Genomic DNA, 114924 nt, shown 5'->3' on the forward strand with positions numbered 1-114924 from the left:
TGCCGCATAGGCCAGCGTGTCGCCGCTGTCGACATCGCTGAAGGTGGTCGTCGGCAGCGTGAAGGAGAAGGCGGAGCCGACGGTGGCGTTCTGGCCGGCCGTCTGGACGGCAAGCACCGGCGCGTCATTGGCGCCATGGATGGTGACGGTGAGGTTTGCGGTGGCGGTGGCACCGGCAGCGTCGCGCATCGTATAGCTGAAGACGTCGGTCAGCGTGTTGGTCGACTGGCGAAGCGCCTGCACGGCGGCATTGGACTCGTTGACGGCATAACTATAGGCGCCGGATGCATTGAGCACGAGACTGCCATAGGTGCCGTTCAGCGTTGCGCCGAGCGTGCCGGATGTCGTGCCGAAGCGAACCGCCGTCACCGTCTTAGTGTCGCCGGCATCCGGATCGGTGTCGTTGGTCAAGACGTTGCCGCTGGCGACTACGCCGCCCGAGCCGTTGGCCACACCGCCCTTCTCCGTCGCGTCGCCGGCATCGGCAACCGCCGTCGGCGTCGTGTTCGAGGACGATGGATTGAACATCACGTCGACCCAGTAATTCGTCGCGCTGAAGCTGGCAGTAGGGTACAGGCTGTTGTTACCGTATCTATATACGCCATTACCACTCGCCGGCGCCGTCAGCGGCCCGCTCGTTACGTTCGAGGTGAAATAGTTCGTGGTTGTCGAGTAACGACCGACGTTGGTGTGGTACGACGCCGTATAGGTCTGTCCCGGCGTCAACGCCACAGGACTGGAAAAAAACGCGCTCTGCCAGCCGCTGGCGGTCTCGTTGGTAAAGGTGAGAGTCGCGATCCGGGTACCGGTGCTCGACCACAGTGAACCTGTATGCGTACCGGTGTCCTGACTGCCCTTGTAAAAGCGAATGCCGCTGACAGTCCCTGCCACAGAGGTTTGGAAGCGGACCCCGAGTTCGACGGCTGACGTATCGTTTGTATTGACGACGGCCGGAGTCGCCGCGCCGAAGAGAGACGTGTAGTTTGGCCCACTGACGGTAACCGTGCGTCCAGCCGAGGGTGTTTCGAGATTGATGCTGTCGTCTACGGCGCGGGACAGGATCGTGTAGCTACCGACGGCCTGCGGCGACCAGCGATAGGTCCAGTTCTCATCGCCTGTCGCCGGATGCCAACTTGCGCCATTGTCGGTGGAAACCTCGACGCCGGCGACCACCCCGCCGCCCGTGTCGGCAGCGGTGCCTGTAATCGTAACGGCGGATCCGACGGTCGCCGTCGCAGGCACCGTGATGACGGAGGTTGGAGCAGCCTGGTCCGAGGAAGCGGTCGCGGCGACCAGCCCGGATTGCAGCGTCCCGGGCTGAATGCCCATATCGGCAAGCAAGTTGACCATTGCCTGCTGCACGCGCGGGTCCGTCGGCGTCGCCGTGAGGTCGTGATTGTCGCTCAGGCCCCATGTCCAGTAGACGGTACCGGCACCGAACACCAGTGCTCCGCTCGGAGCGCGATAGAGCGTCAGATTATGGGTCGAGACGCCATTGCCGGTGGTGTTGCCATAGTCGAGCAGGTAGGTGCTTACAGGAACCGTCGTCGAAGACAGCTTGACTAGGCCGGCCGGATCGAAGCCGTTGTCGGGGGCTTCGTCCCACTCGTAACCAAGATAGTTCTTGGTGAGCGTCGCCGTCTGGCCGGGCTGAAGATTGGCGACGCTCGTGTTGCGCCAGACACGCAAATTGGCGTCGTCATAGGGAATAGTGATCGCCTGGAGATTGCTGCCGACGTCGTCGACCTGGAACAGCTGCCCAGTCAGTGAGTTTTCCGGATTACCGCCGCCGACAGCCGGTGGACTGAGGCGCGGATCACGGAAAGTACCTGTCCATTCGTTGGAAGGGTCGATGCTGGCGCTCGGCGACCAGGTCTCCTTATAGGAGATCAGCGTGCGGTAAGGCGTGGCATCGGCGCTATAGGCATTGCCCCAGCGGGTGCGCCAATAAACCTCGTTGCCGCTCCAGAACTGCAGGTTGACCCCGGCGTCACGGGCCGCTTCGACATTGGTGCGTTGCTGGCCGGACCAGTATTCGTCATGCCCGGCGTCGATATAGGCTTTGTGATTGAGCAACAGGCTGCCGTAGCGGTCGACGTCGACACCCGATAGATACGAGACATCGTAGCCGTTCTGCTCCAGCCAGTAAATGCCTGCGTACTCGGCGCCGAAGAGATAGTCCTGCGGGCCGGCAACGGTTCCCACGCCACCGCGGGTCGCAATCGGTCTGTTGTAGCTGACCGCATAGGCGCGACCAGCTCCCTGCCCGGTCGCCGGTCCGTTGCCGCCATAGAAGTTTGCGCCGCCCCAGCCGTTGTAGGCTTGCCAGGTCTGGTCTGCTGTCTGGAAGACGATGTCGCTGCGGCTGTCGTCGTCGCGCACGATGAACGGGATATGGTTTTGGCCGGAGGTGCCATCCTGACGCACCAGCTTGGCGATATAGACGCCTGAGACCGCGTCCTCTGGTACGGTCCATGACGCCGAGACCGCCCAGTTGCCGGCATCCACCGTGCCGGTCGAGGCATTGCGCAACGGATTGGGCTGCGTCTGCAATCCGGTGTGTTGAATGGTGTGGACCTTGCGGGCGCCCATGCCGCCATAATAGCCGAGTCTATAGATATCGATCCGATAATTGGTGGAATTCGTATTGATCTTGAAGCTGATCGTCTTGCCGTTGTCGACGCTGATGTCGGTCGCAAAACCCTCGATGTTGGAGCTGCCGGCACCGTCGATGCCCCACTCGCTCTCCGGGTTACCCTGCTTCTGGTTTTCCAGCACGATTATGTTGTTGGCCGCCGCCGCGGCCGCCAGATTTTGCGTTGTCAGCGACCGCTGCTGTGGGGAAGGCGGCGTCGTCACGGAGCCGGAAAGGATGCCGATGCCCTTGGATTTGGCGGAGGCCGTTCCGGTCTCTCCGCCGCCTGGCAATGATCCGTTGAAGACCATTGATTCCGTCCAACTTGCGGTTCCGCGCCAGCCCGAGAGAGGAGACAAGTCACGATCGAGAAGCGGGTCGCTGATCGAGGCACCGATGGCACGCTTGATCGTCGATACAAAGTCTGGCCCCTCGGTCAGCCTGGTTCCCGGCAACTGACCGTCCCGTTGAAGCATGGCGCCGCCGTGGGCCCAATCGAGCATCCGCGCGGGGGAGGTAAAATAGCCGCATCCGCAGACACCAAAGGGCATGCCAAACGCCAGTGAATTGGCGCCGGCTTCATGCGCAGTCGCCTGCGTTGACGGAGTCGATTCGAGAATGACGACCTTGCCCGAGTGCGCAAGCTCCCCGATCGCCGCTGCAGAATCTTGCCCGGAGACTGTCGGGGCAGGGCTTTGCGGCAGATAGGGAGCCAGCGGATCATCACCGATGGAGCTCATTCCAGGGTAGGTGCGCTGAAGGGATGACTCAGCCCCGAAAGCAACTCCATCCGCGCGCCCCTGGAAACGCGCAAAATCCGGCATATGGGCGGACAGCACAGACGCGGCGACATCACCGCCTCGAACTCCCTTTTCGCCAATCCTTTTGAAAGCATAGGGCAAGGACGGTGCTGCGCGGTCAATGTCGGCCGGAGCGTCCGCGCCGCCGATCACCCCCGCTCTCTGTCCAGCATCATTCTCGCCGAGCGCCGCATCATGATCGGGATTGCCGACGAGATTACCGTGCTTGTTTGCTTCCGCGCTCTGCGCAGATGCCGCAAGTTGAGCACTATCCTTACGCCTTTCGGCAGGCTTGCGCGGTTTTCCCTTTCCGCCGACACTCAACCACCGGGGCATCAACGAATCCAGCAGGAGTGAGCGCGAGGTCCACCGGCGAGCGTTGCGATACATGGCAGGTACCTCTCGCAAAATTTATCGGGGTCAAATCTATAAGGGTCGTTTCACACGAGTTCCGAAGTATAGTCGAAAAATAAGCGAGTATATCCTACACCTTTCGCTCTACAGACTGCATCCTTTGGGCAAACGGCCATGTCCCATGAACCTGGTGTGGCGGCGCCAACGCTGGAAACGCCCGGGCAGGAAGCAATCCGCCGGATCGTTCGAGCGATGGCAAAGGCTGCAGGGATGGTAGCGCCTTAGATCTGGCACGAGCAAGCGGTCACTGTCCTTAGCGGCTGGCGCGCCTATTCCTGTGGGCGCGACTCCTTATTTTTTGGAGCGCTACCTCGGTGAGATATAGGCTCCCGCTCGAATTTGACTGAAGTACCGCCACCACCTCATCAATAGTGATGAGGCAAAGCAAACGACCTTCACCTTCCTCAAGGCTTCGCCAGACTGCACACTGACGATGCGGCTTCGGACCTCGTCCGTCGGTCGAACAGCGTCAAGGCATTGAACCGGCATCCGTTCAAGGATGTTTTGCAGGCGAGATATGTATATGATTTCATCGCACCGCACCCCCCACCTGTTCAAGCGCACGGCATTTGTCATCGGTGCACTTGCCTTTCTTGCCGGAGCCGTGTCGCCGGCTCTCGCCGATAGCGCGCTTCTGGCTCCGCAAACTAAAATCCGTCTGACGATCGTCCAATGGATGCAGTCGAAAGGCCAATATGAACGATGGGACGCGCTTGGCGGCGAATACAGGGTCTCGGATGAGGGCACAGTCTTCCTGCCCTTTCTTGGGTCCCTTTCCGTCGGCAATCGCGGAAACGCCGATCTCACAAACGAGATTGCCAAGCGTCTGCAGGAAAAAATCGGCTTGGTTCAGCCACCCGCGGTTACCATCGAAATCCTCGAATATCCGCCAATCTATGTTGTTGGAGACGTAACCACGCCCGGAGAGTATAAATTCCGCCCCGGCCTTACCGTCCTGCAATCCCTGGCGATGAGCGGCGGCCCGCTTCGCGCTAAAAATCTGCTGCAAACGCAGTCGATCAAGCTCGCCGGCGAATTGCGGGAGATCGATCACTCGATCCTGCGCAGCACCGCGAAACTGTCGCGGCTGCAGGCCGAGATGGCCGGCGCGAAGGAAATTACGTTCAGTCAGACGAGCGGCGCCGATCAGCAATTTTCCGCCGGGATATACAGCGAGGAGAGGGTTATTTTTCAAGCTCGTGCAAGTGCGCTGGAGAGACAGTCAAAGGCGCTCACGGAATTGCGCGAACTTTTGACCACCGAAATTTCGACGTTGGAAGAGAAACTGGTGGGGGCAGACGATAATATCAAATCGGTCGAGGACCAGCTGACCAGCGTTAAGTCCCTGGTGCAGAAAGGCCTGACGATCTCGTCGAGGCAGCTGGACCTTGAAAGGTTGCTGACGACGTACCGCTCGGACAAGCTCGACCTCGTCACCGCAATCATGCGAGGCCGCCAGGCAATCAGCGAGACAACGCGGAATCTCGAGGGACTGTCCGACACACGCCGGAGCGAAGTCGCTGTCGAAGCGCAGTCGGAACGGGCAAAACTCGATCAGCTCAAAATGAAGCGCGAGATGACGCAGAAGCTGCTCCTCGATGAACTCGCGGCCGACAATGGCTTGAAAGGCCGCAGCGAGGAACTCCCCATCACTTTTACGGTGAGCCGGCGGAATGAAGGACGAATCGATCAGTTCCAGGCCTCCGAAACGACGACACTGGCGCCCGGTGACGTGGTGAGAGTTGTTCGACCCGTCATTCCGGACGAGCCGTCGGAGTCTGCCTCCGACCCATCTGCAGAGACCGAGACGCTCGCAAATCGGACAAGCCAGTGACCCGCCAAAAACCTGTGTTGCCATCAAGCTTTCTGCTCGGCGGCCCCTTATTCGGCGAAAGCAGGACCAAGGTCGAAGCGGTCATGAGTAAACCCACGATCGCGTATGTCCGAAGCTGCGTTAAGCAACATGCCCGCGTTAACGCGCCGGAGATCCTGCTCCACGGGACAAATGGCTAGGGACATTTGATGACTTTGCGCATGATCCCACCCAGCGGTCAGTCCTATACCCAAATCCTCAAGTCGACGATGCTGATGGGCGGTTCCTCGCTGGTGAATGTCGCTCTCAGCATCATTCGCAACAAGGCTTTCGCCGTTCTCCTCGGACCGGAAGGCGTGGGGCTCATCGGCCTTTACGGGTCGATCGTCGATATCGCGCAAGCGATAGCTGGTCTCGGGGTGAGCAGCAGCGGGGTGCGCCGGGTCGCCGAGGCAGCAGGCACCGGCGACACAGAGAGGATCGCGCGGTCGGCGATAGCGCTCAGGCGCATCTCGCTGGTGTTGGGAGTGCTTGGCGCGCTGTTGCTCGCGGCGCTGGCGCTTCCGGTCTCTAACTTCACCTTCGGCGGCTACCAGCATGCCGGCGCCATTGCGCTCTTGTCGCTGGCCGTATTCTTTCGGCTGGTGTCCGGCGGCCAGACCGCGTTGATCCAGGGCTTGCGCGGCATTGCAAATCTCGCCCGCATCAACGTGCTTACAGGGCTCTTCGGGACGATGGTCAGCATCCCGCTGATCTATCTGTTCGGCGCGCCGGCGATCGCGCCGTCTGTGGTGGCGATTGCAGCCGTCTCGATCCTTCCCAGCTGGTGGTACAGCAGGCAGATATGCACGCATCAGCCGCCAGTGTCGGCGCACCAGTTTGGCCTGGAAGCGACAGCTCTGCTGAGGCTGGGCGTCGCCTTCATGGCAAGCGGGCTTCTGACCTTCGGCGCGGCCTATGCCATCCGCATCATCGTGCTGAATGAAGGGGGCGTCGTGGCGGCGGGATTGTACCAGGCAGCCTGGGCGCTTGGCGGCCTTTACGCTGGTTTCATTCTGCAGGCGATGGGAACAGACTTCTATCCGCGCTTGACCGCAATCGCGGACGACAATGCCGAGTGCAATCGGCTGGTCAATGAGCAGGCGGAAATCAGCATGCTTTTGGCCGGCCCCGGTCTGATCGCCACCTTGACGCTGGCGCCGCTCGTGATGAGCTTGTTCTATTCCGCGGAATTTCATGGCGCCGTGGAGCTGCTGCGCTGGATCTGTCTTGGGATGATGCTCAGGATTGTCGCCTGGCCCATGGGTTTCATCGTCCTGGCGAAAGGTGCGCAGACGATTTTCTTCTGGACGGAGGTCGCTGCGACGCTGGTGCATGTCGGGCTGGCCTGGCTCTTCGTCTCGAAGCTCGGTACGCCAGGGGCCGGCATGGCGTTTTTTGGCCTCTATGTCTGGCATAGCATTCTGATTTACGTGATCGTGCGGCGGCTTACCGGCTTCGGCTGGTCGCCCGCCAATCGTCGGCACGCGCTGCTTTTCCTGCCGGCATCGGGATTGGTATTCTCAGCCGTTTTTGTCTTGCCTATGTGGCCGGCGATGGTGATCGGCTCTGTCGCGGTGGTTGTGAGCGGGCTCTACTCACTGCGCATGCTGGTCAAGCTGCTTCCGCCTGAGTCAATGCCCGCAACCATCAAACGATGGATCACGAAGTCTGCATGATGATGGACGGAGCATGTCGCGCAAAGTCGTGCAGCGGTTTGCGACGATGATATACGCAATCAACGACCTAACGCGTGACAGCGAATCCCAAAGATCGCGTCACGCGTTAGCTTGACTCGCCCGCGAGCAAACCCTGCATCACGCAGGAACGATATCTCGATCACGCTGCAAGTTCGCGTGTGGAATGGCGGCTTCGGCCATCGATCCGCGAAGTGCCTCGACAACCCTGGCGACGTCGAGGTCCGTCATCTGGGCAAAAAGCGGCAGGATTATCGTTTGCTGCTGCGCTGACACGCTTCGCGCGAGATTAGTGGCGACGCGATGGAAGCTCTCGCCGGAATAGGCTCCCTCCAGATGAATGTTCATCACGCCGCGCCTGGTCGAGATGCCCTGATCGAGCAGTGCTTGCATGACTGCCCGCTGGTCGACGGCATCAGGTAAGCCCACGCAGAAACTCTGCCAGTTGCTGCGAGCCCAATCGGGCTCGATCGGCGGCGTCAGCCCGGGGATCGTGGAGAGGCGCTCGCAATATTGTTCTGCAAGCCGCCTGCGCTCCGCAACCAGCTCCGGCAGCCGGCGCAGTTGCACCCGTCCAACCGCGGCCTGGAGGTCGGTCATGCGATAGTTGTAGCCCAGTTCGTCATAGTCCTCGAAGATCACCTGCTTCGACCCGTGGCGGACAGCGTCGGTGACGCTCATGCCATGCTGGCGCCACAGCCGGAATTTGCGGTCATATTCCGCATTCGCCGTGGTCAGCATGCCGCCATCACCCGTGGTGACGACCTTGCGAGGGTGGAAAGAGAAGCAGGCGATGTCGCCATGCGGCTTGCCGATCTTTTCCCAACGCCCGTCCCACAGGATTTCGCTTCCCGTCGCACAGGCCGCATCTTCGATGACCGGTATCGAGTGACGCTTGCCGATCTCCACAATCGAACGCAGCTCGCATGGCATGCCGAGCTGGTGCACGCACAGGATTGCCTTGGTGCGGGGGGTGATTGCGGTTTCGATCAGGCTGGGGTCGATGTTGTACCCGCTCGCTTCGATGTCGACAAAGACCGGCACTGCCTCGCAGTATCGAATGGCGTTCGCCGTCGCGATGAACGAATGGCTGACCGTGATGACTTCATCACCGGCGCCGACGCCGACCGCCTTCAAGGCCAGATGAAGCGCGGTCGTGCAGTTGGAAACGGCGCAGGCCTGCGGAGCGCCGACAAAGGCTGCAAATTCGCTCTCGAAAGCCGCGACTTCGGGTCCCTGCGTCACCCATCCTGACAGAATGACGCGACGCACAGCCTCGGCCTCTTCCTCCCCGAGAACGGGCTTGGCGACCGGAATTGAAGATTGAGGGGAGCTCATGCTGCAGCTCCCCCCGCGGCGGTCTGCTGCTGCCACCAGGCAACGAGATCACGAAGCCCCTGTTCCATGGAGATTTCCGCTTTGAAACCGAGGAGCCGTTCGGCCTTGCTGATATCGGCGAGACGACGGGTTACGCCGTTGACTGTCCGGGCCTCTTTGTGCTGCGGCTCGAGTGAAACGCCCATGATGCTGCTCAGCATCTGCGCGAGTTCCAGGAGGCTTATCTCCTGGCCGCTCGCGACATTGAAGACTTCGTCCGTAACGTCGCTTTTCGCGGCCAGGATGTTGGCCCGCGCGATATCGCGTGCATCCACGAAGTCCATCGTCTGGCTGCCGTCTCCATAGACGAGCGGCGGCATTCCAGCCGCAAGGCGCTCCATCCAGCGGATCAGAACTTCGGTATAGGCGCCGTAAACGTCCATTCGCGGTCCGTAGACATTGAAATAGCGCAGCGCCACATAGCGCAGGCCATACATTTCCGCGAAGCTGCGCAGCAGCCCTTCGTTGAACGTCTTCGCCGCACCATAGATCGTCCGGTTATTGTAGGGATGATGCGCTTCGGTGGTCGGGAAGCTTTCGGCGAGCCCCAGCACTGATGCCGAGGAAGCAGCGACGACCTTCGACACGCCTGCCTTCACGGCAGCTTCGAGGACGTTGAACGTGCCCTCGGCCAGCACATCAAAGGCGAGCCGCGGGTCTTCCGCGCATTGCGTGATGCGGATCGCCGCCTGGTGGAAGACGATGTCGACGCCTTCGAAGGTTTTCGCCAGAAGCGCTCTGTCGCGGATATCGCCCTCGATGATGTTGACGAACCCGCTTGATATTGCCGTGCTGAGATTGTCCCGGCGCCCACGCACGAAATTGTCGAGGATGATGATCTCGCGAGGTTTTTCCAATGCGACAAGATCGGCAATATGCGAACCGATCAGACCGGCACCGCCGGTAATGAGCACTCGTTTGTTTCTCATGATCTTCCCTCACGCGACATGTTCGTCATCGGATCATTCTCCGAACGCCAACGTATGAATTTCGCAGGTACACCCGCGGCAACCGAGAACGGCTCGACGTCGGAAACGACGACTGCCCCCGCTCCGACGATCGCCCCCTTCCCGATGGTCACGCCGGGAAGAATGGTCGCATTCGTTCCGATATCGGCCTCTGCACAGATGCGCACCGGCTTGATTTCAAGATCCGTACGAATGATCGGAACATCTATTGGCAGTGCCGTGTGGGTCGAGCCAAGCACCTTGGCGCCAGGCCCCCACCCGACGGAATCCTCGATCACCAGGTGGCGAGCGTCGAAATAGGCCATCGGGCCGATCCAGACATTGTCGCCGATCACGCAGGTGCCGTCGTAGCGCCCCTGAATATAGGCTTGAGCGCCGATGAACACGCCATCGCCGATTTCGAAGGTTTCCGGGTGTTTGAAACCGGCGCCGCCTGCAACCTGCAGCCCCGCGCCACAACGCCGAGTAATCGCTTGCCAGATGGCTTTCCGCATCATCATGTCAACGACGCCATCCCCTGTAGCGAAGCGACCGTAGAGTTCGATGAGGCCGGCGCGTCCGTATGATTGCCTGAGTTCTTCGGCGAGCCCCGCCTGGTAGGCAGGATCTGCCGGTTTCTCGCTGCGGCCGTGAACGGCCCGCACAACGCGAGCCTCGCCTGAATTAGCTGACATAGGCATACTCCAGCGCAGCCGCGACCTGATCGACATGCTGTACGGGCATTTCAGGATAGATCGGCAGGGAGAGGACCTCGCGTGCGGCGGCTTCCGAGACCGGGAAGTCGCCGACCTGGTACCCGAGGTCGGCATGGGCTTTCTGCAGATGAACAGGGATCGGATAATGTAAACCGGAAGGAATGCCCTCCGCTGCGAGCACGCGCTGCAGACCGTCGCGATCGCTGCTTCTAATGGCATAAACATGGTAGACATGCCGCCGCTCGGGAGCTTCGACGGGCGTTTGCAAATGCTGCGCTTTTGCAAGCAACGAGGAGTAGCGGCGACCATGCGAACGACGGGCTTCGGTCCAGGCCTCGAGATGCCGGAGCTTGACGCGCAGGATGGCTCCCTGAATGGCATCCATGCGGTAGTTGAAGCCCTTCAGCAGATGGTGATAGCGCTGTTCCTGACCCCAGTCGCGCAGCATGCGCATGGTCTTGGCATGCTCGTCGCTATTCGTAACGGCGATACCGCCCTCACCGCAGGCGCCGAGATTCTTGCCCGGATAGAAGCTGAAGCAGCCGGATGCACCGATGCTGCCGGCGCGCGCGGCCTTATACCGAGCCCCGTGTGCCTGGCAGGCGTCCTCGATCACCGGGATCCGGTAGTGATCAGCGACTGCCGTGATGCCATCCATATCGGCCATCTGGCCGTAGAGATGAACGGGAATGATCGCCTTCGTCCGGGAGGTGATCTTCGCCTCGAGCTGAGCCGGATCCATTGTGAGCGTCACCGGCTCCACGTCGACGAATACCGGTGTTGCGCCGGTGTAGCAGATCGCCGAAACAGTCGCGACGAAGGTGAATGGCACGGTGATGACTTCATCGCCGGGGCCAACGCCGGCCGCGAGAAGCGACAGGTGCAGGGCACTCGTCCCGGTGTTGACGGCTATTGCATGTTTGACGTTGCAATAGTCGGCGAATTCCTGCTCGAGGCGGATGACTTCCTCGCCCAGTATGTATTGCCCCGAGGCCAAGACGCCGAGCACGGCGGCGTCGATTTCGCCCTTGATCGATTGATATTGTGCTTTGAGGTCCAAAAAGGGGATCATGCGATGCGCCTCGCCTCTTCGAGCTCGATGATACGACCGCGCTGGGCGAGCGACCGGCTCGCCGCTTCAAGGATGCGAACGACACGCAGCCCTGCCTGGCCGTCTGCAATGGGGCGCGAATTCTGCTCGACGCACTCGACGAACTGATCCAGTTCGCGTTTCAGTGCCTCGGTCATGTCGAGCTTGGGTGCCCACATGTCACCGCTGCGGTAGCCGACCATCATCTGATGCACCTTCTCGCCATAGGCATCGGAATTGGGGCACATGGTGATGCCCTTGTCATAGACCTTGATCTTTTCGCTGGGCTCCAGATCGTCATAGACGATCATCTTGTTGCTGCAGCCAATCAGCGTGCGGCGGACCTTGACCGGGGCCAGCCAATTGACGTGGACGTGGGCGATAAGCTTGCTTTCGAAGAAGAGCGTCAGATAGGCAATGTTCTCCGGCTCGCCGAGCACATGGCTCATGCCCGTCGCTGAAACAGCCACCGGCCTTTCCTGCACGACATGGTCCAGGATGGAGAGATCATGCACCGCCAGGTCCCAGATCACGCTGACATCGTGCTGGAACAACCCCAGATTGACCCGAACCGAGTCATAATAATACATGTCGCCCAGGCCGCTTTCGACCAGTTCGCGCATCTTGCGGACGGCGCCGGTGTGGACGAAGGTATGATCCACGGCCAGCACGAGGCGTCGGCGCGCGGCTTCCTCGACCATCCGCGAGGCTTCCTCCGTCGTCGATGCCATCGGCTTTTCGACGAAGACATGCTTTCCGGCCATCATCGCCTGCATTGCGAGCTTGAAATGGGTCGAGACCGGCGTTGCGATGGCGATTGCATCCACTCTCGGATCGCGCAGGACCTCCTCGAAGTCATCGGTGATCGTGATTGCGGGATACCGGCTTTTAACAGCCGCTAACCGTTCGACATTGAGATCACAGACTGAAACGAGGTGCGCGCCGGCCGCTTCCGAGATGTTACGAACCAGATTCGGACCCCAATACCCATATCCGACAACAGCGATGCCGATCATTCCATTTCTCCCAATGCATAGATGTCAGCCGGTCCGTCATTGACGCGACCGATCACCCGAGCCGGAACGCCAGCGACGATGGCGCCATCAGGCACGTCCTTCGTTACGACCGCTCCGGCACCGACCTGAGCAGCCTCTCCGATGGTCACGCCAGGCAGAATGGTGGCATTGCTGCCGATAGATGCGTAGCGCTTGACCAGGGTAGGGATGAGGATCCAGTCGGCCTCCGTCTGCAGGCTGCCGTCCGGATTGACGGCGCGCGGGTATGTGTCGTTGGTAAACATGACCCCGTGGCCGATGAACACGCCGTCTTCCAGTGTCACACCCTCGCAGAGGAAGGAGTGGCTGGAGATCTTGCAGTCTTTTCCTACAGTGACGTTCTTCTGAATCTCGACGAAGGTGCCGATGCGTGTTCCTGCGCCGATCGTGCAGCCGTATAGATTCACGAGATCTCGATGATGGATGACGCTGCCATCACCCAGCTTGACGTTTGATGCAATCATTCCTGCAAACCCCCTACTCCTAACAGGCCCCGATTTTCAGTCAAAACAAACTATTCGGGCGATTGCGTCCAAGGTTTCACACCATCGGACAAATATTCTTTTCACATCAAAGAGAATTGTTTTCTCCATCTGAGTAAAGAAACAAAACGTTCAAGCTTATCCGCCTAAAGGCGTATCTACTTATGACGACTTACGCCCTGGTTCATGCCCCCCTAACCAACATTGGTGGCGGGGTCCCTACCGCATCGGTTGCCGGGTCTACGCCGGAGACAGCGATTGTTTCCATGCAGTTAGTGGCTCAGCGCACAATGAGTGTGTAACAACAGAGATTATTCCGCGACCATCATAGTAAGACCTAAGTCTATGCCCGAATTGATCTTGCCGTTTCCATCAGACGAGGGAAGTTTTGCAGTACTTAACCTATATTAGCTACTGTAACCTTCCGCGAATTGTGGTATTCGATTCCTACTTTAGAGTTTCCTAAGCCCCCGTATTGAGAGGGGTTGGTACTCGTCGGTGAGGCGTAACGTGTTAGGGGAGGGTGAAGCTGTGAATTCAGCACTTATACCGAATCTGGACCTCAGGCAGGAAAACGTAGCGATTCCCCTTCCGATAGAAAATCATGCCAACTCGCCTTCCCTGTCGGCAAGGCAAACGCATTCGCTTGTCATTCTCGACAATCGCGAACTCGACCGGCAATGCCTGGCGCAATGCATGGCTGCTCAAAAGGCCGATTTGCAGATTCTGGCATTTGGATCAATTGAGGAGTGGAAGCAGAAGCGCGACGAATATCCTCCGCTTTCGGCAATTCTCTTGAATGTCGGCGGCAAAAAAATCGACGAACCGGCCGTTTCGGAGCAAATCCGAAAGCTTTCGTCGGAATTCGCATCAACACCGCTCATCGTATTGGCTGATAGCGACGACTTCGGCCAGATCGTTAGAGCGCTCGAGTACGGAGCCAAAGGGTTCATACCGGCCTCGGTCAGCGTCAGTGTCTGCATGGAACTGATTGCGCTGTCGGTGGCAGGAGGAGTTTTTGTGCCTGCAAGCGCCCTATTCGCCATGCGTCACTTGCTGGACTCGAGCAACTCGACCGCCCGCCCCCTCGCCGGCATATTCACGGATCGTCAGGCAGAAGTGGTGGAGGCGCTCCGGCGCGGAAAGGCGAACAAAATTATCGCCTATGAGCTCAACCTCAGAGAAAGCACTGTGAAGGTGCATGTCCGCAACATTATGAAAAAGGTCAAAGCCACAAATAGGACGGAAGTCGTGTTCAAGCTCAACGACCTTTTTCAGAATAATCTTTCGGGTGGGTTGGCAGCAAACTGACGGCGCCGATGCGGCCAGCGGGTCAGACCCGCTTCGGATCACGAGCACATTCTCTCTCTAAACATCTCGGTGGGTGCACAAAGATGCACCACCGAGTCGATGATCGCACGTCACTGAGTACCTCAGTGGCGTGAATTCAGCCTCACCTGGACGTTTGTCATGCGTACCTCTCCAGGTGAGGCTGTGCACACCTGCCTTTCCCCAGCCAGAGCAGTTCCAGGAAAAGTGAGAAGCGGTTTTCCGCCCGGAAAATTGCATAATACAAAAGCTTAGAGCGGTTCTGCGCTTTCGTGAACAGCTGAACCGCTCTAATTGCCGCTGCCCACAGAAGGCTTGGAAAGCGCCATTCGAATCCGGCGCAGCCGGCCTCTCTGCGAAAGAGGGACCAGACCCCGCGCTAGATGCCAGAGATATCGGAACTCCGGCAGAGGCGGCACATTCGGCCTCAAGCCATTCAGGCGCAGTTTGACCATCAGGCCATCGATGGCCGAATATAGCCGCAGTCGCCAACCAGCATCCGCTTTGAAATGTGAAGATGCTGCTTTTTCGCCAGTGCCGCTTCCACAATGGCGAACGGGACGAAGAACATTTGCAAGATCTGGCTGCCGGCACCGCTCAAGGATATCGGCGAACCATGCAAGCCACTCGGAATCGGTCTGATCGGGCATCTGATGGATGCTTTTTCGATCCCCGCCATTCCGCCCCGAACCAACCCCGCCGCCGGAGCCACCGAGTTGTGCGATGACGAGGCGCGCACGCCTGAGTTCGTCGTGGGAAAGAGACGGATAGAAATCTTGCAGCCTCCGCGCCCGCTCAAACTGACCCCTGCAGATCAAAGCGAGGAGGAAGTAGGCCCACTCGACCGGATCCGGGTCGAGTGCCCCATATTCGGTCATCGTCACCTTGACCAGATCCACCAGAAGATCATAGCCGCGATCGGCGTCGCCCTCCTGCAATGCACAGATGGCAAGGCGGAATTTCGCTTCGGGCAGGTAGGATACATAGTCCAGGCAGCTGAGGTAGCAGTGCCTCGCCTCCTCCACCCTGCCCTGCTGTAGAAGCAAGTCCCCCTGCTTCAGCAAGGCGCGATCGCTCGCCTGCCCCACAATATGGACGCTCTCTTGCTTTGAGACCCGTCTGACCTTTGCAAGATCGCCAAAGGGACCGGACTGAATAATCTTTTCGCCGAACTGCAGCCCTTTGTTCAGCATGAACCACTGATATATTTGCGGCCTGTGGCTCAACGTATGACGCTCGTGGATCAGGCTGTAGCCGGCTGTCGTGATACGCCGTATTTCGTCGGGACGGGAAAAAAGGTAATCCAGTCGCTCGACCACGTTGTGGCCGTCAACAAAGACACAGTTCTCCATGTCGACAAAACCGGCTGCCTCCACGGCTGCCGTGCGTTCGGTCACGAGACAGGCCTTTGCCCCCGGTATCTCAAAGTGCTTGCGCACGACCTCGCCCCCCATGGTGCCGCATGTGGGGACGAGAAGGCTTGCGTTCAACGCGCGCGCATAGGCTTCTCCAGATAGGAGCTGGGAGGCCAGTTTGCTCTCATAGGCGTGTTGCGGCGAGACCAGGCAGGGGTAACGGTCGCGGATCATCGGAAAGATCGTCTGTCGCCAGGGATAAAGACCATAGGCCTGACCTGTCAGCGTGACCGGGATGACCTTTTGCTGCCCATAGTCGTGATAGACTTCGGGATCGATGAAATTTGGCCAGACGAACAGATTCTCCTTCACCGCCGGCATATATTCCGGAGTCATCGTTGCGATCGCGAAATACGTCTCGATGCCCCACTGCTCCATGTCGGAAAGGAAGCCGGCGCGCCGATCGCACCACGCATCGGCGTTATGAAGACCAAGCTTCGGGACTGAGGTATGGGTATTGGTGTTGGTGATTTTTATCCGACGTGAGCCGTGAGATCGATAACCGCTTTCAAACAACGTCAGATCCGGTTCGTATCTGTCGCATATCTCTGCATAATCGCAATCGCGGTTAATGACGACGACATCGAAATGTGTTGCGAGGCATTTGACCTGCTGCTGCATGTGCAGCAGCAGGTAACCGGCCGCGTTCGCGTTGGGCTGATGGTCCCATTGAAAGAAAACGAGCCGCGGCTTTCGATGATCAGTGCTGCTATTCATGTCCCTATCGAGTCGCTTCAGGAGCAGTGAGTACGACGCTTGGAGACGCGAGATGAGTATAAGCCTGCTGCGGGGACTTGACGCTAACCCTGTTCTTGACGCCGCCGGAAAGCTTCCACTCGAAATATGCGATCGTTCTCTCAAGGCCCTCACGAAGGTTCACCTTCGGCTGCCAGCCCAGCTGTTGCGTTGCGCGGCTGATATCGGGCTTGCGCTGTGTCGGGTCATCAATCGGCAGATCCTTGAAGACGATGCCGGACTTCGATCCGGTCATTTCGACCACCATTTCCGCCAATTCACGGACCTGGAATTCTCCGGGATTGCCGAGATTGATTGGCCCGGTGACCCCAGCGGGCGCTGCCATCAAGCGGATAAAGCCGTCGATCAGGTCGTCCACGTAGCAGAACGACCGGGTTTGCCTGCCGTCGCCGAAAATGGTGATCGGCTCGTTTCGAAGCGCCTGAACGATGAAATTCGAGACGACGCGGCCGTCATTGGTCTGCATGCGCGGACCATAGGTATTAAAGATCCGCGCCACTCGGATTTCGACACCATATTGACGATGATAGTCGAAGAACAGCGTCTCGGCGCACCGCTTGCCTTCGTCATAGCATGCCCGCGGACCTATGGGACTGACACTGCCTCGATACTCCTCGGGCTGAGGGTGGACTGCGGGGTCGCCATAGACCTCGCTCGTTGATGCCTGGAAAATCTTCGCCTTGGTGCGTTTGGCCAGGCCGAGCATGTTGATTGCCCCGTGCACATTGGTCTTTACGGTCTGCACAGGATCGTGCTGGTAGTGGACGGGAGAGGCTGGGCAAGCGAGGTTGTAGATTTCGTCGACCTCGACATAAAGCGGGAAAGTGATGTCGTGGCGCAGTACCTCAAACCGAGGATCGTCCAGAAGATGCAGCACATTGTCGCGCGAACCGGTGTAGTAATTATCCACGCAGAGGACGTCATTGCCCTCTCGCAGAAGCCTTTCGCAAAGGAATGATCCCAGGAATCCGGTACCGCCGGTAACCATAATCCGCTTGTTTCCGTGCATTGATTTGCTCCGTTGTTGATGTGTGCCCGAGGGGTGGAGAACAGCTCAGCAAGCTCCCTTCCCTTTCAGAACCGCTGGAATTGTGCTGAGAAGGATGTGCCAGTCGAACCATAGGGATCGGTTGTCGATGTAGAACTCGTCGAGTTGCTGCTGCAGCTCGAGATCCGCATTGCTTCGTTCGGATATCTGCCAAAGGCCCGTCAGCCCCGGCGTTACCGACCGCCGCTTGTCACGAAATTCGCCGTCCATCGCCGCGAGGTGATACTCCGGAAAGGGGCGCGGTCCGACGAAGGCCATCTCTCCTGCAATGATGTTCACCAGCTGTGGGAGTTCGTCGAAACTCGACGAGCGAAGGAGATGCCCGATCACCGGCAGGACGCGCGGGTCATGCCTGAGCTTGAAGTGTTTCGACCACTCGGCTTGTATGGCCGGGTTGTCTCGGAACAAGGCTTCGAGGCGCTGTTCCGCATCTCTGTACATCGTTCTCAGTTTCAGGACGTGCACCGGCTTGCCGGACAAACCTTCCCTGGTATGCCTGAAGAAAACCGGCCCGGGATCGATGGCATAGATCGCGGCGGCAGCAATCAGAATGAAGGGTGTAAGCACCAGTGTGGCAGGGATGGCGATTGCGAGATCGAGGACCCGACGAACCAGGTTCGAGTTTGCCGATCTCCCGCCGATGGCCAAGCGAATACCGATCTCTCCGCCGACGTCCGCAGGCCGCAGGCCAGTTATCTTGAGATTCGGCGTGTCGGAGAGAAGGATGACTTCGGCGAACTGTCGACGCATCGTTGCCAGCTCGGCGATCAGCGAGCCCGTATCATCAGCGATCAAGGCAATCGACGGCTCGTTGTGAGGTGATCTTTCCGACATATCGGGGGAGGAGAATTCCGGCCGAATGCCATACTGCCAATGGTCCGTGAAATGGGCCATGATCGCGGGGATACGATTGCAGGCTCCGATGATCACCGCCCGCTCTCCCCAGATTCCAAGCCTCCAGGACAGTCCTCGTGCGGCCATACGCATGACGGGTTGAACAATCAATCCGAGACCAAGGAAGCCAAGGATGGGAAGCAGCAGTCGCGTGCCTTCCGGGAGAAGGATGGCTCCAAGCGCTGCGATGACCGCTACCTTGAAGGATGCGGTGGTGCGGCGGCGCAGATGTTCGTGATCGTGAAGCCGATATCCGGGGTAGAGCGCGCTTGATGCATAAAGAACGATCGCTGCCAATGCTGCGAGAGCGAAAGCGCGCTCCGGCATCATATTCTCCGAACCGTGCGGAAGAACCGGCAGAAGAAGAAAATAGGATATGAGATAACTCGCGATGTCGCCGCCAACCAGGAATGACGACGTAACAAGCCGAGGCAACCTGCGCCGCAATGGAACCGGTATATTCAGCCCTGCCGGCTTGTTGAATTCGGCAATCGGCGTGGGGTTTGCCACTGATGGGACGGAGTTTGCCGCCTTCCGCAGGCCGGACGTGATTGCTGACGACGCAAATAAGGACATGATCGCTTCACACCTTTGCGGCTGCTGTTTTTGGCGCGCTCGATCCAAAAACCTCGTCTTCGATCGGAAACTTCCGAAGCCCCAGTCTCTGGAATGCTGTCAGTGAGATGAAGGTCGGCACGACAAGCGCGTAGCGCCGCCACAGCCGTCGCGGCTCGCATAAAAGCCGAAACGCCCATTCGAAGCCGCTTCTTTGAATTATCCTCGGAGCCTGCCGCTTGAGGCCGGCGTGAAAATCGAATGCAGCTCCGACACCGATGAGCATCGAAGCTTCCAGACGATCGCGCATGCGCGCCATCCAGAGCTCCTGCTTGGGGCTGCTGAGACCGACCCAAATAATATCCGCGCCTGACCGATTGATCCGATCTGCGACATCCGCTTCCTCTTGCAGCGACAGTTTATGAAAAGGCGGCGCATAGGTACCGACGATCTGTGCTTGCGGAAACCGTGCGAGAAGGCGCGCCTGCAACCGCTCCAGCGTCTCGGCTGTTGCGCCATAGAGGAAGTGGCGCAAACCTTGGGATACGCCAGCCTCGAAAACACATAGCATCAGGTCAGGTCCGTAGACCCTGTCGCTCTCCGAATGGCCGGCACGCTTCAATGCCCATACCAACGGCATGCCGTCGGGAGTCACGAGAAATGCCCGGTTATGTATCGACCGGAGCTCCGGATCATCTTGACACCGCACGACGCCGTGTGCGTCGCGAACACACACATATTCCTTCCTGCCGTCTTCGATGGCTTTTTGAATAAAACCGGTTGCGCTTTTAAGATTAACTGCCGAGATGCGAACACCAAGGACGTTAGTCCATTTCAAGGAGTCCTTTGGATTAGGAACTGAATTTGGGCTTCCGTCTGCTTGTTGCTTTCTCATGACCTGTGCTTTCGCAATCTAAACTGTCATCAGAATATGCCTGCAGCACGGTTGCCTCCATACTTTCCGTTCCAACTATTCGACGTAGAAGAGACTCCATATTTATACGCCCTATGCCGCGATAACTTACAATATTCGAAGTAAGTCAGCGTACCCCGCGGCTTGCCACATTGCTCTTTTTGATGAGCACCGTCCCGAAAGTGCGGTTTGCCCTTGGCAAACCGCAGAAGATATTCGCTTTCACGCGCAATTTAAGCGCGAATAAAGCCGATGGAAGAGAGATGTTGAACTTGAGAGGCGAGATGACTGGCCCGGTTGGCGAGCCTTCAGAGCAGGATCAGGACGAAAGCTCGCCTGGCTGCAACCCACCAGGTTTTCGGGCCGGGAATTTGATGCGCGTATGCTTGCGCCCGCGCGTTTCATCCTGGAACCATCTCGCCAAGGCCATGACGTCACCGATCGCACTGGCGGCAGTGCCGCGGCTGAATACGTGATGCCGGCCGGCATCCGCGTCGCGTTCTTGGCTACTCGGTGTGCGACACGATGCTGCCTATATCCGCTCCTGCCTTCTGAAGATCGCTCAGACTGCCAAACTCTCCTGATGGCATGATCTCCGGGTTTATCCTGAAGCTCTTGTCGTTCAGATTGCCGCTGTAGCGGTTACGCGCAAATCGCACGGATCCGGGCTTGTGGTCGGGCGCGTAAACGTATGCAGCGAGCCCATTGCTGTTGTCGACAGACACGATATTGTCCTCGATACGATTGGGGCCTGCCCAAGGCGGACGCCACCCCCAGCCCGTACCATCATCGACGCGAAAGGCAGCCCCAGATCCGGCGCTAATGACGTTTCCTGTCACCAGATTGCTCCAGCCGCCGTTGATGCCAATCGCCGTTATGTTACCCGAAAGCGTATTTCCTTCGATACGCACGCCGCTGGCCTTGCCGTCGGTATAAATCGCCCAGCTGATAGGAGACGGCCATTCACTGGTATTCTCATATCCAGGCGGCCAGAACGTTCCATCGGCCCGGTTCATAAGCTGGCCTGTCCCGGTGACGAGGTTGTAGCGAATGCTGCTGTTCAAAGGATCGGCCTGCTCGCCCATCATCTTGATGGCGCCACCATCTGCCGTGTGCTGATTGGCGTTGCGGATCACGTTGTGTTCGATGACCGCATCATGAACTGCGTCCTGCGGTCCCCACAGTGAGCCACCGGCGATACCGAACTGTGCCACGTTTTCAATGAGATTATGAGCAATCCTGACATTATCAGCAGCCTGGAACCATATCCCGGCCGTTTCGAAATAAACCCTACCAATGTCATGGATGTGGTTCGACAGGATTTTAGCACCGTGGGATTTGAGGAAGGTGCCATAGTTCGTGCCCAGATAAATTCCGTTGCCGGCCACATCTCCAATCACGTTGCCGGCAATCACAACATCTTTGCTCTCGGAAACATGAATGCCGACGCCGACATTGTCGATGGCGTTGCCGAGCAGCCGGACGCCGTCCGCGTGCTCGAGCCGTATGGCGCCAAAGCCTCTGGTGTCGGTAGCAAATTTGCCGCTACCTTGCGGATCCCCATCCCGAAAACGGAGCCCCGATATAACCATTCCTCGGGCGCCATCCAGCCTGAAGAATGTCGGTAGGATGCCGGCGACAGCCGTAGCGCTTGTTGGCAGTCCATCGCTCGGGATGTAGACAAGTTGCTCCTTGGCACCGTCATACCACCACTCCCCGGGAGCATCGAGCAGGGCCGCCGCCCCGGTCAGGAAATAGCGGCTGCCTTCCGCGGTGAAGAAATAGGCGGTGCCTTTGGTATTGATGGCGCTGTTCGCGTTGTCGATGGAAACCACTGGGAGGGTGTCACTGCCCCATTGGCTGCCGGGGTGAAAGCCACCGACGATATTGGCGACAAGCCCTGCTGCATTTTTCGAGATCGGAAGATCGCCGGAATGGAAGCAAAAGCGTGTGTTACCATGCCATATATCGTCGTCTTGCGGGCACTTGGCCGCAAAAAGCCATCCTTTGCGCGGGTCTCCATCGCGTGGAGCGTTGGGAAAGCGAGCCTGCGTCTGGCGCGCGCCGCCGACGAAAAGGTCGCCCACCTCCCTGCCCGGAGGCAGCTTCAGTGATGCAGTCCAGCGGCCATCGGCCTGTATCGCCCATTTGCGTACAAGCGGACCGCCGTGCAGGACCGGCGCTTCATTGCATCTCGCCGCGATGACCAGGCCCGCATCGCGAGCATCGAACACGACAGGTTCAGCGAGATAGTAATCTCCGTTGCCCATCGCGATCGTGTTTTGGCCGCCTTTCGCACGGGCAGCATCCCGCGCTCTTTCGATGCTGGCGAAAGGACCGTCGGTACGCTGAGGATTTGCTTTGGGGAGGCGCCCGCTCCAGTCGTCTTTGCCATCAGGAGAAACGTAGAATACTGACCGGGCCGCGGACGTGTCCGTCAATACCTTGTTCAGAGACGTCCCCTTCAGCTTGCCCGAAAAGATCGCCGGCGACGCTTCCGCGCACGTCGCTTCCCTGACCGCCGACTGCAGCCTGTCGGGCGCATCTGCGTCCGAGCTTACGGGTGCCAGGTTGCCCGGCCGGGGAAAGAGCGTCGCAAGCAAGATGCTCAAGATCGGTGCGAAGCGCCACCTCATGAGATTTGCAGCTCCGCCGTTGTGCTGCGTTCCGGTGCCCGCAATTGCGGGCCAGAGGCCGTCGAAACAACAGGCTCGTACAGCGAGAACATGATGATGCCCGATATAAACAGAATGAAAATCGCGTCATTCTGGATCAGGAAGATGGTCTCGGTCAGGTTCATCACCAAAATCACGACCGTGAAGACATTCAACCAAAGCCAGCCATATTGAGGGTCCCGGCACTGGAGGACCGCCCCTTGGCGTAATGCCTGCAAAAGCATCAGAGCGAACAAAATCATTCCGCTGATTCCGAAGCTCAGCAGAGTATCGCGGAACCCGTTATGGGCGTGGGGAGCCATCCACTGGATCTTTGACCAGATGATCCAGGCTTCGGGGTTCGCCTCCGTCCAAAACGCCTGGTAGCCGAAGCCGAGCAGCAGGTGATCGGCAATCTGACCATCGACCAGCTCCCACAAAGGTACCCGGCCCGTCAAAGTGGCGTCCTTGCCTAGCGCTTCGAGGAATGGGACCAGGAATTCGTGAAGCAAAAGCAGGAGCCCCGCGGCCATCTGAACAAAAAACAGGATGAAGACGATGCGACTGATGCCACGGAGTCGCTGCAACACACAGTAGAAGCCGATCAAGCAGTATGCCGAAACCGTCGCGATGATCGCGGTCATCGATCCGGAGCCCACAAGACAAGCCACGCCCGCGATCAACAAAAGCAAGGCGGCTCGCCGCATGCCAGGGGTGCGGTCCATTAGAACGGCCGTCGACACCAGTATCATCATGCTGGCGTACCAACCGAGACTGTTCTTGTGGATGAATATGCCGCGCACCGCGCTATCCATCGGCATGCGAGCGAGACCCGGCGATGCTACGAGCATCAGCAGGCTGAGGACGATACATGTGCCGAAGGTCACAAATGCAAGTCGAAGCAGCTGCCTCGGCGTGAAGCGTATCGCCAATACGTATGCCAGAAGGACCGTAAAGAGCAGGCCGATGGCGCGCCTGAATGACGTTGAGGGGCCTACCGACCAGAAGACAGACACAAACGGCATGGCGACCATCACAGGGACAAGCCAGTTTCGCTTGAGCGCAGTGAGAAACTGCGGGAAATGTCGTCCCAGCATCAGCAAGGTAAACCCGTATGAGGGTAGGCTGAGCAGACGCAATATAGACTTGGCATGACCGCTGAGGGCTCCGTCGGCATCCGCCAAGATCAGCGGGAAGAGCGCACCTGTTTGCAGGAAGAGGCACAAGCCGGCGCCCCAGCACTCTATCGATCGCCAACTGACGGACGGCCCATTCGCTACTCCAACCACATACGCCCTCATGACCGGCCTCGACTTGCTCAGACGGATGAGAGGCTGTTGATCGCGGCAATTTGGAAAGACATGGGTCCCCTTTCATAGCTGCGCTGCTTACCAACGAACAATCATCCCGCCACGTCCCCAGTCAACTCACGCAAATGAAGGCAGCGCTAAGCCTAACGCACATACGCACCGTCCAAGGACGTGGTCCGGGTTAAGCTGACGGTCTACCCCTCCCCCAAAAGGCGGTGCTGGAGCCGACGGCATTGCCCATAAGAGCAGATGTCACCGGTGAGCAATCACCGGTAGCTTGGCGATGAAGACATACCGCGAAGCACGTCGCGCTGAGCCGCAGTTGCCGGCGAAGCGAGGCAATAATTCTGGCGCAGCTTGCTGTTGGCAGGTGCCGCTTAGAAGGGTTGGGATTGCTATGGTTCTGCGTCATGGTCCTGGTTTCGTATGCGATATAACGGGAGGGTCGAGCGGCGCGGCGTTGTCGGCGCTGACCCTGCCAGCTCAAGGCAAAATCCTGACCGAGCATAAAAATGCCTGTCTGCATCTGATCTCTTTCCATCAGTTCGCGCTGCTGAACGCGCAAGCGTTCGCAACTCCAGCGCACCGACGTGTCGCGCAGCGACGCGTTTGAGAGGGTGGTGTCATGGAGCGGCCGACAATCAGCGTCCTTATCAACAACTACAACTACGGTTGCTTCGTCGGTCGGGCGATTGACAGCGCCCTGAACCAACAGGCGTCAAATGTCGAGATCATCGTCGTCGACGACGGCTCGAGCGACCAGTCGCGCTCTGTTCTCGAAGGCTATGACAAGCGGGTGAAACTGCTCTTCCAGGAGAACCGGGGGCAGGCCGCCGCCGTAAATGCTGCTGTGAAGGCAAGCAGCGGCGACATCCTCTGTTTTCTCGATGCCGATGACTGGTGGGCGCCGGGCAAGCTGCCGGCAACAGCCGCCGCTTTCCATGCGAATCCTCGGGCATCGCTTGTTTATCACCGGCTTCAGCCAATGCAGACCGATGGCTCGCCCGGCTTCAGGGCGATCCCTCGGACCTTGTGTTCGGGAGATTTGTCGCCGCGGCTTGCGAGATCGGCCGGCTGGTGGCCCTTCCCCCTGACATCAGCCATCGCTGTAAGACGTAGCGCGTGGGATGCTGCAGGGGATATTCCCGAAGAGTTCCGCATTTCGGCCGACGCCTGGCTCGCAGGCATCTATCCATTTCTCGGAGGCGTTGTCGCCTTGCCGGATCCACTCGGGTTCTACCGGATTCACAACAACAACTGGTATCGGGCAGTCGATGACGCCGCCATGCTGCGAAAGCGGATGGCTCATTGGCAGAGTGTCGTTGACGCTACAAACCGGTTTCTTTCTGCACACAATCTGGCGGGAAGGCTGCGTCTGGATGATCACTATCCGTACCGGGTCGCCTCAGCCAGGCTGGAGGGCGCCGATATACGCACCCGGTTCAGACTTGCTGTGGAAGGGCTCCTTTTCGCCGGAGAACCAAACTTGCTGCGGCGTACGCGTGATGCATTGCGCACAGCCCGCGACCTCCCTCGACTTGGTCAGGCTGTTCGCTTGTCGGAGTCGGCACGATGAAGGCCCTGATGCTGGTTTCCGAACTCGAAGACTACACCATCTCCTTCGCCAGCGGCGTTGCCCAACATCTGCAAGTCGTCCTTGGTGTGCCGCGTCGGCGTTACGCCCAGCTTGCTTCCTCCTTCGATCCGGCTGTCGATCTGCACCTTTTAGACTGGCCGCGGCACCGCTCGCTCTCCAACCCTTGGTTTCTCCACCAACTCACACGTCTCATCCGGCAGGAGCGGCCGGACGTCATTCACCTTCTGAGCAATTCTACGCTCTGGTTGAACTTTGCCGCGCCGTTCTGGCGCCCGATCCCGCTGGTGACGACCGTCCACGACGTGGAAGTGCATCCCGGCGATTCCGACACCCGCACGCTGCCGGCCTGGGCTCCCGAATTGATGGTGCGGCAATCGGGTCATGTCGTCGTCCATGGCGAAGGGCTGAAACGAATGGTCCTAGAGCGATATTCGAAATCGCCTGATCGCGTCCATGTCCTCTCGCATCCGGCCATCCATCGCTATGCGGAACTTGCTCGGCGGCACAAGTTGGAGCGGCGACACGCAGACGGAACTTTGCGCGTCCTGCTTTTCGGGCGGATTTTTGCCTACAAGGGATTGGAGCATCTGATCCGTGCCGAGGCGATGCTCAAGGACCTGCTGCCCAATCTACGCATCACGGTAGCAGGCCGCGGCGATGACCCGTGGGTCTTCCAACCCCTCATGGGGGAAGCCGGCCGCTATGATATTCGCAACCGCTTTATCGAGGATATGGAGGTCGCCCAGCTTTTTCTGGATGCCGATGTCGTTGTCCTTCCCTATACGGAAGCCTCTCAAAGCGGTGTACTCAACCTTGCCGCGGCGTTTGGCAAACCGGTTATCGTGACGGATGTCGGCGAATTGCGAGCCACGGTCCTGCCAAACGGATTGGGGATGGTGGTTCCACCGGGGGATGTGGAACAGCTCGCAAGTGCCATCCGGACACTGGCCGATAACAGCGAACTCAGAAGCAGCTTCGGGACCAGCGCGCTCGCATGGGCCACAGGCCCGAATTCGCCTGAGCAGGTCGGAAGACAGGCTGCGGCCGTTTATCGCGAGGTGGTCGGGGCATGCTAATGAAGATGCTCACGGATGGGAATCGGGTGGCGACCCGGAACGCAGCAGCAACCGTGCGCCACTACGTCCCGGGTGGTTGCGAAAGCGGCGGCGGGATTGGCAGGCTGGTCGGCTATATATCGAACACGGCGAAGCAGGCCGGCGAAAGACACCTCGTCACCGACACCAGAGGGCCTCGATGGTCCGTGGCGACCTCGCCTGTGCGCCTGCTCGGCGCCGTCTTGATGATGGCGAAGGACCGGATAATCGCTCCGGCACGCATTCACCATATTCATGTCGCGGGTCGCGGCAGCACCGCACGAAAACTGATCCTGACCGAGGCCGCCCGTCTCCTCGGATGCTCTCACATATTGCACCTGCACGACTACGACTATGCGAGCGATTTTGCTGCACGCTCGCCACGTCAACAAATGCTGATACGCCGGATGTTTCAACATGCGGACCAGGTCGTGGCATTGGGCCAGCGCGATCGCATGACGCTGACGACGCTTCTGGGCGTCGACGAACGCCGCGTGGCCGTCATTCGCAATTGTGTTCCGGACCCCGGGTCCCGCAGCGTGCATGTCGGCGAGATGCCGTTGATCATCTTTCTCGGCCGGCTGAGCGAACGCAAAGGCGTTCGGGAGCTTCTGCTTGCCTTAAGCCATCCGGTTATGAAGGAGTTGCGGTGGCGTGCCGTGCTGGCAGGCGACGGACCTGTGGAAGATTACCGGCGCCAGGCTGCCGCCATGGGACTTTCAGACCTGGTGAAGATGCCCGGCTGGGTCGGCGCCGACGAGGCGCAAGCCCTGTGTGCACGGGCAGACATACTGGTCCTACCTTCGCATGCCGAGGGCTTGGCAATGGCTGTGGTCGAAGGGCTTGCCCACGGGCTTGCGGTCGTCACCACGCGCGTCGGCGCGCATGGCGAGGTCATCTCCGACGGTGAAACCGGGGTGTTCGTACCGGTCGGAGACAAGGATGCCCTGGCTGCGGCGCTGGCGAAGCTCGTCACCAACCCGGAGATCCGCAACCGTCTCTCGGCCAAGGCCCGTGCTCATTATCTCAATCATTTCAGCATGAAGGCTTACATGCAATCACTGGACAAACTTTACGACGCCGTCTCCGCGCAACCTCAAACGACGGGCGAACGATGACAATCTCAACTGTGCCACCAGACCGCAACAGCTCGCTCTCGTCGATGCGATACGATCCCCGATTTCAAGTAGAGACTCGGTCTGATGATCTTGATCTGACATCGGGCCTGCGCCTTATCCGGCGCAGGATGGTGATGATCGTCACCATCGTCATGCTGCTTATGACGGCTGCTGCAATTGTGGTTTCGGGATTGAAGCCGACTTTTCACGCCGAGTCCCGGCTGATTATCCACACGCCTCTGGCGACAAAGCTCGGCACGGAAGAGTCCGGCCGCAGCGATCCGCTGGATGCCACATCGGAGACGGAACGGCTTCTTTCCCGAAGCATTGCAGAGCGGGTCATCCGCGACCTGCGGCTCGATGACTGGCCGGAATTCAATCCGGCGCTGCAGGAAACCTCGCTGATCGACAGGATCCGAGGAATGTTGCGTGGGTGGGTCGACCGAGAAAAACCGTCGTCGCCGATACGAAACAGCATCGAACCGATCATCCCGAAGTACTACAAGGCACTGCGCGTGTGGCGCGATGGCCAGGGCGACGTCATTCAGATCGGCTTCGATGCCAGCGACCCCGAACTGGCCGCCGCGGTCCCCAACCGCCTCATCAGCATCTACCTGGAAGAGCGCAAGGACAGTCTGCGTGGCCGGCTGGACGCCGCAGAAGAATGGATTCTGCTGCGTATCGACGAGCAGAAGCGTCGCGCCAAGGCAGCACGCGATGCCGCCGACGACTATCAGAAAATTATGGACGTCGTGTCGAATGACGACGATCAGGTTGAACAGATCAAGTCAATAATGGAGCTGAGCGAGCGGCAAGCAAAAATCGAACAAAGCCGCGTTGAAGCGAGAGCAACGATATCTATGCTGGAAGCGGCTGACGACCCCTCGCTTGCCCTGCAGAATATGGTCATTCCCGATAGCATTGCTGCAATGCAACGGGAGCTTCGTGCGCAGGAGCAAGACCTCGAACGCCTTCTTGAAACCTATGGCAATACGGCCGAAGCCGTGGTCGACATGCGCGCGAAGATCCTTAAATCCCGCACCGATCTCGGCCTTGCGGTGGATCGATATCTCAAATCGATACGCGCTAAGCTTGCGGCGCTCGACCATGAGGACGACGCACTCCGGTCGGCATTGGCGGCGGCTCATGAGAAGCGCACGCGCTCAGCCCTGGCGCAGACCGAGTTGGCACGGCTCCAGCGCATGGCTGAAAAAGAGCAAACGGCGCTGGACAAACTTGACGAGCAGCGCCGGGGCCTGGCTGCGCAAGCCATGCTGCCGGGGGCGGAACTGGAAGTTTTGTCGCCGGCCGCAGTGCCGCTGGCGCCGCAGGGACGCGGACGGCTTTTCTATTTGGTCGGCGCCCTCCTGGCTTCGATATCGATCGCGGTGACCGCCGCTTTCGTGGTCGAAATGTTGGACAAGTCGGTCCGCAGCTTCGATCAGATGGCTGGAATGTCGCGCATAGTACCCGCCGGTTTCATCCCGCGCCTGAAATGGAAAGACCGGAGAGATCCGTCGATGCTCTTCGGGCCCATTCAAGTCGGGATGTTCGACGAAGCAATTCGCTCCGTCATGACTTCGCTCAAACAATCCAACGGCGGAAAGTTGCCTAACAGCATTGTCGTGACGTCGGCTCACAGCGGAGAGGGAAAATCGCTTGTCGCCAGATCACTGGCAATCGATCTCGCCGCCGACGGAATTCCGGTACTGCTTGTCGATGGCGACCTCAGACGTGGAAACCTCGACTCGTTTTTCAATTCAGAGCTAAAGCAGGGCTTCAACGAATTCCTGTGTGGGCAGGCTGGAATCCGGGACATCATCCATCATCACCCAAGCGGCATCGACTTCATTCCGGCCGGCAATGCCAGCCTCCATCGGTTCGCTCGTCTGACCGATGCGGCTGACATCATCGCGAGGGCCGCCTCAATGGGCCAAATCGTGATCTTCGACAGCGCACCTGTGCTCGCCTCGGCTGATACGATGTATCTGACAGCATTAGCAGAACGAACGCTAGTGGTCGTCAGATGGGGAAAGACGAGCCGCCGCGCCGTGGAATTTTGCTTACATCAGCTGAAGAGTACGCGCGCAGAGATCGCCGTTGCCATAAACAACGTCGTTCCTAACAAACATGCCAAGTACAACTTCAGCGATTCAGAACTATTTGTGAAATCTCTGAGGAAATACCATGAATTCACATAGCTTCTAACGAATTACTCCTGATTCCGTCAAAAGAAAGTTACGGAGACCGCAGTGAAAAACAAAAGCAAGGTTGCGCTGATTACCGGCATAACAGGTCAGGACGGCGCTTATCTGGCCGAGCTTCTCTTGGAAAAGGGCTATATCGTTCACGGCCTCAAGCGACGTTCCTCGTCCTTCAACACCAGCCGCATCGAGCATCTGTACGAGGATCCGCATGTCGAGAATCCTCGGTTTATCTTGCATTTCGGGGACATGACCGATTCAACGAATCTCATCCGTGTCGTCCAGGAAACGCAGCCGGACGAGATCTATAATCTCGCAGCACAGAGCCATGTCCAAGTCTCTTTCGAGACGCCGGAATATACGGCTAACGCGGATGGGACCGGCACCCTTCGGCTACTTGAAGCAATTCGCCTCCTGGGGCTGACCAGCAAGACCCGCTTCTATCAGGCGTCCACCTCAGAGCTCTACGGCAAAGTCCAGGAAGTCCCGCAGAGCGAAACGACCCCGTTCTATCCTCGATCACCCTACGCGGCAGCCAAGCTCTACGCTTATTGGATAGTGGTCAATTACCGCGAGGCATATGGCATGCACGCCTCGAACGGCATCTTGTTCAATCATGAAAGCCCGATCCGCGGCGAAACATTCGTGACGCGTAAGATCACCCGGGCGGCGGCGGCTATCCATCTTGGACTGCAGGAAAGGCTCTATCTCGGCAATCTGGATGCCAAGCGCGACTGGGGACATGCACGAGAATATGTTCGCGGCATGTGGCTGATGCTGCAGCAGGACGAGCCTGGTGATTATGTTCTTGCGACCGGCGAGACGCACTCGGTTCGTTCCTTTGTCGACAAGGCTTTTGCGAAGGTGGGCATGCCGATTGATTGGCGTGGGCACGGGGTTGAGGAAAAAGGATACGACAAGGCATCCGGTCGGTGTGTGGTGGAGATCGATCCAGCCTATTTCCGTCCGACCGAAGTTGATCTTCTGATTGGCGATCCGACGAAGGCGCACACGAAGCTTGGCTGGAAACATGAGACCAGTCTTGATCAGCTGGTTACTGAGATGGTGCGGGAGGACCTGAAAGTCATGGCACGAAATGTTCCCTCGGTAGGCGTGACCAAAGGTTTTGCTTATGCCTGAAGTGATCTACAGCCTTGCCGGAAAAAGGGTCTATGTCGCGGGCCACCGCGGCATGGTGGGCTCTGCGATCGTACGGCGTCTCGCTTCCGAGGGCTGCGAGATTTTGACGGCCACCCGCGCCGACGTCGATCTCAGACGGCAGGATCAGGTTGAGGCCTGGATGAGCAAGAACCGTCCCGACGCTGTCTTTGTGGCTGCGGCGAGGGTCGGCGGCATTCTCGCGAACGCCACCTATCCGGCCGACTTCCTTTACGACAACCTGATTCTCCAAGCGAACGTCATCCACGCAGCCCATCAAGCTCACGTTGAAAAATTGCTGTTTCTAGGCTCGTCCTGCATCTATCCGAAATTCGCCGATCAGCCAATTGTCGAGGATTCCCTGCTGACCGGATCGCTTGAGCCTACCAATGAGTGGTATGCGATCGCCAAAATCGCCGGTTTGAAGCTCTGCCATGCCTATCGCAAACAGCACGGCAGAGATTTCATTGCGGCCATGCCGACCAACCTTTATGGTCCGGACGACAATTTCGACCTCGGGTCAAGCCATGTCATGCCGGCGCTCATCCGCAAGGCGCATGAGGCGAAGATCAACCGGCAGCAAGAGATATGCATCTGGGGTACCGGCACGCCGCGGCGCGAGTTCCTGCATGTTGACGACTGCGCCGACGCCTGCCTCCATCTCATGAAGACCTATTCCGCCGACAGTCATGTCAATGTAGGGTCCGGCCAAGACATTACCATTCTAGAGCTGGCATACCTCGTCTCCAAAATCGTTGGCTTCAAAGGCAAGATCACGCACGACCTCACCAAGCCAGATGGCACGCCACGTAAACTCTTGGATGTCGACAAGCTTCGCACTCTCGGCTGGTCTCCTAAGATCAGCTTGAAGGAGGGCATCGCAGGCGCCTACCGTTCCTTCCTTGATGGGCACTACCTCGAGCGCAGCCACAAGGCTGTGTCCGGCGAGGTGATCGATCAAAACGACAACAGTCTTCGCAGAGCCAGGACTTCGGCGCTGCAAGCGCCTGTGCTCGCTACTGTCGGACGACAATCGCCGCGGTGAAGTCGACAGGCATGGGCCGTGCCACGTGCGAACCGTAGCGCTATCCGCTCCTGAAACCGGGCGTCAAGTTTTCTCGCGACCGGCTTTCATGTCTACGCATGCGGTTCTGCAAAGCCGCGGCGCACATATAAGCGATATGCTTTGAGCCTTTCAGCCACCCGAATGTCCTACCGCGCAAGTGCAAAAAGCCCGGCTCGAGAGCCGGGCTTTCCTGATTGACCGAAGTCAGACCAGATTAGAACGAACGCTGCAGGCGGAAGTAGCCCGTCGTCGAGTCGTCAGCATCTTCCGGATCGAGGTACTGAACCGAAGCCTTGGCGTAGAAGTTGTCGACGATCTGGTAATCAACCGTCAGACCAACCTTCCAAGCGTCGCCGTCGCTGAAGTCGTCGCCAGAGACATAGTAGTCGCTGTAGTACTGGACACCAGGGGTGATCTTGAGCTTGTCGGTTGCCTTGATTGCGTATTCGGCAGCGATAGCCCATTCAGCCTTGGTGTAGTACGAGCTCGGGCCGGTGGCGTATACCGCTGCGAGGCCGAGCGTGCCGGGACCGACGTCAACCGTACCCATTGCACGGATAGCGCCTTCTTCGTTGTCTACGTCGTAGCCAGCGGTGATCTGGTAGCTGAAGATACCAGCCTTGCCGCCGAGACCGACTGCAACGCCAACGTTGTTCGGCTCTTCGCCGGTCTTGTAGAAGCCGTCTTCCAGCTCGTCGACGCTGATGCCAGCGTAGAAGGCTTCGGTTTCGTACTGATAGCGGATGGAGTTATGCAGCGTTACCGGAGAACCGATATCGTCGGTTTCGCCAGAGAGGCCGTCGTCCCACCAGCTGTAGAACAGACCGGCGCGGAAGCCGGCGATGTCGAGGTATGCGGAGTCGAGCTTGGCGCTCTGGTCAGAAGCATTGTCAGCATTGAACTGCATGACGATGACGCCGGTCAGCGGACCATATTCGGTGTCGCTCTTGGCGGTGAACTGAACCTGACCGCGAGTACGAGCATCCCAGTCCGAGTCGTTGCTGGCCGAACCATTGAGAGGCTCTTCGCCGATATCAACCTGGAAACGGATGTAACCGTTGATCTTCAGGCAGGTTTCGGTGCCGGGGATGTAGAAGTAGCCGGTGCCGTAAGCGTCGCAGACGCGAACATATTCAACCGGTTCCGGCTCGGCAGCGACGATAGCGTCAGCAGCCTGAGCTCCGGAAACTACTGCGAGAGCAGCAGCGGAGCCGAGAAGAAGGCTCTTGATGTTCATAAATGACCTCCAATTCAAAGTTTCGATCGGGTTTGGGATCTTTCGCTGAGCAGCGTTCCCTGCCCCATCCCCGTTGTTTCAAGAAGTGGACGATCCGTCGCCCTTGCTTCCGAGGGTGAAAATACAAGACGGCGGCCGTCACGCAATCACCAACTTACTCGAACGAGGGGTTTCAACGAGCCTTCCCGGCATCCTGTTGCCGAAAGGACACAAGTCGGCCAACCGGCCTCGATTTCCTTTATGCTTTGTTAAGAAAAGCCTGATTTTGCCGCTGCTTAGGCAAACTGAACAAAGAGCTGGACATGCGAGTTCCGACGCATTTCTAACACTATTTTGACAAGTTCGGGCTGTGAGGGAGATATGGCAGATCCCCGCAAGCGTAACCGGATGGCCACCGATCCGCTCTCGCCACCGCCCGAAGGCAGAAGCGCGGGACGTGATTCCCGTCGGCGATTCTCTCTTCGAGGTGAAGAGATGCGTTCGTCGCGCGACCGTTTGGGTATCAGGCGACTAAGCGATAATGATTCCCAAGCGGCCAGATAATCCAGTGATGCGCTGCGGAAATGGAAGTGGCGGAGAAGATGGGATTCGAACCCACGATACGCTTTTGACGTATACTCCCTTAGCAGGGGAGCGCCTTCGACCACTCGGCCACCTCTCCGGTGCGGCCTAACTAGGGTGACCGGTCTGTGAATGCAAGGGTTTTTTGAGTTTTCACCAGAAGAAATGCAGCGGCCGGCCTTTCGGCTTTTGACAGACAGATGCGAATAAACGCTAGCCTGCGCCCGCCCCCCGCAATGTTCGGTCGATCTTCTTTCGGGGAACACGTCTTACAGTGATCTCGCTCCCGGTGTCAGCGCAACAGGCTCTTGAGATCGGCCGCGGGGTCGGCGAGAATCGATCGGTCGGGGTTGGTTCCGGATTCCAGCAGTTTTTTGCCGGTCACATAGGCCTTCGCGTCATTGATCGCATCGACAGCGATCAGCAGCCCATCCCTGAAGTACCAGACCGAATGAGCGCCTTCACGGGCGCCGGGACGCAGCAGCGTGTCGTCATAGCCGAGATTGAAGCCGGCGATCTGCAGCTTGACATCGTATTGGTCGGACCAGAACCACGGCTTCGGCTCGTAAGGCTCGCTGCCGCCGGCGATGACGGCTGCCGCCGCTTCGGCCTGGTCGACGGCGTTCTGCACCGATTCGAGCCTGATGCGGCCGCCCTGCCATGGAAGCGCTGCGCAATCGCCGGCCGCAAAGATCGACGGATCCGAGGTACGGGCAAATTCATCGACGATGATTCCGTTGGCGACCTCGAGGTCGGCTTCCTTGGCAAGCTGGTCATTCGGTACGACGCCAATGCCGACGATGACGAAATCGACATCAATGACCGATCCGTCGGACAGTGCCGCACCGGCGACGCGGCCGTCCTTGCCGATCAGATGCTTGAGGCCGGTCTTCTCGCGAATCATCACGTCATGGGCTTCGTGGATCGCGCGCATGATGTCAGCGGTGTCCTTCGCCGCAACGCGCTGCAGGATGCGGTCGGCCATCTCGATGACTGTGACCTCAAGGCCGCGGTGACGAGCGACGGCCGCCGCCTCCAGCCCGATGTAACCGCCGCCGATGATGAGGACGCGACGGCCGGGCCGCATTTCATCGGCCAGAAGATCGGCATCACGTTTGTCGCGGGCGACATAGACGCCTTCGAGATCACCGCCTATGGCGGCCGGCAACCGGCGCGGCGTCGAGCCGGTGGCGAGCACCAGCGTGCCGTAGTCGAGAACGGAGCCATCCTGCAGCAGAACCTCTTTGCTGTCCCGCTTGATCTGCTCGGCCCAGGTCGACAGGCGAAGATCGACATCATGTTCGGGATACCACTGCTCCGGGCGGAACAGCAGACGGTCGAAGGTCATTTCACCGAGCAAGTATTTCTTCGAAAGCGGTGGGCGCTGATAGGGAGCGACATCCTCGGCGCCGATGAGGGTGATTGGGCGCGTATCCTTCAAAGCGCGCAGCTTGGCCGCCAAGGCAAAACCCGCCTGTCCCGCGCCGATGATCACCAATCTATCCGTCACGATCTCACTCCCGAAACTGCGCCCGACAACCATGCCAAGGCCTATCGCCTGCCCTATGCGCCGTCAACGGAAAGCGGCTTCTTACATTCAGCCGATCTCGATCCAGCGACGCTCGTGGAACGACTGTGCCATGGCATGCACCGACTTCTCTATCCTGAGACCGTCTTTAAATGTCACGATCGACGACGGCTCGCCCGATATTGCCGCGATCAGCTCGCGGCATTCGATGATCTTGAGATCATTGAAGCCGAGACCATGGCCGGGCGCCGGGATGAAGCGATCATAAGGCCGATGGGCAGGCGCCGCCAGTATCTTGCGGAAGCCCTGTTCGGAGCCAGGCCCCTCGGCCTGATAGAGCTCAAATTCGTTCATGCGCTCCTGGTCGTAGAGGATCGAGCCTTTCGAGCCGTAAATCTGCAGGGCGATGCGGCCCTTGCGCCCCCAGGCGGCGCGATTCGCCATCAACACGGCGGAGATGCCACCGCCAAGCCGCATCAGCACGTTGGCGGCGTCATGATTTTCGACGGCCCGGCGGCCACCCTCGCTTAGCGGACGGTCGGCATAGGGCTTCACCATGTCTGTTATGACAGCCTCGACATGGCCGAAAAGATACCATAGCAACGACAGCGGGTGCACGGCGAAATCGTCAAGCGCACCGTAGCCGGCGGAAAGCTCGCTCTTCCAATAAAAGAACACGTCAGGATCGGCCATGAAGTCCTCGTCCATTTCGACGCGGACATGATTGACCGTTCCGATGGCGCCGTCGCCGACGAGTGTCCTGATGTGCCGCATGACGGGATTCTGAATGTAATTATAGCCGAGAGCGGCAACCTTGCCAGAACGCTCCGCCGTCGCGAGCATCTGCTCGGCATCGGCATAGGCGGGCGCCATTGGCTTTTCACACCAGACATGCTTGCCGGCTTCGAGGGCTGCAATCGCCATCTCGGCGTGGAACTGGTTGGGCGTGGTGACGGAAACGACGTCGACCTCGGGGTCGGCAATCAGCGCCCGCCAATCGGCCGTTGCCTTCTCGAAGCCGAACTCGCCGGCACGAGCCTCGGCAAGCCCGGCATTGGCTTCCGCAAGGTGCACAAGCCGCGGACGCTCGACATCGCCGAACACGGTCTTCACCGCATTCCATGCCAGCGCGTGGCACTTGCCCATATAGCCCGTGCCGATCAAACCTATGCCGAGTGGCTTCATTTTACGTCTCCTCCAAAGCTGCGCGGATTTTTGGAATATTTAGATCATTTTGACAAGCGACGACTCGTTGCACCTTGTCGCGTCTCAATCGATTCCCCCTAGAAGCGTTGGATTACAGGGGATTAAAAACAATTAGGTGTCCACTTTGAAATCGTCTATGCTCGACAATATGGAATATTTGTTTCATCTCGTGAGCCGTCAGCATGGATAACGGTCCCCAGGGTCAAGCGCGTGTACCGCGCGACTTCGAAAGCCTGCGCAGCACGATCATCGAGCGCAAGGCGAGCATGCCGAAGCGGCTGGCGCAGGTCGCTGCCTTCGCACTCGGCAATCCCGACGAAATCGCCTTCGGGACGACGGCGAGCATTGCCGCCGCCTCCGAGGTCCAGCCCTCGACGCTGGTGCGCCTGGCGCACCATCTGGGTTATGAAGGTTTTTCCGACCTGCAGAGCATCTTCCGCGAAAGGCTGCGCGACCGGACGCTGAGCTATGAAGAGCGCCTTGTCACGCTGGAGCAAGCGAGCGGCGACGATGAGGACGCCAATCTTCTCTCAGGCTTCATTGCCGCGGCGAACCAGTCGGTCAACCGGTTGGCGGCGACGGTGCAGACGGACACTTTCACCAAGGCGGTCGATATTCTTGCCGCCGCCGAAACCATCTATCTGATCGCCAAGCGGCGCTCCTATCCGCTGACGGCGCACATGACCTACGCTTTTTCCAAGCTCAACATCCGCCACCAGATCGTCGCCTCGCCGAACGGCGTCGATCCTGAGATGGTGCAGTTCGCAACGTTGAAGGACGCGGCGATCGCGGCAAGCTTCTCGCCCTATGCGGCCGACAGCCTCACGCAGAGCCAGGAGCTTGCCGACCGCGGCGTCCCCATCATTGCGATCACCGATTCGGCCTTTTCGCCGCTTGCCGCCTGCGCCACACATTGGTTCGAAGTGGCCGAGGCCGATTTCGCGGGCTTCCGCTCGCTTTCAGCCTCGATGGCGCTCACCATGGCGTTGCCGGTTGCGATCGCCGAGCGGCGCCGCAAGCGTCTGCATTCAAAAGCTGGAAAAGAGAAAATGGAATAAACATTCCGAATTGACAAAATATCGGAACCAATGTTTCATTATTGACATTCGCAGGCACTGGAAGCCGCGCAAAATCTAGCGGGAGGACATCATGGTACAATCGAATCCGGGTTCACAGCCGGAGCCGGCGCTTGATGTAATCACCATCGGCCGGTCCTCGGTCGATCTTTACGGCCAGCAGATCGGTTCGCGGCTGGAGGACATCGCCTCCTTCGCCAAATCAGTCGGCGGCTGCCCGTCCAATATCGCCATCGGCACGGCGCGGCTCGGCCTCAAGTCCGGCCTCATCACCCGCGTCGGCGACGAGCAGATGGGACGCTTCATCCGCGAGCAGGCGGCGCGCGAAGGTGTGGCGACTGACGGCATCGTCACCGACAAGGAACGGCTGACGGCGCTGGTGCTGCTTGCGGTCGAGGCCGAGGGCGTATCGCCGATGATCTTCTATCGCTCCGACTGCGCCGACATGGCGCTCGAGGAAGGCGACATCGACGAAAATTTCATCAAGTCGTCGCGCGCCGTTCTCGTGTCCGGCACGCATTTCTCGCGGCCGAATACCGAAGCCGCGCAGCGCAAGGCGATCCGCATCGCGAAGGAGAACGGCCGCAAGGTGATCTTCGACATCGACTACCGGCCCAACCTCTGGGGGCTCGCCGGCCATGCGGAAGGTTTTGAGCGCTACGTGAAATCCGACCGCGTTTCCTCGAAAATGAAGGAGACGCTGCCTGATTGCGACCTCATCGTCGGGACCGAAGAGGAAATCCTCATCGCATCCGGCGCCGACGACGTGCTCGGCGCGTTGAAGGAAATCCGCCGCCTTACGCCGGCGACGATCGTGCTCAAGCGCGGCGCGATGGGCTGCATCGTCTATGACGGGCCGATCGCCGACGATCTCGAAGCCGGCATCGTCGGCCAGGGCTTCCCGATCGAGGTGTTCAACGTGCTCGGCGCCGGCGACGCCTTCATGTCCGGTTTCCTGCGCGGGTTCCTGCGTGACGAGCCGTTGCAGACCTGCGCCACCTGGGCCAATGCCTGCGGCGCCTTCGCCGTCTCGCGCCTGCTCTGCTCGCCGGAATATCCGACCTGGGCGGAACTCGACTTCTTCCTGAAGACCGGCAGCAAACATCGAGCACTGCGCAAGGACGAGGCGATCAACCATATCCATTGGGCATCCACCCGCCGCGGCGACATCCCGCTTCTGATGGCACTGGCGATCGACCACCGCTCGCAGCTGGTCAGTGTCGCCGATGAGCTCGGCGTCGGCCATGACAAGATCGTCGCCTTCAAGCGGCTGGCGGTCGAGGCGGCGGCGCGTGTTTCCAACGGGCGCGACGGCTACGGCATGCTGATCGACGAACGTTTCGGCCGCGACGCCTTCTTCGATGCGGCAACGAAGAATTTCTCCTGGATCGGCCGGCCGGTGGAACTGCCGGGCTCGAAGCCGCTGCGCTTTGAATTCAGCCAGGATATCGGCTCCCAGCTTGTCGAATGGCCGCTCGGCCATTGCATCAAATGCCTGTGCTTCTATCATCCCGATGATCCGGCGGAATTGAAGGCGGAGCAGCAGGAGAAGCTGCGCACGCTGTTCGAGGCCGCACGCAAAGTCGGCCGCGAACTGCTGGTCGAGATCATCGCCGGCAAGAACGGGCCGCTCACCGACGATACGATCGCGACCGCGCTGGAAGAACTTTACGCACTGGGCATCAAGCCGGACTGGTGGAAGCTCGAGCCACAAGCCTCCGGCGAAGCCTGGAAGAAGATCGATGCGGTGATCACCAAGAATGATCCGTGGTGCCGCGGCATTGTGCTGCTCGGGCTCGAGGCGCCGGCCGAGGAACTGATCTCCTGCTTCGAGGCGACGCTGGCAGCTCCCTCCGTGAAAGGCTTTGCCGTCGGCCGGACGATCTTTGCCGATCCGGCGCGCGCCTGGCTCTCGGGCAACATGAACGACGAGGAGGCAATCGCCGACATGGCCGGCCGTTTCCGGCAACTGACTGAGGCCTGGCTTAAGACGCGTGGGCTTCAATAGGGTATGAAATTTAGACCCCTCCCCAACCCCTCCCCACGAGGGGGAGGGACTTAAGTTGAGGCATCGCTTTACGCCACAATGGAGCTCTCTTGCAGACGCAAGGTTGCGGTGAAATGCGGTGAGCCCCACGAGTTAGTCCCTCCCCGTTGTTGGAGGGGTTGGGGGAGGGGAAACCAACTAGAGCGAAGATTGCGGGAGGCCCCGATGGGCAAGACGATACGGTTGACGATGGCGCAGGCCGTCGCGCATTTCTTGAAAGTACAGATGACTGTTATCGACGGCAAAAAAGTGCCGATCTTTGGCGGCGTCTGGGCGATCTTCGGCCACGGCAACGTCGCCGGCATCGGCGAGGCTCTCTATCAGGTGCGCGGGGACTTGACGACCTATCGCGCCCATAATGAACAGGGCATGGCGCATGCCGCGATTGCCTATGCCAAGGCGAATTTCCGCACGCGCTTCATGGCCTGCACGACCTCGATCGGGCCCGGCGCACTGAATATGGTGACGGCCGCGGGCGTCGCCCATGTCAACCGCATTCCCGTTCTCTTCCTGCCCGGCGACGTCTTCGCCAACCGTGCGCCAGACCCCGTGCTGCAGCAGATTGAGGATTTCGGCGACGGTACGGTGTCCGCCAATGACGCCTTCCGTCCGGTTTCACGCTATTTCGACCGCATCACGCGCCCCGAACAGATCATCACGGCCCTGAAGCGCGCAATGCAAGTGCTGACCGATCCACTCGATTGCGGGCCGGTGACATTGTCGCTCTGCCAGGACGTTCAGGCAGAAGCCTACGATTATCCGGAGAGCCTGTTTGCGGAGAAGGTCTGGACGACCCGCCGGCCGCAGCCAGATGCGGACGAGCTGGCGAATGCCATCGCCCTGATCAAGGCATCCAAGAAGCCGGTGATCCTTGCCGGCGGCGGCGTGCTTTATTCGCAGGCGACAAAGGAGCTTGCAGAGTTTGCCGAGACTCACGCCATTCCCGTCGTTGTCACCCAGGCCGGCAAATCGGCTATCAACGAGACCCATCCGCTGGCGCTCGGTTCGGTCGGCGTCACCGGCACATCAGCGGCGAATGCGATCGCCGAAGAGACGGATCTTGTCATCGCCGTCGGCACGCGCTGCCAGGATTTCACCACCGGCTCCTGGGCGCTGTTCAAGAACGACAGTCTGAAGATGGTCGGCCTCAATATCGCCGCCTATGATGCGGTGAAGCACGACAGCCATCCTCTTGTGGCCGACGCCCGCCAAGGGCTGAAGGCGCTTTCCGCAGGGCTTTCCGGATGGAAGGCGCCGGCGGCGCTTGCCGAGAAGGCGGCGGCCGAGAAGAGGGTCTGGACGGAGGCTGCGGCTAAGGCAATGGCGACGACCAATGCCGCTCTGCCCTCCGATGCGCAGGTGATCGGCGCAGTGGCGCGCACGATCGGCGGCGAGAACACAACGCTGTTGTGCGCTGCAGGCGGCCTGCCCGGTGAACTGCACAAGCTCTGGCCCGCAACGACGCCTGGCAGCTATCATATGGAGTACGGCTTTTCCTGCATGGGCTACGAGATCGCCGGCGGGCTCGGCGCCAAGATGGCGCGTCCTGAGCGGGACGTCGTCGTCATGGTCGGCGACGGTTCCTACATGATGATGAATTCCGAACTCGCTACTTCGGTCATGCTCGGCCTCAAGCTCAACATCGTCGTACTCGACAATCGCGGCTATGGCTGCATCAACCGGCTGCAGATGGGAACCGGCGGGGCCAACTTCAACAATCTGCTCAAGGACTCCTATCACGAGGTGATGCCGGAGATTGATTTCCGCGCACATGCCGAAAGCATGGGCGCCATCGCCGTGAAGGTCAGCTCCATCGCGGAACTCGAGCAGGCGATCGTCGATTCGAAGAAGAACGATCGTACATCCGTCTTCGTCATCGACACCGATCCCTTGATCACCACTGAGGCCGGCGGCCATTGGTGGGATGTCGCGGTGCCGGAAGTCAGCCCGCGCGAAGAGGTCAACAAGGCGCGCAAGGGCTATGTCGAAGCCCGCGCCTCCCAGCGCATCGGCTGAACAGTCGCTGCCGTTTTTCGGGAGGAGCGGGCCCGCTCCTCCCCAATGTCTTTAAGGAGAGTATTGATGAAGGCCAAACTCGGCATGTCGCCCATCGCATGGTGGAACGACGACCTTCCTGAGCTTAGCGACGATGTGTCCCTCGAAGAATGCCTGCGGCAATCGCGCAGCGCCGGTTTCACCGGCATGGAGCAAGGCCGCCGCTTCCCCAGCAACCCGGAAGAGATGCTGCCGATCCTGCGCGCCGCCGACGTGACGCTGTGCGGCGGCTGGTTCTCCGGCACGCTCGTCAATGAGGAGCTGGCCGCCAACAAGGACCGCATCGCGCCGATGATCGAGCTTTTCAAAGCGGTCAATGCGCCCTGCATCGTCTATGGCGAAGTCGGCCGCTCGATCCAGGGCGACCGCACAAAGCCGCTCGCGACCAAGCCGCGCCTCTCCGACGACGAGATGAAGGCCTATGCGCGCCGCGTCACCGAATTCGGCGAATGGTGCGCCGAGCAGGGCATGCCGCTCTCCTATCACCACCACATGGCGGCCGTCGTCGAAACCGAACCGGAACTCGACGCCTTCATGCGCAATTCGGGCGATGGTATTCCGCTGCTGCTCGACGCCGGACATCTGGCCTTTGCCGGCGGTGATGTGCTGCGCGCCATAGACAATCACCACGCCCGCATCAACCACGTCCACGTCAAGGACATTCGCCAATCCGTGGTGGATGGGCTCGACCGCAGCCGCCAATCCTTCCTGGACGCGGTGGCGCTTGGCGCCTTCACCGTGCCGGGCGACGGCTCGCTCGATTTCGGCGCCATCGTCCAGCGCTTCGCCGACCACGGCTATGAAGGCTGGTTCGTCGTCGAGGCGGAACAGGATCCACGCAAGGCGCCGCCGCAGAAGATGGCAGAGATCGGCCATGCCGAACTGATGCGCGTCATGACGGCGGCTGGTTACACTGTGGAAACGGAAGGTTTCCCGAAGGAGTAACGGGACGAAAGACCCTCCCCAACACCGGGGATGGGCTGAACGAACTGCCGGAGCAAGAAGCCCCTCATCCGCCCTTCGGGCACCTTCTCCCAATGGGGAGAACGTGGAACGAGGCGGGCGCGGCATACCCCTTCTCCCTCGGGGAGAAGATGGCGGCAGCCGGATGAGGGGGCCGCGCCCACCAACATACGAGGAGAAACACCCAATGCCAAACCTCAAGGTGAAACCATTAGGCACGCATGGCCGCGTCACGCATGTCACCCCGGAAAGCGCCGGCTGGACCTATGTCGGCTTCGATCTGCACCGGATCAAACCGGGCGAGACCGTTTCGGGAGAGACCGGCGAGCGGGAAGTCTGCCTGGTCTGGGTGACCGGCAAGGGCAAGGCGTCGGCCGGTGCGAAGGATTTCGGTTCGCTCGGCGAGCGCATGGATCCCTTCGACGGCGCTCCGCATGCGCTTTACATCCCGATGGGCTCGACATGGTCGGTGACGGCGGAGACCGATCTGGAGCTTGCCGTCTGCTCGGCTCCCGGCGGCGGCACCTATGAGGCAAAGGTGATCCCGCCCGGCACGCATCCGCAGGTGACGCGCGGCAAGGGCACGAATGTGCGCTACGTCAACAACATCATGCCTGAAGACGACAGTTCGGCGCATTCGCTGCTCGTCGTCGAGGTGATCACGCCGGGCGGCCATACCTCCTCCTATCCGCCGCACAAGCACGACCAGGACGACCTGCCGAACGAGAGCTTCCTGGAAGAGACCTACTATCATCGCCTCAACCCGCCGCAGGGCTTCGGTTTCCAGCGCGTCTATACCGACGACCGCTCGCTCGACGAGGCGATGGCGATCGAGGACGGCGACGTGACGCTGGTGCCGAAGGGTTATCATCCCTGCGCGGCGACGCATGGCTACGATCTCTATTATCTCAACGTCATGGCCGGGCCGAAGCGGATCTGGAAATTCCACAATGCCGCCGAGCACGAATGGCTGCTGAAGGCGTAAAGGCGAATGCGGTCTTCGGTGCTGTTATGACGGCGTCCCCAATCAAGGGGCTGTCAACGGAGCATTACCAGATGAAGACCACATTCGCTGCCTGGGACTATCTCAGTGCGGAGATCGTCACCGTCACGCTCGGAGGCAAGAGCGTCGCGGCGCTAATGAGCCCGAAGCCACGACATTTACGGCGCAGAGCCGCAGGGACTAGATGGCGATGACAGAAGACGCGCCCGAGAGGCGCGGCTTTCATCTCAGGCGGGCAGAAGCCCATAGCGCCAGCCGTGGCGCCTGGCGTTCTCGGACAGGACCAGCACGGCAAGGACGCCCATGCATGCCTCGGCGAAGACCGGCACCATCCAAATCCCCTGCTCGCCGAAAACGAAGGGCAGCAGGAAAGTCAGCGGCAGGGCGAAAAGATAAGGTCGCGACAGACCGAAGATAGCGGCGCGCGGCGCATCTCCGATCGACTGGAAATAAGACGACAGGATCAGCGTCTGCCCAAACAGGAAATAGGCCCCGATCGTCCAGGGCAGAATTCGCCCGACCTCGGCAACAATGGCCGGATCGCCGACGAAAACGGCGTCCAGGCGGCCGGCCAGCAATTCCAAGGTGATCTCCACCAGGCTGCAGTAGACGAGTGCCGAAAGCATGGCGATCGTCAGGCTGTGGCCGACGCGTAGCCTGAGACCGGCGCCGTGATTTTTGCCGGCAATCGTCTGCAGGGCGATGCTGAGGCCAAGCAGTGGCAGATAGGTGAATGTCAGGATGCGAGTGATGATGCCGTAGGCGGCGACCGTGGCGCTATGATCACCCGTGTTCCAGAGCGAGACGTTGACTAGAATCGCCGCCGAGGCCAGCGATATGCCGATGAAGCCGAGGCTCATGGGCGCACCCAAGGCGACGATGCCGCGCCATTCCAGAAAGGCGAATTCGGGAGAAGGCCTGAGCGTCGCCGGCCGGCGCCACCGATAGACGATCACGGCCGCAAGACAGATCAATTGCGACGCGATGGAGCCGACGGCTGAGCCCAGCACGCCCCAATGCAGCACGGCCATGAACAGCCAGTTTGCGAGGATGTTGAGCAGCGAGGCCGACAGCGTCACCAGCGTCATGAAGCCGATCCTGCCTTCGCAGCGCAGCCCGTCGAGATGCAGCGACAAGAAGAAGCTCACTGGCGCCGAGGCGACCATCGCACCCATGAAGAGCATGGCGCCGTCGGCCACCGCGACGTTGCCGGCGGCGCCAGCGTTGATGATCGACCGGCCGAGGGTCCAGTAGCCCGTGTTGAGACTGAGAACGACGGCTAGCGCCAGCGTATGGGCACCTGCGAATACAAGGCGTGCTCCTCGGCGGTCGCCGGCGCCCAGCCGGCGCGCTAGAACGCTCGCCATGCCGTTCGAGACCAGCGCCTGCAGAGCCACCAACAGCATCAATCCCGGGAAGATAAGGCTGACGGCAGACAGCGCATCCGCGCCGACATAGGCGCCGAGGAAATAAGCGTCGACAACGGCAAACAGGCCGTTGAGTGTGGTGATCGTGACGATCGGCGCTGCCGTCTTGAGAAAAACGCCCGGCAGCGCGCCGGAAAGAAAGGCGTTGTCTTGAGAAAAATCGGTCATGGAGAAATCCGTGCGATATCAGGCAACATCCGACCCGGCTTGAACACGCGTGTGCGGAAGGCCTCAAATGAAAGAGCAATCAGAGATCGAGTACCAGATGTGGCATGCCGTTCGAGGTCTTCCTTGGGGAGACTCCGTCGGCGTCGATCTGTGCACTGACGCGCCGGCGAAAGGCCGAAAAGCTCTCGAAGGTGACGACGTCAACCGCTTCGTCGAAGTGGATGGTGATCCGCTGGAGGCCGCCCGCCAGAGCCGAAAGCGACAGGATCTCGCCGGTGAAGGGCTGGTTGAGGTAGCGGCCGCGGATATGGGCGCCGATGAAGAGCGGTGTCTTCGGAGCCGCATTGGGTTTTGCCGCCAGAGCCGCCAGCGTGTTCCAGTCACGCGCGCCGTGCTGGCGGGCAACCATTTCCAAGGCCACGCTGTGGGTCAGCACGGTGCCGCGATCGTTGATTGCCTGGCGCAGGCGCTTGGCCTGGGCCTTCAGTTCTTCGATGCCGGGATAGGTCGTCATGGAGTGAGCCTTCACAAGGCATGCTCTTCGACTGTGAATGGGAACTCGCATTGCCGTCAGTCAGCATGCACAAGGGGCCGTGACCATGATCGCGAGGACTTCACCATGGATTTTCATCCGCGAGTGGCCGGTGCCTCAAACCGGGCTTTGTATGCGCGATCGTTGTCGACATGTCAAGAATGGTGCAGCCGCCGGAGGAATGCGCGAGTTTGGAGCAAATCTGGCCGGAATCGGTGCGTTTTTCAGCCGATCTCAGCAAAAGCCCTCAAACCTAACGATGATCTTCAGCAATTGTCAGCACTCTTGCATTATTCTCTCCCTTACGATGAGCGGAGGCTAAAAGGGCCTTTCAGATGCACCTCGACACAGACCACCCCAGGCCGGAACGTGCCTACAGGGAATTCAACCTCGACAGGCCCGGCAACATCATCTTCGTCGGCCATCACCTCAGCACCGGTACGCAGGTGCGCTGCCTGATCCGTACGATCACGCTTGCCGGCGCGGTGCTCGAAGTCAGCCCGAACCTGGAGATGCCGAGCCATTTCTTCCTCGAAATACTCGGCATCCATGACGAGATCGGCGCCACGGTTGTCAAGCGCGACGAAGAGTTGGTGACGATCAGCTTCAACATGCTGCTCAATCCGGAATTCCTGCACCACGTGCTGCGACTGAGCTTCGAAACCTGACGCCTCTTGCAACCGAGGCCCTATCGCAGCGCGGTCTCCTCGTCTCGCCTCTTGCGGCCAGATGCGCGAGGATTGGAATGATCCAGAGAAGCCCGCGCCATTCCGGGCCATCGAGCGGATCGGCCATCGGATCGCGGCGGATCCGGCGGTTGCGTGACGCGACTTCCTCGTAGAGTACTACCCAGTTGAGAAGCATTGCCTATCCTCCATCTATTGCTGGAGTAGTTGAGCTAGGCCTTCACGCCCTCACAATGTAGAGGCGCAGGGGAAAGGGGGTTTTCATCCATGAAAGAGGCGAGCTGGGACGATCTGCAACTCTTCTTCCATGTCGCGACCGGCGGCGGGCTCTCGGCGGCGGCGGCACGTACCGGGCTCAGTGCGCCGACGATCGGCCGACGCATGCTGGCGCTTGAACGGGTGACCGGCCGTTCGCTGTTCAGCCGCGGTCCCACCGGTTACCTCCTCGCCAGGGACGGACAGGAGCTGCTCGATCGCGTTCAGCTGATGCAGGATGCGGCGCGGGCAATCTCCGACTGGCGCGGCGAAGTGCTGACGCAGCCGATCGTCTCGACGGCCGCCGACAGCTGGACCTCGCGCTTCATCGCCGACCATCTGGCCGGCGTCTGGACACCGAAGGACAGTTTCCGCATGTGTTACAAGACCTGTGACGCGAACGTCGACTTCACCTATCGCGAGGCGCATATCGCCATTCGCCACAGCCGGCCGGAGAGCGGCAACGTCGCGATCCGCCGATCGGTCAAGGTGGCGCATGCTGCTTACCAGGCAGCCGCCTTCGAGGAAACCAACTGCAACTGGATTTCGCTCGGCACCGACACCGCCATTACGCCGGCTGACAAATGGACGTTCGAACAACCGGATTACTGGATCACCAGCTGGACGAACACGCCGCATATGCTCTTTTACCTGATCCGAGGCGGCGCCGGTCGCGGTGTGCTGCCCTGCTTCATCGGCGACCAGGAGCGCAGGCTCGTGCGCGCCGGTCCTGTCATCGACGAACTGACCTACGGGATGTGGATCGTCGCGCATGACGACGAGCGGCAGAGGCCTGAAGTCAGGACCGTCATCGACCGCCTGGCGACACTTTTTGCCGATCATGAAGATCTGTTTGCCGGGGAGAGACCCTCGCGCTGAGGCGAATTGGAAACGCGGGCCGGATGGCCCGCGTCAGCTTAGTTCGGTGTTGATCACGCAGCGAGATGGCGCTCGATCTCGTCGACGGGCAGATTGGTATAGTCTTTCGCCAATTCCGCCGATATCGCCGCCTGCGTTTCGGCACTGAGCACCGGCCGCAGGGTGCCGAGCGCCTTCGGCGGGGCGATGAGGACGATACGGTGCGCATCCTTTGCCTGCGTCAGCTTGTCCATTCGTTCCGCCACATGTTTCAAGAATTGAGCTTCGGCCTGCTCCTGCCAGCTGGTCTCTTCGACAGCGCTGCGACTAAATCCATCTGCGGCGTGGCTGCGACCTGGCTTGTCGGCGCCGAGTTCGCGATCGGGCTCGTTCGGCTGCATCAGGGTCTCCAACACCTTCAGGTTCATCAGCTGGGCATCACCGGCATTCTGCATGATCAGGGCTTTGGCTCCATTGCAGACTACCACCCATGATTTCCCAGGGATTCTGATGTCGGTCATATTCAACTCCTCGCTGTCGTCATCGAAGCGCGTCCTGCTTCATTAATCCAAAGCGCGTCGGGATCTTTCAGGTTCGCTCCTTGCGCTTCAGGTATTTGTCTTTACCCATGTCGTTGCCGCGGACCGCTGCACACTGTTGCGCGACATGCTTAGTGAGAACGCTCGGTCATTGAAAGAGTTCGAGAAAATTGCACCGAAATCGATCCGAGCCCCATCCACCATCCGTTTCCAAGACAGCCCGCGTCCCGATTGTGAACATCCGCGTCCCGCTTGGGAACAAACTTTGAACTCGTTAAAATTGTCATTTTATGTTTGACGAATGTGCAAAACATTCATGTGACGTTGGCGAGAGCAAGAACCCCGACTGTGCCCTGTCTGACGGAGAATGTAAGATGACTATGCTCCGCGCCACACACCTTGCAACGGTCAAATCCGCCATTTATGACCTGCGCTGGGAAGAGTTCCACGTCAAGCGCCCGGCCCGTATCGTCGCCGTCCGGCCGTGCCTTACCGGCGTGTCGATGCGAAGCGCCGAGATCATCGATATATCGCAGGGCGGCGCAACCTTCATCGTGTCGACTACCGCCGGTCTGCCGAAACACTATTATCTTAACATTCTCGGCCTCGCCTATCGGATCGGCTGTGCCGAGGTCTATCGCCATAAGGAACGCATCGGCGTACGCTTCATCAATCTTCTGGACCCCGAAGTTCTGCGCCGCGTCGTGCGCGCGGATTTTCTTGTCGGGAATATGGAGGCGATCGACGCCCGGCGCGCTCCGATGTTCCGGGAGACGAGGCCGGCGGCCAGTCTCGCATAAGTCGTCGACCGAAGACGAAAATATGCAAAGATTCAAAGCGCTGCGCCGTGGCCGGCCCGTTTGAACAGGCGCGCCGCGCCGAAAGGGTTGCGGAATAATCTTGCTTGCCTTGGCCGTGCCCGTGCCTATTGTTGCGCCTGATGTCAACATGTCCGGAAAACCGCTTTAGCATGTCCGCCTTCTCGCGCTTCACGCCCCTCATCAGCGCCCTTCCCTCCACCGTTCCCTTCGTCGGTCCCGAGGCCATCGAGCGTCAGCGCGGACGCGCGGTCCTGGCACGCATCGGCGCCAATGAGAACGGCTTCGGCCCGGCCCCCTCCGTGCTTGCCGCGATGCGCGAAGAGACACGCGACATCTGGAAATACAACGACCCGGAAAATTTCACGCTGCGGCAAGCGCTCGGCGCCCATCTCGGTGTGACGGCCGCCAATATCGCCATCGGCGGCGGCATCGACGAGTTGCTCGGCCAGATCGTCCGGCTGGTGATCGAGCCGGGCGCACCTGTTGTTACCTCGCTCGGCGCCTATCCGACCTTCAATTTTCATGTCGCCGGTTTCGGCGGCCGGCTGGTGACCGTTCCCTACGTAAATGATCGTGAGGATCTGGACGGGCTGCTCGATGCCGTCAGGCGTGAGAATGCGCCGCTCGTCTATTTCGCCAATCCCGACAATCCGATGGGAAGCTGGTGGGACGCCGACAGCATCGTCGCTTTCGCCCGGGCGCTGCCCGAGACCACGATGATGGTGCTGGACGAAGCTTATAGCGAAACGGGGCCGGCAAACTCCTTCCCGTCGATCGCCTCGCTCATCGATCTGCCGAATATCGTCCGCACCCGCACCTTTTCCAAAGCTTATGGACTTGCCGGCTCGCGCACCGGCTACGCGATCTCGACATCAGGCACGGCGCAGGCCTTTGACAAGATCCGCAACCACTTCGGCATGAACCGGCTGGCAACGGCCGCAGCGCTGGCCGCGCTCAAGGACCAAGCCTATCTGGGCGAGGTGGTAGGGAAAATCCATGCGGCGCGGGAGCGGATCGGCGGCATCGCTCGGGCAAACGGTCTTGAGCCGCTGGCGTCGGCGACGAATTTCGTGGCGATCGATACCGGCCGTGACGGCGCCTATGCGCGGGCGATCGTCGATGGCCTGATGGAGCATGGCGTCTTCATCCGCATGCCGGGCGTCGCGCCGCTCAATCGCTGCATCCGCGTCAGCGTCGGGCCCGAGGCTGATATGGCGCTGTTTGAGGAAGCGCTGCCGCAGGTCTTGAAGACGCTCGCCTGAGGTTGTTATTCCTGTCCGGTCGTCGATTCGGCCAGTCTTTGCCATTTACCTGCGTATTGCGTTCAGATGAGTTCCTCGGCGAGGCCGATCAGAATCCCTTCAGGTCCGCGGATGTAGCAGAGGCGATATGCGTCCTTATACCGCACGACCTCTCCTACGAGCTCAGCGCCGCGCTTGCGGAGCCTAGCAAGCGTCTCATCGATGTCATCGACGGTGAACATGACGCGGAGATAACCGAGCGCGTTGACCGGGGCGTTCCGATGATCTGCGACGACAGGCGGCGCCAGGAAGCGGGAGAGCTCGACCCGGCTGTGGCCGTCCGGCGTACGCATCATGGCGATCTCCACCCGCTGATCGCCCAATCCAGTGACACGTCCGGCCCATTCTCCTTCGATTGAGGCGCGCCCTTCGAGCTCGAGGCCGAGTTCGCGGAAGAAATCAATTGCCTCGCCGAGGTCTTCGACGACGATCCCGACGTTATCCATTCGCTTGAGCGCCATGTTCAAATCTCCCAGCCGTCGTTTCAATCGACAAGGTATCGCCTTGTCCAACAAAGGACGTCTGAACGATCCCAATACCGACACCATCTATGTCCCAATTCCATATCAGAGAGTTGAAGCACTGAACTGCTCAAACGACAGCGTCGCTTGTGCGCCTTTCGGACGCGCAAACGACGCTTTAACACCTTAAAACTTCGTATCGTGCCTTCCGAAAATCGAAACCGATCTTCCGGCGAAGTGCTAGTGAACGGTCATCCATTCGCGGGCAGCGCGCAGCGCTTCCACGAGCTGCATCTTGTTCATGGTGGCGGCCACGTCGGCGCGAAGCTCGGCGGCGCGGTCGTTACCCTTGATTGCGGCGATGTTCAGCCATTTGTGGGCGGCAACGAGATCGACGGGACAGCCGCGGCCGGTCGCATACATCAGACCCATTTCGCAGAAGACATCGGCGCTGTTGTTGTCGCCACCCATGGTGGCCGTTTCAGCATTGTGCATTTCAAAGCGTGCCATCGGTTCTATCCCTGTTGCCTGTTTACGACTTACCCTGTTTTACCTTCAGGCCTTGCCGTCTATCGCGGCTTTGAGGCTCTTCCGGTCCGGCGGGTTTGCCCCGCTCGTTTGATAGCTTGACTATGCCGAACGGCCTTCAAAAAACGCCTAAAATGCATGATTAATTTGAGACAAACAAAGTGCAAACACTTGGTAAAATTGGATTTTTGTTAAACATCAGAGGCCTTGAGGCTTGGGGATTTTCGCTCAAATTTTACGAAAGATTCACAGTTGGAAATAAACGGATCATTCATCATGAAATCAGCAAGCAACAGGCTGCAAAGCTCGACGGCAGGCTTTTTCGGCTTCCTTCAGGAGCGGCGAAAGGACAGTCAGGCGTATTTACCTTTACGTTCGCGTCAGTTATTTTCGCGACCGACAGAAGACATCAGGGAGGAAAATATGATCCGCAGTTTCATTCTCGCGGGCGCCATCGCCGTCATCGCGGGCACAGCGCATGCCGAAGAGACGATCGTCGGCAATTGGAAGACGGCCTCCGGCGAAACGGCGGTGATTGCGGCCTGCGGCGGCAGTTACTGCGTGACGTTGAAGACCGGCAAATATAGCGGCCGCAAGATCGGCACGCTTGCGGGGAGCGGCGGCAGCTATGCCGGCGAGATCACCGATCCCGCCGCCGACAAGACCTATAGCGGCTCAGGAAAAGTTTCCGGCAACTCGCTGAAGATGCAGGGCTGCGTGCTGAAAATCCTCTGCAAGACGCAGACCTGGACGCGGCTCTGACGCGATAGGGCCGACGCGACAATCATCCTGAAAGGCGCAGTCATGCCGGCCGAACGGCCCGGCATGCTTCGCAGTTTTCCGGCTGCCGATCCCTGCAACAGTCGCCCGCGCCTGCCCGACAAGGTGAACGGCGGATGAACCGGCATCTCAGCACTCGTTCAGCCGACGCATGGCAAAACTGATGCCACGGTTAAGTTGCGTATCGGGGGCATGAGATGAACTTCTATATTCTGGCAAGGCGTTTCAGCATCATCACGCTGTTTGCGGCGATCTTCGCCGTCACCTTTTCGGCGGTCGTCGTGCATGATGGCGGCGGCGGCACGCAGTCGCATTTCGGTGCGAGCTATACCTGCCTGGAGAGAAACGGGACCTTCTGCGCGCCCACGGTGCGCTGACCGGCATCGGGCACGCAAGAGGATAAAAAATCGGATTCCGCCGGCGCGCGTCGTTTGCTTGTCAAAAACAACTCTCTATAATGCGTCATGAACAAACGAATCTCCCCTCTGTCGCCCCTCGACATCTCCTCTCCGCCCCCATTCCAGCCTGAGAGTTTCGATGATCCCGCCAAGGCGGTCGAGACGCTGACAGCGCTTTACGAACGCAATACGGCGTTCCTGATCCAGAGCTTCAGCGACCTTGCCCAGGGCGCTCCGATCGCATCGCGCTACCGCGCCTTCTATCCGCAGGTCAGCATCGAGACGACCAGCTTCGGCCATGTCGATTCGCGCCTCTCCTACGGGCATGTCACGGCGCCCGGCATTTATACGACGACGGTCACCCGGCCGAAGCTCTTCAAGCATTACCTGAAGGAGCAGCTGTCGCTGCTGATCAAGAGCCATAATGTTCCGATCGTCGTCTCGGAGTCGTCGACGCCGATTCCGCTGCACTTCGCCTTCGGCGAGGGCGCGCATGTGGAAGCATCGGCCGCCGCCTTCGTCGACGTTCCGATGCGCGACATCTTCGACACGCCCGACCTCAACACCACCGACGACGAGATCGCCAACGGCGAATATATCCCGCCGCCTGGAGAGCCCTCGCCGCTTGCGCCCTTCACCGCGCAGCGCATCGACTATTCGCTCGCCCGTCTGTCGCACTATACGGCGACGCATGCCGAGCATTTCCAGAACTTCGTCCTGTTTACGAACTACCAGTTCTATATCGATGAATTCTGCGGCTGGGCGCGCAAGCTGATGGCGGAGGGTGGCGACGGCTATACCGCCTTCGTCGAGCCCGGCAACATCGTCACCCTGCCCGGCTCGAAGGTGCCGGAAACGGATGCGACACTGGCCCGCCTGCCGCAGATGCCGGCCTACCATCTGAAGAAGAAGGGCCATGCCGGGATCACCATGATCAATATCGGCGTCGGCCCCTCCAACGCCAAGACGATCACCGACCACGTCGCCGTGCTGCGCCCTCATGCCTGGCTGATGCTCGGCCACTGCGCCGGTCTTCGCAACAGCCAGCGGCTCGGCGATTACGTTCTCGCCCATGCCTATATGCGCGAAGACCATGTTCTCGACGACGATCTGCCGGTCTGGGTGCCGATCCCGGCGCTGGCAGAAGTGCAGGTGGCGCTGGAAGCGGCCGTTGCCGAGATCACCGGCTATGAGGGTTTCGAGCTGAAGCGCATCATGCGCACCGGCACCGTTGGCACGATCGACAACCGCAACTGGGAACTGCGCGACCAGCGCGGGCCGGTGAAGCGGCTTTCGCAGGCGCGGGCAATCGCGCTCGACATGGAATCGGCAACGATCGCCGCCAACGGCTTCCGCTTCCGTGTGCCCTACGGGACCCTGCTGTGCGTCTCCGACAAGCCGCTACACGGCGAGCTGAAGCTGCCCGGTATGGCGACGGCCTTCTACCGCACGCAGGTGAACCAGCATCTGCAGATCGGCATCCGCGCCGTGCAGAAGCTGGCGGCCATGCCGAAGGAAGCGCTGCATTCGCGCAAACTGCGCAGCTTCTTCGAAACGGCGTTCCAATAGGCCGTTTCTTCACCGGCCCATCACAACAGGCGCCGAGCCCTGCGCGAGCATCTGTGGCCTGCCGGCGGCAATGTTCAGCCCTGCGATCAACAGAGTGAAAGCGACGAAGACGACCGCGGTGCGCAGAAGAATCTTCAGCCCGTCGGTTTCGTCGAAATCGGGCTGACGCTTCTCATGGCGGCGCGCCCAGATCTGGCTTGCCATGGCGATTTCAAGAATACTCATTGCCATTCTCCTCGACAGGTTTTGATGAAGCCTTGTCGAGTGCTGCCCGGCGATTTCGACAACTCGTTCGCATAAAAAATTTCTCGCTGCTGTCGAAATGCAGGCAGATCGTTCGTCCATGCTTATGAGAACACGGCGAGGAGGCCGCCTGCGATGAAATATCTCTGCCAAGTCTGGTTCGATGGCGCGATACTCGACGCCATGACGAAAGAGGAGAAGGCCGAGCTCGACACAAATTCCCTCGACTACGACAAGGACCTCGTCGAAAGCGGGCATATGATCGTCGCCCAGGCCCTGCAGCCGCCGAAGTCGGCGGTGACGGTCCGGGTGCGGGGCGGCGAGATGTCGGTGACGGACGGTCCCTTTGCCGAGACGAAGGAGGCGCTCGGCGGCTTCATCCTGATCGAGGCCAAGGACCTCAATGATGCAATTCGCGTTGCCGCCGGCATCCCGCTCGCCAGACTCGGCGCGATCGAGGTGCGGCCGATCCATGAATTCCGAGATCAATGAGGAGACGCCAATGAAGTTTTTGTGCCAGATCTGGTTCGACACCGAAAAGAGTAAGCTCGTGACCCAGGCCGAGTGGGATGCGGTTACGCAAGAGTGCATCGTCAGCGACAATCGCTGGCGCGACAGCGGTCATCTGCTGGTGGCGCTTGCCCTGCGCGAACCGTCGAGCGCGATCACGGTGCGCCTGCGCAACGGCGAAGCCTCGGCGACTGACGGCCCGTTCGCCGAAATCAAGGAGCACCTCGGCGGTTTCGTGCTGATCGAAGCCCAGACGATCGAGGAGGCGCAGACGATCGTGTCCAGTTTTCCGATCCTCAAATATTGCTCGATCGAGGTGCGCCCGGCTTATTCGATCCAGGACGGGAGGTAGTCATGCGCTACATCTGCCTCATCTACAATTGCGCCGACACCGACGGCACGCTGACGCCTGATGAATCCGATGAACTCATCAAAGCACATCTGGCCTTCGACGAGGAACTGCTCCGCGAAGGCATCATGATCCACTCGGATGCGCTCGAGATGCCTGATCAGGCAACCGTCCTGCGCGTTCGAAACAGCAGGCTGTCGGCCACCGATGGCCCCTATGTCGAGACGAAGGAGCATCTTGCCGGATTCTATGTCATCGAGGCGCCCGACATGGTGATGGCGAAAGAGATCGCCGGGCGTATCCCGTCTGCGCGTTACGGCGCGGTCGAACTGAGGCCCGTGCGGACGCTCACAATGCCGGACTGAGGTGCCCTTTGGAAAGTGTGATCGACGAGATTTACCGAACCCAGTCGCGCCGGGTGCTTGCGACCTTGATCCGCTTGCTCGGCGATTTCGACCGGGCGGAGGAAGCGCTTCACGACGCCTTTGCTGCTGCCGCACGGACATGGCCGGTGGACGGCTTGCCCGACAACCCTTCCGCCTGGCTCGTTTCGACCGGCCGTTTCAAGGCAATCGACACGATCCGGCGACGAGCGCGTTTCGACGCCTCGCAGCATCACATCGAGGACAGTCTCTACACCGTCGACACAACGGAGATCGGCGACATGGAACCGATCGAGGACGATATGCTGCGGCTGATCTTCACCTGCTGCCATCCGGCGATCCCGTCCGATGCCCAGACGGCGATGGCGCTTCGGGAAATCTGCGGATTAACAACCGAAGAAATCGCCCATGCCTTCCTCGTTCCGGCACCGACGGTCGCCCAGCGGATCGTGCGCGCCAAGAACAGAATTCGGTCGGCGAATATCCCCTATGAAGTGCCAGGTCGCGAGGCACTGCCTCAGCGGCTCGACCAGGTGCTGCACGTCATCTATCTGGTCTTCAACGAAGGCTATTCCGCCTCATCGGGCGACGATGTGGTCCGCGCTGACCTGACTGCCGAGGCGATACGGCTGGCGCGACTGCTTCTGGCGCTGCTGCCGCATCCAGACGCCCGCGGCCTGCTGGCGCTGATGCTGCTGCAGGATTCCCGCCGCTTGGCGCGCAGCAACGAGCAGGGATCGCTGGTCCTGCTTGCCGATCAGGACCGCTCGCGCTGGGACCGTGCCAAGATCTCGGAGGGCCTGGGGCTGCTCGCCGAGGCGATGCGGGCGGCAGAGATCAGTACCTATACGCTGCAGGCGGCAATTGCCGCCGAACATGCGAAAGTGTCGTCGGCCGAAGAGACCGACTGGCGACGGATCGCCCTTTATTACGATCTGCTGCTGGCGGCGCAGCCCTCCGCGATCGTCGAACTCAACCGCGCCGTGGCGATCGCGATGGCGGAAGGGCCGGCAAAGGGGCTGGATCTCGTCGATGCGATTCTCAGGCGCCAAAAGCTCCAGGCCTATCACCTCGCCCATTCGGCGCGTGCCGATTTCCTGCGCCGTCTCGGCCGCGCCGAAGAGGCGATCGCGGCCTATCGGACGGCTCTGTCGCTCTGCCGGCAGGAGCCGGAGCAGGCCTTTCTGCGGAAGCGGATTTCAGAGCTTGCCGCGGCGTCCGAGCGGCAGTGAGATCGCCGTGCCGGTCAACGCCGAGACGATGATCAGCAGATGCGCATTGACGCTCGCCTGCGCCAGCGCGGCCAGTGCCGCCCGCTCGCTCGAAGCTCCGAGCGCGATGGCGCCGGCGGTGATGCCGGCGGGATAGGTGCCGACGCCGCCGGGCGCATGCATCGGCAGAACGGAGGAGAGTTCGCCGCCGAGCGCACCACCGAAGCTTGCCGCCATCGGCAGCACCCCCATCAGGCCGAGCGCCCAAGCGAGCACGAACACCTTCACCAGCCAGTTGACGATGGTCATCGCCCAGGCGCGCGCAAAGGCTGCGGCATCGAGCGGCAAGCCGTCTTCGATCTCGGCGACGAATCTCTGCGCTTTTGCCGGCAACAGCCTGGCGGCGAGCCGCAGAAGCGGCTTGCGGGCGGCGAAAGCTGTGACCGGCAGCAGCAGGAGGACTGCCCAAAGCGACCATGCGACAAGCGCATCGGCAGCGGCGAGCGCAAAGCCGATGCCGGCGGCCGCGAGAAGAGCGTGCAGGTCGAGCAGCCGCATGACCAGGAGCGCCGAGGTTCCGCGCGTCAGCGGAATGCCGAATTCGGTGCGCATCAGCAACGGAAAGCTGGTCTCGCCGGTGCGGAAGGGCAGCATGATATTCAGCAGATTGTGGATCTGCGTGACGCGGAAGAGGAGCGCGAACCGGCCCGCCGTTTCCTTCGGAAAATAGTCGTAGATGCGCCAGGTGCGCAGGAAATAGGTGCTCGTCAGCGCCACGAGCGCGCCGATCACCGGGCCAGCCCCGACATCGGCCCATTGGCTGATGATGACGGGCCAACCCCAGAACCATTGCACGAAGAGCGCATAGGCTGCGACAATTACGACCGTCAGCGCCGTCATGCGATTGCGCATAAACCAGGACTGCTGGCTTTCAACGGTCGAACTCTTCATATAGTAGGCATTCCTCGCTTGGCGTCGGCATGAGCCTCGGCTCCGTTGCCAGGCGTTTTAGGAGAAATGAAGGTTGCGCACAACGGCGGAGTTGATGGCGGTCGCGGCGAGATCGCTTCAAGGCCGCCCCTAGTGGAGATCGATGGTGGAGCGCATTACCAGAAACATCACGAGCGCCGGCATTTTCCTGGCGGTTTATTTCCTGCTGAACATCGCGCTGCGCATCGCATTGCCCCATACGCTCGATCTCGACGAGGCGGAACAATCGTTCTACTCGCAATATCTTCTCGCTGGCTACGGCCCGCAGCCGCCCTTCTACAACTGGATCCAATATGCCATCGTCTCGGTGACCGGCATCACGATGTGGGCGCTCTCGGTTCCGAAGAACATCATTCTCTTCGGATGCTATCTTTTCTATGGGCTTGCTGCCCGCGAGGTGCTGAAGAGCCGTCTGCTCCCACCCATCGCCATGCTGAGCTTGATTACCCTGCCGCAGGTCGGCCTGATGGCGCAGCGCGAACTGACCCACACCGTTGCCCTGCTGTTTGCGACATCGCTCTTCCTCTTCGGCTTTTTCCGCACCCTTCGTCAGCCGACGATCGGCAGCTATCTCGTCATCGGCATCGCCACCGGCATCGGCCTCATCTCCAAGTATAATTTCGCCATCCTGCCATTTGCCGCCTTCGTCGCCGTCGTGGTGGACCGAAAGTGGCGCAGTCGCCTGTTCGACTGGCGTCTGCTGCCGGCCTTCGCAATCGCCATTCTGATCGTTCTGCCGCATGCGCTCTGGCTGCCCGACAATCTCGTCAGCGCTTCGGCACCGACCATGGAGCGGATGACCGCCGAGCACGAGGCAGCTGCCGGCCTGCCGCGCATCGGACAGGGACTGCTGTCCCTCGTGATCGCCGTCCTCGGCTTCGTAGCACTGCCGATCGTGCTGATCGCAGCAGCCTTCCGACGCGATTTCTTCCGTGCGCTTTCCGCGTCCAGCCCGATGATCCGGGTGATCGAGCGGATGATGATCGTCAGCTTGCTTGCCTTCGTCGGCGTCGTTATCTTCGCCGGCGCGAGCGATATTCACGAGCGCTGGCTCGATCCATGCCTGCTCGTCCTGCTGATCTATCTGTTCCTGAAGCTCGAAACCGCAGGCTTCGATCTTTCCGCCGGGCTTGCCCGCTTCCGGCCTGTGGTGCCGGTCTTCATGGTGGTCATTCTGGCGATCCTGCTGCTCCGGATCGTCGCCATTCAATATGTCGGCACCTATACGAGAACGAATGTGCCCTTCTCCGGCTACGTCGCCGAGTTGACCAAGACTCGCAAACCTGTCCTGATCGTCGCCGGAACGAAGTTCGTGGCAGGCAATATGAGGCTGCGGTTTCCCGACGTTCCAGTGGTAATTCCATTCTTTCCAGGCCCCGGAGTTCCCGAATATGCGGCTGCCAAGGGTCCTGTGCTCGTCGTCTGGCGCGGTGAAACGGCAAATGACCCAACCATTTCTCCGGGTTTTGCCAGCGATCTGGTGAAGTCGGGTATTCATCTGAAAGAGTTGAACACGTTGACGCTGCCCTACCTCTTCGGTGACGGCAAACATACCTTTTCCATAGGCTATTCCTGGGTGGAGGGCGGCGCGAAATAGCGTTCCGGCAGGTCGGCCGATTGCCGGGAAAGCGGCATTGCCCGCTGGCAACGGGCGGACACTTCATGTAGTAGGCTTCCGCAAGTGCGGCGGCGGCAGTAAGATTGCAAGGCCGCCCGGCCTTTTGGAGATGCAAAGTTGCAGACAACGGTAGAGCCCATTCGCGGCACGAATGATCCGGTACAATCGCTCGAGCTGTCGCTGGTCGTGCCCGTTTTCAACGAAGAGGAAAGCGTCGGGCCGCTGGTCGAGCGTATCCTTGCAGCGATGGCCCAGTATCCCAATCGCTGGGAGCTGATCCTCGTCGACGACGGCAGCACGGACGCGACGCTCGTCAACGCCCGTAAGTTCGTCGGCCGCGAGGGGCTGGCGCTCAGGATCGTCGAACTGCAGCGCAATTTCGGCCAGACCGCCGCCATGCAGGCCGGCATCGATACAGCCCGGGGCCGGCTGATCGCGACGATGGACGGCGATCTGCAGAACGACCCGAAGGACATCCCTGCGATGGTCTCCGAGCTCGAGCGGCGCGAACTCGACCTCCTGGTCGGCTGGCGCAAGAACCGCAAGGATGGTCTGTTCCTGCGCAAGATCCCTTCCTGGTGCGCCAATTACCTGATCGGCCGCATCACCGGCGTCAAGCTGCACGACTACGGCTGCAGCCTGAAGATCTACCGGGCCTCGATCATCAAGCAGGTCAAGCTGATGGGCGAGATGCACCGCTTCATCCCGGCCTGGGTCGCCGGCGTCGTCCCGAGCTCGCGCATCGGCGAGATGGCCGTCACCCACCATGCCCGCGAGCACGGCGTGTCGAAATACGGCATTTCGCGCACCTTCCGCGTCATCCTCGACCTGCTGTCGGTGATGTTCTTTATGCGCTACAAGGCGCGGCCCGGCCATTTCTTCGGCTCGCTCGGTCTCGGTCTCGGCGCGGTTGCCATATTGATCCTGTTCTATCTCGGTTTCGACAAGTTCATCCTGGGCAACGATATCGGCACACGCCCGATGCTGATGGTCGGCGTCGTGCTGCTGCTTTCGTCGGTGCAGATGATCACCACCGGTATCCTGGCGGAAATGATCGCGCGCACCTATTACCGCGACGACGCATCCCCGAATTATATCGTCCGGCAGATCTTCGACGATCAAAGCCAAGTATAAGCCGGCAGCACGATGCTGGAACGCGCGACGAGGACGATCAGAACCGCGGCGCTGCTGCTTGCAGCCTATTTCGTGCTGAACATCGCGCTCCGGTTGGCGCTGCCGCACGCGCTGGAGCTCGACGAGGCCGAGCAGTCCTTCTTCTCGCAATATCTGCTGGCGGGCTACGGCCCGCAGCCGCCCTTCTACAACTGGCTGCAGTATGCCGTCGTTTCGCTGACCGGCATGTCGATCGGCGCGCTTATCATCCCCAAGAATATTCTGCTCTTCCTGTGTTACCTTTTTTACGGCCTTGCCGGGCGCGAGGCGCTGAGGGACCAGAAGCTTGCCGCCGCCGGCATGCTGGCGCTGATCACCCTGCCCCAGGTCTCCTATATGGCGCAGCAGGATCTGACCCACACGACGGCGCTGCTCTTTGCCAGCTCGCTTTTCCTCTACGGCTTCTTCCGCACGCTGGAGCGGCCGGATATCGGCAGTTACCTCCTGCTCGGGCTGGCGACCGGCATCGGGCTGATCTCGAAGTATAATTTCGCGCTGATGCCCGCCGCTGCACTGCTCGCCATTCTGCCCGATGCCGGATGGCGGCGCCGGGCGCTGGACTGGCGCATGCTGGCGGCGATCGTCGTCGCCCTCGTCATCGTGCTCCCGCACGCGATCTGGCTGCGAAGCAACCTCGAATTCGCGTCCTCCGATACTCTGGTCAAGATGGCGGCCGGCAACGAGCCGACCGGTGCCTTGAGGATCGGCAAGGGCATTCTTGCCTTTGTTGTCGCCATCATCGCCTTTGCAGCGCTGCCCGTCGCAATTTTCGCCACCGCCTTCCGCAGGGATCTCCTCCGGGCGCTCTCAGCCACAAACCGCTGGACCGCGATGCTCGAGCGGATGATGCTCGCGAGTCTGGCCGGGATCCTGCTGATCGTGCTGCTCACCGGCTCCACCACGGTGCGCGAACGGTGGCTCGACCCGTTCCTGCTGGTGCTGCCGATCTACTTTCTGGCAAAGATGCAGGCGGCCGGGCTCGACCTTTCCACGGGACTGCGCCGCTTCCGGCCGGTCGTGCCGGTGCTGATGGCATGCGTTCTGGTTGCGCTCGGCTTCCGCGTCGTCGGCGCCGGGCTGATCGGCACCTATAGCAGGCCGAATGTGCCGATGGCCGATCTCGCGCGCGACATGACGCGGGAGTTGAAACCTGCGCTGGTGATCGCCTCGGATACCTATGTCGGCGGCAACATGCGCCTGCAGCTTCCTGATGTGCCGGTGGTGATCCCGGATTTCCCGGCAGAGGGCATTCCAGCCTATGCGGCATCGGACGGGCCGGTGCTCATCGTCTGGCGCGGCAGGAAGACGGCGACGGCAGCCGATGCGGTCATGCCGGAGCGGTTTTCATCGGCGCTGGCAGCGGCTGGTATCGTGCCGCAGGAGATCGGCGCCTTGTCCCTTCCCTATTATTTCGGCCGCCAGGGAGATAATTTCGCACTTGGTTATGCCTGGGTTCGGCCGGGGACGAGATAGATGACCGAGACCAGCCTTCGCGACATCAGATGGATTTTCTTCCTGCTGGCCGGCTATTTCGTCCTTCAGATCGGCGTACGGCTTGCTACCTCGCATTCGCTCGATCTCGACGAGGCCGAACAGGCCTTCCGCTCGCAATGGCTCGCCGCCGGTTACGGCCCGCAGCCGCCGTTTTACAACTGGCTGCAATATGCCGTCTTCCAGTTTACAGGCGTTTCGCTCGCCGCCCTGTCCATCGTCAAAAACCTTCTGCTGTTCATCTCCTATCTGCTCTACGGCCTGACGGCGCGGCTCATTCTGCGCGACAAGGCGCTCGTGGCGATCGCAACACTCGGGCTGCTGACCATCCCGCAAATGGTTTTCGAGATGCAGCGGGACCTGACGCACACGGTCGCGGTCTTCTTTTCGGCCAGCATCTTCCTCTACGGCTTCGTCCGCAGCCTGAAACAGCCGAGCGTCTTATCTTACCTGATTGCCGGCATCGGCATTGGTTTCGGCCTGCTTGCCAAATATAATTTCGCCATCCTGCCGGCCGCGGCCCTGATTGCCGCGCTGGCGGATCAGCGCCTGCGGCAGCGGATCTTTGACCGGCGGCTGGTGCTGACCGCCGTCGTGGCGCTGGTCATCACCCTGCCGCATCTCTTCTGGCTGAAGGACAATCTCGATTTCGCAACCGCCCGCACCCTGGAGAAGATGACCGCGAGCGGCGATGCGAGCTATCTCAAGCAGGTCGCCATGGGTGTCAGCTCGCTCGCTCTTGCCATCGTCAGCTTCGCCGGATTGACGGTGGCGGTGTTCGCCGCCGTCTTCGGCAACACGCTTCGATCGGCGCTCGCCGCCCGATCGGCATGGACTGGGCTTCTCGAGCGGATGATGCTCGTTTTCTTGATCGGCATCATGCTGTTGATCGTCTTCGGCGGCGCGGCCGGCATCAAGGATCGCTGGCTGGTGCCGATGCTCTTTATCCTGCCGCTTTACCTCTGCCTGAAGATCGAGGCGGCGGGCGTCGAGACCGACAAGTCTTTCCGGCGCTTCATGGCCATCGTTGCCGTCATCATGATCGGCGTGCCTGCGGCCCTTCACGGCAGCGTGGCGAGCGCGCGCTTCTCGGGTCACTACGAGCGGCTGAACAGGCCGTACGCCGATATGCTCGAAAGCTTGCGCAAACAGGCCGAACCGGCGGCGATCCTTGCCGGCGACAGCCTGCTCGCCGGCAATATCAGACAGGAAATTCCCGGCATTCCCGTCCTCTCCATGGATTATCCCGGGTTCAAGCCGGATATATCGGATCGCCGGCCGCTTCTCCTGGTGTGGCTTATACCGCATAAGGGGGAAAACGAAGCGCTTCCGCCTGATATGGCGCAATGGCTCAATGCCGATCTCGGCCTATCCGCGCCCGAGACCGCGGTGATCGATGTACCCTATGTCTACGGGCGCGGCGACGACAGCTATCGCTTCGGCTATGCCTGGGTTCCTTCCGAGCAGCATCAAGCGCTAGCCCAATGATCCCACCATCTCGTCCACGTAGCATGGCTGATGATGATCGGCGGCGAGGCGAGCATAGGGTCGCCGGTTGCGCGCTGGACGACGGGACAACCTCTTGTCGATCACGCCGATATTATACGTTTGATGATTCTAAAATGGCAGCAAATGCACGCCAAAAACACGGATATGAAAAGGAAGGTTCCAAGCGGTGAGTAGGATAGCGGCAGGAACGACCAGTCGCCTCGCTGAAACTGCGGCATCGCAAAGTCGGAAAGGCCGGCTTGCGCAACGGCTGCCCGCCCCATAGTTAGCCCGGTCGCGATCAGCGCGATATGAGCATGGATGAATGCCGACCGTTGGTGTCTTTGCGGCTGCAAGGCTGCTCGAATCCCGAAAATCGACGCAAGCATCAACAGGACAGTGGCGCTCCAAATTCCAACCCCGGGTACCGCCAAAAGCAGATAGATCGGCTCGCGCATGACCGGAAGTATCGTCATATGCAGCCACCAGGCAGACGCGCTTGCCGGATAGCTTTCCAAGAGCGGCATGCTGAGAACGAAGATCAATGCTGTCGCATAAACCAGTGATGGTCCAAGTCGCATCAGCGTAAAAATAGCGATCCGCATACGGCGCTCCATCCTATGACCTGATGAGCAGGTTAGGCGACGTTGATTAATTTTCTACTCTGAGAATCACCGGACACATGATACCAACCTTGAATAGTTGGCATCTACCACGCTGGCTCGTTCGAGCGTAGACCGCATCTGTCGCTTTTTTGCGACTATTCGCTCAAATTCTTGAGTTGTTAGCTTTTTTTTACGATGATTTCCGGTGAACGCATCCGGATCTTAGGTAAAAATGTCTGATGGGGGATCGAGTTGCAATGTTGCAGATCAGAGCAGGAACCAAATGCATTGCGTTTTTGATAGCGGCCGGAGCGATCTTAGCTGGTTGCCAATCATCCAGCGTTGATGGTCTGGCTGCCTATGGCGATAGTGCAAAGACTCTTGAGGATGACGCAGCCGTCGCCTTCTATAAGAACGACGAGTTGATCACGACCGGTAAACTGCAGTTTCAGGAAAAGAACTACGGAAAATCCTACGCCATTTACAAGCGGGCGGTTGACGTTTTTCCGCAGGATCCGGCCGCTTGGCTAGGCTTGGCAGCCTCCGCCGACATGGTTGCCCGCTTCGACACTTCCGACCGCGCCTATCAGCGACTCTCGCGGATGATCGGCAATACGCCGGTCTACTACAACAATATCGGATATTCTCACCTATTGCGCGGTGACTTGCGCAATGCCAGACGGTATTTCCTGAAAGCCTATGAGCTTGACCCCGGAAACGAAGTCACTGCCCGCAATCTCGAATTGATGAAGAACAGCGTCAATCACCCTCAGCGGGGATAGGCGCCTCAGCGGCCGACAATCTGGGCCGAGACAAGATCGCTCTTGCCGCACCGCGAGCATCGGCGCGGCGTGCACCGATTGCTTTGGAGGCTTCGGTGAGGGTCGGTGTTTACCGTGCCTTCCGAAGGATGAGCTGGCCTTCCGGCGAGAGTGTGCGTTCGTAACGCGGCAGGTTATCGACGGCAATGCCCCCGGCTTCGATCGACGCAAGAGTGCTATCCGGAGTTTGGGTTTCCGCTGGCACGGCACGGGGTGCGAAAAATTGTGCCGGCTCCTTGCCGGGCGCGCTGAGAACCAAAGCTGAGCCCATGCGGGTACCGCTTATGTCGGTGCTCATCCGTTCGTTCATCGACAAGACAGCCTTCTGTAGGCCTTCCATCTTCTGGCGGACAAGTGCGAGTTCGTCGGCCTTGGCATTATCCGCGATGTGGTGCGACTGCTTGTCCAATTGGCCTTTGAGGCCGTCGATGGACCTCTTGAGCGCGGCGATGGTCTCGCGGCTCTCGCGAACATCCGCTGAGTTCTTGGCCGTATAGATGAGAACGCCAGCATTCACAGGCAGGAGCATGAGGATCAAACCGACGAGCAGCGGGTTTCTTGAGCCTCTCGGCTCCGGTGCTCGCAGATGGCTTGGTTTTGCGCCGTCGACATCGGCGTCGATATTCGGGATGCCGGTCATTCGTTTATTCCCCCGTAAGTCATCAAATCCGCGTTGGGCACATTGGCCACGAAAGGCCGTGATTATTCCGAAGTAAAGACACCTTCCCACGCCCGTTCCAGCATATCGAGCGACGCGATTCTCGCCAGGTCGTTGAACTCGCAGTAAGAACCGACAAAATCGAGAAGATATTTGGGATGATAGCACGACGCTAGCACATCGCCGTTGTACTTGCGATCGTAGAACAGGCTCAGGTCTGAATCAGAGACAGCCAATCCGGTTCCGCTGGCATAGGATTTAAAAATCCTGATATATTCGTCGCGCGACGGCGTGTTGACAAAGATCTTGTATTTGAGGCGCCGCAAGCCCGCCTCGTCCGAGAGGTCCTTCGGTGCGATATTGGTCGAAAATACCACCAGTTCGTCAAAGGGAACCTTGAACTTCTTGCCGGTGTGCAGCGTCAGGAAGTCATATCCGCGCTCAAGAGGCACAATCCACCGATTGATGAGCGCCTGCGGCGCCACCTGCTGGCGCCCGAAATCGTCGATGATGAAAACGCCGCCTGATGCCTTCAAGTGTATCGGCGCTTCATAGACATTCGGTCCCGCGTTGAAGGTGAGATCGAGCTGATCGAGGGTCAATTCCCCGCCAGTCTTGATCACCGGACGGTGGCATTCGACCCATCGTTGATCCGCTTTCGGATGGGATTCTGTGTCAGCCTCCGATACGGGCTGATGGACGGCTTCGTCATAGAAACTGATGACATGGCCGCCGACTTCGATGGCATAGGGCACCCAGATCGTTTGGCGAAACAGTTCCGACGTCCGCTCGGCGATGCTCGTCTTTCCGTTGCCGGGTGGTCCGTAAAGCAGGATAGAGCGACCGGAGTTGATGGCCGGGCCGAGCTTTTCGACCAGGGCGTCCGAAAGCACCAGTCCGTGAAGGCTATCGGTCAACCGCTCCGGGGTCACGCGCTCGTAATGGATGGACTGCAAACCCAGCTGCCGGCAGAACGCGTCGAGCGACACCGGCGCCGGCCCGACATATTGGGATTGACGCGACGCCGCATGGGCATATTCGACCCCTTTCATCGAAAGCGCGTATCGAACATCGGATCGCACATCCTCGCCGGCCAAGCCGCGAGCCTCGAGATAGGCGAGTTTCACGAGCTCCTTGATCAGGATATTGACGATCACCTTCGGCAACTTCATGCGGTCAGCGAGATGAGATGCCGTGGTCGTATCCTGCTCGGCCGCACATTTGGACGCCAGCCGAAGCAGGAACGACGGGTCCAATCCCGCTTGCTCCATGCTTGCCGGCGCCACCGGCATACGCGGATCGAGGGAAGTGATGGCCTCTTTTCGATTCTCTTCGAACGAATACTGCATACGACCTCGCTTAGCTTAACCGCCGGGTTTCATGCCGATGAAAAGACTGGCGACACGGATTACAATAGGAACGAGAACGATGACGAGGCTCACCGGAAAAAGGAATGCGCCGAGCGGCAGCAGCATCTTGACCGGCAGGGCGTTCGCCTTTTCCTCCGCGCGAACAATCCGCAGATCACGCATTTCCTTGCTGTAGACCCGCAGCGTCTGTGTTACGCTGGTTCCGAGCTCCTCCGATTGGCGGAACAGAACCGAGAGGGCCCTGGCCTCATCAATCCGCAGACGGCTGGCAAGGTTGGCGAGCGCCTCGCGCAATCGCCGGCCGCCCCGCACTTCCAGCATCATGATCGAGAGATGCAGGCCGAAATCCTGCTGTTTGTCGACGAATTCCCGGGCCACGCGGTTGGCCGCCGCCTCGATGCTCATGCCCGCATCGAGGCAGACGATCAGCATATCCATAAAATCGGGAAAGAGGCGGCGGTATTCCCGCTCCTTGGCAGCGCCACGCCGGTCGATATAGATGTTGACGAGAATGAAGGTCGCACCCGCAGCAAACATAGCAACGAACAGCGTCGCCATCTGCGACATGGCCGGTGCGACCCGGTTCAAGGCCCAGACCGTCGCGACGAGCATGCTGATACAGACGACCGCGCGAACCACCTGGAAGGTGGTCACGGCGCCGGCAGCGAAATACCCTGCCCTGATCAGCCGGTTCTGGGTGGAGTTCACATTGGTGTCACGTCGGGTAATCTCGAAATAGCGACGGATGAGGCGGTTTTCCGCCTCGCCGAGATCGGCAATGGTCGTATCGCCAAGGTGGAACTCCGGGCCTGTTGCCGCCGAGCTCTTCGACACCCGAACCGAGACCTCGCGTTGTCGAAAAAACAATTCCGATGCTGCTGCAGTAAATATCAGCACTGCAAAGAAGAGGATGAGGTAAATTCCATACTCACTCGACATGACCGCCTCAGTACTCGAAGTTGACCATCTTGTAGAGAATGACATTGCCAATCGCCATGACGGTGAGCAGCACGCCCACCACCGCGGTGCCGTAGCCGCTGTCCCAGACGGGATCGAAGTAGGTCGGCGACAATGCCTTGATCATCGCATAGAGCAGAAACGGATAGATCGACATGAAGATCGCCGTGATGCGTCCCTCTGAGGAAATCGCCCTGACCTTTGCCTTCAGCATCGTACGGTCTCGCAGCGTCTTCGAAAGGTTCTGCAAGATCTCCACGAGATTTCCGCCGGTTCCCGCCTGTACGCTCAGCGATATTGCCAAGAGGTTCAGATCCTCGGCGCCGACCCGGTCCGCCAAGTTGAGGAGGGCATCGTCCAGGCTTACGCCGTAGGTGAGTTCATCCGAGAGCAGGCCGAACTCGGTGCCGATCGGATCAGGCATCTCGCGTGCCACCAAAGAAATCGCCGCCGGCAGAGGGTGGCCGGCGGCCAAGCTGCGATTGGCGACATCGAGCGCTTCAGGAAGCTTCAGTTCGAATTTCTTCAGGCGGCGCGCCCGTGCGCGCCAGACGACGAGTGCGGGGACGAGAAGGCAGATCAGGAGGAAGACGGGTATTCTGAACAGAGCGCTCGGCACCAGGAACTGGACGACCAGCCACGTCAGAAGTGCACCAGCGATCGCGAAGAGAGCAAACCTCTTGGCATCGAACTTGATGCCCGACTGGGCGTAGAACCGCAGCAGCCGCTGCATCACGGGGATTTGCCGCCAACCTTCGCCGGCACCGCGCTCCTTGAGCATATCGCTATAGGTCTTGCGATGATCATCGCTGACCTCGAGCAATCTCAGCCGATGGTTCACTGCTCGGTGGCGTTCGGATGTCTTGAAGTAGCCGCGCATGGTCGCTTCGACAGCAACAAGGGCCGCGGTGAAAACGGCCGCGTATAGCAGGGTCAGCATCATTGAACAGGTCCCGTTTGGAGCGGTTTACCGGGCTCAAAAATCGACACAGGGATCTCGATCCCGAGTTCGGCAAACTCCTCGACGAACCGCGGCCGGATGCCGGTGGCGCGGAATTCTCCATGGATCCGCCCGCCTTCATCGGTGCCGGTTTTCTTGAATTTCATAATCTCCTGCATCTGCACGACTTCGCCCTCCATGCCGGTGATCTCGGAAATCGAGACAACTTTGCGGCTGCCGTCGCTCAGGCGCTGGACCTGCACGATGATAGTGATGGCGGACGATATCTGCGAGCGAATGCTCAACTGCGACATCGGCATCCCGGCCATGCCGACCATCTGCTCGAGCCGACCGACGGCGTCGCGAGGCGTGTTGGCGTGAATGGTCGTCATCGACCCCTCGTGACCGGTATTCATCGCCTGCAGCATGTCGAACGCCTCGTCGCCGCGAACTTCGCCGACGATAATGCGGTCTGGACGCATGCGGAGGGCGTTCTTCAAAAGTTCGCGCTGGCGGATCTCGTTGCGTCCGTCGAGCGTCGGCGGTCGGGTTTCCAAACGCCCGACATGTGGCTGCTGCAGTTGAAGCTCGGCCGCATCCTCGATGGTGATCAGGCGCTCCTTTGGAGAAATCTGCGACGAGAGAGCATTGAGCAAGGTGGTCTTGCCGGAACCGGTGCCGCCTGAAATCACCATGGACACCTTGCCCTTGACCGCGGCGCTGAGAAGGACGCGCATCGCATCGGCCATCGCGCCATATTGCACCAGGCGCTCCATTGTCAGCGGCTTGCGGGTGAATTTGCGAATGGAAACGAGCGGTCCATCGACCGAGATCGGCCTGATCGCGACGTTGACACGCGAGCCATCCTTGAGGCGGGCGTCAACCATCGGCGTCGACTCGTCGACACGGCGGCCAACCGCCGAGACGATCTTGTTGATCACCCGAAGGAGATGGTCCTCGTCTTTGAACCGCACGGCGGTGCTCTCGAGCTTGCCGCTCCGCTCGACATAGACGCTGTTGTAGCCGTTGATGAGAATATCTGCGATCGTGTCGTCGGCCAGCAGCGGCTCGATCGGTCCAAGCCCGAGCATCTCGTCGGTGATATCGCGGATCAGATCGTTGATTTCCCTGGCGTTCAGCGGGAAGTTGTTGCTCCGGATGTAATCCTTGACCAACGGTCGGATTTCGGTGGCGATCTCCTCGTTGTCGAGCGTGTCGAGGATCCCGAGATTGATGCGGTCGAGCAGGTAGCGGTGCAGATTGACCCGCTCGGAAACCATGTCCGGCCCGAGCGAGGCTTCTTCGCCGCTTGCCGTGGCGCTGTCAGAGACCGGTTGAGCAGGCATGTCCTGAACTGCGACTGGAGACGGTTCGGCCGCCTCCGGATGTTCCCGGCTTTCAGGCTCCTGCTGATGCTTGTAGAAACGCCCAATGATTCCGGTCGCCATGCTTCCCACCCCCCGAACTATTTTACAATGACAGTGGAACCGATTTTCACCCTCTCATAGAGATCGATGACATCGGCATTGCTCATGCGAAAACAGCCCGATGACGCAAAACCGCCGACCGTCGACTGCTCGTTCGTTCCATGAATGCGGTAGAGCGTGTCGGTGCTGTCCTTGTAGAGATAGATCCCGCGCGCGCCCAATGGGTTGAGCGGTCCGGCAGGCACCAGGTCCGGAAGTCCGGCTGAGCGTGCCTTCATCTCGGCAGGCGGGCGCCAGTCGGGCCACTCAGCCTTGCGTCCAACCTTGACGGTACCGCTCCAGCGAAATCCGTCTCGTCCAACGCCGATTCTGTAGCGGATCGCGCGTCCATCTGAGATGACGAGATCCAGCGTACGGTTCGCGGTGACGATGACGATTGTCCCAGCCGCGTAGCTTTTTTCGATCGTCACCACGGCGCTTGTCGTCGGCCCGAGGCTTCGTGGTACAAGCCCGCCTGCCCCGGCATCCCCGGCAGCGGCCAGAATTGCCAAAACCACCAGGCCGACATCGATGGCGCGGGACCTTGTGCGCCCACTGTCGATCGCCTTCATCGCACCAGTGCCCCAAGCTTACCGACCGCCCCGCAGAAGCGCGCCCTGGAATTCACCTGAAATGGCAGCACGCCGCGATTGACCGCCTCGCTCAAAGTATCCCAGTCATCTCCGATGACATGCGTCGGGATATCCTTGAATATCTTCTGCGTTTGCTGCCGGCGCAGGCCGAGGCCGAAAAGCTTGCTGCGGTATTTGTTAATGACGATGAAAATCTGATCCGAATTACCTCGCAGCCGTACCAGATTGGTAAACAAGTCCTTGGCTTGAGAAAGCGCAGGAACAGTCATTTCGGTGACGATACAGATGCTGTTGACCGAAGCGAGCACCTCGTATTTCCACGGCGTGTCATAATAGGGGATGTCGATGATCGTGTGGTCGCTCTCGAAGGCTGCCACGTCGAGCATGCGCAGCACGAGTTCACGGCCCTTCGGCGCCAGAAGGACGGATGGCTGCTTGAAGGACAGCAGTGAAAAGCCCCCTGAATGACGCTTTCTGACCAGATCGATGAATTCCAGATCGACCCGCGAAGGATTGGCGATGACCGGTTTCAAGTCGTAGTCGTTGACAAGGTTGAGATAATAGCCAAGCGCACCCGAGCAAAAATCCGTGTCGAACAAGTCGATCCGCGGCGCGGAATTCTTGGTCGGCTGGGCCAGCACATGCGCGAGCGACGAAGCGATCATGCTGGCGCCGGCGCCACCGACGGCTGAGACCACGGCATGCACGCGGCTGTCGCTCGCCCCAGTGCCTGGCGCATGGGTCGAAATCATGTCGATCAGGGCGCGGCGCTCGAGCGGTTTCTTCAGCCAGTCTTTGCCGTTCAGGCGGAAGAGCAGCCGCAACATGTCGTCCGGCAGGTCTTCGGAAACCACGATGAGCGGGATGTCCCGATAGCTGGTGCGAAAGGTGAGGAGTTCCGGTTGCTGCAGCAATTTCCCGTTGTCGACGTCGAGAACGATCAGGTCGAACTGCGTCGGATCGAACCGGGCCTTTTCGCCGAGCGCCTTCAGCGAGAGATGGCGGACATCGTAACGCGACAGCGACCCGAACGTATCGAGCATGAAGCTTGCTGCAGCCGCGTCATCGGAGAGAACCAGGATCTTCGTGGATGCGGCAATGTTCATGTGAGCTGTCATTTTCGCTTTCCTACGCGTAACAAGGGGTCAGCAGGTTGAACAGGTCTTCAGATCTTCCGTCGTGATCGTCACCGGATGAGCCGGGACGGTAATGTTGTTAAGTCCCAACAGCCCGCCAAGAATCGGCAGATCGAAGGAGACCTCGCGCACCTCCAGCCGCATCGTCAGCACAGGCCCGTCCGGGCGGCCCCAATAACCGAGCCCTGATCGCTGATAGGTGACGACGACGTTCGTCGCGCCAATCCGCGGATTGATGTGGCACATTCCGATTTGGGCAACAGAGGCCATATTCGGACAATCTTGCGCGTCCTTTGACCCATAGACGATGCGCTTCAGTTCGGTGCTGCATCCCGCACCCGTGCAGGTCGCGGAGATACTCGAATCGTTCGGTGTGGCCTTGCCGTTGTTGAGTGGATCGCTCGCGTCTGTCGGGAAGGCGGTGCTGAAGGCCATAGCCGAAAGCAGCGGATCGGATACCGCCGCCAAACGGGCACCATATTGCAATGCCTTGACCGTCTGATTCCACTGCGACATGGCATAGCCGAACTCGATGAAGGCGGCGAATACCAGCAGGACGATCGGAAAGGTCAGCAATGCTTCGACGAGGCTGGCGCCACTGCTATCGCTCCAGAATGCCTTGATTGCCCTTAAGGTTACCATCCGATGTATCTCTCTTCATGGAAGGAACTGATGGTGATGGCGTCGAGTCCGAGAAAGCTGAACACCGGCGAGCTCTTGTAGAGATGCGCAGTCGAAAGAGTGATGTTGCCGTCCGCATCCGGAGCGGTGATGGTGATGTCGGCAGGATCCTTCCAGTCGGGTACGCGGGGTTCGGCGTCTGCCGCAGGTGACTGCGTTCCGTAAAAGGCGATCGTCTTCGCAGTCGCCTCGTTACATGTCGGCACATAGGTTCCCGACGCCGGTCGGCAGCGCGAGAGGTAACGTCCTGCATCGCGCAGCCCGGCGTCGATCTGCATGCGCTGCCAGAAGATGCTGCCAAACTCCAATATCCCCGCCGCAAAGAGCGTCATAAAGGGGATCGCGAGGAGCGCTTCGGCAAGCACTGCGCCTTCCTCCCGCCGCCAGAAGCCGAGGCAAAGCCGATGCCGGATGAAATCGCGGAGCGCCATCATCTGACCAGCTCCGCTTCTTCCCGCAGGAATTCGTCCAGCGTGCCGCGACCACCCTTGCCGGTGATGTCGATCATCTCCAGCGAAAGGTATCGTTCGCCGGCAACCTTTATCGCGGGCTTGGTCAGGAACATGCGCGCGAAGGCCACGGCGCGCGTAGCCTTGTGGCCGTTTAGATGGCCGACGGAGGCCTCGTAACCACAATTGACAATGGCTGAGAAGATCTCGCGGCGATCGCCGTATTCGGCCGCCGTATAGTTCGAAAGGTCCGGGCCGCTATAGCACTGGCCGCCCGTTGGCGGCGTTCCGGTCTCACCATTCGCCGAGGCATGGTTGATGAGAGAGGGAGTCGTAAGCTCGTAACGATAAACATCGTATGCGGAGGGTTGGCTTGGTGTTCCCGTCGCCTGCGGGGGATAACTGGAGTAGTTGCTGAGGACCGTGCTCGTCGAGGGCGCAGCGGTTCCTTGCGCGACATTCCAATAGGTCATGTACTGCCAATTATTGCCGCTGCTGATCTTGCCGCCGGCAAGCGAAGTCATCCCCGCCCCATAGCCGAGCGGCAAAGCCTTGGTCGCATCGCCGACAACATCTCCGACCATGACCGGATTGTAAGTATCGCAGCCCTTCTTTCCGCCGCCGCCGATTGTCTGAGCGGAGCGGACGTTTTGGGCAGGTCGGTAACGGTAATTCCCGTTCACCTTGTTGAATGATGAGGAGTAAAAGCCGAAGCGCGTATTGACGCCATCCTCGACAGGCCCCGCCTTTGCACCGGTTTCCGTATCGAGGCTGTCCTGTGTATAGCAGGTACCGGGATTTCCGGTGGCAAGAGCCTCCGCCAGCACGGACGCACCATTGCCCAAGGGAGTCCGCAGGAAGCCGAAATTGCCGGGGCCGGGATTGGACGCAGCGGTGCTGTGAAGCTCGATCTGTCGGCCATAGAGATTGCCGGCCGCAAAATTGGTGTGCAAGGCCGCAGCTGCGTCTTCGCTGGCGCTTTCACTCGTGTTCCCCGCCGGCTCGAACGGATTGCAGATAAAGATCGGCGTCACGTCGCAGGCGCTGGCGTGGTATACCGCCACGGCGTCGGCAGCAATGTTGATCGTATCGCGGGTGAAGCCGACCGGGATCGGAAAGATCGTCTGCATCGCCTGCGGCTTGGCGATGACCCAGGCGTAGGACGCTTCGCTGGCCACGGTTGTTTCCATCGAAGACGGGATGGGCGTATCGTCGTTCGCCGGGATGTCCTTCAGAAAAAGCACGGTCACAGTGCTCCCCGCATCGTTGCCGGCGTCGTAGGTCACGCTGATATGCGAGCCAAGCGACATGCCGGTCCCACCCCCGGAGAAAGCCGCACTGTTGGCGATTTTCTCGATCGCCGTCTGCGCCCTGGTGATGGCATCATCGCGGCCATCGAGCTCGCGGGCTCCGGCCAGCGCCATTGCATCGACAGCGTTCTGGAGATCGGTATGCAGGTTGCTGCTGCGGCCGACATCGACGATCAGCAGCGAAAAGCCGAGAAGCATTGGCATGGCGACGAGCGTCAAGGCGATGACATAGCCACGATGATCGTTCCAGAATCGTCTGACAACCCTGCTCAGCATTGGCACACCCCCATCACGGCACTATCGCCGTGACGACCCCTTTTCGTGCATTTCCCCCGGCGCGTTGGCGCCGTTCATGCCTTTCGCCAGCTACTGGCTGGCGGTCGCCCCGTTGGAGGCCCCATTCGCCCCCATGGCCGGCGACGGCTGAACAACGCCCGGCCCGCCGTTCTGATATTGAGTGACCACCCTGCGAATCACCTTGCCGTCGCTTGCGATTCGAGTTCGCTGGGCTTCCGGCGGGAACGGGTCCTCGATATGGATGGCCTTGTTTGCTTCCATGGCATTGCCAGCCCCGAAGGTGATCGTGTCGCGATGATTCATGTAGTCGGCGCAGCCGGAAGCGAGGCCGGCGGCTGCAAGGACGAGAAGGAGGCGCTTAGCGTTTTGTAGCAACGGCTTGGACTCCCTGGTTCAGGTCTAGACGATGGCCGTAGGGCCCAGTCACGCCTACGCCGTTGCGAAAGCGTCGAAGCATGTCCTTGTCGACTTCCATGACACCGAGTGCGAAAAGCTCGACGTCATTGGACGAACGCGTCTGGTCGAGCGGGCTATAGAGATCCTCGCCGGGGCGCGCCGGTCGCACTATGTGCGGAGTGACGACGATAACGAGATCGGATTCCTTTTTCTGGAAACTCGTCGAACGGAACAGTGCGCCGAGGACCGGTATTTTCCCGAGCCCCGGCAATTGCTGGATGTCTTTGGCATTGATCGACTGCAGCAGGCCCGCCATCGCAAAGCTCTGGCCGTCGCGAAGCGCTACCGTGGTGCTGGCAGCGCGCGAGATGAAACCGGGATTTCCGTTGACGTTGATCGATGGATCCAGCTCGGAAACCTCAGGCTCGATCTCCAGATTAATGACGCCGTCGTCAAGGACCACCGGCTTGAAGGTCAGCCGCACACCGAAGGGGCGGTAGTCCGTCTCGGTGGCCACCGTCGCGCCGTTGTTCGTCGTCTTCAGGATCGGCACTTCGCCGCCAGCATGGAAGCTGGCGGTCGAGCCGCTCATGGCGATGAGGTTCGGCTGAGCCAGGCGACGCACCAATCCCTTCTGCTCGAGCGCATTGATGACCACGTCGATGTTGCCGCCCGAGATCTGCAGCACCTTGGCGATCAACTGACCGAAGGGCAGCGCGCCCGTTGCCGCACCCTTGGGGTCAAGGAGGGTGCGCACCAGATTGCCGTCATCGTCCACGCCGATACCCTGGCTGGTCGTTGCCTTGCCGATGCCGTTTCTGCCCTGCCCGGACCAACCGATCCCGAGGTCGCGACCCGTCTGGCGCGAGGCTTCGATGACACGCACCTCAAGCATCACCTGCTGGCTGTCACCGACGCGCAGCTGGTTCAGCACCGGCTGGTCGGAATAGGACTGGGCGATTTCCATCACCCGCTGCAGTTCGATGCCGTCACGGACCATGCCCGTCAGGCGAATGCGATCGTTGGAGTTGATCACCCTGACCCGGGCCGAAGGCGCGGCAGAGCGAATGGCGGAGGCGACTTCGCTGAAGTCGCTGGCAACGCGGATGTCGATGACGCCGAGAAGCGACTTATCATCGCCATAGACCGAGATATTGGTGGCCCCGGTCTTCTTGCCGCGGATGAATAGCGACCGGTCGGAAAGCGGGACCACGTCGATCATATCGGCGCTGCCGATGACGAGATCGCCGAAGGGCTGGCCGGTATTCAGCGTCAGCGTCTCGTTCGGAGGCAGCGTCACATGCTGGACCGATTTGCCGAGCGTGACGAACTTTTCCTGTGCGTTGGCGCAGCCGGCAAATCCAGGCCCGAAACACAAACAGGCCGAAAACACTGCCGCTAGCGCCGCAAGGTTTTTCGTCCTTGCGCTTCTTCCCTTGCCGTTCGCCATGCCTGCTTTTGCCCCCTCATTCGGCCGGCCGCACCTGCGGCATGCCGCATAAATATCACTGGCCGACTCGGTGCTCCTCGCGCTTCGTCGTGTTCCAGACACCCACTGTCACCCATTTTGGCTCAACCGGCAACACTGGTTCGACCTTCCGCTCCGCAATCTGCACTTGTTTTTCAGGTTCTGGCAACTTAATATTTTCCAGATCCTTGCTAAGCTCCGTCGCCATCGCCCCGCCACCAAGGTCGGCGACGGTGATCGGCCGGGTCTGTTCGATAGAGGAAGAGGCAACATTGCGAAGCGCCAGCGAGAGCGTGCCGATGCTGGAACCGAGGGTAAGGCGCTGGGCCTCATCGGTCGTAACCTCGAAAGTTACGGTTTTGACGACGGATGGTTCGTCCTTGCGTTCGTCTGCGGTCTGGTCCACCGCAAGGACCTTGACGCCCTGCAGCAGCACGTCGACGAAGGTCTGGTCGTTGCCTGCCGGCCCGCGCACGACCCGAGTCAGAAGCACGTCGACGCGATCGGAAGGCCTGACGAAGCCGGCAACGCCGAGCACGTCGTTCACGCGGATAGAGACTGCCTTCATGCCCTGGTCGAGGGCCGCCGACAGCGTGGCGCGCTCGCCTGCACCGGTGATTTTCGAGGATAGCACCGGCTCGCCAGGGTCGATCGCCGCCATGGCATAACGCGGCTGGGCATTGTTGCCGACAACCAGATCGATGCTGACGAATGAGCCTGCGGGTGTTTCATTGGAGGGCCATGGAATGGCCCTGAGGTTTTCGGATCGGATCCGGTCGCCGAAGCGCATTGGCGTGGCGGCGACAACAAGTGTCCTTTCCTCGGCCTTCACGCCGTTCATCGCCAGCAATCGGGCCTTTTGATCGGAGAGGTACGCGCGCATACCGAAAACTGCTGCTGCTGCAAGTACAAACGCAATAACCAGACTTAAAATCGTTGACGAACGCATCGCGGTTACTCGCTACACTGGACGGAGTGCATCCATTCATTTTTGCTAATTTAGAAGGGAGGGGTTAACAAAACCCCTCTCTTCCGCTCAAAAACGCTGCTCAGGAAGCAGCTGAGGTGCATCAACCCGGCGCAGTCAGGTCTTGTGCTTGGAACCAAGTGGCCCACGATGCCCATGCCGTGTTGAGTTCAGTGCCAATCAGGAGAACTGACGCAACAACTCCGCCGACCAACAAACCAAGCAGAATGAGGTATTCAGTAAGTGCGACGCCATCTTCTTCCCGCGCGAAAGCGCGTACGCTGTTTACAAATGCTTTCATCGAGAATTTACCTCCCAGGTAAGTAGTGCGCCGTAATTTCCCCCGGCACCGTGTCGTCGAGACCGCCCCTTCGACTGGGAATATTAATAATCTGTTAAGTCTAATTTAGTCAATTCTTTTGTTAAGCGAATAAGCAATATCTATACTTTATAGTTAAGATGAGCGATCGCCGTGCTGGAGGAAAAAGCATTTTAAATTGCAGACGCCCAGTAAAACTGAACGCGCAGGTAGTTTGCTATAGCTAAAGGAGGTTGGATCCATGCTGAAAATCGTCGTTTTTATTAATTCGCTTTTAGTATTACTTTTTATCTACGCCGCCTGGACGGACTTTCGTACATGGAAGATCCCCAACACCCTCGTGCTGGCGCTCGTGACACTTTATGCCCTGCGCGCGGCAGCCGTGATGCTTGGCTCCGAGGATGTCGGCGCGGCACTGTTTGCTTCGAGCGGAATTGGCGGCGACATCGGGGCCGGCCTGCTGATGTTCATGCTTGGGGTGGGACTCTGGGCGCTCCGTCTGTTTGGCGCCGGAGACGCGAAACTATTCCTGCCGATCGGCCTTTTTATCGGATGGCACGGAATGCTGCCGTTTGCGGTGCTGCTCCTGGTCCTCGGCATCGTGACGCTTCTGGTCCTGCGACTGCCGGTGCCGCTCCCCGTCGCCCATCTCGCCTTTTTCATGCGCATCGAGGAAATTCGGGCAAGCCGGAAGATACCTTATGGCGTCATCATGGTGTTCGCTGCACTCCTCACGTTGGCTTTGCCTATTGTCCGACAGTAGCCGCAGCTAAGGTGACCAGACAGCGACCCAGTTTCCTCGCAACAGCTATTGCGCGTCTCCGGATGCGGCCGATCTCCGGCCATAGATCGCGGGGGATGATGGTGCCGGCAGCACCCTTGCGCCGATCGTCGCCGATATCTTCGGTGCGCTTTGCCTGGCCCTTTACGGCGACTCCTTACGCAGCAGGTTCGCGGCGTTCGTCGGCATCGATCTGAGCCGCCAGTCCCTGTTTGACGAGAACCTTCAACTCGCCCGGATGCAGCCGGATCAAGACGTCGCGCTCGAGCGGCAGCAGTTCGCCGTCCATCACGCAATTGGCCTTGGAACGCAATTTGGGGAAGTGCAGGCGCACCTCGGCCGGATGCATCACCATGACATCCGCATTTTCGCGCACCTTGCCACGCAGCATGTCGATGGCTAGGCGGGCGACACCGAGCGGTTTTAGCGGATTTGCGGTATAGAAACCGAGCTCGCCGCTTCTGAGATTATCGGCATAAAGCAACGCATTTTCGCCGAAGGGATTGTTGGAGACCGAGACCGCCGAGACCCAGCGGCGCTCGCGCATGCCGATCGCCTCGAACTCCACTTCGAACTCGGGCGGATTGAAGATGACGCCGAGAGCGGCCTTGGTGCTGGCCCTGATCTTGCCTAGCCGCGAGCGATAGCTGTAGGCATTGCGGTAGCGCACCATTCGGGCATGCAGGCCGGCGGAAAACTGGTGGATAAATGGGCGGCCGTTGGCGCTGGCGATGTCGACATTATCGATCTCGCCTGATGCCAGCACATCGAGCGCCTGCCAGATATCGAGCGGCACGCGCAGCGAACGGGCGAAGAGGTTCATGGTGCCGGCCGGCACGACGCCGAGCGCGATGCCGTTTTTCCAGGCAATCGATGCCGCCGCCGAAATCGTCCCGTCGCCGCCGCCAGCGACGATGCCGTCGATATCGTCGCGCTTGGCCGCCCGTTCCATGGCGGGAATGATCTCCTTGCCTGAGAAAACGATGGCATCGAAATCATGCCCCGCATCCCGAAAGGCTGCCTCGGCCCTCTTCTCGTAGGCCAGCATATCGGTGGTCCTGAAAGTGCCGCCGTCGCGGTTAAAAAAGCCTACAAGCTTCATACGGGCTCCCGTCCCTGGCGCGGAAAAGCTCCTGCCCTGCTCCTCAGATGGTTGCGGCACTGGCGATTTCAAGCGCCGCCCCTTGCCGGCAGAAATGGCAGAAATGCAAATACTGCAACGGACATATGCAAATAGCAGGACGCTGCACTGCAAAAAATGCACTCGACGCCGACCGCTCCCTTGCGGATAGATCAGATACGGAGAAATCGTCTCCACCACCCCCCGCCATTGTATCCCAACCGCCTCGCGGCGTCAGGGGCCGTTACCCAGCAGAAACCTTTCTACGGAGCTCTCATGAGTGAGATCGCCATCAATGATTCCATTGAATCCCGACCGGATGACGGACTGCCATCGGCAACGACCGTGGCTTTGGTTCAGCTGGCGCTCGCCTGCGGCGGCTTCGGCATCGGCACCGGCGAATTCGCGATCATGGGGTTGCTGCCCAATGTCGCCGAGACTTTCTCGGTGACGACGCCGCAGGCGGGCTACGTCATCAGCGCCTATGCACTCGGCGTGGTCGTCGGCGCTCCCGTCATCGCCGTGCTTGCCGCGAAGATGGCGCGCCGCACCTTGCTTCTGATGCTGATGGTGATCTTTGCCGCCGGCAATCTGTCGAGCGCGGTGGCGCCGACATTCGAGACATTCACCGTGTTGCGCTTCATCACCGGCCTGCCGCACGGCGCCTATTTCGGCGTCGCGGCCCTCGTCGCCGCCTCTATGGTGCCTCTGCACCGGCGGGCACGGGCGGTCGGGCGCGTCATGCTCGGCTTGACCGTCGCGACGCTTCTCGGCACGCCGCTGACAACGTTCTTCGGCCAGTCGCTCGACTGGCAGGTGGCATTCCTGTCGGTCGGTGTCGTCGGCTTGCTGACGGTGGCGTTGATCTGGGTCTATGTTCCGAAGGACAGGGTTTCCGAGGAGGCAAGTTTCTCACGCGAACTCGGCGCCTTCCGCCGGCCACAGGTCTGGCTGACGCTCGGCATCGCCGCCGTCGGCTATGGCGGCATGTTCGCCATGTTCAGCTACATCGCCTCGACAACGACCGAGGTGGCGATGCTGCCGGCAAGTGCGGTTCCGATCATGCTGATCCTCTTCGGCGTCGGCATGAATGCCGGCAATTTCATCGGCTCGTGGCTCGCCGACAAGTCGCTGCTCGGGACGATCGGCGGCTCGCTCGTCTATAATATCGTCGTTCTCTCCACCTTCTCGCTGACCGCCGCCAACCCCTATATGCTCGGTCTCTCGGTCTTCCTCGTCGGCTGCGGTTTTGCCGCCGGGCCGGCGCTTCAGACGCGTCTGATGGATGTCGCCGCCGATGCGCAGACGCTGGCCGCCGCCTCCAACCATTCCGCCTTCAACATCGCCAATGCCATCGGCGCCTGGCTCGGCGGCCTCGTCATCGCCTGGGGCTACGGTTTTGCGGCCACCGGCTATGTCGGCGCAGCGCTCTCCTTCCTCGGCCTCTTCGTCTTCGCAGCCTCAGCCCGCCTGGAGAGGCGCAGCAGCACGCAGGTCGCTTAGAATATCTCCGCCTGCAACGCGCGCAGGTGCGACATTCTGGCGTTAAGCGTTTACCCCGCTTGACTTTTTCCACGTTCGGGACCACCTAGCACAACATGTGGACGACGCCTGTTTTCCACGGATTTCAACGGAGCCATCACTCAGATGCCAAGCGACAGTAGCAGTCGATTGCCTTTGCCGTACGCGGCCGCCCTCGTGCGCTGACCGACTCCTGTCGGCTCGCCCGACCGACGCTACGGCGGATCGACGGAAAGGCGAGCCTCAAATGAATATCAATCGCTTCCCACTTCGGGCAGGCCATGCCGCCCGTGCCTTCATCAACAACAGCCGCGGCGCAACGATCGCCGAACGCGTTGAAGCGCTGAACGCGCTGACCGTCCAGGATGCCGGGCGTGTGCTGTCAGGCATGCCGCTCGACTATGCCGTCAACATTCTCGACCGACCTGAGCTTCGCAACGCCGCACAGATCCTTGCGCTGATCAGCGCCGAGGACGCGGCACGGCTGCTGCATGGCATGTCCAACGACCGCGTCGCCGACGTGCTGCTGGAACTCGACGGCGAGACCCGCGCCCGGCTGTTCTCCAGCCTCGACGAGCCGGTGCGCATCGCCATCCAGCACCTGATGGGTTATCCGCCGCGCACGGCCGGCGGCATCATGACGACGGAATTCGTCAGCGTGCCGGATAGCTGGACCGTTGGCCAGACGCTCGATCATGTGCGTCAGGTCGAGCGCTCACGCGAGACTGTCTACGCCATCTACGTGCTCGATGAGATCAGCCATGCGCTGATGCATGTGGTGACGCTGCGCCGCCTCATCACCGGCGAGCCGGATGCCTCCATCCTCACGGTCGCTCAGAAAGGCGCTCCGGTTTCGGCCGATCCGCTGATGAAGCAGGAGGATGTCGCCCGGCTGATCCGCAAGCACGACCTGCTCGCTTTGCCGGTGACCGACGAACACGGACAGATGCTCGGCATCGTCACCGTCGACGACGTGATCGACACGATGATATCGGATACGACGGAAGCGGCCCAGAAGTTCGGCGGCATGGAGGCGCTCGGCCAGCCCTATATGAAGATCGGCTTTGCCGGCATGATCCGCAAGCGCGCCGGCTGGCTCGCCGCCCTCTTCCTCGGCGAGATGCTGACGGCAAGCGCCATGCAGCATTTTGAAGGCGAGCTGGAAAAGGCCGTGGTGCTGACGCTGTTCATCCCGCTGATCATGAGCTCGGGCGGCAATTCCGGCTCGCAGGCGACCTCGTTGATCATCCGGGCGCTGGCGCTCGGCGAGCTGAAGCTCTCCGACTGGTGGAAGGTGCTGTTGCGCGAACTGCCGACCGGCATCGTGCTCGGCGCGATCCTCGGCCTCGTCGGCTTCATCCGCATCGTCTTCTGGCAGATGGCGGGACTCTACGATTACGGTCCGCACTGGCAGATGGTCGCCGTCACGGTGTTTGCCGCCCTGATCGGCATCGTCACCTTCGGCTCGATCTGCGGCTCGATGCTGCCCTTCATGCTGCAGAAGCTTCGGCTCGATCCGGCCAGCGCCTCGGCTCCCTTCGTCGCCACCCTGGTCGACGTCACCGGGCTCGTCATCTACTTCTCGGTGGCGCTGCTCATCCTCAGCGGGACGCTGCTGTAGAGCACGTATATGGCAAGCCGCCGCGGCCGTTGCCCCCTCACCCTAACCCTCTCCCCGTAAACGGGGAGAGGGGACGTGCCAAAGGCAATGTCGAGGTTGGTTTCGGCAATTCCCCGGGCCGGAGATGACAGCGACAACGGTCAGCGAACCGAGGGAATCATCTTCCCTCGGGCAGTTTCAATGGCCCATGCGTCTTGATGCTGCGGATGGCGAAGTTTGAACGGATGTCGCTGACATTCGGCAGCGTCAGCAGCGTCTCCGTCAGAAGCCGTTCATAGGCGGCGAGATCCTCCACCACCACTTCGGCCAGGAAATCCGCAGTGCCCGAGATCAGGAAGCAGGAGACGATCTCTGGGATGGCGAGCAACGCCTTTTGCTGCGCCTCGGAATTTTCACGGCTGTGATGAACCACCTTGAATTCGACGAAGACGGTCAGGCCGAGACCGACTTCCTTGCGATCGATATCGGCGGTGTAGCCGCGAATGATGCCGGAGCGTTCGAGATTGCGGATGCGGCGCAGGCAGGGAGACGGCGAAAGGTTCACCTTCTCGGCGATCTCAACATTGGTGGCGCGCGCATCCTCCTGCAGGCATTTCAGAATGGCAATATCGAATTTGTCGAGATTTGGCATTTTCGTAATATCCACGGACATGATTTGGCAGAACATTGCGTATAGCATCATTTTGGAGCCACAGATAGCAAGGACATGCCCCAGCCTCTGGCGCTAACCTCTTCCTCAACCGGACAAGATCCAGATGAAGGAAAGGATTAGAACGATGAGCACGATCGCATTTTCAAACGACAGATCGCCTTCCCAGACCCTTGGTTATGCCGCCGGCACCGTTACCGTGCTGATCTGGGCGACCTGGTTTCTGGCAACCCGCCATAGCGCCGCGACATCGCTCGGCCCGATCGATATCGGCCTCATCCGCTTCGGCATTCCGGCGCTGGCACTTTCGCCCGTCTGGCTTCGCATGGGTCTGCTGCCGAAGGGCGTGCCGCTCTGTCTGCTGGCGATCATGGTCGCCGGCTGCGGCGCGATTTTCTTTCTGGTGACGACGCTGGCCATTCACTCCACACCGGCGGCCTCCTCCGGCATCCTGCTCGGCGGCTCCATGCCGCTTGCCACCGCCCTGATCGGCATCGTGCTGTTTCGGGAACGGCCGGATGTCACGCGCATCGTCGGGCTGGCGGCCATCGTCGCCGGGGTGATGATCCTGCTGGTCCCCAGCCTTGCCAATGCCTCCCTGCCCTGGACGAGCTTCGTCATGCTGCCGGCCGGGGCCGTGCTCTGGGCAAGCTACACCCATGCCTTCCGCCGCTCGGGCCTGACGGCTATTCAGGCAAGTGCACTGATCGCCGTCTGGTCCTTCTTGATCATGGCCGTGCTCGCCTTCGTCTTCGGCATTTCGCTGCCGCAGGCGCCGCTTCCGGAAATCGGCCTGCAGGTGCTGAGCCAGGGCATCCTTTCCGGCCTCGTCGCCATGGTCGCCTATGGCACGGCCGTCCGCACCCTCGGCGGAACGCAGGCTGCCGCCTTCACGGCGCTGACACCCGTTCTCGCCACAGTCGGCGGTGGCCTCCTGCTTGGCGAAACGATCGGCTTCGCCGAATTCAGCGCCGCCGTGATTACCGGCATAGGCGTAGCACTTTCGACGGGGATCGCCGCACGCCGTCACTGACGCACCAGCGTCAGCAGCAAAAGCCAAAGCCGCCGACAGCCCTCGCTGCGGCGGCTTTCCTCATGGACGCCCTTTGCTCGTTCAAGCCTGGATGACGACCACCCTGGCGCCGACATCGACGCGGCTATAGAGATCGATCACGTCGTGGTTCATCATGCGGATACAGCCGCTCGACATGGCAAGACCGATCGATTCCGGCTGGTTCGTACCGTGAATGCGGAAATGGGTGTCGTTGCCGCCGCGATAAAGATACATCGCCCGCGCGCCGAGCGGATTGTTCGGGCCGCCCGGCATGCCACCGGCGAGCCTGCGATAACGTTCCTCGCGGCGCTGCATGTTCTCCGTCGGCGTCCAGCTCGGCCATTCCGCCTTGCGCCCGACATAGGCGTTGCCGGCAAATGCCAGCCCCTCGCGGCCAACACCGACGCCATAACGCATTGCGCGGCCGTTCCCGAGGACATAGTAGGCGCGGCGCGCCGGCGTATCGATGACGATCGTGCCTGCAGCATAAGCGGCTTCGTAGGCGACTTCCTGACGGCGGAGCTCCGGCTTGATCTTGTCGATCGGCACCTGCTTCAGCGGAAACTTTTCATCGGGAAGCGCTGCGTAATTCGTCTGACTGTTCAGACCGGTCGAAGAGCAACCGGCCACAACAAGAGGCAGGGCAATCAGGAAGCCCCGGCGGGAGATCGTCATGAATGTGTCCTTAGTGCGTCAACAAGATGTCGCAAGCTAAGGAATTTATGGTTAACGAATGGCTAAGAGCCGCCGCCGGCGGTCGATCACGAAGACGTCAGTCCGTGAAATTGCCGGCTGTGGTGCCGATCTGCCTCACATATTCGGATAGACCGGCCCCTCGCCGCCCTGCGGCGGCACCCAATTGATGTTCTGGTTGGGGTCCTTGATGTCGCAGGTCTTGCAGTGCACGCAGTTCTGGGCGTTGATGACGAAGGTCTTGTCGCCATCCTTTTCCACCCATTCGTAGACGCCGGCCGGACAGTAGCGCGTCGACGGGCCGGCATAGATGCCGAGCTCGGAGCTTTTCTGCAACGCCATGTCCTTGACCTGCAGATGCACCGGCTGGTCCTCCTCGTGATTGGTGTTCGACAGGAACACCGAGGACAGACGGTCGAAGGTCAAGACGCCGTCCGGCTTCGGATAGGCAATCGGCTTGTGATTTGCGGCCGGCTCCAGCGACTGCGCATCGGTCTTGCCGTGACCAAGCGTGCCGAAGACGGAGAAGCCGAACAGCGTATTGGTCCACATGTCCAGACCGCCGAGCGCCACGCCGAGCGCCGTGCCGAACTTCGACCACAGCGGCTTGACGTTCCTCACCCGCTTCAGATCCTTGCCGATGTCGCCCTTGCGCCATTCATTCTCGATCTCGACCACCTCGTCATGGCTGCGGCCGGATGCAATCGCCGCCGCCACCTTCTCAGCCGCCAGCATGCCAGACAGCACCGCATTGTGGCTGCCCTTGATGCGCGGCACGTTGACGAGACCGGCCGAACAGCCGATCAGCGCGCCGCCGGGGAAGGAAAGCTTCGGCACCGACTGATAACCGCCCTCAGTGATGGCGCGGGCCCCATAGGAGAGCCGCTTGCCGCCCTCGAAGGTTCCCCGGATCGCCGGATGCGTCTTGAAGCGCTGGAATTCCTCGAAGGGGTAGAGATAGGGGTTCTTGTAGTTCAGGTGGACGACGAAGCCGACGGCCACCAGATTGTCTTCGAGGTGATAGAGGAAGGAGCCACCGCCGGTCTTCATCCCGAGCGGCCAGCCGAAGGAGTGCTGCACCAGGCCCGGCTTGTGGTTCTCCGGCTTAACCTGCCAGAGCTCCTTGATGCCGATGCCGAATTTCTGCGGCTCGCGGTCCTTCGAGAGATCGAACTTGGCGATCAGCTGCTTGGCGAGCGAACCGCGCACGCCCTCGCCGATCAGCGTGTATTTGCCGCGCAGCTCCATGCCGCGGGTGTAGTTCGCTCCCGGCTCGCCGTTTCTCTCGATGCCCATGTCGCCGGTGGCAACGCCGATCACCGCACCCTTGTCATCGTAAAGCACTTCGGCGGCGGCAAAACCCGGATAGATCTCGACGCCGAGTTCTTCCGCCTTCGTCGCCAGCCAGCGACAGACATTGCCGAGCGAGACGATGTAATTGCCGTGATTGTTCATCAAGGGCGGCATCAGCACATTCGGCAGGCGGATCGAGCCGGCCGGCCCCAGCACCAGGAAATGGTCTGCGGTGACTTCCGTCTTGAACGGATGCTCGGCATCCTCGCGCCAGCCCGGCAGCAGCCGGTCGATGCCGATCGGATCAACGACGGCGCCCGAGAGAATATGGGCGCCGACCTCGGCCCCCTTCTCCAAGACCACGACCGACAGTTCCGGATCGACTTGTTTCAGCCGGATCGCCGCCGCCAGACCGGCAGGACCGGCGCCGACGATCACAACGTCGAATTCCATGCTCTCGCGTTCTGGCAGCTCAGTCGTCTCGGTCATTCATTCGTCTCCGCTTGGCCGCCTGTGGCCGTCATCCCATGGGCACTGTCTTGTCAAAACCGTGAAGCATTGTCGAGCCGGGATGCGACAGCCAATCCTCTAATCGCACAACGACATTTCTGCCGATCCGAGACTTACACTAACGCTTACGTTAACGTCAATTATGAACCCATTGCGGCAGCCCCTCCCTTTCCTTTTTCATCGCCTGCGCCTTATACATCGCTCGAAGACATCGGAGGATATCATGGATCTCGGCATCAAGGGCAAAAGGGCGCTCGTTCTCGCCTCCTCGCGCGGGCTTGGCCTCGGCATAGCCACGGCACTCGCTCGCGAAGGCGCAAACGTGCTGCTGTGCGGGCGCAGCGGCGAACAGCTGGAGGCCAATTGCGCGGCGATCAACAGCGAAGGCAATGGCCGAGCCGACTGGATCTGGGCCGACCTCGCGGACGAGCGCTTCGTCGAGACGGCAACGACGGCGGTGAAGGAGAAGTTCGGCGGCCTCGATATCCTCGTCAACAATACCGGCGGCCCGACGCCCGGCACGACGCAGGACATGACGGCCGAAAAGCTCGAAACCTATTTCCTTTCGATGGTCGCCCGGGTCATCACGCTCACCAATGCGCTGCTGCCTGATATGAAGGCGCAGGGCTGGGGCCGCATCCTGACGGTCGCCTCATCAGGCGTGATCGAACCGATCTCCAACCTGGCGCTGTCGAACACGCTACGCCCGGCGCTTGCCGGCTGGAGCAAGACGCTCGCCTCCGAAGTCGGGAGTTTCGGCATCACCACCAACCTGCTGTTGCCGGGCAGCATCCTGACCGGGCGGCTCGACGACCTCGACGGCGCCGCAGCCAAGCGGACGGGCAAGAGCGTCGAGGAAATCCGCGCCGACAAGGAGGCGCGCATTCCGGTCGGCCGCTACGGCAGAGTGGATGAATTTGCCGCAACGGCCGCCTTCCTCTGCAGCCAGCCGGCAAGCTACATTACCGGCTCCCTCATACGCTGCGACGGCGGCGCGGCGCGCTCCGTCTAAGGGATACCGCTCAAGCAACACGGGCCGACGCGGCGGCCCAGGTCGCGGCGCTGCGGATCATCTGTTCGACATTGGCCGGATCGTCGGCAAGTTCAGCGAGTTCGGAAAGCCGATGGAAGCCCGTCATGACTGCGATCCGCCACCGGTCGAGCCTGCGTCCGGTCAGGGTCTCATAGGCCGAGATGATGCGTGCGGTCAGATCGGGCGAGATGAAGTTCGAATAGATGAACTCCTGGTGCAACGGACCGAAGCCCGAATCGGCGAAATCGTAAATGCCGTTGAGCCTGCCCTGCCGATAGTCGAAGGCCATGTTCCAGCCGTGACCGTCGAAGAAGCCGTAGACGTTGCCGTAGGGGTCGGGCGGCAAGGCTTCGAAGTCCGAGACAACGGCCTCCGCAAAGCCCTTGATATCAGCCGGCAGCTGCGGCAAAGCCTTTGTCCGCACCGCCTCCGGCGATTGCCATGGCTGGATCGCAGAGGCGCCGGCCGCCCGCATCCGATCGGCATCGAGGGCGTGCAGTTCGGCGTAGAAACGCGCGAGGTCATCCGCGAGGCGCTGACGGTCGCCCTCCCCGAGCGCCTCGTAATCTTCGGTAATGAGATGTTCGCCCTCGAGCTTGGCGTGGCTGGAGAAGATCGGCGGCCCGTCGTGTATGCGCATGTCGGGAACCGCCATCGACAGCGACGGCCGAACGATCTCGAGCAAGGCGGCTTCTTTCACAAGCGCTCTTTCGGCGCCGAGATCGCGGGGAAACTTGAAAATCAGCGTGTCGTCGACGTCGACCGCCATCGAATCCCAGCCCTTTGCCGCCAGCTTGAAGACGGAGCCCGTCAGTTCGGGAAACACGCTTGTGATTAGAGAGCGAAATTCGCTGGCATCCAACTCAGTCATGACGACTTGCCTTCTCTGTTTTTTCGCTCTTCCTTGCGTGCAGGAGAGCGGCATCGGCTTGTCGCGACGGCCGGCGCACAGCCGCCGGAGCCGCGTCAATCTGCATTGGTCTATATTAGTATAGTTTGAATATTACGGAATATTCATTACAAAGTTTTAAGCCATTATAACCACTTAGTGATCGCGACCGGGAAATTATGTCTTTTTTGCGCCGCAATAAAGCGGCTCAATCAAAGCATAAATTTCGCAACCTTGTTCCAAGCGCGGTCTCGCCATGAAGAAATTTTGGATTACCGTCAGCATTATCGCCGTCGCCGCCATCGGTTTCTGGCAATTCGGCAATCTGGTCCCCTATGCCGAGCGTATTCCCTACCTCTCGAAGATCATCAGGCAGCCGGCCGGCGGCAATGGCGGCGGACAGCAGGCGCAGGCCGAGGCTGGGGATAGCGGACAGCATCAGGGTGGAGGGCGCAGACGCGGCGGTGGCGGTCCGACGGTCGTCAAGACCGTTGCGGCCGTGAAGACGACGCTGCCGATGGATGTGACCGCTTCCGGGTGGGCCGATGCCGATGACAATACGACGATCGCCGCACAGGAACAGGGGCTGATCGTCAGCATCAGTGCGGAGGACGGGGCGACCGTCAAAGCCGGGGACCTGATCGCCAAGCTGGACGACCGAACAGCCAAGGCGGCGGTCGACAAGGACAATGCGATGATCGTGCGCGACACCGCGACGCTTTCCGAATCCGAGACAGCGCTGGTCCGCGCCCAGGACCTGTTCGACCAGAAGGCCGGCACCCAGCAAAGCCTCGATCAGGCGAGAGCTGCACGCGACACCGCCGCGGCCACGGTCGACGCGGACAAGGCGACGCTTGCCTCGGACAAGATCATTCTCGAGAATACCGACGTTCGTGCTCCTTTCGACGGCCGGCTCGGCGACATCGCCATCAGCAACGGCGCTTTCGTCAATGCCGGCTCGGCGATCGTCACCATCGCGAAATACGATCCGATCTATGTGAAATTTCACCTGCAGGAACGTTACCTGCGCGAGCTGAAGAAGGCATTGGCAGCCGGTCCGGTGGAGGTAAGCACAGCCCCCAAGTCCGCCAGGGGGCAAGTCCGTCAAGGCGAAATCAGCTTCTACGACAACACGGTCGATACCGCCTCCGGCACGATCCTTGCCAAGGCTAAATTCGAGAACGCCTCCGGCGCCCTCTGGCCCGGCCAATCGGTCAATATCATCGTGCATTTCAACAACGACGAAAAGCAGGTGGTCGTGCCGACGGTCGCCGTCAGCCCGGGCCCGGACGGTTTCTTCGCCTTCGTCGCCAAGGACGGCAAATCGCATTTGACGCCGGTTACCGTCGCCCGCGCCAATGGCGGCTTTACAGCCATCGCATCGGGCCTGTCCGAAGGCGACCACGTGATTGTCGAGGGCCAGGGCCAGCTCAGCGACCAGCAGGGCATCAAGGAGCAGTTCGACGACAAGAGGCTTGATGTCGCCTCCGCCGAAGAGCCTCGGCAACAGCAGCAATCCGAGACGATCACGGTGGGGGCGCAGCAATGATCCCGAATTTCTGCATCCAGCGCCCCGTGGCGACGACGCTGCTTGCCATCGGCGTCATCCTGGCCGGTCTCGCCGGCTACAGGCTCGTGCCGGTCGCGGCACTGCCGCAGGTCGACTTTCCAACGATCAACGTTTCGGCGCAATTGAGCGGTGCTTCGCCGCAGACCATGGCGACCTCGGTCGCCACGCCGCTGATCAAGCAGTTCGAAACCATTCCCGGGATCAGCGAAATCAGCGCCTCGAGTTCGCTCGGCAACACCAGCATCGTGCTGCAGTTCGACCTCAACCGTGATATCGACGCGGCCGCGGCCGACGTCCAGGCGGCGATATCGCACGCGACCCGGCAGCTGCCAGACAATCTGACGACGCCACCGAGCTACCGAAAGACCAATCCGGCCGATGCGCCCGTGATGCTGCTCTCCGTGCAGAGCAACACCATGCCGCGCAGCAAGCTCGACGAGATCGCCGAAGACATCATCTCGCCGTCGCTCTCCACCCTTCCCGGTGTTGCCCAGGTCAGCGTCTATGGCGCGCAGACCTATGCCGTGCGCGTCGAGGTAGATCCCAACAAGCTGCTCACGCGCGGCATCGGCATCGATACGGTCAACAAGGCCCTTGCTGCGGCCAACAGCCAGCAGCCTGTGGGCACGTTGCAGAACAATGCCCAGAGCATGACCATCACTGCGAACACGCAGCGCACCAATGCCGAACAATTCCGCTCGCTGGTCATCGCCAATCCGAACGGCGCGCCGATCCATCTCGGCGATATCGCCGATGTCCAGGACAGCGTCGAGAACCAGTATACCGGCAGCTGGTATGACGGCCAGCGGGGCATCATCCTCGCCATCCAGCGTCAGCCGGATGCCAACACGGTCGATGTCGTCGATGCGATCAATGCCAAGCTGCCGCAGCTTCACGCCGAAATACCGGCCTCGGTCACGACGGTGGTCATGAACGACGCCGCAAAACCCATTCGCGCCGCCATTGCCGATGTGAAGTTCACGCTGCTCCTGACCATCGGCCTCGTCGTACTCGTCATCTACCTGTTCACCGGCCATGCCACCGCGACGATCATTCCGGGGCTTGCCGTTCCGCTATCGCTGATCTCGACTTTCGGCATGATGTATGTGCTCGGATACAGCATCGACAATATCTCGCTCCTGGGGCTGACGCTCGCGGTGGGTCTGGTGGTGGACGACGCGATCGTCATGCTGGAAAACATTCTGCGCCATGTCGAGGAAGGCATGCCGGTGCGCGAGGCGGCGATCAAGGGCGCCGGCGAAATCAGCTACACCATCATCTCCATGTCGGTTTCGCTGATCGCGGTCTTCATCCCGATCCTCTTGATGGGCGGCGTCGTCGGCCGCGTGTTCAACGAATTCGGCATGGTGGTCGCCATCGCCATCATCTCCTCGGCCATCGTTTCGCTGACCGTGACACCGATGCTCGGCTCGCGGCTGTCGAACAATCAAAGCCGCCCGCCGCTCCTCATCCGCCTCTTCGACGCCGGTTTCGAGCGGACGCTTAACGGGTACGACCGGGCGGTCGGCTGGTGCCTTCGCCATCGTCTGACCATTCTAGGCGTCTTCCTGGGCTCGGTGGCATTGACGGTCTATTTCTTCATGACGCTGCCGACGAGTTTCTTCCCGCAGGAGGATATCGGCCGCCTGACGATCAGCACGCAGGCCCGGCAGGACATTTCCTATTCCGCCATGGAGGCGCTGCAGCAGCAGGCGGCGGCGGCCGTCAAAGCGAACCCGGCGGTCAATCATGTGATGTCGACGATCGGCGGCAATCCGAACAAACCGCAGAACAATGGCTCGATGTTCGTCGAACTCAAGGACAAGGAGGAGCGCCCGCCGCTTGATCAGACGCTGCGCGAGCTGCGCACGGCGATCAACAAGATCCCCGGCTTGCAGGCCTTCGTGACGCCGAATCAGAGCCTGCGTTTCGGCGGCCGCCAGACCGCGAGCCAATATCAGCTGGTGGTGCAGGCGCTCAGCGCCGACCAGACCAACCTCTGGGCCGGCAAGATCCAGGCAGCGATGCGCAAGGACCGATTGTTCACCGACGTGACCTCGGACGCCCAGAACAACGCGCTGCAGGCCAATATCGTCATCGATACCGAGCGGGCGGCCGCTTTTGGCATCGACAATGATACGCTGCGCACGACGCTGCAGGAGTCCTTCAGCGGATATACCGCGGCGGAGATCCAGTCGACCGGCGACAGCTACGACGTCATCGTCGAATACGACACCAGCAAGCCGTGGGACGACCAGAAACTGTCTGAGATCCGCGTTGCCTCGTCGAGTGGCAGCCTGGTGCCGCTGTCAAACTTCGCACATGTTGAGCGCACCACCGGACCGGTCACCATCAACCAGACCGGCCAGCTGGTTTCCACCACCGTTTCCTTCAACCTGCCGGAAGGCGTCTCGCTCAGCGACGCGACGGCGGCCATCGACCAGATCAAGAAGGAGATCAGCCTGCCGACCGACGTCTTCACCTCCTATGGCGGCACGGCCGAGATCTTCCAGCAGTCGCAGGGCAATACGCCCTATCTGATCCTGGCGGCGGTGCTGACCATCTATGTTGTGCTCGGCGTGCTCTATGAAAGCTTCATCCATCCGCTGACCATTCTGTCCGGCCTGCCGGCGGCGGCATTCGGCGCGCTGCTCGCATTGAAGATCATGGGTTTCGACCTGTCGATCATCGCCCTCATCGGCCTGTTGATGCTGATCGGCATCGTCAAGAAGAACGCCATCATGATGATCGATGTGGCGGTGGAGACGATGCGAACGAGCGGAGAGAAGGCGACGGCGGCGATCCACGAGGCCTGTGTGCGACGCTTTCGGCCGATCATGATGACGACCTTCTGCGCCCTGCTCGGGGCGCTGCCGATAGCGCTCGGCACCGGCGCAAGCTCGGAGCTGCGCCAGCCGCTCGGCATCGCCGTCGTCGGCGGCCTCGTTGTCTCGCAGTTGCTCACGCTGTTCATAACGCCCGTCATCTTCGTCGAGATGGATCGGTTCGGCAATTTCCTCGGCCGCCTGATCGGCCAGAAGAAGGCCGAGGAGCCGGTGATTGAGGAGGCGCGGGCAATTGCTGCCGAGTGATGACGGTCTGCTGATCTCGGCATGTCGATTTAACTTGCATGGCGCATGTCTCCTCCCCAAGCGGCAGAAGACATGCGCCTCTGAGCATAGCAGCCTTCAATTCGCTTGAATGTGTCATGCCCCTGTGGCATCACCCGCCCTCCAGAATCCGGGCGCTCCTGCGCCCCTTGCGGAGCGACGCTCCGTCTCCAATAACAATCGGCATGAAGAGGTGCGGGCATGGCTCAGGCGCTGGGTTTCGACTTCGGCACGACGAATACGGTTCTCGCCATGGCGGATGGCGGGGCGACGCGCTCGATGACGTTTACAAGTGCGGCCGGGACGGCCGACAGCATGCGCACCGCCCTTTCCTTCATGAAGGATGGCCAGCTCGGCGCCGCGGCGCTGAAGGTGGAAGCGGGCCATGCCGCGATCCGCCAGTTTATCGACAATCCCGGCGAATGCCGCTTCCTGCAATCTATCAAGACCTTCGCGGCAAGCGCGCTGTTTCAGGGCACGCTGATCTTCGCAAAGCGGCATAATTTCGAAGATCTGATGGAGGTCTTCGTGCGGCGCCTGCGAAATTATGCCGGCGACAGCTGGCCTGCCGACGTCAGCCGCATCGTCACCGGCCGGCCGGTATATTTCGCCGGCGCCAGCCCCGATCCAGCACTCGCAACCGAGCGCTATAACGAGGCGTTGTCGCGTTTCGGTTTTCCCGAAATCCATTATGTCTACGAGCCGGTCGCCGCCGCCTTCTATTTCGCACAGAACCTGAAGCGGGATGCGACGGTGCTGGTTGCCGATTTCGGCGGCGGCACGACCGACTATTCGCTGATCCGCTTCGAAACCGTCGCCGGCAGGCTGACGGCAACGCCGATCGGCCATTCCGGCGTCGGCGTCGCCGGCGACCATTTCGATTACAGGATGATCGACAACATCGTCGCGCCGCTGATCGGCAAAGGCAGCCATTTCAAGAGTTTCGACAAGATTCTCGAAGTGCCGTCGAACTACTATTCCAGCTTCGGCCGCTGGAACCAGCTGTCGATCTTCAAGACAACGCGCGAATTCGAGGATCTGAAGAAACTGGTGCGCACCAGTCTGGAGCCGGAAAAACTCGAAATCTTCATTGACCTCATCGACCATGACGAAGGGTACCCGCTCTACCAGGCGGTGTCGGCGACGAAGATGGCGCTTTCGGCCGCGGACGAAGCACCTTTCGATTTCGCGCCGCTTGGCCGCAGCGGCCATCGCAGCGTTAGGCGCAGCGACTTCGAGGGCTGGATCGCCGAGGATCTTGCCCGCATCGAAGGCGCTCTCGACGAAGTTCTCGACAAGACAGAGACGAAAGCGGCTGACATCGACAAGGTGTTCCTGACCGGCGGCACCTCCTTCGTGCCGGCCGTGCGCCGCATTTTCACCGAGCGCTTCGAGCGCGACCGGATCGAAAGCGGCGGTGAACTGCTGTCGATCGCCCATGGTCTGGCGCTGATCGGCGAACGCGACGACATCGCGCAATGGACTGTGCAATAAAGCCGGCAAACGCGGCCAATGTGCCGCCTGCCCTTTCAATGCCACGATCTCTTCGCTAGATTTGCCGCATGATCTCCGCCAACGACCTTTCCCCCGCCGAGCTTGCAGCGCTTCTGCATTTCCATGCGGATGCCGGCGTGGAATGGCTGCTGGAAGAGGAAGCGGTCGACCGCTTCGCCGAATTCGAGGAAATGAAGGCGGCACGCCGTCCGGCGGCGCAGGCGCAGCAGGAACGGCCCATTGCTGAGCAACGGCCTTTGCCGGGCGAGCGCCAGACATCGTCTCGTCCGAATGCAGCGGCGCGTCCGGCCCCGGCCTCCGGCCCGCAACCGGCGATCCCGGACGGCGAGGCCGTGCAGCAGGCGCGTTTCGTCGCCGAAGCCGCGCGGTCGCTGAGCGAACTCAAGACCGCGATCGAGGCCTTCAACGGCTGCAATCTCAAGCACAGCGCCCGTTCGACGATTTTTGCCGACGGCGACGCCGACAGCGGCATCATGGTGATCGGCTCGGCGCCGAGCGCCGAAGACGATCGCGAGGGCACGCCATTTTCGGGAAAATCCGGCCAGCTGTTCGACAAGATGCTGGCGGCGATCGGGCTTAACCGTTCCAGCGTCCTGCTGACGCAAGTCATTCCCTGGCGGCCGCCCGGCAACCGCGCGCCATCGCCGGCCGAAATGGACATCTGCCGGCCCTTCATCGAGCGGCAAATTGCGCTCGCCGAACCGCAGGCGATTCTGCTGCTCGGCAATTTCGCTGCGCGGTTTTTCTTCGGGGAAAACGATACGATCCACGGCCTGCGGGGCCGCTGGAGGGAAATTGCCGTCGCCGAGCGCGCCATTCCCACGATCGCCAGCCTGCATCCTCAGGATCTGTTAACCGCACCTGTCAACAAACGGCTGGCCTGGAATGATTTGCTGGCATTTCAGGCGAAGCTTAAGTCCCTCTCTTTACTCAGAAATTAGCCGAAGTAACTATTTTATGAAGCAGCCGTGCAATTTTTGCACGGCTGCTTCGCGTCATGATGCGTTGCGGAATTTATGTTGCGTTGCAATATAGACCTGTGTCTTGGGAGGAATCACAGGAACCAAGGCCATGAACAAGCGATTTCGTCCTACCCATTGCGGGTTTGAAACCCTTCGCCTCGCCGGCGACCAAGTTCGTACCACGCAGGGCTACAGCCGTTTTGGTTTTGCCACGAACGAGCAGATGATTGCCCGCGGCACCGGTATAAACAGCCGCACGGCGCGCCCGAACGCCATTTTCTCCGATTTCCAGCAATATTGAGCGGCAGGCGCTGCAGCACCGCGCCCCTCTTCGAAGGCCAAAGGGCACTGTAATAGTTCGAATTGCTGCATAAAATGTGCAGCCGCCTGCCTTTTTCATGTCAGAGTAACCCAACATGTCGACGATCCTGCTATCGCTTCTGCGCAACATCGAAACCTTCGAGCATATCCGCGCCGCGGTCTGCGCCGCGCAGGAGTACGAGCGCGAGCTTTCAGTGAGGCCTGTCGAGGCCGCTGCGGACTTTGGTGCGGGTACAGCAGCGATCGTCCTCTGATCAGACGGCCACTTCTTTGGTCCGGGCCTTCGCCCATTCGAAGGCTTCGTCGACATAGGCGAATTTGACGGCCTGCCAGGCGCAGTATTCTTCGGCAAAATCCCGCGATATCCAAAGGCGCGTCTTGCGCGGCTCATCATGCCAGCCGACGCAGCCGCGCTGCGCCGCCTTTGCCAGGAGCCGCTGCAGGTGCGTGCGCGACATCATGAAATCGGCGGCGAGCGCGCGGGTTTCGACGCGGCCGACCGGAAATTTGCCGGGCTCGGCGTTTTCTATATCCATCCGGGCGATGAAGTTGTCGACGACGAGGCCGCCGGCCTCCGTCCAGAGAAACAGCGCCACCTGCTCCGGCGGCTCCCGCCAGGCGGCATCTTCCAGGCAATGGCGGGCGATGCGCGGCTGAACGAGCCCCATCAATGATGGATTTGCCTGGAAAAACGCCGCCCTCTCACCGCGGTCGAGCAGGTCAAGCGCCGCAAGATTGGCGTGAATCCAGGCAAACATCGCCTGATGGCTGACATTGGCCGGTTCGAAATGTCGTGGCCGGCGCCGCTGGTCGCCAGGCGTGTGGGTGATGAAGCGGTAGGTATAGAGCTCTTCGATGAAGGCGAGCACGGTGTTGCGGCTCGCCACCTTGTGTGCCGTGATGCGGTCGGTCAGCCGAACCGCGGTAAGACCTGAGGTGGGGTTGCGCGGATCATATTCCAGGTGGAGGGCATAGGCGGTCTGAGTCAGGAGCCAGCGCTGATGGGATGCGAGCAGCCTCGCCAGACGCGGGCCGGCGTCGAACATGCCGCGGGTCTGCCCGGCCAAGAAGCGAATGCTCGTCAGAAAGGAGCCGTTTCCTGACAATTGCTCCGCCGTGAATGCCATTATGCGTTTCTCCACCTCCGCTCGCGGGCCAGCGTTCGGAGCAGTAATATCGAAAGCCGCAAAACGGCCCATTAGACATGCATAGTGTTGAATAAATGATAGTTTCTCATGTTCAACAATCATATTCCGCGGGTCGACGCCATCCTAAGAATTCGCCACTCTTTTCGCTCGCCGGAGGCAAGCCTCGCGCGGCGGCAATCTGCGCGTTAAAATCTTGCCGGTCACGAGCCTCAGGATTGCGGCGTCGTCGCCTTGCGCGCCTCCCGCTGTTCGATCCCCAGCTGATGCTCGCGATAGATGATGAAGATCCCGGCAGCAACGACGATGACGGTGCCGATCAGCATGCTGACGGTCGGCACGTCGCCGAAGACGAAGTAGCCGATGATACCGCCGAGCAGGATCGAGGTATATTCGAACGGCGCGATGGTGGAGACATCGGCATGGCGGTAACTTTCCGTCAGCAGAATCTGCGCGACGCCACCGCAAAAGCCGGCGGCGATCAGATAAAGCGCCGACGGCCATGGCAGGATGAGCCAGCCGAAAGGAAGGGAAGCCAGCGAGAAAATCGACGCGGTGAGCGAAAAATACAGCACGATCGTCGCAGTCTTCTCCTCCTCGACGAGGCGTCGCACCTGGATCATCGCCATGCCGCCGAGAACGGCCGAGAGCAGCACGCATAGCGCGCCGAGGGCCTGTTCGGCTTCGATGCCGCCGTCACGAAACAGCGTCAGTTTCGGCCAGGAGACGATGGCGACGCCGACGATGCCGACGAGGACGGCGCTCCACCGATAGATGCGTACGGTTTCGCCGAGAAAAACCGCGGCGAAGACAACGGCGACAAGCGGCAAGGCGTAGCCGAGCGCGATCGCTTCCGGCAGCGGCAGATGCAGCAGGCCGTAGAAGCCGAAAGCCATCGACAGGATGCCGATCGTGCCGCGTTTCAGGTGGCCGACCGGGTTGGCGGTATGGAAGGCTGTGCGCAGCTGGCCGATATAGGCGAGATAGGCCATGATCGGGAAGAGCGCGAAGAAAGACCTGCAAAAGGTGACCTGACCCGGCGGGATATCCGACCCTGCCAGCTTGATGAAGGTCTGCATGGCCAGGAAGACCACGACCGACGAGACTTTCAGCGCGATGCCTCTCATCGGGTTTCTGAGAACCGAGTGCATGATCCTGGCTCTAATGCTGACTTAAACAAAACGGGAAGACGCGTTCGACTCGGGAACGCAACAGGTGATGACGCCATCGTAGCTAAAGAAAATCGAGATGGGCGAAAAAACCGCAACAAAACCGGATAATTGCCAAATCACCTTCCGCCGCTCGGCCAAGAGGACTGCGATGAGCTTGGCGGCTACGGCGTCAGTCGCGCAGACCGAAAGCGACGATCAAGGCCGAGCTCAATCTGTGATAGCGCCCGTTCTCCCGACCGCGGCATGCATCGGTTTCGAACAGGGTATTTTGCCCGTGAACTTCGACCTCACCGGCAATTTGCTTTAACTTTAGTTCAGACTTTAATGTAATCATGCCCGGCAATTTAGGCAGAGCGCGCACGCCTCTGTATCCGCGGTTGTCAAATAACGGTCTTCAGGAAACACCATGCGAACAGATACCGGCCAGGTCATTCATCTGGCAGATTACCGTCCCACCGACTTCGTGCTGGAACGCGTGGACCTGACATTCGAACTCGATCCGACGGAGACAAAGGTCGAAGCGCGTCTCATCTTTCATCGCCGCCCTGGCGCCGACATTGCGGCGCCGATCGTGCTCGACGGTGACGAGCTGGCGCTGGCCGGGCTGCTGCTCGACCAGGTGGAGCTTGACCACTCGCGTTATGATGCAACGCCGGAAAGCCTGACCGTGCGCGACCTGCCGGAGAGCGCACCCTTTGAGCTGACGATCACCACGATCATCAATCCCGAGGCCAATACCCAGCTGATGGGGCTCTACCGCACCGGCGGCATCTACTGCACGCAGTGCGAGGCCGAAGGCTTCCGCCGCATCACCTATTTCCCCGATCGGCCCGATGTGCTTGCGCCGTTCACGGTCAACATCATCGCCGACAAGGACGCCAACCCGCTGTTGCTATCGAACGGCAACTTCCTCGGCGGCGCCGGCTACGGCCCCGGCAAGCATTTCGCCGCATGGTTCGACCCGCATCCGAAGCCGAGCTACCTCTTCGCCCTCGTGGCCGGCGATCTCGGCGTCGTCGAAGACACGTTCACCACCATGTCCGACCGGGAGGTGGTGCTGAAGATCTATGTCGAGCACGGCAAGGAGTCGCGCGCGGCCTATGCCATGGATGCGCTGAAGCGCTCGATGAAGTGGGACGAAGAGCGGTTCGGGCGCGAATACGATCTCGACATCTTCATGATCGTCGCCGTCTCCGACTTCAACATGGGCGCGATGGAGAACAAGGGCCTCAACATCTTCAACGACAAATACGTGCTCGCCGACCCCGAGACCGCGACCGATGCCGACTATGCCAATATCGAGGCGATCATCGCGCATGAATATTTCCACAACTGGACCGGCAACCGCATCACCTGCCGCGACTGGTTCCAGCTGTGCCTCAAGGAAGGCCTGACGGTTTATCGCGACCAGGAATTTTCCTCCGATCAGCGCTCGCGCCCGGTCAAGCGCATCGCCGATGTGCGCCATCTGAAATCCGAGCAGTTTCCGGAGGATGGCGGCCCACTCGCCCATCCGGTGCGGCCGACGACATATCGCGAGATCAACAATTTCTACACGAGGACCGTCTACGAGAAGGGCAGCGAAGTCACGCGGATGATCGCGACGCTCATCGGCAGGGATGGCTTCAAGAAGGGCATGGATCTTTATTTCGACCGCCACGATGGCCAGGCCGTGACGATCGAGGATTTCGTCAAATGTTTCGAGGACGCGAGCGGTCGGGACCTCGCGCAGTTCTCGCTCTGGTACCATCAGGCCGGCACGCCGCTCGTCACCGCATCGGGCAGCTACGATGCGGCGGCAGGCAGCTTCACCCTGTCGCTCGAACAGATGATTCCGGCAACACCCGGCCAGTCGAGCAAGGAACCGATGCATATTCCGCTCAGCCTGGCGTTCTTCGGCGAAAACGGCGGCAAGATCGAGCCGACTTCGGTCGAAGGCGCCGAATATGCCGACGAGGTGCTGCATCTCACAGGCCGCACGCAGACGGCAGTATTCAAAGGCGTCGGCTCGCGGCCAGTCGTCTCGATCAACCGCAGCTTCTCGGCGCCGATCAACCTGCATTTCGACCAGAGCCCTGTCGATCTCGCCCATCTCGCCCGCCACGAGACGGATCATTTCGCCCGCTGGCAGGCGCTGACAGATCTGGCGCTGCCGAACCTTCTGAAAGCCGCCCGCGATTCGCGTGAGGGCAAGCCCGTCGCCTGCGAGGCGACCTTCGTCGAGACGCTGGTTGCGGCCGCAGCCGACGAGAGCCTCGAGCCCGCCTTCCGCGCCCAGGCGCTGGCTCTGCCGAGTGAATCAGATATTGCCCGCGAACTCGGCAGCAATAACGATCCCGACGCCATCCATGCCGGCCGGCAGGCGATCCTGAAACAGATCGCCGATGCCGGAAAGAGTGTCTTTGCCGGTCTGTACGCGTCAATGACGACATCAGGCGATTTCAGCCCGGATGCCAAAAGCGCTGGCCTGCGCGCACTGCGCAATAGCGCCCTCGCCTACGTCTCCTATGCCGAACAGACGCCGGTTCGTGCCAAGGCCGCCTTCGAGGCCGCCAACAATATGACCGATCTCAGCCATGCGCTGACGCTTCTCGTCCATCATTTTCCCGAGAGTGCAGAGACGAGCGAGGCGCTGGCCGCCTTCCGCGACCGCTTCGCAGAAAACGCACTCGTCATCGACAAATGGTTCTCGATCCAGGCCGGCATCCCGGGCGCCAAGGCCCTGGAACGGGTACGCGCCCTGATGGAGAATTCGCTGTTCAAGCGCACCAATCCTAACCGGATGCGGGCGCTGGTCGGGACCTTCGCCTTTGCCAACCCGACCGGCTTCGGCCGTGCAGACGGCGAAGGCTATCGTTTCCTGGCCGGGCAAATTCTCGAAATCGACGAGCGCAACCCGCAGCTTGCCGCTCGCATTCTGACATCGATGCGCTCCTGGCGCTCGCTGGAGCCGACGCGCGCCGAACACGCCCGAGCGGCGCTGATCGAGATCGAACGGTCGCCCGACCTTTCCACAGACGTTCGCGATATCGTGGAGCGCACGCTCAAAGGGTGATTTGCCGGCGCTGGCCGTCGCGCAGGCTGCGGCGGCCGTCTCGCCTCGCGATTCGAATCGCCCAAACAATCCGCAAATATAAATAGTTAACGGATTTTTACCTTTACCTCTGGACAAGGCGAATCACCCATGATTCTCTAGGTCAGGTTCGAGCGAGCGGCGCGCGAATCACACGAGGGACAAGGCGAAGAGATGATGGACGTGCGACGGGCAACCGTGGCCGGAGGACGGCTGCGTGTCGATTTTGACGGGCTGAAAGCCTGGCGAAACAGCCTTTCCGGTCATGCGACATCGGAACCGCTCCTTCGTCACCTGCCGAAGGCGGAGCTCATCTTGAAGCGCGCCATTCCGGCGCTGATAGTCGCCTTCCTCTCCGTCGTCGCCGCCTCGCATTTCTTCGGCATGATGAGCGAATATGCCCGGCTCGAGGCCTCCGCCCGCCACGCCACGGCGCTCTCGGCGGCGACCGCCTCGGCAGTTTTTGCGGACGCGTCCGACATCTTCGACAGCGGCGATATCGGCCAGGCGCAGGCCCGCCTCGCCAAGTTCCTGCCTCAGGACCGGCTGGACAGCGGCGCTTTCGTGCTGCTGGTGCAGGCCAGCGGCAAGGTTTTTGCCGCGACGACCGCCGGGCTTTCGCATGTCGGCAACAATGTCGGCGATTTCTTCCCCGAGGTCTCGGCGATCCGCCGTTTCGGCGATCGGGCCGGCGTCATCGAAACCACGATCGGCGGCGTGCCGCACTATGCCGAGATCACGCTGATGGGCAATGCCGGCGGCTTTATCGTTGCCGCCACCTCGCTCGACGAGATCAGCCGGCTCTGGCGCGAGGAGCTGGCGCTCAACGTCACGCTGTTTGCCGGCATCTCGTCGATCCTGCTCGTCATCCTCTACGCCTACTATACCCAGGTGAAGCGCGCCCGCGACGCCGACGATATCTTCCTGGAATCGAACCTGCGCGTCGAGACGGCGCTGTCGCGCGGCCGCTGCGGCCTCTGGGACTTCGATTTCGAGAACCGTGAATTCTTCTGGTCGCGCTCGATGTACGACATGCTCGGCCTGCCGGGTTCGGACAAGACGATGGGTTTTGGCGAGGCTGCGCGGCTGATGCACCCGGATGACGGCGGCCTCTACGAGATCGCGCGGGCCATCGCCAAGGGCCACTCCGGCCAGGTCGACCAGATCTTCCGCATGCGCCACGCCGGCGGCCACTATGTCTGGATGCGCGCCCGCGCCCAGGTGATCCGCAGCAATTCCGGCCGCATGCACCTGATCGGCATCGCCATGGATGTGACCGAACAGCACCGGCTGGCCCAGCGCTATGCGGAAGCCGACCAGCGGCTCGCCGACGCCATCGAATGCACCTCCGAAGCCTTCGTGCTCTGGGACAAGAACGACCGGCTCGTCATGTGCAATACGCATTTCCAGCAGGCCTACGGCCTGCCGGACAACGTGCTGGTGCCCGGCACCGAGCGCTCGATCGTCAATGCCGCCGCCGCTCGCCCCGTCATCGAGCGGCGTGTCGCCGATGCTGATGGGTCGGGGCGCACGACGGAGGTGCAACTCGCCGACGAGCGCTGGCTGCAGATCAACGAACGCCGCACCCGCGACGGCGGCAAGGTCTCGGTCGGCACCGACATCACGCTGATGAAACGCCACCAGGAGCGGTTGCGCGAATCCGAACGCCGGCTGATGGCGACGATCGGCGATCTCTCCGCCTCGCGCCAGACGCTGGAACTCCAGAAGGCCGAGCTTTCGACAGCCAACGCCAATTACCAGGCTGAGAAGGAACGCGCCGAGGCCGCCAACAAGGCGAAATCGGAGTTCCTGGCCAACATGTCGCATGAGCTGCGCACACCGCTCAACGCCATCCTCGGCTTCTCCGAGATCCTGCAGAACCAGATGTTCGGGCCGCTCGGCTCGCTGAAATACGACGAATATGCACGCGATATCCACGACAGCGGCAAACATCTGCTCAACGTCATCAGCGACATTCTCGACATGTCGAAGATAGAGGCCGGCCATCTCAGGCTGCACCGCGAGCGCATCGATCTGGTGCCGCTGATCGAGGAGAGCCTGCGCTTCACCGCCATTCCGGCGGCCGAAAAAGACATCGTCATCGAGCAGCGCATTTCGTCTGGCCTGACGCTGACGGCCGACCGGCGGGCGATGAAGCAGGTGCTGCTCAACCTGCTCTCCAATGCGGTGAAGTTCACCGACAATGGCGGCCGCATCGCGGTGCGTACCCGCCGCGTCGACGGCGCCGTCTTCGTCACCATCGCCGATACCGGCATCGGCATTCCCCGCTCGGCGCTGTCGAAGATCGGTCAGCCGTTCGAACAGGTGCAGAGCCAATACGCCAAGAGCAAGGGCGGTTCCGGCCTCGGACTTGCCATCTCGCGCTCGCTGACCTCGCTGCATGGCGGCCGCATGAAGATCCGCTCCCGCGAAGCTGTGGGCACGGTGATCTCACTGCGCATCCCGGATGATGTCTAAGCTTTCACGGTATTGACGAATATCTTTCTCACCGCTTTTGAAAGCCGTTTCACCTCTCCCTCCAGGGTCTTGATGTCAGGGCAGTCGCCGGCGCGGCAGACGAGTTCGGTGAGGCCAGCGGGCGCGTCGTTCGGATCGAACTCGCTGTCGATGCAGAGTCGGATCAGCTGTGAAAGACTGGTGTAGAGCGCGAAGGCTTCGAGGCATGTGTCGAGATCGGCCGCCGGCATCAGCCGGCCGCCAAGCAGCTTAAGAGCCTCGCCCGTGCTCTTGCCATTCACGGTAACGCCGGCGCCCCTGGTTGGCGCGATCAACGCCAGGTATTGGGCGATGAATTCGAGATCGATGACGCCTCCGGGTATCTGCTTCAAGTCCCAGGGGCCGGATGGCGGCTTTTCCTTGTCGATCAGTTCGCGCATCTCGGCAACGTCGTGCGCCACCTTGGCGATGTCGCGATCGGCCGTCAGCACTTCGCGGACGATATGCTCCGCCTCGGCGATCAGGCTGTCATCGCCTGAGATCAGCCGGGCGCGGCTGAGCGCCATATGCTCCCAAGTCCAGGCCTCCTCACGCTGGTACTTGCGGAAGGCATTGATACGGGTGGCAACCGGCCCCTTGTTGCCGGAGGGGCGCAGCCGCATATCGACCTCATAAAGCACGCCCTCGGCCGTCGGGGCCGACAAGGCGGCGATCAGTCGCTGGGTGATGCGGGTGAAGTAGCGTGTCGCGTCGAGCGGCTTCGGCCCATCGGATTCGGAAGCCGCGTCGTCATAATCATAGAGCAGGATCAGATCGATGTCCGAACCCGCCGTCAGCTCGAAGCTACCGAGCTTGCCCATTCCGGCAACGGCGATGCGGCCGCCGGGATAATCGCCATGCGCGGCCCGCATCTCGCTCGTCACGGCATCGAGCGCCGCCGTGATGATGAGATCGGCGAGATGGGTGAAGGCGCGGGCGGCCATGGCCCCATTGATCGCGCCGGTGAGCAGGCGGATGCCGATCAGGAAACGCTGTTCGGCGGCGAAAATGCGCAACCGGTCGAGCACCTCCTCATAATGACGTGCCTGGACGAGTGAGCCCTTCAGGCGCTCGCCGAGATAGTCGCGCGTCGGCAGTTCGGCCATCAGGCCTGGATCGAGCATGCCGTCGAAGACATGCGGCTTGGCGGCGATCACCTCGGCCAGCCGGGGCGCCGACGACATGATGTTGACGATCAGCGACAGCAGCGCCGGATTGCTGCCGAGCAGCGAAAAGAGCTGGATACCGGCGGGAAGGCCGGAGATGAAGCTATCGAAGCGCAGCAGCGCCTCATCGGCGCGCTTGCTTTCGCCGAAAACGCGCAGCAGCTCGGGTGTCAGCTCCGTCAGCCTTTCCCGCGCCTCCACCGATTGCGTCGCGCGATAGCGGCCATAATGCCAGGTGCGGATGATGCGGGAAATGTCGGATGGCCTGGTGAAGCCGAGCTTCTTCAGCGTCACCAGCGTATCCGGATCGTCGCCCTGGCCGGTAAAGACGAGGTTTCCGGTTTCGGTCGAAAGCTTGCTCTCCTGCTCAAAAAGGCGGGCGTAACGCCGCTCCACCGTCTTCAGCACGCCGACCAGCCTTTCGGAAAAGCTCGGCGTGTCGGAAAAGCCCATCATGAAGGCGATACGCTTCAGATCGGCATCGGTCTCCGGCAGCAGATGAGTCTGCTCGTCGCGCACCATCTGGATGCGATGCTCGACGTCACGCAGGAACCAGTAGGCGTCCGTCAGCTCGTCGCGCGTCTGCGCATCGATCCATTTCGCCTTGGTGAGTTCGCCGAGTGTCTCCTCCGTCGCCCGGCCGCGCAGCGCCGGCATGCGACCGCCGGCGATCAGCTGCTGCGTCTGGACGAAGAACTCGATCTCGCGGATGCCGCCGCGGCCGAGCTTGACATTATGGCCCTTCACCGCAATCGCACCATGGCCCTTATGCGCGTGGATCTGCCGCTTGATCGAATGGATATCTGATATCGCAGCGTAATCGAGGTATTTGCGGAAGACGAAAGGGGCAAGCCCACGCAGGAATTCTTCGCCGGCCGCCAGATCTCCGGCGACAGCGCGCGCCTTGATGAAGGCGGCCCGCTCCCAGTTCTGGCCTCTGCCCTCGTAATAGATCATCGCCGCGTCGACTGGGATCGCCAGCGGCGTCGAGCCGGGATCGGGACGCAATCTCAGATCGGTGCGGAAGACGTAGCCATCCGCGGTGCGCTCCTGCAGGATGCGCACCAGCCGGCGCATCAGCCTCGGAAAGATGTCGATCGCGTCATCCGGATCGGGCACGATGCCTGCCTGTTCGTCGAAGAAGACGACGAGATCGATATCGGAGGAATAGTTGAGTTCGGACGCGCCGAGCTTGCCCATTCCGAGCACGATCAGGCCCGAGCCCTCACTTGGTTTTGCCGGATCGTGCAGCCTGAGCTTTCCGCCTTCATGCGCCGAAAGCAGCAGATGGTCTATCGCGGCCGCGACCGTAGCTTCGGCAAGCGCGCTCAGCCAGGCTGTTGTCGTGCGGCTGTCGAAAATGCGGGAGAGATCGGCGAGCGCAACAAGGAAAGCAGCCTTGCGCTTGATGATGCGCAGCCTGCTCATCACCACCGATTCCGCGGGTGCGGGCCCGTCGTCTTCCGGCCGCCAGCAGCCCCGCGCCTCGACGATCAGCGCTTCGATCTGCGGTTCCAGCGGTTCGTTGATGGCGGCAGTGAGGATGGCCGGGTCGAGATTGACAATTTCGCGCAGGTAGGGCGACAGCGTCAGTACGGCGGCGATGAAATCGCGCAGCCGCCCTTCCGCCTTCAGCATCGCGGCCACCGAAGGCTCGCTTTTGCCCGCATCCTGAAGATCGGTCAGCGCCAGCTTCAGCTCCGTCTGGCTCAGCGGACGCAGCAGCCCTTCGGCGACATCCTTCAGGCCATGCGTCGATTTCGTCAGCATTCGCTCTCCCTGGCTCTCCATAGCAGGTAGCGACCACCAGAATCGCGGCCCGCCGCCTTCGTTCCGATTAACTTAGGGTCCTGGCGGAAAACCGCCAATATGCGATTAAGCCTATCGAATTTCGGCACAAGCCGTTCAGGCAGCCTTGGCAGGGAAGATCATGCTGACGGTCAGTCCGCGCTGTTCGGGTTTGTCGGGGTTGGTGTCGGAGAGCTCCAGACGGCCGTTATGCAGCTCCATCACCGCCTCTACCAGCGAGAGTCCAAGCCCGGTGCCCGGCTTCGAGCGGCTTTCGTCGAGGCGAACGAAGCGCTTCACCACGTCATCGCGCCGGTCAGCCGGAACGCCAGGCCCATGGTCGGCCACCGACAGGCAGATGCCGTCCGGCCGGCGGGCAAGCTTCAGCACCACCTCGCCCGCTCCTTGCGTATCGGAGGAGTATTTGATCGCATTGTCGAGCAGATTGAAGATCGCCTGGCCGATCAGCTCGCGATTGCCCTGCACCTCGATGCCCGGCTCGACGCTGGCGCTGAGGCCGAGACCGGCTTCCTCCGCCGCCGGTTCGTAAAGTTCGGCGCTGTCGGAAACGATGGCCGAAAGCTCGACCGGCGACATCTCCGCAGCGACCGATCCCGCCTCGACGCGGGAGATCATCAGCAGGGCGTTGAAGGTGCGGATCAGCTGATCCGATTCGGAAATGATGCCTTCAAGCGCTGCGCGACGCGTGTCGCCATTGGTCATATCGAGCGCATCGGCCGCCTTGTTGCGCAGCCGCGTCAAGGGCGTCTTCAGATCGTGGGCGATGTTGTCGGAGACTTGGCGCAAGCCTTCGTTCAGCTTCTCTATGCGTTCGAGCATGGTGTTCAGCGACACAGACAGCCGGTCAAATTCATCGCCGGATCCGCCGACCGGGAGGCGCTGTGACAGATCGCCCGCCATGATCTTCTTGCTCGCATCCGACATGCGGTCGATGCGTTTCAAGGCGTTGCGGCCGATGCCGAACCAGATGATGATCGCGCCGAGCCCCATGATCGCCAAAGCCACCATCAGTGCCTGGCGCACCAGCAGGCGGAAACGCTCGGGGTCGCCGAGGTCGCGGCCGACGAGAATTCTCAAGCCATTGTCGAGCACGAATATATTGGCGATCGCCTTGTGCCGGCGCTCGACACCGCCACCGTCGGTATAACGCTGATAAGCGAAGGGAGCCGAGGTCCAGCCGACTTCCTCGAAGACACCAGGCTGCACCGAGGCGACATTGCCGGCGAGAATGTCCCCAGAGGGACCGGCGATGATGTAGAGATTGGCCCCAGGCTGGCGGGCACGCCGCTCCATGGTACGCAGCAGAAGGTTCATGCCGCCTGTATCATAGGCGCGCTGCACCTGCTCCACCTCCTGCCGAACGGCATCGCGGATCTGGCCCGTCAGCAGCCGTTCCGACATCGCCGTCACATAGAAGACGAGCGTCGCGGCGCAAATGGCAAAGAGCAAAATGTAGAGTGCCGAAAGGCGGACTGCAGTGGACTTGAAGAGAACCCTGAAGCGGCTCATCCCTCATCCTTGATCATATACCCCGCGCCCCGAATGGTTTTCAGGAGCGGCTGGCTGAAGTCCTTCTCGATCTTCGAGCGCAGGCGCGAGACGTGGACGTCGATGACGTTTGTCTGCGGATCGAAATGATAATCCCAGACGTTTTCGAGCAGCATGGTGCGGGTCACCACCTGGCCGGCATTCTTCATCAGATATTCGAGCAGGCGGAATTCGCGCGGCTGCAGCGGGATTTCCCTGCCGCCGCGGCGCACCTCGTGGGAGAGCCGGTCGAGTTCCAGATCGCCGACGCGATAGACGACGTCCTGCTCCGGCGTGCCCTTGCGGCGGCCGAGCACTTCGACACGCGCCAGCAACTCGCTGAAGGCATAGGGCTTTGGCAGGTAATCGTCGCCGCCGGCCCGAAGGCCGGTCACGCGGTCATCGACCTGGCCGAGCGCGGAGAGGATGAGGACCGGCGTATGGATGCCCTTGCGGCGCAATTCGCTGATGACGGAAAGCCCGTCCCGGCGCGGCAGCATGCGGTCGATGACAATGACGTCATAGGTATTTTCCGACCCCATGAACAAGCCGGCCTCGCCGTCGCTGGCGTGATCGGCGACGATGCCCGCCTCGCGAAAGGCTTTCGTGAGGTAGGCCGCGGCTTCGAGATCATCTTCGATGATGAGAATCTTCATGCGGCCGACATTACCCACCGGCTGCGTTTCGGCAAGGCTCAAAGCATCCTGCTGCGGAGCGGCGCTCATCGCGGTCATCCTTGAAAGGTCAGAAGAAATGCCGCGCGGACCGCAGTCCGCACGGCTCCGGTTTTTGGGTATCAGCCCTGGCCGTTGATCGGAAGCGCGACGAAACGGCTTCCTTCGCTGGACTGGATCTGGAACAGCGCGCGGGTGCGGCCGTCCTTCTTGGCCTGGTTCAGCACCTTGACGACATCGGCAGCGCTGGAGACCTCCTGGTTGTTGACCGAGGTGATCTTTTCGCCTTCCTTGATGCCCTTGTCGGCAGCATCCGAATCCGGATCGATGCCGGTGATCGCCAGGCCCTTGCCGTCGTCGGAAGGACCGACCGTCAGGCCGAGATCGGCAAGCGCCTTCTCGGAAGCCGGTGCTTCAGGTTGCTGCGGCTGGTTATTGTCGTCGGCGCTGGCATCCTTCTGATCGGCCGGCAACGTGCCGAGTTCGACGGTGAGCGACTGGGCCTTGCCGGCACGCCAGACCGAAAGCTCGGCCTTGCTGCCCGGCTGCATCGCGCCGATGCGGCGGCTGAGATCACGGGCATCCTTGATCGTCTCGCCATTCAGCGCCGTGACGACGTCGCCGGCCTTCATGCCGGCCTTGTCACCCGGCGCGCCCGGCTGCGGGGCGACGACGAGGGCACCGCTCGGCTCGGAAAGGCCAATGGATTCGGCGATGTCTTTGGTCACCGGCTGGATCTGGACACCCAGCCAGCCGCGCGAAACCTGGCCATCCTTCATCAGATCGGCGACGACATCCTTGGCGGTCGAGGCCGGAATGGCGAAGGCAATGCCGACGCTGCCGCCGGACGGCGAGAAGATCGCGGTATTGATGCCGACGACTTCGCCGTTGAGGTTGAAGGTCGGGCCGCCGGAGTTGCCGCGGTTCACGGCCGCATCCACCTGCAGGTAATCGTCATAGGGACCCGAGCCGATATCACGGCCGCGGGCCGAGACGATGCCTGCCGTGACCGTGCCGCCGAGGCCGAAGGGATTGCCGACGGCGACGACCCAGTCGCCGACACGGACATTGTTGTCGTCGGCCCAGTTGACATAAGTGAACTTCTTGCCCTTGCCGTCGACCTTCAGCACCGCGAGATCGGTGCGCGGATCCCTGCCGATCAGCTTGGCATCGAGTTCGGTGCCGTCATTCATGACGGCGACGAAAGCCTGGCCATCGGAAACAACGTGGTTGTTGGTGACGATGTAGCCGTCCTCGGAGATGAAGAAGCCGGAGCCTTGGGCGACCGGGCGCAGACGACCCTTGCCGGGACCATTCGGGCCGCCCGGACCGTTCTGGCCGAAGCGCCGCTGGTGGCCCTGCTGGTCGTTCGGGTCCTGGCCGAACTGGCGGAAGAAGCGCTTCAGCGGGTGATCGTCAGGCAGGTCGTCGAAACCGCGGCCGTTGAAATCGAAGGAGAACCCGTCATTATTGTCGGCGACGGGATTGACGCGGTTTTCGACGCGCACCGACACGACGGCGGGTGAAACGGCATCGACGACATTGGCGAAGCTCGGCACGGCAGGCGCCTGAACCTTGACAGCTTCGGCATAAGACCGGGTGATTTCGAGCGGAACGCCGGTTGCGAGCACAGTGGCTGCGATACCGGCGACGGTAGAAGCCTTGAGCACAGTGGCGAGGGACGGACGTCCGTTGAAATTCTTCAGCATTAGAGCACCTTCTCTTGTTCTTAGATCTTCACACCGGCAGTACCGGATCAGTCGATGACTGAAGATATAGGACGCCTCACCTTACTGCGAACTGTCCGGTCCATGAAAAGTTTGTAATGTTTGGAATGTTTGCTTGGCGGCATCGCGAGAGATGATTGGCCGTTTAGGACGTCACTTGTCCAGAAGCTCGTTCAGTCGCGCCTGTTCTTCCCCGGTCAGTTTGCTGCCCGTCGGCCTCCCTACCCTCTTGCGCGCAAAGACCAGCAGCGACACCCCCCCGGCAAGGACCAGCAGCACCGGGGCGCCCCAGAGCAATACCGTTCTGATGCTGAACCGCGGCTTCAGCAGCACGAACTCGCCGTAGCGCGAGACGATATAGTTCAGCACAGCCTCGTCGCTGTCGCCGCCGCGAATGCGTTCACGCACCAGCAGGCGCAGGTCCTTGGCCAACTCGGCATCGGAATCGTCGATCGACTGGTTCTGGCAGACCATGCAGCGCAGTTCGGCGGACAGGGCGCGGGCGCGGGCCTCCAGCGCCGGATCGGCCAGCACCTCGTCGGGATTGACAGCGAAAGCCGGCGTGGCGATTAGCATCAGGGCAAAAGCCAGGGAGAGTCGCCGCATCATTCCGCCGGCTCCATGGCAGGCGCTGCCGGTTTTGCCTTGGCCTTTCTGCGCGGGGCGCCGACGCGCAGGCGCCGGTCGGAGAGCGAGACGAAGCCGCCGAGGGCCATGAGTACGCTTCCGCCCCAGATGCAGAGGATGAATGGCTTCCACCAGATACGCACGACGATGCCGCCGCTGTTGGTGGCGTCGCCGAGCGAAACATAGAGTTGGCTGAGGCCGAAGGTCAGGATGCCGGCCTCCGTCGTCGGCATCTGGCGGGCGGTATAGAGCCGCTTGGCCGACCAGGTGTCGGCAACGGCGACACCGGCGCGCCGGATCGTGAAGTGGCCGCGCTCCTCGGTGTAGTTCGGCCCCTTGGCCGCCCGCATGCCGTCGAACTGCAGGCTGTAACCGCCAGCCTCGACCGTCTCACCCGGCTTCATCTCGACGACATGCTCGCTCTGGAAGGTGGTGACGGCGACAATGCCGAGCACCGTGACGCCGAGCCCGGCATGGGCGAGTGCAGTGCCGAAGGCCGAGCGCGGCAGGCCGGTCAGGCGGCGCCAGGCGACAGAGCCCGCCACCTTGCCGATGCCGGCGCGATACCAGAGATCGGCAACGGCGCCGAGGATGAGGAACAGCCCGGCCGCCAACCCGAGTAGCGACAGCACCGGCCCTCCATGTTCGATATAGAAAAAGATGACCGCGGCGGCGAAAGCGAGAGCCGCGACGGCATAGAGCCGCTGCAGCGCGCCAAGCAGATCGCCGCGCTTCCAGGCAAGCAGTGGCCCGAACGGCACGATGACAATCAGCGGCGCCATCAGCAGGCCGAAGGTCAAATTGAAGAAGGGTGGTCCGACGGAGATCTTGTCGCCGGTCAGCGTCTCCAGCAGCAGCGGATAGAGCGTGCCTGTGAGAACCGTGCCGCAGGCAACCGTCAGGATCAAATTGTTGAGAACGAGCGCGCCCTCGCGCGAAATCGGCGCGAACAGACCGCCGGCCGAGAGCCGCGGTGCGCGGAAGGCAAACAGCGATAGCGCGCCGCCGATGAAAATCAGCAGGATCGAGAGAATGAAAACGCCGCGGGTGGGGTCGCTGGCAAAGGCATGCACCGAAGTCAGCACGCCCGATCGCACCAGGAAGGTACCCATCAGCGACAGCGAGAAGGTCAGGATGGCGAGCAGCACCGTCCAGATCTTCAGCGCCTCGCGCTTCTCCATGACGAGGGCCGAATGCAGAAGCGCGGTGCCGGCCAGCCACGGCATGAAGGAGGCGTTTTCCACAGGGTCCCAGAACCACCAGCCGCCCCAGCCGAGTTCGTAATAGGCCCAGTAGGAACCCATTGCGATGCCGAGGGTCAGGAAAGTCCAGGCAGTCAGCGCCCAGGGCCTGACCCAGCGGGCCCACGCAGCGTCGATGCGCCCTTCGATGAGGGCCGCAACGGCGAAGGAGAAGCAGACGGAGAAGCCGACATAACCGAGATAGAGCAGCGGCGGGTGAATGGCGAGGCCGATATCCTGCAGCACCGGATTGAGATCACGTCCCTCGGCCGGCGCCGGGTCGAGCCGCAGGAAGGGATTGGAGGTCAGAAGAATGAACAGCGTGAAGGCGAGCGATATCCAGGCCTGCACAGCCAGCACATTGGCTTTCAGCGTCTCCGGCAGATTGCCGCCGAAGACGGCGACGAGCGCGCTGAATAGCGTCAGGATCAACAGCCAGAGCAGCATCGATCCCTCGTGATTGCCCCAGACGCCGGAATATTTGTAGATCAGCGGCACCAGCGAATGCGAATTCTCCCAGACATTCTCGACCGAAAAGTCCGAGACGACATGGGCATAGGTCAAAACGGCGAAGGCAAAGGTGACGAGCGCAAACATCACCATCGAGCCGACGCTCGCCACATCCATCATCGCCGGATCATGGCGGCGGGCGCCGATCACCGGCACGACCGAGACGATGAGCGCCGTCGCCAGCGCCAGCACCAGTGCGTAATGGCCGATCTCGATGATCATGGCGTCGCTTTCGCCTCCTGCCCTTGACCTGCTCCCCCTTGGCCTTCCTGCCACAGCCCCTGCGACTTCAGCCGGTCGGCCACGTCCTTCGGCATATAGGTCTCGTCATGCTTGGCAAGCACGGTATCGGCGGTAAAGATGTTCGTGCCTGACGTAAACATGCCTTCGGTGACGACGCCCTGGCCCTCGCGGAACAGATCGGGCAGGATGCCGGTATATTTGACCTTCACCGCATTGGCGCTGCCGTCGGTAACGGAAAACTCCACCGTCGAGCCGGCGCCGCGCACGACGCTGCCCGCCCCGACCAGGCCGCCGAGGCGGATGCGGGTTTCCGGCGCCACCGGCGTCTTGGCGAGATCGGCCGGCATGTAGAAATAGGCCACCGACTGGCTGAAGGCGAACATCACCAAAAACACCGCGGCAATGATGAAACTCATCCCGCCGGCGATCACCGCAAGGCGCTTCTGCTTGCGCGTCATTGCGTCATTCCCTCCGTGGCAATGCCAAGTTCCCTGGCAAGCGCCAGCAATTGCCGGCCCTGCTCGCCGGGCGGCGGAAAGGCGGCAAGCCCCCGCTTCAGGGCGTCGGCTGCGCGATCCTTGTCTTTCAATACGGCATAAGAGCGGACGAGCCGCATCCATCCCTCAAAATTGTTGGGATCCTCGCTGAGTTTGGCATCGAGGCTTTCGACCATGCCGCGGATCATCTGCTGGCGGTCGCCGGCGCTCATGTTTTCAGCCGCCGCCACATCTTCCGACGTCGGTCCGCCAGGTGCCGCCGGCTCGGCGGCAGCGCCGCCGTTCTTGGCGATGTGTTCATTGACCAGCGG

98 protein-coding genes and 1 tRNA gene (1 of these 99 only partly in view) are annotated in these 114924 nt (G+C 60.7%); 44 read left to right on the forward strand and 55 right to left on the reverse strand.

All coding sequences use genetic code 11. The features are described from left to right. The coding region (locus tag GA0061105_RS22725) for a N,N-dimethylformamidase beta subunit family domain-containing protein (protein ID WP_092753018.1) at window positions 1-3825 on the reverse strand (3825 nt) is incomplete at its 3' end. 541 nt (window positions 3826-4366) lie between these two features. Between GA0061105_RS22725 and GA0061105_RS22730 the strand changes: the two genes are divergently transcribed. After that, window positions 4367-5683, forward strand: a complete 1317-nt coding sequence (locus tag GA0061105_RS22730) for a polysaccharide biosynthesis/export family protein (protein WP_092753020.1) — start codon at window positions 4367-4369, stop codon at window positions 5681-5683. A gap of 188 nt (window positions 5684-5871) precedes the next feature. Continuing rightward, complete coding sequence (locus tag GA0061105_RS22735; protein ID WP_064692411.1) at window positions 5872-7380, forward strand: O-antigen translocase; 1509 nt, start codon at window positions 5872-5874, stop codon at window positions 7378-7380. A 138-nt stretch (window positions 7381-7518) separates the two neighbouring features. On the opposite strand, the gene GA0061105_RS22740 is transcribed toward GA0061105_RS22735, so the two are convergent. From GA0061105_RS22740 to GA0061105_RS22765, 6 genes are read right to left on the reverse strand one after another with little or no spacing between them, the layout of a single operon-like run. Beyond that, window positions 7519-8736 (reverse strand): DegT/DnrJ/EryC1/StrS family aminotransferase, encoded by a 1218-nt coding sequence (locus GA0061105_RS22740; protein WP_064692410.1) that lies wholly within the window; start codon window positions 8734-8736, stop codon window positions 7519-7521. Then, complete coding sequence (locus GA0061105_RS22745) at window positions 8733-9704, reverse strand: NAD-dependent epimerase/dehydratase family protein (protein ID WP_064692409.1); 972 nt, start codon at window positions 9702-9704, stop codon at window positions 8733-8735. Before GA0061105_RS22745 ends, GA0061105_RS22740 begins: the two co-directional genes overlap by 4 nt. Continuing rightward, entirely contained in the window at window positions 9701-10417 is a 717-nt protein-coding gene (locus GA0061105_RS22750; protein WP_092753022.1) for an acyltransferase, read from the reverse strand. Before GA0061105_RS22750 ends, GA0061105_RS22745 begins: the two co-directional genes overlap by 4 nt. Further along, complete coding sequence (locus GA0061105_RS22755) at window positions 10407-11510, reverse strand: DegT/DnrJ/EryC1/StrS family aminotransferase (RefSeq protein WP_092753024.1); 1104 nt, start codon at window positions 11508-11510, stop codon at window positions 10407-10409. Before GA0061105_RS22755 ends, GA0061105_RS22750 begins: the two co-directional genes overlap by 11 nt. Then, window positions 11507-12544: a Gfo/Idh/MocA family protein gene (locus GA0061105_RS22760; RefSeq protein ID WP_064692406.1), complete on the reverse strand. Its 1038-nt coding sequence runs from the start codon at window positions 12542-12544 to the stop codon at window positions 11507-11509. The genes GA0061105_RS22755 and GA0061105_RS22760 overlap by 4 nt, the downstream gene beginning before the upstream one ends. Continuing rightward, window positions 12541-13047, reverse strand: a complete 507-nt coding sequence (locus tag GA0061105_RS22765; protein ID WP_092753026.1) for an acyltransferase — start codon at window positions 13045-13047, stop codon at window positions 12541-12543. Before GA0061105_RS22765 ends, GA0061105_RS22760 begins: the two co-directional genes overlap by 4 nt. A 549-nt stretch (window positions 13048-13596) precedes the next feature. On the opposite strand from GA0061105_RS22765, the gene GA0061105_RS22770 reads away from it, so the two are divergent. Beyond that, window positions 13597-14376, forward strand: coding sequence for a response regulator transcription factor (locus GA0061105_RS22770; RefSeq protein ID WP_064692404.1), 780 nt, complete (start codon window positions 13597-13599; stop codon window positions 14374-14376). 308 nt (window positions 14377-14684) lie between these two features. On the opposite strand, the gene GA0061105_RS22775 is transcribed toward GA0061105_RS22770, so the two are convergent. From GA0061105_RS22775 to GA0061105_RS22800, 6 genes are all read right to left on the reverse strand, one after another. Further along, window positions 14685-16526 (reverse strand): glycosyltransferase family protein, encoded by a 1842-nt coding sequence (locus GA0061105_RS22775; RefSeq protein ID WP_092753028.1) that lies wholly within the window; start codon window positions 16524-16526, stop codon window positions 14685-14687. Between the two features lie 4 nt (window positions 16527-16530). Further along, window positions 16531-17574, reverse strand: coding sequence for a UDP-glucuronic acid decarboxylase family protein (locus GA0061105_RS22780; protein ID WP_064692402.1), 1044 nt, complete (start codon window positions 17572-17574; stop codon window positions 16531-16533). Window positions 17575-17619: 45 nt separating this feature from the next. Beyond that, window positions 17620-19083, reverse strand: a complete 1464-nt coding sequence (locus GA0061105_RS22785; protein ID WP_092753030.1) for a sugar transferase — start codon at window positions 19081-19083, stop codon at window positions 17620-17622. A gap of 7 nt (window positions 19084-19090) precedes the next feature. Beyond that, complete coding sequence (locus GA0061105_RS22790) at window positions 19091-19957, reverse strand: WecB/TagA/CpsF family glycosyltransferase (RefSeq protein ID WP_092753032.1); 867 nt, start codon at window positions 19955-19957, stop codon at window positions 19091-19093. A 524-nt stretch (window positions 19958-20481) separates the two neighbouring features. Next, window positions 20482-22611 carry a right-handed parallel beta-helix repeat-containing protein gene (locus GA0061105_RS22795; RefSeq protein ID WP_092753034.1) on the reverse strand — a complete coding sequence of 710 codons (2130 nt, stop codon included), beginning with the start codon at window positions 22609-22611 and terminating at the stop codon, window positions 20482-20484. Continuing rightward, on the reverse strand, window positions 22608-23930 hold the full coding sequence (locus GA0061105_RS22800) for an O-antigen ligase family protein (RefSeq protein WP_092753036.1): 1323 nt from the start codon (window positions 23928-23930) through the stop codon (window positions 22608-22610). Before GA0061105_RS22800 ends, GA0061105_RS22795 begins: the two co-directional genes overlap by 4 nt. Window positions 23931-24564: 634 nt before the next feature. Between GA0061105_RS22800 and GA0061105_RS22805 the strand changes: the two genes are divergently transcribed. Genes GA0061105_RS22805 through fcl form a run of 6 tightly spaced genes read left to right on the forward strand, consistent with a single transcriptional unit; the run spans window position 24565 to window position 32155 of the window. Then, window positions 24565-25515, forward strand: a complete 951-nt coding sequence (locus tag GA0061105_RS22805) for a glycosyltransferase (protein WP_092753038.1) — start codon at window positions 24565-24567, stop codon at window positions 25513-25515. Further along, the gene (locus tag GA0061105_RS22810) at window positions 25512-26612 is read left to right on the forward strand and encodes a glycosyltransferase family 4 protein (RefSeq protein ID WP_092753040.1); all 1101 of its coding nucleotides are present in this window, start codon (window positions 25512-25514) and stop codon (window positions 26610-26612) included. Before GA0061105_RS22805 ends, GA0061105_RS22810 begins: the two co-directional genes overlap by 4 nt. Continuing rightward, window positions 26606-27748 (forward strand): glycosyltransferase family 4 protein, encoded by a 1143-nt coding sequence (locus tag GA0061105_RS22815; protein WP_092753042.1) that lies wholly within the window; start codon window positions 26606-26608, stop codon window positions 27746-27748. Before GA0061105_RS22810 ends, GA0061105_RS22815 begins: the two co-directional genes overlap by 7 nt. Continuing rightward, a complete protein-coding gene (locus GA0061105_RS22820; protein ID WP_092753044.1) occupies window positions 27745-29949 on the forward strand; it encodes a GumC family protein in 2205 nt (734 codons plus the stop codon). Before GA0061105_RS22815 ends, GA0061105_RS22820 begins: the two co-directional genes overlap by 4 nt. Before the next feature lie 51 nt (window positions 29950-30000). After that, a complete protein-coding gene (gmd, locus tag GA0061105_RS22825; protein ID WP_064692392.1) occupies window positions 30001-31092 on the forward strand; it encodes a GDP-mannose 4,6-dehydratase in 1092 nt (363 codons plus the stop codon). Further along, complete coding sequence (fcl, locus tag GA0061105_RS22830; RefSeq protein WP_064692391.1) at window positions 31085-32155, forward strand: GDP-L-fucose synthase; 1071 nt, start codon at window positions 31085-31087, stop codon at window positions 32153-32155. The genes gmd and fcl overlap by 8 nt, the downstream gene beginning before the upstream one ends. A gap of 235 nt (window positions 32156-32390) precedes the next feature. On the opposite strand, the gene GA0061105_RS22835 is transcribed toward fcl, so the two are convergent. From GA0061105_RS22835 to GA0061105_RS22850, 4 genes are all read right to left on the reverse strand, one after another. Further along, the gene (locus GA0061105_RS22835; RefSeq protein WP_092753046.1) at window positions 32391-33413 is read right to left on the reverse strand and encodes a porin; all 1023 of its coding nucleotides are present in this window, start codon (window positions 33411-33413) and stop codon (window positions 32391-32393) included. Window positions 33414-33983: 570 nt separating this feature from the next. Beyond that, window positions 33984-34074 (reverse strand) — tRNA-Ser (locus GA0061105_RS22840). Between the two features lie 192 nt (window positions 34075-34266). Next, a complete protein-coding gene (locus GA0061105_RS22845) occupies window positions 34267-35484 on the reverse strand; it encodes an NAD(P)/FAD-dependent oxidoreductase (RefSeq protein WP_064692676.1) in 1218 nt (405 codons plus the stop codon). A gap of 87 nt (window positions 35485-35571) precedes the next feature. After that, window positions 35572-36687: a Gfo/Idh/MocA family protein gene (locus tag GA0061105_RS22850; protein WP_092753047.1), complete on the reverse strand. Its 1116-nt coding sequence runs from the start codon at window positions 36685-36687 to the stop codon at window positions 35572-35574. Between the two features lie 203 nt (window positions 36688-36890). Here GA0061105_RS22850 and GA0061105_RS22855 point away from each other — a divergent pair, with 203 nt between their 5' ends. From GA0061105_RS22855 to iolB, 5 genes are all read left to right on the forward strand, one after another. Continuing rightward, the gene (locus GA0061105_RS22855; RefSeq protein ID WP_092753049.1) at window positions 36891-37766 is read left to right on the forward strand and encodes a MurR/RpiR family transcriptional regulator; all 876 of its coding nucleotides are present in this window, start codon (window positions 36891-36893) and stop codon (window positions 37764-37766) included. Window positions 37767-37857: 91 nt separating this feature from the next. After that, window positions 37858-39792 carry a bifunctional 5-dehydro-2-deoxygluconokinase/5-dehydro-2-deoxyphosphogluconate aldolase gene (locus tag GA0061105_RS22860; protein WP_064692387.1) on the forward strand — a complete coding sequence of 645 codons (1935 nt, stop codon included), beginning with the start codon at window positions 37858-37860 and terminating at the stop codon, window positions 39790-39792. 204 nt (window positions 39793-39996) lie between these two features. Then, window positions 39997-41847: a 3D-(3,5/4)-trihydroxycyclohexane-1,2-dione acylhydrolase (decyclizing) gene (gene iolD / locus GA0061105_RS22865; protein WP_064692386.1), complete on the forward strand. Its 1851-nt coding sequence runs from the start codon at window positions 39997-39999 to the stop codon at window positions 41845-41847. Between the two features lie 66 nt (window positions 41848-41913). Then, entirely contained in the window at window positions 41914-42831 is a 918-nt protein-coding gene (iolE, locus tag GA0061105_RS22870) for a myo-inosose-2 dehydratase (RefSeq protein WP_064692385.1), read from the forward strand. A 205-nt stretch (window positions 42832-43036) separates the two neighbouring features. Next, window positions 43037-43834, forward strand: coding sequence for a 5-deoxy-glucuronate isomerase (gene iolB / locus GA0061105_RS22875; RefSeq protein WP_064692384.1), 798 nt, complete (start codon window positions 43037-43039; stop codon window positions 43832-43834). Window positions 43835-44079: 245 nt separating this feature from the next. Here the strand turns inward: iolB and GA0061105_RS22880 are convergent, their stop codons facing one another. Both GA0061105_RS22880 and GA0061105_RS22885 read right to left on the reverse strand, forming a co-directional pair. Next, window positions 44080-45447, reverse strand: a complete 1368-nt coding sequence (locus tag GA0061105_RS22880) for an MATE family efflux transporter (RefSeq protein ID WP_092753051.1) — start codon at window positions 45445-45447, stop codon at window positions 44080-44082. Window positions 45448-45526: 79 nt separating this feature from the next. Then, a complete protein-coding gene (locus GA0061105_RS22885) occupies window positions 45527-45961 on the reverse strand; it encodes a glyoxalase superfamily protein (RefSeq protein WP_208601691.1) in 435 nt (144 codons plus the stop codon). A 353-nt stretch (window positions 45962-46314) separates the two neighbouring features. Between GA0061105_RS22885 and GA0061105_RS22890 the strand changes: the two genes are divergently transcribed. Next, the gene (locus tag GA0061105_RS22890) at window positions 46315-46647 is read left to right on the forward strand and encodes a hypothetical protein (RefSeq protein WP_064692382.1); all 333 of its coding nucleotides are present in this window, start codon (window positions 46315-46317) and stop codon (window positions 46645-46647) included. On the opposite strand, the gene GA0061105_RS33440 is transcribed toward GA0061105_RS22890, so the two are convergent. Next, on the reverse strand, window positions 46598-46843 hold the full coding sequence (locus GA0061105_RS33440; protein ID WP_092753055.1) for a hypothetical protein: 246 nt from the start codon (window positions 46841-46843) through the stop codon (window positions 46598-46600). The genes GA0061105_RS22890 and GA0061105_RS33440 overlap by 50 nt on opposite strands. Window positions 46844-46932: 89 nt before the next feature. On the opposite strand from GA0061105_RS33440, the gene GA0061105_RS22900 reads away from it, so the two are divergent. Continuing rightward, window positions 46933-47799, forward strand: a complete 867-nt coding sequence (locus GA0061105_RS22900) for a LysR family transcriptional regulator (RefSeq protein ID WP_092753057.1) — start codon at window positions 46933-46935, stop codon at window positions 47797-47799. A 53-nt stretch (window positions 47800-47852) separates the two neighbouring features. On the opposite strand, the gene GA0061105_RS22905 is transcribed toward GA0061105_RS22900, so the two are convergent. Then, on the reverse strand, window positions 47853-48299 hold the full coding sequence (locus GA0061105_RS22905) for a baeRF12 domain-containing protein (RefSeq protein WP_064692380.1): 447 nt from the start codon (window positions 48297-48299) through the stop codon (window positions 47853-47855). Between the two features lie 392 nt (window positions 48300-48691). On the opposite strand from GA0061105_RS22905, the gene GA0061105_RS22910 reads away from it, so the two are divergent. Together GA0061105_RS22910 and GA0061105_RS22915 are read left to right on the forward strand one after the other, a co-directional pair. After that, window positions 48692-49117 carry a hypothetical protein gene (locus tag GA0061105_RS22910; RefSeq protein ID WP_064692379.1) on the forward strand — a complete coding sequence of 142 codons (426 nt, stop codon included), beginning with the start codon at window positions 48692-48694 and terminating at the stop codon, window positions 49115-49117. Window positions 49118-49287: 170 nt separating this feature from the next. Beyond that, entirely contained in the window at window positions 49288-50400 is a 1113-nt protein-coding gene (locus GA0061105_RS22915) for a pyridoxal phosphate-dependent aminotransferase (RefSeq protein ID WP_092753059.1), read from the forward strand. Between the two features lie 62 nt (window positions 50401-50462). Here the strand turns inward: GA0061105_RS22915 and GA0061105_RS22920 are convergent, their stop codons facing one another. Beyond that, entirely contained in the window at window positions 50463-50900 is a 438-nt protein-coding gene (locus GA0061105_RS22920; RefSeq protein WP_092753061.1) for a VOC family protein, read from the reverse strand. 240 nt (window positions 50901-51140) lie between these two features. Continuing rightward, entirely contained in the window at window positions 51141-51410 is a 270-nt protein-coding gene (locus tag GA0061105_RS22925; RefSeq protein ID WP_092753063.1) for an SEL1-like repeat protein, read from the reverse strand. Between the two features lie 441 nt (window positions 51411-51851). Here GA0061105_RS22925 and GA0061105_RS22930 point away from each other — a divergent pair, with 441 nt between their 5' ends. The 3 genes from GA0061105_RS22930 to amn all read left to right on the forward strand — a co-directional run bounded on the left by GA0061105_RS22930 (window position 51852) and on the right by amn (window position 54175). After that, window positions 51852-52190, forward strand: a complete 339-nt coding sequence (locus GA0061105_RS22930; protein ID WP_092753065.1) for a DUF2147 domain-containing protein — start codon at window positions 51852-51854, stop codon at window positions 52188-52190. A gap of 215 nt (window positions 52191-52405) precedes the next feature. Further along, window positions 52406-52585, forward strand: coding sequence for a hypothetical protein (locus GA0061105_RS22935; protein ID WP_064692374.1), 180 nt, complete (start codon window positions 52406-52408; stop codon window positions 52583-52585). Window positions 52586-52672: 87 nt separating this feature from the next. Beyond that, a complete protein-coding gene (gene amn / locus GA0061105_RS22940; RefSeq protein ID WP_092753067.1) occupies window positions 52673-54175 on the forward strand; it encodes an AMP nucleosidase in 1503 nt (500 codons plus the stop codon). 9 nt (window positions 54176-54184) lie between these two features. On the opposite strand, the gene GA0061105_RS22945 is transcribed toward amn, so the two are convergent. Beyond that, window positions 54185-54400 carry a hypothetical protein gene (locus GA0061105_RS22945; protein WP_064692372.1) on the reverse strand — a complete coding sequence of 72 codons (216 nt, stop codon included), beginning with the start codon at window positions 54398-54400 and terminating at the stop codon, window positions 54185-54187. 153 nt (window positions 54401-54553) lie between these two features. On the opposite strand from GA0061105_RS22945, the gene GA0061105_RS22950 reads away from it, so the two are divergent. Genes GA0061105_RS22950 through GA0061105_RS22965 form a run of 4 tightly spaced genes read left to right on the forward strand, consistent with a single transcriptional unit; the run spans window position 54554 to window position 56892 of the window. Beyond that, window positions 54554-54910 carry a YciI family protein gene (locus GA0061105_RS22950; protein ID WP_092753069.1) on the forward strand — a complete coding sequence of 119 codons (357 nt, stop codon included), beginning with the start codon at window positions 54554-54556 and terminating at the stop codon, window positions 54908-54910. A gap of 10 nt (window positions 54911-54920) precedes the next feature. Further along, complete coding sequence (locus GA0061105_RS22955; protein ID WP_092753071.1) at window positions 54921-55280, forward strand: YciI family protein; 360 nt, start codon at window positions 54921-54923, stop codon at window positions 55278-55280. 2 nt (window positions 55281-55282) lie between these two features. Next, on the forward strand, window positions 55283-55642 hold the full coding sequence (locus GA0061105_RS22960) for a YciI family protein (protein ID WP_092753073.1): 360 nt from the start codon (window positions 55283-55285) through the stop codon (window positions 55640-55642). Window positions 55643-55650: 8 nt separating this feature from the next. After that, a complete protein-coding gene (locus tag GA0061105_RS22965; protein ID WP_092753075.1) occupies window positions 55651-56892 on the forward strand; it encodes an RNA polymerase sigma factor in 1242 nt (413 codons plus the stop codon). Here GA0061105_RS22965 and GA0061105_RS22970 read toward each other — a convergent pair. After that, the gene (locus GA0061105_RS22970; protein ID WP_092753077.1) at window positions 56860-57822 is read right to left on the reverse strand and encodes a lysylphosphatidylglycerol synthase domain-containing protein; all 963 of its coding nucleotides are present in this window, start codon (window positions 57820-57822) and stop codon (window positions 56860-56862) included. The genes GA0061105_RS22965 and GA0061105_RS22970 overlap by 33 nt on opposite strands. A 142-nt stretch (window positions 57823-57964) precedes the next feature. Between GA0061105_RS22970 and GA0061105_RS22975 the strand changes: the two genes are divergently transcribed. The 4 genes from GA0061105_RS22975 to GA0061105_RS22990 all read left to right on the forward strand — a co-directional run bounded on the left by GA0061105_RS22975 (window position 57965) and on the right by GA0061105_RS22990 (window position 63631). Then, complete coding sequence (locus GA0061105_RS22975; protein ID WP_092753079.1) at window positions 57965-59458, forward strand: ArnT family glycosyltransferase; 1494 nt, start codon at window positions 57965-57967, stop codon at window positions 59456-59458. Between the two features lie 138 nt (window positions 59459-59596). After that, a complete protein-coding gene (locus GA0061105_RS22980; RefSeq protein ID WP_064692365.1) occupies window positions 59597-60613 on the forward strand; it encodes a glycosyltransferase family 2 protein in 1017 nt (338 codons plus the stop codon). A 12-nt stretch (window positions 60614-60625) separates the two neighbouring features. Beyond that, window positions 60626-62125, forward strand: a complete 1500-nt coding sequence (locus GA0061105_RS22985; RefSeq protein WP_092753081.1) for an ArnT family glycosyltransferase — start codon at window positions 60626-60628, stop codon at window positions 62123-62125. Further along, a complete protein-coding gene (locus tag GA0061105_RS22990) occupies window positions 62126-63631 on the forward strand; it encodes an ArnT family glycosyltransferase (protein ID WP_092753083.1) in 1506 nt (501 codons plus the stop codon). It abuts the gene before it with no gap. A gap of 101 nt (window positions 63632-63732) precedes the next feature. Here the strand turns inward: GA0061105_RS22990 and GA0061105_RS22995 are convergent, their stop codons facing one another. Then, on the reverse strand, window positions 63733-64236 hold the full coding sequence (locus tag GA0061105_RS22995; RefSeq protein WP_092753085.1) for a hypothetical protein: 504 nt from the start codon (window positions 64234-64236) through the stop codon (window positions 63733-63735). Window positions 64237-64493: 257 nt separating this feature from the next. Here GA0061105_RS22995 and GA0061105_RS23000 point away from each other — a divergent pair, with 257 nt between their 5' ends. Beyond that, a complete protein-coding gene (locus GA0061105_RS23000; protein WP_092753087.1) occupies window positions 64494-65018 on the forward strand; it encodes a tetratricopeptide repeat protein in 525 nt (174 codons plus the stop codon). A gap of 109 nt (window positions 65019-65127) precedes the next feature. On the opposite strand, the gene GA0061105_RS23005 is transcribed toward GA0061105_RS23000, so the two are convergent. From GA0061105_RS23005 to GA0061105_RS23070, 14 genes are all read right to left on the reverse strand, one after another. After that, window positions 65128-65697, reverse strand: coding sequence for a hypothetical protein (locus GA0061105_RS23005; RefSeq protein ID WP_092753089.1), 570 nt, complete (start codon window positions 65695-65697; stop codon window positions 65128-65130). A gap of 62 nt (window positions 65698-65759) precedes the next feature. Beyond that, window positions 65760-67064 carry an ATP-binding protein gene (locus GA0061105_RS23010; RefSeq protein WP_092753091.1) on the reverse strand — a complete coding sequence of 435 codons (1305 nt, stop codon included), beginning with the start codon at window positions 67062-67064 and terminating at the stop codon, window positions 65760-65762. A 15-nt stretch (window positions 67065-67079) separates the two neighbouring features. Beyond that, complete coding sequence (locus GA0061105_RS23015) at window positions 67080-68024, reverse strand: type II secretion system F family protein (RefSeq protein WP_092753093.1); 945 nt, start codon at window positions 68022-68024, stop codon at window positions 67080-67082. 7 nt (window positions 68025-68031) lie between these two features. Further along, complete coding sequence (locus tag GA0061105_RS23020; RefSeq protein ID WP_092753095.1) at window positions 68032-68985, reverse strand: type II secretion system F family protein; 954 nt, start codon at window positions 68983-68985, stop codon at window positions 68032-68034. Beyond that, a complete protein-coding gene (locus GA0061105_RS23025) occupies window positions 68982-70430 on the reverse strand; it encodes a TadA family conjugal transfer-associated ATPase (protein ID WP_092753097.1) in 1449 nt (482 codons plus the stop codon). Before GA0061105_RS23025 ends, GA0061105_RS23020 begins: the two co-directional genes overlap by 4 nt. A 17-nt stretch (window positions 70431-70447) precedes the next feature. Beyond that, on the reverse strand, window positions 70448-71020 hold the full coding sequence (locus GA0061105_RS23030; RefSeq protein ID WP_092753099.1) for a L,D-transpeptidase: 573 nt from the start codon (window positions 71018-71020) through the stop codon (window positions 70448-70450). Beyond that, a complete protein-coding gene (locus GA0061105_RS23035; protein ID WP_092753101.1) occupies window positions 71017-72159 on the reverse strand; it encodes a response regulator/pilus assembly protein in 1143 nt (380 codons plus the stop codon). Before GA0061105_RS23035 ends, GA0061105_RS23030 begins: the two co-directional genes overlap by 4 nt. A gap of 27 nt (window positions 72160-72186) precedes the next feature. Beyond that, complete coding sequence (locus GA0061105_RS23040; RefSeq protein WP_092753103.1) at window positions 72187-72819, reverse strand: TadE/TadG family type IV pilus assembly protein; 633 nt, start codon at window positions 72817-72819, stop codon at window positions 72187-72189. Next, on the reverse strand, window positions 72813-73292 hold the full coding sequence (locus GA0061105_RS23045; protein WP_092753105.1) for a TadE/TadG family type IV pilus assembly protein: 480 nt from the start codon (window positions 73290-73292) through the stop codon (window positions 72813-72815). Before GA0061105_RS23045 ends, GA0061105_RS23040 begins: the two co-directional genes overlap by 7 nt. Next, window positions 73289-74893 (reverse strand): TadE/TadG family type IV pilus assembly protein, encoded by a 1605-nt coding sequence (locus tag GA0061105_RS23050; protein ID WP_092753107.1) that lies wholly within the window; start codon window positions 74891-74893, stop codon window positions 73289-73291. The genes GA0061105_RS23045 and GA0061105_RS23050 overlap by 4 nt, the downstream gene beginning before the upstream one ends. A gap of 90 nt (window positions 74894-74983) precedes the next feature. Then, window positions 74984-75289 (reverse strand): hypothetical protein, encoded by a 306-nt coding sequence (locus GA0061105_RS23055; RefSeq protein WP_092753109.1) that lies wholly within the window; start codon window positions 75287-75289, stop codon window positions 74984-74986. Next, a complete protein-coding gene (locus GA0061105_RS23060; RefSeq protein WP_092753111.1) occupies window positions 75273-76760 on the reverse strand; it encodes a type II and III secretion system protein family protein in 1488 nt (495 codons plus the stop codon). The genes GA0061105_RS23055 and GA0061105_RS23060 overlap by 17 nt, the downstream gene beginning before the upstream one ends. Before the next feature lie 55 nt (window positions 76761-76815). Continuing rightward, on the reverse strand, window positions 76816-77727 hold the full coding sequence (gene cpaB, locus GA0061105_RS23065; protein ID WP_092753113.1) for a Flp pilus assembly protein CpaB: 912 nt from the start codon (window positions 77725-77727) through the stop codon (window positions 76816-76818). Window positions 77728-77848: 121 nt separating this feature from the next. Next, window positions 77849-78046, reverse strand: coding sequence for a hypothetical protein (locus GA0061105_RS23070; RefSeq protein WP_092753115.1), 198 nt, complete (start codon window positions 78044-78046; stop codon window positions 77849-77851). 259 nt (window positions 78047-78305) lie between these two features. On the opposite strand from GA0061105_RS23070, the gene GA0061105_RS23075 reads away from it, so the two are divergent. Continuing rightward, window positions 78306-78827: a prepilin peptidase gene (locus tag GA0061105_RS23075; protein WP_064692346.1), complete on the forward strand. Its 522-nt coding sequence runs from the start codon at window positions 78306-78308 to the stop codon at window positions 78825-78827. A gap of 175 nt (window positions 78828-79002) precedes the next feature. On the opposite strand, the gene GA0061105_RS23080 is transcribed toward GA0061105_RS23075, so the two are convergent. Continuing rightward, entirely contained in the window at window positions 79003-79947 is a 945-nt protein-coding gene (locus GA0061105_RS23080; protein WP_064692345.1) for a diacylglycerol/lipid kinase family protein, read from the reverse strand. A gap of 294 nt (window positions 79948-80241) precedes the next feature. On the opposite strand from GA0061105_RS23080, the gene GA0061105_RS23085 reads away from it, so the two are divergent. Then, complete coding sequence (locus GA0061105_RS23085) at window positions 80242-81468, forward strand: MFS transporter (protein ID WP_092753117.1); 1227 nt, start codon at window positions 80242-80244, stop codon at window positions 81466-81468. A gap of 265 nt (window positions 81469-81733) precedes the next feature. Beyond that, the gene (gene mgtE, locus GA0061105_RS23090) at window positions 81734-83107 is read left to right on the forward strand and encodes a magnesium transporter (protein ID WP_092753119.1); all 1374 of its coding nucleotides are present in this window, start codon (window positions 81734-81736) and stop codon (window positions 83105-83107) included. A 157-nt stretch (window positions 83108-83264) separates the two neighbouring features. Here the strand turns inward: mgtE and GA0061105_RS23095 are convergent, their stop codons facing one another. Next, the gene (locus GA0061105_RS23095) at window positions 83265-83786 is read right to left on the reverse strand and encodes an Lrp/AsnC family transcriptional regulator (protein WP_208601692.1); all 522 of its coding nucleotides are present in this window, start codon (window positions 83784-83786) and stop codon (window positions 83265-83267) included. Between the two features lie 97 nt (window positions 83787-83883). On the opposite strand from GA0061105_RS23095, the gene GA0061105_RS23100 reads away from it, so the two are divergent. After that, the gene (locus tag GA0061105_RS23100; RefSeq protein WP_092753121.1) at window positions 83884-84789 is read left to right on the forward strand and encodes a DMT family transporter; all 906 of its coding nucleotides are present in this window, start codon (window positions 83884-83886) and stop codon (window positions 84787-84789) included. An 81-nt stretch (window positions 84790-84870) separates the two neighbouring features. On the opposite strand, the gene GA0061105_RS23105 is transcribed toward GA0061105_RS23100, so the two are convergent. Further along, complete coding sequence (locus GA0061105_RS23105) at window positions 84871-85485, reverse strand: L,D-transpeptidase (RefSeq protein ID WP_092753123.1); 615 nt, start codon at window positions 85483-85485, stop codon at window positions 84871-84873. Window positions 85486-85620: 135 nt separating this feature from the next. After that, window positions 85621-87285, reverse strand: a complete 1665-nt coding sequence (locus tag GA0061105_RS23110) for an electron transfer flavoprotein-ubiquinone oxidoreductase (RefSeq protein WP_092753125.1) — start codon at window positions 87283-87285, stop codon at window positions 85621-85623. Between the two features lie 244 nt (window positions 87286-87529). Between GA0061105_RS23110 and GA0061105_RS23115 the strand changes: the two genes are divergently transcribed. Continuing rightward, window positions 87530-88318, forward strand: coding sequence for an SDR family oxidoreductase (locus GA0061105_RS23115; protein ID WP_064692339.1), 789 nt, complete (start codon window positions 87530-87532; stop codon window positions 88316-88318). Window positions 88319-88328: 10 nt separating this feature from the next. Here GA0061105_RS23115 and GA0061105_RS23120 read toward each other — a convergent pair whose 3' ends face one another. Then, entirely contained in the window at window positions 88329-89210 is an 882-nt protein-coding gene (locus GA0061105_RS23120; RefSeq protein ID WP_092753127.1) for a phosphotransferase family protein, read from the reverse strand. Window positions 89211-89484: 274 nt separating this feature from the next. Here GA0061105_RS23120 and GA0061105_RS23125 point away from each other — a divergent pair, with 274 nt between their 5' ends. The 6 genes from GA0061105_RS23125 (at window position 89485) to GA0061105_RS32940 (ending at window position 96960) form a co-directional block, all read left to right on the forward strand. Then, the gene (locus GA0061105_RS23125) at window positions 89485-90777 is read left to right on the forward strand and encodes an efflux RND transporter periplasmic adaptor subunit (protein ID WP_092753129.1); all 1293 of its coding nucleotides are present in this window, start codon (window positions 89485-89487) and stop codon (window positions 90775-90777) included. Continuing rightward, complete coding sequence (locus GA0061105_RS23130) at window positions 90774-93890, forward strand: efflux RND transporter permease subunit (RefSeq protein ID WP_092753131.1); 3117 nt, start codon at window positions 90774-90776, stop codon at window positions 93888-93890. The genes GA0061105_RS23125 and GA0061105_RS23130 overlap by 4 nt, the downstream gene beginning before the upstream one ends. Window positions 93891-94109: 219 nt before the next feature. Continuing rightward, the gene (locus tag GA0061105_RS23135) at window positions 94110-95402 is read left to right on the forward strand and encodes an Hsp70 family protein (RefSeq protein WP_092753133.1); all 1293 of its coding nucleotides are present in this window, start codon (window positions 94110-94112) and stop codon (window positions 95400-95402) included. Window positions 95403-95470: 68 nt separating this feature from the next. Further along, window positions 95471-96364, forward strand: coding sequence for a uracil-DNA glycosylase (locus GA0061105_RS23140; RefSeq protein ID WP_092753135.1), 894 nt, complete (start codon window positions 95471-95473; stop codon window positions 96362-96364). A 130-nt stretch (window positions 96365-96494) separates the two neighbouring features. After that, entirely contained in the window at window positions 96495-96686 is a 192-nt protein-coding gene (locus GA0061105_RS23145; RefSeq protein WP_064692334.1) for a hypothetical protein, read from the forward strand. 115 nt (window positions 96687-96801) lie between these two features. Then, entirely contained in the window at window positions 96802-96960 is a 159-nt protein-coding gene (locus tag GA0061105_RS32940; protein ID WP_167358575.1) for a hypothetical protein, read from the forward strand. Here GA0061105_RS32940 and GA0061105_RS23150 read toward each other — a convergent pair whose 3' ends face one another. Together GA0061105_RS23150 and GA0061105_RS23155 are read right to left on the reverse strand one after the other, a co-directional pair. Then, complete coding sequence (locus tag GA0061105_RS23150; RefSeq protein ID WP_092753137.1) at window positions 96961-97833, reverse strand: hypothetical protein; 873 nt, start codon at window positions 97831-97833, stop codon at window positions 96961-96963. A 230-nt stretch (window positions 97834-98063) separates the two neighbouring features. After that, window positions 98064-99002, reverse strand: a complete 939-nt coding sequence (locus GA0061105_RS23155) for a DMT family transporter (protein ID WP_092753139.1) — start codon at window positions 99000-99002, stop codon at window positions 98064-98066. A 97-nt stretch (window positions 99003-99099) separates the two neighbouring features. Between GA0061105_RS23155 and GA0061105_RS23160 the strand changes: the two genes are divergently transcribed. The 3 genes from GA0061105_RS23160 (at window position 99100) to GA0061105_RS23170 (ending at window position 104574) form a co-directional block, all read left to right on the forward strand. Continuing rightward, window positions 99100-99330 carry a hypothetical protein gene (locus GA0061105_RS23160; RefSeq protein WP_092753141.1) on the forward strand — a complete coding sequence of 77 codons (231 nt, stop codon included), beginning with the start codon at window positions 99100-99102 and terminating at the stop codon, window positions 99328-99330. A gap of 99 nt (window positions 99331-99429) precedes the next feature. After that, the gene (gene pepN / locus GA0061105_RS23165; RefSeq protein WP_092753143.1) at window positions 99430-102078 is read left to right on the forward strand and encodes an aminopeptidase N; all 2649 of its coding nucleotides are present in this window, start codon (window positions 99430-99432) and stop codon (window positions 102076-102078) included. Window positions 102079-102270: 192 nt separating this feature from the next. After that, window positions 102271-104574: a PAS domain-containing sensor histidine kinase gene (locus GA0061105_RS23170; RefSeq protein WP_092753145.1), complete on the forward strand. Its 2304-nt coding sequence runs from the start codon at window positions 102271-102273 to the stop codon at window positions 104572-104574. Here the strand turns inward: GA0061105_RS23170 and GA0061105_RS23175 are convergent. The 8 genes from GA0061105_RS23175 to ccmI form a co-directional block, all read right to left on the reverse strand. After that, on the reverse strand, window positions 104571-107528 hold the full coding sequence (locus tag GA0061105_RS23175; protein ID WP_092753147.1) for a bifunctional [glutamine synthetase] adenylyltransferase/[glutamine synthetase]-adenylyl-L-tyrosine phosphorylase: 2958 nt from the start codon (window positions 107526-107528) through the stop codon (window positions 104571-104573). The two genes, GA0061105_RS23170 and GA0061105_RS23175, sit on opposite strands and share 4 nt — an antisense overlap. Before the next feature lie 135 nt (window positions 107529-107663). Next, complete coding sequence (locus GA0061105_RS23180) at window positions 107664-109076, reverse strand: sensor histidine kinase (protein ID WP_092753149.1); 1413 nt, start codon at window positions 109074-109076, stop codon at window positions 107664-107666. Further along, the gene (locus tag GA0061105_RS23185; protein ID WP_425348778.1) at window positions 109073-109828 is read right to left on the reverse strand and encodes a response regulator transcription factor; all 756 of its coding nucleotides are present in this window, start codon (window positions 109826-109828) and stop codon (window positions 109073-109075) included. The genes GA0061105_RS23180 and GA0061105_RS23185 overlap by 4 nt, the downstream gene beginning before the upstream one ends. A gap of 62 nt (window positions 109829-109890) precedes the next feature. Continuing rightward, window positions 109891-111477 carry a Do family serine endopeptidase gene (locus GA0061105_RS23190; RefSeq protein ID WP_092753151.1) on the reverse strand — a complete coding sequence of 529 codons (1587 nt, stop codon included), beginning with the start codon at window positions 111475-111477 and terminating at the stop codon, window positions 109891-109893. A gap of 171 nt (window positions 111478-111648) precedes the next feature. Beyond that, the gene (locus tag GA0061105_RS23195) at window positions 111649-112104 is read right to left on the reverse strand and encodes a cytochrome c-type biogenesis protein (RefSeq protein ID WP_092753153.1); all 456 of its coding nucleotides are present in this window, start codon (window positions 112102-112104) and stop codon (window positions 111649-111651) included. Next, window positions 112101-114095 carry a heme lyase CcmF/NrfE family subunit gene (locus GA0061105_RS23200; RefSeq protein WP_092753155.1) on the reverse strand — a complete coding sequence of 665 codons (1995 nt, stop codon included), beginning with the start codon at window positions 114093-114095 and terminating at the stop codon, window positions 112101-112103. Before GA0061105_RS23200 ends, GA0061105_RS23195 begins: the two co-directional genes overlap by 4 nt. After that, window positions 114092-114574: a cytochrome c maturation protein CcmE gene (gene ccmE, locus GA0061105_RS23205; protein WP_064697669.1), complete on the reverse strand. Its 483-nt coding sequence runs from the start codon at window positions 114572-114574 to the stop codon at window positions 114092-114094. The genes GA0061105_RS23200 and ccmE overlap by 4 nt, the downstream gene beginning before the upstream one ends. Next, on the reverse strand, window positions 114571-114924 hold the 3' end of the coding sequence (ccmI, locus tag GA0061105_RS23210) for a c-type cytochrome biogenesis protein CcmI (RefSeq protein ID WP_064692322.1). It continues 777 nt past the right edge of the window; only the last 354 of its 1131 coding nucleotides appear in the window; its start codon lies off the right edge, out of view; the stop codon is at window positions 114571-114573. Before ccmI ends, ccmE begins: the two co-directional genes overlap by 4 nt.

The organism is Rhizobium aethiopicum, from assembly GCF_900094625.1.
Lineage (GTDB): Bacteria > Pseudomonadota > Alphaproteobacteria > Rhizobiales > Rhizobiaceae > Rhizobium > Rhizobium aethiopicum.

What these genes read in the sequence shown, in the direction of transcription:
- GA0061105_RS23060 (WP_092753111.1), bottom strand. Translation starts at nt 76,760, where the DNA reads ATGGCGAACGGCAAGGGAAGAAGCGCAAGGACGAAAAACCTTGCGGCG.
- GA0061105_RS22765 (WP_092753026.1), bottom strand. Translation starts at nt 13,047, where the DNA reads ATGATTGCATCAAACGTCAAGCTGGGTGATGGCAGCGTCATCCATCAT.
- amn (WP_092753067.1), top strand. Translation starts at nt 52,673, where the DNA reads ATGAACAAACGAATCTCCCCTCTGTCGCCCCTCGACATCTCCTCTCCG.
- GA0061105_RS23020 (WP_092753095.1), bottom strand. Translation starts at nt 68,985, where the DNA reads ATGATGCTGACCCTGCTATACGCGGCCGTTTTCACCGCGGCCCTTGTT.
- GA0061105_RS23115 (WP_064692339.1), top strand. Translation starts at nt 87,530, where the DNA reads ATGGATCTCGGCATCAAGGGCAAAAGGGCGCTCGTTCTCGCCTCCTCG.
- GA0061105_RS22760 (WP_064692406.1), bottom strand. Translation starts at nt 12,544, where the DNA reads ATGATCGGCATCGCTGTTGTCGGATATGGGTATTGGGGTCCGAATCTG.
- GA0061105_RS23045 (WP_092753105.1), bottom strand. Translation starts at nt 73,292, where the DNA reads ATGATGGCGCTCCGCGATTTCATCCGGCATCGGCTTTGCCTCGGCTTC.
- GA0061105_RS23175 (WP_092753147.1), bottom strand. Translation starts at nt 107,528, where the DNA reads ATGCTGACGAAATCGACGCATGGCCTGAAGGATGTCGCCGAAGGGCTG.
- GA0061105_RS23180 (WP_092753149.1), bottom strand. Translation starts at nt 109,076, where the DNA reads ATGAGCCGCTTCAGGGTTCTCTTCAAGTCCACTGCAGTCCGCCTTTCG.
- GA0061105_RS23030 (WP_092753099.1), bottom strand. Translation starts at nt 71,020, where the DNA reads ATGAAGGCGATCGACAGTGGGCGCACAAGGTCCCGCGCCATCGATGTC.
- GA0061105_RS23135 (WP_092753133.1), top strand. Translation starts at nt 94,110, where the DNA reads ATGGCTCAGGCGCTGGGTTTCGACTTCGGCACGACGAATACGGTTCTC.
- GA0061105_RS23170 (WP_092753145.1), top strand. Translation starts at nt 102,271, where the DNA reads ATGATGGACGTGCGACGGGCAACCGTGGCCGGAGGACGGCTGCGTGTC.
- GA0061105_RS23120 (WP_092753127.1), bottom strand. Translation starts at nt 89,210, where the DNA reads ATGACTGAGTTGGATGCCAGCGAATTTCGCTCTCTAATCACAAGCGTG.
- iolB (WP_064692384.1), top strand. Translation starts at nt 43,037, where the DNA reads ATGCCAAACCTCAAGGTGAAACCATTAGGCACGCATGGCCGCGTCACG.
- GA0061105_RS23040 (WP_092753103.1), bottom strand. Translation starts at nt 72,819, where the DNA reads ATGGTAACCTTAAGGGCAATCAAGGCATTCTGGAGCGATAGCAGTGGC.
- GA0061105_RS22730 (WP_092753020.1), top strand. Translation starts at nt 4,367, where the DNA reads ATGTATATGATTTCATCGCACCGCACCCCCCACCTGTTCAAGCGCACG.
- GA0061105_RS22920 (WP_092753061.1), bottom strand. Translation starts at nt 50,900, where the DNA reads ATGGCGCTCAAGCGAATGGATAACGTCGGGATCGTCGTCGAAGACCTC.
- GA0061105_RS22955 (WP_092753071.1), top strand. Translation starts at nt 54,921, where the DNA reads ATGAAGTTTTTGTGCCAGATCTGGTTCGACACCGAAAAGAGTAAGCTC.
- GA0061105_RS22915 (WP_092753059.1), top strand. Translation starts at nt 49,288, where the DNA reads ATGTCCGCCTTCTCGCGCTTCACGCCCCTCATCAGCGCCCTTCCCTCC.
- GA0061105_RS23140 (WP_092753135.1), top strand. Translation starts at nt 95,471, where the DNA reads ATGATCTCCGCCAACGACCTTTCCCCCGCCGAGCTTGCAGCGCTTCTG.
- GA0061105_RS23080 (WP_064692345.1), bottom strand. Translation starts at nt 79,947, where the DNA reads ATGAAGCTTGTAGGCTTTTTTAACCGCGACGGCGGCACTTTCAGGACC.
- GA0061105_RS22910 (WP_064692379.1), top strand. Translation starts at nt 48,692, where the DNA reads ATGACTATGCTCCGCGCCACACACCTTGCAACGGTCAAATCCGCCATT.
- GA0061105_RS32940 (WP_167358575.1), top strand. Translation starts at nt 96,802, where the DNA reads ATGTCGACGATCCTGCTATCGCTTCTGCGCAACATCGAAACCTTCGAG.
- GA0061105_RS22835 (WP_092753046.1), bottom strand. Translation starts at nt 33,413, where the DNA reads ATGAACATCAAGAGCCTTCTTCTCGGCTCCGCTGCTGCTCTCGCAGTA.
- GA0061105_RS22780 (WP_064692402.1), bottom strand. Translation starts at nt 17,574, where the DNA reads ATGCACGGAAACAAGCGGATTATGGTTACCGGCGGTACCGGATTCCTG.
- GA0061105_RS23005 (WP_092753089.1), bottom strand. Translation starts at nt 65,697, where the DNA reads ATGACCGGCATCCCGAATATCGACGCCGATGTCGACGGCGCAAAACCA.
- fcl (WP_064692391.1), top strand. Translation starts at nt 31,085, where the DNA reads ATGCCTGAAGTGATCTACAGCCTTGCCGGAAAAAGGGTCTATGTCGCG.
- GA0061105_RS23075 (WP_064692346.1), top strand. Translation starts at nt 78,306, where the DNA reads ATGCTGAAAATCGTCGTTTTTATTAATTCGCTTTTAGTATTACTTTTT.
- GA0061105_RS22985 (WP_092753081.1), top strand. Translation starts at nt 60,626, where the DNA reads ATGCTGGAACGCGCGACGAGGACGATCAGAACCGCGGCGCTGCTGCTT.
- GA0061105_RS22890 (WP_064692382.1), top strand. Translation starts at nt 46,315, where the DNA reads ATGCACCTCGACACAGACCACCCCAGGCCGGAACGTGCCTACAGGGAA.
- GA0061105_RS22970 (WP_092753077.1), bottom strand. Translation starts at nt 57,822, where the DNA reads ATGAAGAGTTCGACCGTTGAAAGCCAGCAGTCCTGGTTTATGCGCAAT.
- GA0061105_RS22775 (WP_092753028.1), bottom strand. Translation starts at nt 16,526, where the DNA reads ATGAATAGCAGCACTGATCATCGAAAGCCGCGGCTCGTTTTCTTTCAA.
- GA0061105_RS22925 (WP_092753063.1), bottom strand. Translation starts at nt 51,410, where the DNA reads ATGGCACGCTTTGAAATGCACAATGCTGAAACGGCCACCATGGGTGGC.
- GA0061105_RS23150 (WP_092753137.1), bottom strand. Translation starts at nt 97,833, where the DNA reads ATGGCATTCACGGCGGAGCAATTGTCAGGAAACGGCTCCTTTCTGACG.
- GA0061105_RS23015 (WP_092753093.1), bottom strand. Translation starts at nt 68,024, where the DNA reads ATGTCGAGTGAGTATGGAATTTACCTCATCCTCTTCTTTGCAGTGCTG.
- GA0061105_RS22995 (WP_092753085.1), bottom strand. Translation starts at nt 64,236, where the DNA reads ATGCGGATCGCTATTTTTACGCTGATGCGACTTGGACCATCACTGGTT.
- GA0061105_RS22745 (WP_064692409.1), bottom strand. Translation starts at nt 9,704, where the DNA reads ATGAGAAACAAACGAGTGCTCATTACCGGCGGTGCCGGTCTGATCGGT.
- GA0061105_RS22945 (WP_064692372.1), bottom strand. Translation starts at nt 54,400, where the DNA reads ATGAGTATTCTTGAAATCGCCATGGCAAGCCAGATCTGGGCGCGCCGC.
- GA0061105_RS22815 (WP_092753042.1), top strand. Translation starts at nt 26,606, where the DNA reads ATGCTAATGAAGATGCTCACGGATGGGAATCGGGTGGCGACCCGGAAC.
- GA0061105_RS23095 (WP_208601692.1), bottom strand. Translation starts at nt 83,786, where the DNA reads ATGCTATACGCAATGTTCTGCCAAATCATGTCCGTGGATATTACGAAA.
- GA0061105_RS22900 (WP_092753057.1), top strand. Translation starts at nt 46,933, where the DNA reads ATGAAAGAGGCGAGCTGGGACGATCTGCAACTCTTCTTCCATGTCGCG.
- GA0061105_RS22855 (WP_092753049.1), top strand. Translation starts at nt 36,891, where the DNA reads ATGGATAACGGTCCCCAGGGTCAAGCGCGTGTACCGCGCGACTTCGAA.
- GA0061105_RS22790 (WP_092753032.1), bottom strand. Translation starts at nt 19,957, where the DNA reads ATGAGAAAGCAACAAGCAGACGGAAGCCCAAATTCAGTTCCTAATCCA.
- GA0061105_RS23200 (WP_092753155.1), bottom strand. Translation starts at nt 114,095, where the DNA reads ATGATCATCGAGATCGGCCATTACGCACTGGTGCTGGCGCTGGCGACG.
- GA0061105_RS23125 (WP_092753129.1), top strand. Translation starts at nt 89,485, where the DNA reads ATGAAGAAATTTTGGATTACCGTCAGCATTATCGCCGTCGCCGCCATC.
- GA0061105_RS23190 (WP_092753151.1), bottom strand. Translation starts at nt 111,477, where the DNA reads ATGCTGAAGAATTTCAACGGACGTCCGTCCCTCGCCACTGTGCTCAAG.
- GA0061105_RS22905 (WP_064692380.1), bottom strand. Translation starts at nt 48,299, where the DNA reads ATGACCGACATCAGAATCCCTGGGAAATCATGGGTGGTAGTCTGCAAT.
- ccmE (WP_064697669.1), bottom strand. Translation starts at nt 114,574, where the DNA reads ATGACGCGCAAGCAGAAGCGCCTTGCGGTGATCGCCGGCGGGATGAGT.
- GA0061105_RS22880 (WP_092753051.1), bottom strand. Translation starts at nt 45,447, where the DNA reads ATGACCGATTTTTCTCAAGACAACGCCTTTCTTTCCGGCGCGCTGCCG.
- GA0061105_RS22950 (WP_092753069.1), top strand. Translation starts at nt 54,554, where the DNA reads ATGAAATATCTCTGCCAAGTCTGGTTCGATGGCGCGATACTCGACGCC.
- GA0061105_RS23155 (WP_092753139.1), bottom strand. Translation starts at nt 99,002, where the DNA reads ATGCACTCGGTTCTCAGAAACCCGATGAGAGGCATCGCGCTGAAAGTC.
- GA0061105_RS23050 (WP_092753107.1), bottom strand. Translation starts at nt 74,893, where the DNA reads ATGCTGAGCAGGGTTGTCAGACGATTCTGGAACGATCATCGTGGCTAT.
- iolE (WP_064692385.1), top strand. Translation starts at nt 41,914, where the DNA reads ATGAAGGCCAAACTCGGCATGTCGCCCATCGCATGGTGGAACGACGAC.
- GA0061105_RS22960 (WP_092753073.1), top strand. Translation starts at nt 55,283, where the DNA reads ATGCGCTACATCTGCCTCATCTACAATTGCGCCGACACCGACGGCACG.
- GA0061105_RS22990 (WP_092753083.1), top strand. Translation starts at nt 62,126, where the DNA reads ATGACCGAGACCAGCCTTCGCGACATCAGATGGATTTTCTTCCTGCTG.
- pepN (WP_092753143.1), top strand. Translation starts at nt 99,430, where the DNA reads ATGCGAACAGATACCGGCCAGGTCATTCATCTGGCAGATTACCGTCCC.
- GA0061105_RS23145 (WP_064692334.1), top strand. Translation starts at nt 96,495, where the DNA reads ATGAACAAGCGATTTCGTCCTACCCATTGCGGGTTTGAAACCCTTCGC.
- GA0061105_RS33440 (WP_092753055.1), bottom strand. Translation starts at nt 46,843, where the DNA reads ATGCTTCTCAACTGGGTAGTACTCTACGAGGAAGTCGCGTCACGCAAC.
- GA0061105_RS23130 (WP_092753131.1), top strand. Translation starts at nt 90,774, where the DNA reads ATGATCCCGAATTTCTGCATCCAGCGCCCCGTGGCGACGACGCTGCTT.
- GA0061105_RS22735 (WP_064692411.1), top strand. Translation starts at nt 5,872, where the DNA reads ATGACTTTGCGCATGATCCCACCCAGCGGTCAGTCCTATACCCAAATC.
- GA0061105_RS22885 (WP_208601691.1), bottom strand. Translation starts at nt 45,961, where the DNA reads ATGACGACCTATCCCGGCATCGAAGAACTGAAGGCCCAGGCCAAGCGC.
- mgtE (WP_092753119.1), top strand. Translation starts at nt 81,734, where the DNA reads ATGAATATCAATCGCTTCCCACTTCGGGCAGGCCATGCCGCCCGTGCC.
- GA0061105_RS22800 (WP_092753036.1), bottom strand. Translation starts at nt 23,930, where the DNA reads ATGAGGGCGTATGTGGTTGGAGTAGCGAATGGGCCGTCCGTCAGTTGG.
- GA0061105_RS22935 (WP_064692374.1), top strand. Translation starts at nt 52,406, where the DNA reads ATGAACTTCTATATTCTGGCAAGGCGTTTCAGCATCATCACGCTGTTT.
- GA0061105_RS22805 (WP_092753038.1), top strand. Translation starts at nt 24,565, where the DNA reads ATGGAGCGGCCGACAATCAGCGTCCTTATCAACAACTACAACTACGGT.
- GA0061105_RS22810 (WP_092753040.1), top strand. Translation starts at nt 25,512, where the DNA reads ATGAAGGCCCTGATGCTGGTTTCCGAACTCGAAGACTACACCATCTCC.
- GA0061105_RS22750 (WP_092753022.1), bottom strand. Translation starts at nt 10,417, where the DNA reads ATGTCAGCTAATTCAGGCGAGGCTCGCGTTGTGCGGGCCGTTCACGGC.
- GA0061105_RS22740 (WP_064692410.1), bottom strand. Translation starts at nt 8,736, where the DNA reads ATGAGCTCCCCTCAATCTTCAATTCCGGTCGCCAAGCCCGTTCTCGGG.
- GA0061105_RS23195 (WP_092753153.1), bottom strand. Translation starts at nt 112,104, where the DNA reads ATGATGCGGCGACTCTCCCTGGCTTTTGCCCTGATGCTAATCGCCACG.
- cpaB (WP_092753113.1), bottom strand. Translation starts at nt 77,727, where the DNA reads ATGCGTTCGTCAACGATTTTAAGTCTGGTTATTGCGTTTGTACTTGCA.
- GA0061105_RS23105 (WP_092753123.1), bottom strand. Translation starts at nt 85,485, where the DNA reads ATGACGATCTCCCGCCGGGGCTTCCTGATTGCCCTGCCTCTTGTTGTG.
- GA0061105_RS23160 (WP_092753141.1), top strand. Translation starts at nt 99,100, where the DNA reads ATGGGCGAAAAAACCGCAACAAAACCGGATAATTGCCAAATCACCTTC.
- GA0061105_RS23085 (WP_092753117.1), top strand. Translation starts at nt 80,242, where the DNA reads ATGAGTGAGATCGCCATCAATGATTCCATTGAATCCCGACCGGATGAC.
- GA0061105_RS22820 (WP_092753044.1), top strand. Translation starts at nt 27,745, where the DNA reads ATGACAATCTCAACTGTGCCACCAGACCGCAACAGCTCGCTCTCGTCG.
- GA0061105_RS23070 (WP_092753115.1), bottom strand. Translation starts at nt 78,046, where the DNA reads ATGAAAGCATTTGTAAACAGCGTACGCGCTTTCGCGCGGGAAGAAGAT.
- GA0061105_RS23000 (WP_092753087.1), top strand. Translation starts at nt 64,494, where the DNA reads ATGTTGCAGATCAGAGCAGGAACCAAATGCATTGCGTTTTTGATAGCG.
- GA0061105_RS23110 (WP_092753125.1), bottom strand. Translation starts at nt 87,285, where the DNA reads ATGACCGAGACGACTGAGCTGCCAGAACGCGAGAGCATGGAATTCGAC.
- iolD (WP_064692386.1), top strand. Translation starts at nt 39,997, where the DNA reads ATGGGCAAGACGATACGGTTGACGATGGCGCAGGCCGTCGCGCATTTC.
- GA0061105_RS23100 (WP_092753121.1), top strand. Translation starts at nt 83,884, where the DNA reads ATGAGCACGATCGCATTTTCAAACGACAGATCGCCTTCCCAGACCCTT.
- GA0061105_RS23035 (WP_092753101.1), bottom strand. Translation starts at nt 72,159, where the DNA reads ATGACAGCTCACATGAACATTGCCGCATCCACGAAGATCCTGGTTCTC.
- GA0061105_RS22785 (WP_092753030.1), bottom strand. Translation starts at nt 19,083, where the DNA reads ATGTCCTTATTTGCGTCGTCAGCAATCACGTCCGGCCTGCGGAAGGCG.
- GA0061105_RS22930 (WP_092753065.1), top strand. Translation starts at nt 51,852, where the DNA reads ATGATCCGCAGTTTCATTCTCGCGGGCGCCATCGCCGTCATCGCGGGC.
- GA0061105_RS22860 (WP_064692387.1), top strand. Translation starts at nt 37,858, where the DNA reads ATGGTACAATCGAATCCGGGTTCACAGCCGGAGCCGGCGCTTGATGTA.
- GA0061105_RS23185 (WP_425348778.1), bottom strand. Translation starts at nt 109,828, where the DNA reads ATGACCGCGATGAGCGCCGCTCCGCAGCAGGATGCTTTGAGCCTTGCC.
- GA0061105_RS22795 (WP_092753034.1), bottom strand. Translation starts at nt 22,611, where the DNA reads ATGAGGTGGCGCTTCGCACCGATCTTGAGCATCTTGCTTGCGACGCTC.
- GA0061105_RS22975 (WP_092753079.1), top strand. Translation starts at nt 57,965, where the DNA reads ATGGTGGAGCGCATTACCAGAAACATCACGAGCGCCGGCATTTTCCTG.
- GA0061105_RS23010 (WP_092753091.1), bottom strand. Translation starts at nt 67,064, where the DNA reads ATGCAGTATTCGTTCGAAGAGAATCGAAAAGAGGCCATCACTTCCCTC.
- GA0061105_RS22755 (WP_092753024.1), bottom strand. Translation starts at nt 11,510, where the DNA reads ATGATCCCCTTTTTGGACCTCAAAGCACAATATCAATCGATCAAGGGC.
- GA0061105_RS22850 (WP_092753047.1), bottom strand. Translation starts at nt 36,687, where the DNA reads ATGAAGCCACTCGGCATAGGTTTGATCGGCACGGGCTATATGGGCAAG.
- GA0061105_RS23025 (WP_092753097.1), bottom strand. Translation starts at nt 70,430, where the DNA reads ATGGCGACCGGAATCATTGGGCGTTTCTACAAGCATCAGCAGGAGCCT.